This window comes from Bradyrhizobium sp. CCBAU 25338, from assembly GCF_028128965.1.
GTDB lineage: Bacteria > Pseudomonadota > Alphaproteobacteria > Rhizobiales > Xanthobacteraceae > Bradyrhizobium > Bradyrhizobium liaoningense.
Genome location: NZ_LFKY01000035.1, coordinates 57672 through 170257 on the forward strand (window position 1 = coordinate 57672; position 112586 = coordinate 170257).

The 112586-nt window shown below is 62.8% G+C and carries 111 protein-coding genes, 2 tRNA genes and 2 pseudogenes (1 of these 115 only partly in view); 53 read left to right on the forward strand and 62 right to left on the reverse strand.

The features are described 5' to 3' along the window. Positions 1 to 2: 2 nt before the first annotated feature. The 3 genes from ACM42_RS15450 (at position 3) to ACM42_RS15460 (ending at position 960) form a co-directional block, all read left to right on the forward strand. Entirely contained in the window at positions 3 to 413 is a 411-nt protein-coding gene (locus ACM42_RS15450; protein ID WP_035673723.1) for a TIGR02300 family protein, read from the forward strand. Between the two features lie 95 nt (positions 414 to 508). Next, positions 509 to 584 (forward strand) — tRNA-Ala (locus ACM42_RS15455). Positions 585 to 723: 139 nt separating this feature from the next. Then, the gene (locus ACM42_RS15460) at positions 724 to 960 is read left to right on the forward strand and encodes a GIY-YIG nuclease family protein (protein ID WP_271528733.1); all 237 of its coding nucleotides are present in this window, start codon (positions 724 to 726) and stop codon (positions 958 to 960) included. Between the two features lie 4 nt (positions 961 to 964). Here ACM42_RS15460 and ACM42_RS15465 read toward each other — a convergent pair whose 3' ends face one another. Beyond that, on the reverse strand, positions 965 to 1426 hold the full coding sequence (locus ACM42_RS15465) for a MarR family winged helix-turn-helix transcriptional regulator (protein WP_271528734.1): 462 nt from the start codon (positions 1424 to 1426) through the stop codon (positions 965 to 967). Between the two features lie 154 nt (positions 1427 to 1580). Between ACM42_RS15465 and ACM42_RS15470 the strand changes: the two genes are divergently transcribed. From ACM42_RS15470 to ACM42_RS15505, 8 genes are all read left to right on the forward strand, one after another. Then, entirely contained in the window at positions 1581 to 2006 is a 426-nt protein-coding gene (locus ACM42_RS15470) for an organic hydroperoxide resistance protein (protein WP_194390598.1), read from the forward strand. A 175-nt stretch (positions 2007 to 2181) separates the two neighbouring features. Beyond that, positions 2182 to 3387, forward strand: coding sequence for a CaiB/BaiF CoA transferase family protein (locus ACM42_RS15475; protein ID WP_271528735.1), 1206 nt, complete (start codon positions 2182 to 2184; stop codon positions 3385 to 3387). A 366-nt stretch (positions 3388 to 3753) separates the two neighbouring features. Then, positions 3754 to 5070, forward strand: a complete 1317-nt coding sequence (ugpB, locus tag ACM42_RS15480; RefSeq protein ID WP_271528736.1) for a sn-glycerol-3-phosphate ABC transporter substrate-binding protein UgpB — start codon at positions 3754 to 3756, stop codon at positions 5068 to 5070. Between the two features lie 47 nt (positions 5071 to 5117). Continuing rightward, positions 5118 to 5999, forward strand: coding sequence for a sn-glycerol-3-phosphate ABC transporter permease UgpA (ugpA, locus tag ACM42_RS15485; RefSeq protein ID WP_028180123.1), 882 nt, complete (start codon positions 5118 to 5120; stop codon positions 5997 to 5999). Next, positions 5999 to 6847, forward strand: a complete 849-nt coding sequence (gene ugpE / locus ACM42_RS15490) for a sn-glycerol-3-phosphate ABC transporter permease UgpE (protein WP_028180124.1) — start codon at positions 5999 to 6001, stop codon at positions 6845 to 6847. Before ugpA ends, ugpE begins: the two co-directional genes overlap by 1 nt. 13 nt (positions 6848 to 6860) lie before the next feature. Beyond that, positions 6861 to 7949: a sn-glycerol-3-phosphate import ATP-binding protein UgpC gene (locus ACM42_RS15495; RefSeq protein ID WP_271528738.1), complete on the forward strand. Its 1089-nt coding sequence runs from the start codon at positions 6861 to 6863 to the stop codon at positions 7947 to 7949. Positions 7950 to 8299: 350 nt separating this feature from the next. Next, positions 8300 to 8725 carry an Hsp20 family protein gene (locus ACM42_RS15500; protein ID WP_035704151.1) on the forward strand — a complete coding sequence of 142 codons (426 nt, stop codon included), beginning with the start codon at positions 8300 to 8302 and terminating at the stop codon, positions 8723 to 8725. 50 nt (positions 8726 to 8775) lie between these two features. Next, complete coding sequence (locus ACM42_RS15505) at positions 8776 to 9048, forward strand: DUF1150 family protein (protein ID WP_011083553.1); 273 nt, start codon at positions 8776 to 8778, stop codon at positions 9046 to 9048. A 113-nt stretch (positions 9049 to 9161) separates the two neighbouring features. Here ACM42_RS15505 and ACM42_RS15510 read toward each other — a convergent pair whose 3' ends face one another. From ACM42_RS15510 to ACM42_RS15550, 9 genes are all read right to left on the reverse strand, one after another. Next, positions 9162 to 10184, reverse strand: a complete 1023-nt coding sequence (locus tag ACM42_RS15510) for a glycoside hydrolase family 5 protein (protein WP_271528740.1) — start codon at positions 10182 to 10184, stop codon at positions 9162 to 9164. Continuing rightward, on the reverse strand, positions 10181 to 11488 hold the full coding sequence (locus ACM42_RS15515) for an O-antigen ligase family protein (RefSeq protein WP_271528741.1): 1308 nt from the start codon (positions 11486 to 11488) through the stop codon (positions 10181 to 10183). The genes ACM42_RS15510 and ACM42_RS15515 overlap by 4 nt, the downstream gene beginning before the upstream one ends. A 215-nt stretch (positions 11489 to 11703) precedes the next feature. Further along, positions 11704 to 12165: a PTS IIA-like nitrogen regulatory protein PtsN gene (gene ptsN / locus ACM42_RS15520; protein ID WP_028179145.1), complete on the reverse strand. Its 462-nt coding sequence runs from the start codon at positions 12163 to 12165 to the stop codon at positions 11704 to 11706. A gap of 219 nt (positions 12166 to 12384) precedes the next feature. Beyond that, positions 12385 to 12990 carry a ribosome hibernation-promoting factor, HPF/YfiA family gene (hpf, locus tag ACM42_RS15525; RefSeq protein WP_271528742.1) on the reverse strand — a complete coding sequence of 202 codons (606 nt, stop codon included), beginning with the start codon at positions 12988 to 12990 and terminating at the stop codon, positions 12385 to 12387. Between the two features lie 198 nt (positions 12991 to 13188). Beyond that, positions 13189 to 14811, reverse strand: a complete 1623-nt coding sequence (gene rpoN / locus ACM42_RS15530; protein WP_271528743.1) for an RNA polymerase factor sigma-54 — start codon at positions 14809 to 14811, stop codon at positions 13189 to 13191. Between the two features lie 90 nt (positions 14812 to 14901). Then, positions 14902 to 15912, reverse strand: coding sequence for an LPS export ABC transporter ATP-binding protein (lptB, locus tag ACM42_RS15535; protein ID WP_271528744.1), 1011 nt, complete (start codon positions 15910 to 15912; stop codon positions 14902 to 14904). Between the two features lie 222 nt (positions 15913 to 16134). Continuing rightward, entirely contained in the window at positions 16135 to 16863 is a 729-nt protein-coding gene (locus ACM42_RS15540) for an LptA/OstA family protein (RefSeq protein WP_271528745.1), read from the reverse strand. A 5-nt stretch (positions 16864 to 16868) separates the two neighbouring features. Continuing rightward, positions 16869 to 17609 (reverse strand): LPS export ABC transporter periplasmic protein LptC, encoded by a 741-nt coding sequence (gene lptC / locus ACM42_RS15545; protein WP_271528746.1) that lies wholly within the window; start codon positions 17607 to 17609, stop codon positions 16869 to 16871. A gap of 160 nt (positions 17610 to 17769) precedes the next feature. Further along, on the reverse strand, positions 17770 to 18384 hold the full coding sequence (locus ACM42_RS15550) for a ribonuclease D (protein WP_271528747.1): 615 nt from the start codon (positions 18382 to 18384) through the stop codon (positions 17770 to 17772). A 390-nt stretch (positions 18385 to 18774) separates the two neighbouring features. On the opposite strand from ACM42_RS15550, the gene ACM42_RS15555 reads away from it, so the two are divergent. Further along, entirely contained in the window at positions 18775 to 20046 is a 1272-nt protein-coding gene (locus tag ACM42_RS15555; RefSeq protein WP_271528748.1) for an MFS transporter, read from the forward strand. Between the two features lie 36 nt (positions 20047 to 20082). On the opposite strand, the gene ACM42_RS15560 is transcribed toward ACM42_RS15555, so the two are convergent. Next, positions 20083 to 20232 carry a hypothetical protein gene (locus tag ACM42_RS15560; RefSeq protein WP_271528749.1) on the reverse strand — a complete coding sequence of 50 codons (150 nt, stop codon included), beginning with the start codon at positions 20230 to 20232 and terminating at the stop codon, positions 20083 to 20085. Positions 20233 to 20420: 188 nt separating this feature from the next. Then, positions 20421 to 20507: transfer RNA gene (locus ACM42_RS15565), tRNA-Leu, on the reverse strand. Between the two features lie 154 nt (positions 20508 to 20661). On the opposite strand from ACM42_RS15565, the gene ACM42_RS15570 reads away from it, so the two are divergent. Beyond that, positions 20662 to 21627, forward strand: a complete 966-nt coding sequence (locus ACM42_RS15570; protein WP_271528750.1) for a complex I NDUFA9 subunit family protein — start codon at positions 20662 to 20664, stop codon at positions 21625 to 21627. A gap of 190 nt (positions 21628 to 21817) precedes the next feature. On the opposite strand, the gene ACM42_RS15575 is transcribed toward ACM42_RS15570, so the two are convergent. Continuing rightward, on the reverse strand, positions 21818 to 22624 hold the full coding sequence (locus ACM42_RS15575) for an undecaprenyl-diphosphate phosphatase (protein WP_271528751.1): 807 nt from the start codon (positions 22622 to 22624) through the stop codon (positions 21818 to 21820). Positions 22625 to 22793: 169 nt separating this feature from the next. Between ACM42_RS15575 and ACM42_RS15580 the strand changes: the two genes are divergently transcribed. The 3 genes from ACM42_RS15580 to ACM42_RS15590 all read left to right on the forward strand — a co-directional run bounded on the left by ACM42_RS15580 (position 22794) and on the right by ACM42_RS15590 (position 25724). Beyond that, positions 22794 to 23486 carry a glutathione S-transferase family protein gene (locus ACM42_RS15580; protein ID WP_271528752.1) on the forward strand — a complete coding sequence of 231 codons (693 nt, stop codon included), beginning with the start codon at positions 22794 to 22796 and terminating at the stop codon, positions 23484 to 23486. A 97-nt stretch (positions 23487 to 23583) separates the two neighbouring features. Next, positions 23584 to 24741, forward strand: a complete 1158-nt coding sequence (gene queG, locus ACM42_RS15585) for a tRNA epoxyqueuosine(34) reductase QueG (RefSeq protein WP_271528753.1) — start codon at positions 23584 to 23586, stop codon at positions 24739 to 24741. A 185-nt stretch (positions 24742 to 24926) separates the two neighbouring features. After that, a complete protein-coding gene (locus ACM42_RS15590; protein WP_271528754.1) occupies positions 24927 to 25724 on the forward strand; it encodes an acyl-CoA thioesterase domain-containing protein in 798 nt (265 codons plus the stop codon). Between the two features lie 130 nt (positions 25725 to 25854). On the opposite strand, the gene ACM42_RS15595 is transcribed toward ACM42_RS15590, so the two are convergent. Both ACM42_RS15595 and ACM42_RS15600 read right to left on the reverse strand, forming a co-directional pair. Then, positions 25855 to 26322 (reverse strand): nuclear transport factor 2 family protein, encoded by a 468-nt coding sequence (locus ACM42_RS15595; protein ID WP_271528755.1) that lies wholly within the window; start codon positions 26320 to 26322, stop codon positions 25855 to 25857. Between the two features lie 149 nt (positions 26323 to 26471). Next, on the reverse strand, positions 26472 to 27260 hold the full coding sequence (locus ACM42_RS15600) for an alpha/beta hydrolase (RefSeq protein WP_271528756.1): 789 nt from the start codon (positions 27258 to 27260) through the stop codon (positions 26472 to 26474). Positions 27261 to 27511: 251 nt separating this feature from the next. On the opposite strand from ACM42_RS15600, the gene infC reads away from it, so the two are divergent. Next, entirely contained in the window at positions 27512 to 28051 is a 540-nt protein-coding gene (gene infC / locus ACM42_RS15605; RefSeq protein WP_080659921.1) for a translation initiation factor IF-3, read from the forward strand. A gap of 247 nt (positions 28052 to 28298) precedes the next feature. Here infC and ACM42_RS15610 read toward each other — a convergent pair whose 3' ends face one another. Continuing rightward, positions 28299 to 28703, reverse strand: coding sequence for a hypothetical protein (locus ACM42_RS15610; RefSeq protein WP_271528757.1), 405 nt, complete (start codon positions 28701 to 28703; stop codon positions 28299 to 28301). 274 nt (positions 28704 to 28977) lie between these two features. On the opposite strand from ACM42_RS15610, the gene rpmI reads away from it, so the two are divergent. Together rpmI and rplT are read left to right on the forward strand one after the other, a co-directional pair. After that, on the forward strand, positions 28978 to 29178 hold the full coding sequence (rpmI, locus tag ACM42_RS15615; protein WP_008539890.1) for a 50S ribosomal protein L35: 201 nt from the start codon (positions 28978 to 28980) through the stop codon (positions 29176 to 29178). Positions 29179 to 29258: 80 nt separating this feature from the next. Continuing rightward, positions 29259 to 29618 (forward strand): 50S ribosomal protein L20, encoded by a 360-nt coding sequence (rplT, locus tag ACM42_RS15620; RefSeq protein ID WP_028179126.1) that lies wholly within the window; start codon positions 29259 to 29261, stop codon positions 29616 to 29618. Between the two features lie 8 nt (positions 29619 to 29626). Here rplT and ACM42_RS15625 read toward each other — a convergent pair whose 3' ends face one another. Then, a complete protein-coding gene (locus tag ACM42_RS15625) occupies positions 29627 to 30166 on the reverse strand; it encodes a hypothetical protein (RefSeq protein WP_333921687.1) in 540 nt (179 codons plus the stop codon). A 32-nt stretch (positions 30167 to 30198) separates the two neighbouring features. Between ACM42_RS15625 and pheS the strand changes: the two genes are divergently transcribed. The 4 genes from pheS (at position 30199) to ACM42_RS15645 (ending at position 35057) form a co-directional block, all read left to right on the forward strand. Further along, on the forward strand, positions 30199 to 31281 hold the full coding sequence (pheS, locus tag ACM42_RS15630) for a phenylalanine--tRNA ligase subunit alpha (protein ID WP_271528758.1): 1083 nt from the start codon (positions 30199 to 30201) through the stop codon (positions 31279 to 31281). Positions 31282 to 31361: 80 nt separating this feature from the next. After that, a complete protein-coding gene (locus ACM42_RS15635) occupies positions 31362 to 31826 on the forward strand; it encodes an endonuclease domain-containing protein (RefSeq protein WP_271528759.1) in 465 nt (154 codons plus the stop codon). Next, positions 31823 to 34231, forward strand: a complete 2409-nt coding sequence (gene pheT, locus ACM42_RS15640; RefSeq protein ID WP_271528760.1) for a phenylalanine--tRNA ligase subunit beta — start codon at positions 31823 to 31825, stop codon at positions 34229 to 34231. Before ACM42_RS15635 ends, pheT begins: the two co-directional genes overlap by 4 nt. Before the next feature lie 55 nt (positions 34232 to 34286). Then, complete coding sequence (locus tag ACM42_RS15645) at positions 34287 to 35057, forward strand: sulfite exporter TauE/SafE family protein (protein ID WP_271528761.1); 771 nt, start codon at positions 34287 to 34289, stop codon at positions 35055 to 35057. Between the two features lie 45 nt (positions 35058 to 35102). On the opposite strand, the gene ACM42_RS15650 is transcribed toward ACM42_RS15645, so the two are convergent. Further along, positions 35103 to 36491 carry a flavin monoamine oxidase family protein gene (locus tag ACM42_RS15650; protein ID WP_271528762.1) on the reverse strand — a complete coding sequence of 463 codons (1389 nt, stop codon included), beginning with the start codon at positions 36489 to 36491 and terminating at the stop codon, positions 35103 to 35105. Between the two features lie 192 nt (positions 36492 to 36683). On the opposite strand from ACM42_RS15650, the gene ACM42_RS15655 reads away from it, so the two are divergent. Beyond that, a complete protein-coding gene (locus tag ACM42_RS15655; protein WP_271528763.1) occupies positions 36684 to 37649 on the forward strand; it encodes a YiiX/YebB-like N1pC/P60 family cysteine hydrolase in 966 nt (321 codons plus the stop codon). A 167-nt stretch (positions 37650 to 37816) separates the two neighbouring features. On the opposite strand, the gene ACM42_RS15660 is transcribed toward ACM42_RS15655, so the two are convergent. Continuing rightward, complete coding sequence (locus ACM42_RS15660; protein ID WP_007598521.1) at positions 37817 to 38092, reverse strand: metal-sensitive transcriptional regulator; 276 nt, start codon at positions 38090 to 38092, stop codon at positions 37817 to 37819. Between the two features lie 61 nt (positions 38093 to 38153). Between ACM42_RS15660 and ACM42_RS15665 the strand changes: the two genes are divergently transcribed. The 3 genes from ACM42_RS15665 to ACM42_RS15675 all read left to right on the forward strand — a co-directional run bounded on the left by ACM42_RS15665 (position 38154) and on the right by ACM42_RS15675 (position 42093). Continuing rightward, on the forward strand, positions 38154 to 40610 hold the full coding sequence (locus tag ACM42_RS15665; RefSeq protein ID WP_271528764.1) for a heavy metal translocating P-type ATPase: 2457 nt from the start codon (positions 38154 to 38156) through the stop codon (positions 40608 to 40610). A gap of 74 nt (positions 40611 to 40684) precedes the next feature. Next, positions 40685 to 41131: a nickel-responsive transcriptional regulator NikR gene (nikR, locus tag ACM42_RS15670; RefSeq protein ID WP_271528765.1), complete on the forward strand. Its 447-nt coding sequence runs from the start codon at positions 40685 to 40687 to the stop codon at positions 41129 to 41131. 221 nt (positions 41132 to 41352) lie between these two features. After that, positions 41353 to 42093, forward strand: a complete 741-nt coding sequence (locus tag ACM42_RS15675; protein WP_028178930.1) for a sulfate transporter family protein — start codon at positions 41353 to 41355, stop codon at positions 42091 to 42093. 83 nt (positions 42094 to 42176) lie between these two features. On the opposite strand, the gene ACM42_RS15680 is transcribed toward ACM42_RS15675, so the two are convergent. The 3 genes from ACM42_RS15680 to nth all read right to left on the reverse strand — a co-directional run bounded on the left by ACM42_RS15680 (position 42177) and on the right by nth (position 45806). Then, positions 42177 to 43805 carry an MFS transporter gene (locus tag ACM42_RS15680; protein ID WP_271528766.1) on the reverse strand — a complete coding sequence of 543 codons (1629 nt, stop codon included), beginning with the start codon at positions 43803 to 43805 and terminating at the stop codon, positions 42177 to 42179. Further along, on the reverse strand, positions 43792 to 44919 hold the full coding sequence (locus tag ACM42_RS15685) for an HlyD family secretion protein (protein WP_271528767.1): 1128 nt from the start codon (positions 44917 to 44919) through the stop codon (positions 43792 to 43794). Before ACM42_RS15685 ends, ACM42_RS15680 begins: the two co-directional genes overlap by 14 nt. Positions 44920 to 45053: 134 nt before the next feature. Then, entirely contained in the window at positions 45054 to 45806 is a 753-nt protein-coding gene (gene nth / locus ACM42_RS15690) for an endonuclease III (RefSeq protein WP_271528768.1), read from the reverse strand. Between the two features lie 22 nt (positions 45807 to 45828). Between nth and ACM42_RS15695 the strand changes: the two genes are divergently transcribed. Together ACM42_RS15695 and ACM42_RS15700 are read left to right on the forward strand one after the other, a co-directional pair. Beyond that, positions 45829 to 46362 carry a DUF2244 domain-containing protein gene (locus ACM42_RS15695; protein WP_271528769.1) on the forward strand — a complete coding sequence of 178 codons (534 nt, stop codon included), beginning with the start codon at positions 45829 to 45831 and terminating at the stop codon, positions 46360 to 46362. Between the two features lie 54 nt (positions 46363 to 46416). Continuing rightward, positions 46417 to 47313: a bifunctional helix-turn-helix domain-containing protein/methylated-DNA--[protein]-cysteine S-methyltransferase gene (locus ACM42_RS15700; RefSeq protein WP_271528770.1), complete on the forward strand. Its 897-nt coding sequence runs from the start codon at positions 46417 to 46419 to the stop codon at positions 47311 to 47313. A 116-nt stretch (positions 47314 to 47429) separates the two neighbouring features. Here the strand turns inward: ACM42_RS15700 and ACM42_RS15705 are convergent, their stop codons facing one another. The 13 genes from ACM42_RS15705 to dnaK form a co-directional block, all read right to left on the reverse strand. Further along, a complete protein-coding gene (locus tag ACM42_RS15705) occupies positions 47430 to 48053 on the reverse strand; it encodes a 2,3-bisphosphoglycerate-dependent phosphoglycerate mutase (RefSeq protein ID WP_061023579.1) in 624 nt (207 codons plus the stop codon). A 23-nt stretch (positions 48054 to 48076) separates the two neighbouring features. Further along, positions 48077 to 48892: a 4-hydroxy-tetrahydrodipicolinate reductase gene (gene dapB, locus ACM42_RS15710; protein WP_271528771.1), complete on the reverse strand. Its 816-nt coding sequence runs from the start codon at positions 48890 to 48892 to the stop codon at positions 48077 to 48079. A 139-nt stretch (positions 48893 to 49031) separates the two neighbouring features. Then, positions 49032 to 50075, reverse strand: a complete 1044-nt coding sequence (locus tag ACM42_RS15715; protein ID WP_271528772.1) for a M23 family metallopeptidase — start codon at positions 50073 to 50075, stop codon at positions 49032 to 49034. Positions 50076 to 50116: 41 nt separating this feature from the next. Further along, positions 50117 to 51310 (reverse strand): helix-turn-helix transcriptional regulator, encoded by a 1194-nt coding sequence (locus tag ACM42_RS15720; protein WP_271528773.1) that lies wholly within the window; start codon positions 51308 to 51310, stop codon positions 50117 to 50119. Positions 51311 to 51356: 46 nt separating this feature from the next. After that, positions 51357 to 52721 carry an HlyD family type I secretion periplasmic adaptor subunit gene (locus ACM42_RS15725; RefSeq protein WP_271528774.1) on the reverse strand — a complete coding sequence of 455 codons (1365 nt, stop codon included), beginning with the start codon at positions 52719 to 52721 and terminating at the stop codon, positions 51357 to 51359. After that, the gene (locus tag ACM42_RS15730) at positions 52718 to 54403 is read right to left on the reverse strand and encodes a type I secretion system permease/ATPase (protein ID WP_370117086.1); all 1686 of its coding nucleotides are present in this window, start codon (positions 54401 to 54403) and stop codon (positions 52718 to 52720) included. The genes ACM42_RS15725 and ACM42_RS15730 overlap by 4 nt, the downstream gene beginning before the upstream one ends. Positions 54404 to 54578: 175 nt before the next feature. Beyond that, complete coding sequence (locus ACM42_RS15735) at positions 54579 to 55880, reverse strand: calcium-binding protein (RefSeq protein ID WP_271528776.1); 1302 nt, start codon at positions 55878 to 55880, stop codon at positions 54579 to 54581. A 378-nt stretch (positions 55881 to 56258) separates the two neighbouring features. Next, positions 56259 to 56564, reverse strand: coding sequence for a DUF1330 domain-containing protein (locus tag ACM42_RS15740; RefSeq protein WP_271528777.1), 306 nt, complete (start codon positions 56562 to 56564; stop codon positions 56259 to 56261). An 18-nt stretch (positions 56565 to 56582) separates the two neighbouring features. Further along, complete coding sequence (gene pyrF / locus ACM42_RS15745; protein WP_271528778.1) at positions 56583 to 57293, reverse strand: orotidine-5'-phosphate decarboxylase; 711 nt, start codon at positions 57291 to 57293, stop codon at positions 56583 to 56585. Between the two features lie 6 nt (positions 57294 to 57299). Continuing rightward, entirely contained in the window at positions 57300 to 57878 is a 579-nt protein-coding gene (locus tag ACM42_RS15750) for an NADPH-dependent FMN reductase (RefSeq protein WP_271528779.1), read from the reverse strand. A gap of 170 nt (positions 57879 to 58048) precedes the next feature. Then, positions 58049 to 58648, reverse strand: a complete 600-nt coding sequence (locus ACM42_RS15755; protein WP_271528780.1) for a class I SAM-dependent methyltransferase — start codon at positions 58646 to 58648, stop codon at positions 58049 to 58051. Positions 58649 to 58736: 88 nt separating this feature from the next. Further along, positions 58737 to 59873, reverse strand: a complete 1137-nt coding sequence (dnaJ, locus tag ACM42_RS15760; protein ID WP_271528781.1) for a molecular chaperone DnaJ — start codon at positions 59871 to 59873, stop codon at positions 58737 to 58739. Between the two features lie 245 nt (positions 59874 to 60118). Then, the gene (gene dnaK / locus ACM42_RS15765; RefSeq protein WP_025033017.1) at positions 60119 to 62020 is read right to left on the reverse strand and encodes a molecular chaperone DnaK; all 1902 of its coding nucleotides are present in this window, start codon (positions 62018 to 62020) and stop codon (positions 60119 to 60121) included. 395 nt (positions 62021 to 62415) lie between these two features. Here dnaK and ACM42_RS15770 point away from each other — a divergent pair, with 395 nt between their 5' ends. Then, complete coding sequence (locus ACM42_RS15770; protein WP_271528782.1) at positions 62416 to 63357, forward strand: hypothetical protein; 942 nt, start codon at positions 62416 to 62418, stop codon at positions 63355 to 63357. A 147-nt stretch (positions 63358 to 63504) separates the two neighbouring features. Here ACM42_RS15770 and grpE read toward each other — a convergent pair whose 3' ends face one another. Next, positions 63505 to 64122, reverse strand: coding sequence for a nucleotide exchange factor GrpE (grpE, locus tag ACM42_RS15775; RefSeq protein WP_271528783.1), 618 nt, complete (start codon positions 64120 to 64122; stop codon positions 63505 to 63507). Positions 64123 to 64218: 96 nt separating this feature from the next. Beyond that, positions 64219 to 65307 carry a heat-inducible transcriptional repressor HrcA gene (gene hrcA, locus ACM42_RS15780; RefSeq protein ID WP_271528784.1) on the reverse strand — a complete coding sequence of 363 codons (1089 nt, stop codon included), beginning with the start codon at positions 65305 to 65307 and terminating at the stop codon, positions 64219 to 64221. A 168-nt stretch (positions 65308 to 65475) separates the two neighbouring features. Between hrcA and rph the strand changes: the two genes are divergently transcribed. Genes rph through hemW form a run of 3 tightly spaced genes read left to right on the forward strand, consistent with a single transcriptional unit; the run spans position 65476 to position 68036 of the window. Further along, positions 65476 to 66189, forward strand: coding sequence for a ribonuclease PH (rph, locus tag ACM42_RS15785; RefSeq protein ID WP_271528785.1), 714 nt, complete (start codon positions 65476 to 65478; stop codon positions 66187 to 66189). A 10-nt stretch (positions 66190 to 66199) separates the two neighbouring features. Further along, positions 66200 to 66835 (forward strand): RdgB/HAM1 family non-canonical purine NTP pyrophosphatase, encoded by a 636-nt coding sequence (gene rdgB, locus ACM42_RS15790; protein ID WP_271528786.1) that lies wholly within the window; start codon positions 66200 to 66202, stop codon positions 66833 to 66835. Positions 66836 to 66851: 16 nt separating this feature from the next. Then, positions 66852 to 68036 carry a radical SAM family heme chaperone HemW gene (gene hemW, locus ACM42_RS15795; RefSeq protein ID WP_271528978.1) on the forward strand — a complete coding sequence of 395 codons (1185 nt, stop codon included), beginning with the start codon at positions 66852 to 66854 and terminating at the stop codon, positions 68034 to 68036. Positions 68037 to 68150: 114 nt separating this feature from the next. On the opposite strand, the gene ACM42_RS15800 is transcribed toward hemW, so the two are convergent. Next, on the reverse strand, positions 68151 to 69383 hold the full coding sequence (locus ACM42_RS15800) for a penicillin-binding protein activator (protein ID WP_271528787.1): 1233 nt from the start codon (positions 69381 to 69383) through the stop codon (positions 68151 to 68153). Positions 69384 to 69732: 349 nt separating this feature from the next. Here ACM42_RS15800 and rsmI point away from each other — a divergent pair, with 349 nt between their 5' ends. From rsmI to ACM42_RS15835, 7 genes are all read left to right on the forward strand, one after another. Continuing rightward, entirely contained in the window at positions 69733 to 70683 is a 951-nt protein-coding gene (gene rsmI, locus ACM42_RS15805; RefSeq protein ID WP_271528788.1) for a 16S rRNA (cytidine(1402)-2'-O)-methyltransferase, read from the forward strand. Then, positions 70670 to 71071 (forward strand): YraN family protein, encoded by a 402-nt coding sequence (locus ACM42_RS15810; protein WP_028178952.1) that lies wholly within the window; start codon positions 70670 to 70672, stop codon positions 71069 to 71071. Before rsmI ends, ACM42_RS15810 begins: the two co-directional genes overlap by 14 nt. Positions 71072 to 71081: 10 nt before the next feature. Further along, on the forward strand, positions 71082 to 72026 hold the full coding sequence (gshB, locus tag ACM42_RS15815; RefSeq protein WP_271528789.1) for a glutathione synthase: 945 nt from the start codon (positions 71082 to 71084) through the stop codon (positions 72024 to 72026). A 497-nt stretch (positions 72027 to 72523) separates the two neighbouring features. Then, entirely contained in the window at positions 72524 to 73342 is an 819-nt protein-coding gene (gene cpaB / locus ACM42_RS15820) for a Flp pilus assembly protein CpaB (protein ID WP_271528790.1), read from the forward strand. Positions 73343 to 73352: 10 nt separating this feature from the next. Then, positions 73353 to 74870, forward strand: coding sequence for a type II and III secretion system protein family protein (locus ACM42_RS15825; protein ID WP_271528791.1), 1518 nt, complete (start codon positions 73353 to 73355; stop codon positions 74868 to 74870). Between the two features lie 56 nt (positions 74871 to 74926). Beyond that, entirely contained in the window at positions 74927 to 75661 is a 735-nt protein-coding gene (locus ACM42_RS15830; RefSeq protein ID WP_271528792.1) for a CpaD family pilus assembly protein, read from the forward strand. Further along, on the forward strand, positions 75658 to 76947 hold the full coding sequence (locus ACM42_RS15835; protein ID WP_271528793.1) for an AAA family ATPase: 1290 nt from the start codon (positions 75658 to 75660) through the stop codon (positions 76945 to 76947). The genes ACM42_RS15830 and ACM42_RS15835 overlap by 4 nt, the downstream gene beginning before the upstream one ends. Before the next feature lie 80 nt (positions 76948 to 77027). Here ACM42_RS15835 and ACM42_RS15840 read toward each other — a convergent pair whose 3' ends face one another. Together ACM42_RS15840 and ACM42_RS15845 are read right to left on the reverse strand one after the other, a co-directional pair. Next, positions 77028 to 77798, reverse strand: a complete 771-nt coding sequence (locus tag ACM42_RS15840; protein ID WP_271528794.1) for a tetratricopeptide repeat protein — start codon at positions 77796 to 77798, stop codon at positions 77028 to 77030. A 79-nt stretch (positions 77799 to 77877) separates the two neighbouring features. After that, positions 77878 to 78123, reverse strand: coding sequence for a PilZ domain-containing protein (locus ACM42_RS15845; protein WP_018644993.1), 246 nt, complete (start codon positions 78121 to 78123; stop codon positions 77878 to 77880). 229 nt (positions 78124 to 78352) lie between these two features. Between ACM42_RS15845 and ACM42_RS15850 the strand changes: the two are divergent. Further along, positions 78353 to 78994: pseudogene (locus ACM42_RS15850) on the forward strand (magnesium chelatase domain-containing protein); the annotation flags it as partial. A 279-nt stretch (positions 78995 to 79273) separates the two neighbouring features. Beyond that, positions 79274 to 82060 (forward strand): DNA polymerase, encoded by a 2787-nt coding sequence (locus ACM42_RS15855; protein ID WP_271528795.1) that lies wholly within the window; start codon positions 79274 to 79276, stop codon positions 82058 to 82060. A gap of 563 nt (positions 82061 to 82623) precedes the next feature. Here ACM42_RS15855 and ACM42_RS15860 read toward each other — a convergent pair. From ACM42_RS15860 to ACM42_RS15880, 5 genes are all read right to left on the reverse strand, one after another. After that, positions 82624 to 82812 (reverse strand): hypothetical protein, encoded by a 189-nt coding sequence (locus tag ACM42_RS15860; RefSeq protein WP_271528796.1) that lies wholly within the window; start codon positions 82810 to 82812, stop codon positions 82624 to 82626. A 262-nt stretch (positions 82813 to 83074) separates the two neighbouring features. Next, a complete protein-coding gene (locus tag ACM42_RS15865; RefSeq protein ID WP_271528797.1) occupies positions 83075 to 83572 on the reverse strand; it encodes a rolling circle replication-associated protein in 498 nt (165 codons plus the stop codon). Further along, positions 83548 to 83937 carry a hypothetical protein gene (locus tag ACM42_RS15870; RefSeq protein ID WP_271528798.1) on the reverse strand — a complete coding sequence of 130 codons (390 nt, stop codon included), beginning with the start codon at positions 83935 to 83937 and terminating at the stop codon, positions 83548 to 83550. Before ACM42_RS15870 ends, ACM42_RS15865 begins: the two co-directional genes overlap by 25 nt. A gap of 371 nt (positions 83938 to 84308) precedes the next feature. Beyond that, on the reverse strand, positions 84309 to 85967 hold the full coding sequence (locus ACM42_RS15875) for a recombinase family protein (protein WP_271528799.1): 1659 nt from the start codon (positions 85965 to 85967) through the stop codon (positions 84309 to 84311). A 132-nt stretch (positions 85968 to 86099) separates the two neighbouring features. After that, positions 86100 to 86501: a hypothetical protein gene (locus tag ACM42_RS15880; protein ID WP_271528800.1), complete on the reverse strand. Its 402-nt coding sequence runs from the start codon at positions 86499 to 86501 to the stop codon at positions 86100 to 86102. 704 nt (positions 86502 to 87205) lie between these two features. Between ACM42_RS15880 and ACM42_RS15885 the strand changes: the two genes are divergently transcribed. Together ACM42_RS15885 and ACM42_RS15890 are read left to right on the forward strand one after the other, a co-directional pair. Then, positions 87206 to 87613 carry a hypothetical protein gene (locus ACM42_RS15885; RefSeq protein WP_271528801.1) on the forward strand — a complete coding sequence of 136 codons (408 nt, stop codon included), beginning with the start codon at positions 87206 to 87208 and terminating at the stop codon, positions 87611 to 87613. 69 nt (positions 87614 to 87682) lie between these two features. After that, positions 87683 to 87874, forward strand: a complete 192-nt coding sequence (locus ACM42_RS15890) for a hypothetical protein (protein WP_271528802.1) — start codon at positions 87683 to 87685, stop codon at positions 87872 to 87874. 15 nt (positions 87875 to 87889) lie between these two features. Here ACM42_RS15890 and ACM42_RS15895 read toward each other — a convergent pair whose 3' ends face one another. Further along, positions 87890 to 88123, reverse strand: coding sequence for a helix-turn-helix domain-containing protein (locus ACM42_RS15895; protein ID WP_271528803.1), 234 nt, complete (start codon positions 88121 to 88123; stop codon positions 87890 to 87892). An 80-nt stretch (positions 88124 to 88203) separates the two neighbouring features. Here ACM42_RS15895 and ACM42_RS15900 point away from each other — a divergent pair, with 80 nt between their 5' ends. Beyond that, a complete protein-coding gene (locus tag ACM42_RS15900) occupies positions 88204 to 89298 on the forward strand; it encodes a hypothetical protein (RefSeq protein WP_271528804.1) in 1095 nt (364 codons plus the stop codon). Between the two features lie 14 nt (positions 89299 to 89312). Here the strand turns inward: ACM42_RS15900 and ACM42_RS15905 are convergent, their stop codons facing one another. The 6 genes from ACM42_RS15905 to ACM42_RS15930 all read right to left on the reverse strand — a co-directional run bounded on the left by ACM42_RS15905 (position 89313) and on the right by ACM42_RS15930 (position 95270). Then, entirely contained in the window at positions 89313 to 89867 is a 555-nt protein-coding gene (locus ACM42_RS15905; protein ID WP_271528805.1) for a TIR domain-containing protein, read from the reverse strand. Then, a complete protein-coding gene (locus ACM42_RS15910; protein ID WP_271528806.1) occupies positions 89867 to 90730 on the reverse strand; it encodes a macro domain-containing protein in 864 nt (287 codons plus the stop codon). Before ACM42_RS15910 ends, ACM42_RS15905 begins: the two co-directional genes overlap by 1 nt. 285 nt (positions 90731 to 91015) lie before the next feature. Next, the gene (locus tag ACM42_RS15915) at positions 91016 to 92446 is read right to left on the reverse strand and encodes a PIN domain-containing protein (RefSeq protein WP_271528807.1); all 1431 of its coding nucleotides are present in this window, start codon (positions 92444 to 92446) and stop codon (positions 91016 to 91018) included. Between the two features lie 333 nt (positions 92447 to 92779). Further along, positions 92780 to 93493, reverse strand: a complete 714-nt coding sequence (locus ACM42_RS15920; protein ID WP_271528808.1) for a hypothetical protein — start codon at positions 93491 to 93493, stop codon at positions 92780 to 92782. A gap of 2 nt (positions 93494 to 93495) precedes the next feature. Next, positions 93496 to 94170 (reverse strand): toll/interleukin-1 receptor domain-containing protein, encoded by a 675-nt coding sequence (locus ACM42_RS15925; RefSeq protein ID WP_271528809.1) that lies wholly within the window; start codon positions 94168 to 94170, stop codon positions 93496 to 93498. 5 nt (positions 94171 to 94175) lie between these two features. Further along, positions 94176 to 95270 (reverse strand): hypothetical protein, encoded by a 1095-nt coding sequence (locus ACM42_RS15930; protein ID WP_271528810.1) that lies wholly within the window; start codon positions 95268 to 95270, stop codon positions 94176 to 94178. A gap of 278 nt (positions 95271 to 95548) precedes the next feature. Here ACM42_RS15930 and ACM42_RS15935 point away from each other — a divergent pair, with 278 nt between their 5' ends. Next, on the forward strand, positions 95549 to 96205 hold the full coding sequence (locus tag ACM42_RS15935; RefSeq protein ID WP_271528811.1) for a recombinase family protein: 657 nt from the start codon (positions 95549 to 95551) through the stop codon (positions 96203 to 96205). 270 nt (positions 96206 to 96475) lie between these two features. Here ACM42_RS15935 and ACM42_RS15940 read toward each other — a convergent pair whose 3' ends face one another. Next, a complete protein-coding gene (locus ACM42_RS15940) occupies positions 96476 to 98092 on the reverse strand; it encodes a hypothetical protein (RefSeq protein ID WP_271528812.1) in 1617 nt (538 codons plus the stop codon). Positions 98093 to 98243: 151 nt separating this feature from the next. Further along, positions 98244 to 99962 (reverse strand): recombinase family protein, encoded by a 1719-nt coding sequence (locus ACM42_RS15945; RefSeq protein WP_271528813.1) that lies wholly within the window; start codon positions 99960 to 99962, stop codon positions 98244 to 98246. 33 nt (positions 99963 to 99995) lie between these two features. Between ACM42_RS15945 and ACM42_RS15950 the strand changes: the two are divergent. From ACM42_RS15950 to ACM42_RS15970, 5 genes and pseudogenes are all read left to right on the forward strand, one after another. Next, positions 99996 to 100904: pseudogene (locus tag ACM42_RS15950) on the forward strand (YifB family Mg chelatase-like AAA ATPase); the annotation flags it as partial. 109 nt (positions 100905 to 101013) lie between these two features. Then, positions 101014 to 101481: a hypothetical protein gene (locus ACM42_RS15955; protein WP_028180737.1), complete on the forward strand. Its 468-nt coding sequence runs from the start codon at positions 101014 to 101016 to the stop codon at positions 101479 to 101481. Between the two features lie 125 nt (positions 101482 to 101606). Next, positions 101607 to 103874, forward strand: a complete 2268-nt coding sequence (locus tag ACM42_RS15960; RefSeq protein ID WP_271528979.1) for a PAS domain-containing hybrid sensor histidine kinase/response regulator — start codon at positions 101607 to 101609, stop codon at positions 103872 to 103874. Between the two features lie 57 nt (positions 103875 to 103931). After that, positions 103932 to 104561: a histidine phosphatase family protein gene (locus ACM42_RS15965; RefSeq protein ID WP_271528814.1), complete on the forward strand. Its 630-nt coding sequence runs from the start codon at positions 103932 to 103934 to the stop codon at positions 104559 to 104561. 200 nt (positions 104562 to 104761) lie between these two features. Beyond that, positions 104762 to 105820 (forward strand): AI-2E family transporter, encoded by a 1059-nt coding sequence (locus ACM42_RS15970; protein ID WP_271528815.1) that lies wholly within the window; start codon positions 104762 to 104764, stop codon positions 105818 to 105820. Between the two features lie 28 nt (positions 105821 to 105848). Here ACM42_RS15970 and ACM42_RS15975 read toward each other — a convergent pair whose 3' ends face one another. From ACM42_RS15975 to hisB, 8 genes are all read right to left on the reverse strand, one after another. Then, complete coding sequence (locus ACM42_RS15975; protein ID WP_271528816.1) at positions 105849 to 106145, reverse strand: hypothetical protein; 297 nt, start codon at positions 106143 to 106145, stop codon at positions 105849 to 105851. Between the two features lie 105 nt (positions 106146 to 106250). After that, the gene (coaA, locus tag ACM42_RS15980) at positions 106251 to 107207 is read right to left on the reverse strand and encodes a type I pantothenate kinase (protein ID WP_028180741.1); all 957 of its coding nucleotides are present in this window, start codon (positions 107205 to 107207) and stop codon (positions 106251 to 106253) included. A gap of 105 nt (positions 107208 to 107312) precedes the next feature. Continuing rightward, positions 107313 to 107639, reverse strand: a complete 327-nt coding sequence (locus ACM42_RS15985) for a phosphoribosyl-ATP diphosphatase (protein WP_212301905.1) — start codon at positions 107637 to 107639, stop codon at positions 107313 to 107315. A gap of 77 nt (positions 107640 to 107716) precedes the next feature. After that, a complete protein-coding gene (gene hisF, locus ACM42_RS15990; protein WP_131870592.1) occupies positions 107717 to 108490 on the reverse strand; it encodes an imidazole glycerol phosphate synthase subunit HisF in 774 nt (257 codons plus the stop codon). 10 nt (positions 108491 to 108500) lie between these two features. Beyond that, positions 108501 to 109235: a 1-(5-phosphoribosyl)-5-[(5-phosphoribosylamino)methylideneamino]imidazole-4-carboxamide isomerase gene (gene hisA / locus ACM42_RS15995; RefSeq protein ID WP_271528817.1), complete on the reverse strand. Its 735-nt coding sequence runs from the start codon at positions 109233 to 109235 to the stop codon at positions 108501 to 108503. Beyond that, positions 109232 to 109882 carry an imidazole glycerol phosphate synthase subunit HisH gene (gene hisH, locus ACM42_RS16000; RefSeq protein ID WP_271528818.1) on the reverse strand — a complete coding sequence of 217 codons (651 nt, stop codon included), beginning with the start codon at positions 109880 to 109882 and terminating at the stop codon, positions 109232 to 109234. Before hisH ends, hisA begins: the two co-directional genes overlap by 4 nt. Next, positions 109879 to 110409 carry a DUF2628 domain-containing protein gene (locus ACM42_RS16005; RefSeq protein WP_271528819.1) on the reverse strand — a complete coding sequence of 177 codons (531 nt, stop codon included), beginning with the start codon at positions 110407 to 110409 and terminating at the stop codon, positions 109879 to 109881. Before ACM42_RS16005 ends, hisH begins: the two co-directional genes overlap by 4 nt. Positions 110410 to 110474: 65 nt before the next feature. Beyond that, the gene (hisB, locus tag ACM42_RS16010) at positions 110475 to 111068 is read right to left on the reverse strand and encodes an imidazoleglycerol-phosphate dehydratase HisB (protein ID WP_271528821.1); all 594 of its coding nucleotides are present in this window, start codon (positions 111066 to 111068) and stop codon (positions 110475 to 110477) included. 198 nt (positions 111069 to 111266) lie between these two features. Here hisB and hslV point away from each other — a divergent pair, with 198 nt between their 5' ends. Both hslV and ACM42_RS16020 read left to right on the forward strand, forming a co-directional pair. Continuing rightward, a complete protein-coding gene (gene hslV / locus ACM42_RS16015) occupies positions 111267 to 111827 on the forward strand; it encodes an ATP-dependent protease subunit HslV (protein ID WP_271528822.1) in 561 nt (186 codons plus the stop codon). A gap of 218 nt (positions 111828 to 112045) precedes the next feature. Continuing rightward, positions 112046 to 112586: the 5' portion of a DUF2585 domain-containing protein gene (locus ACM42_RS16020; protein WP_271528823.1), read on the forward strand. It continues 83 nt past the right edge of the window; 541 of the gene's 624 nt are visible here — the first part of the coding sequence; it begins with the start codon at positions 112046 to 112048; its stop codon lies off the right edge, out of view.

The window sequence follows — 112586 nt, forward strand, 5'->3', positions numbered from 1 at the left end:
CCGTGGCCAAGTCCGAACTCGGAACCAAACGTATTTGCCCGACCACGGGCAAGAAGTTCTATGACCTCAACAAGAATCCGGTGATCTCGCCCTATACCGGCGAGGTGGTGCCGATCGCCCCGGTGGCGCCCGCTCGCGTCCCCCGCGGCGCCGAAGCCCGGCACGCGGCGACAGCGGATGCCGCGCCGGAGCCGGCGGAGGCCGAAGAATTGGTCTCACTCGAGGAGGCCGATGCCGAGGAAAATACCGGCAAGGTCAAGGCCGTCGTGCCGGAATCCGAGGATGATATCGAGGTCGATGAGACCATCGACGACGACGATGACGATGATTCGACCTTCATTGCCGACGAGGAAGAGGGCGATGAGGACGTGACCGACATCATTGGTGACGTCGGAGGTGATGAAGAGACTTGAGATCAGCCCTGATCTGTGAAAAAGGGTGCACCGCGCGAGTCGCTCGGCTCGCCGGTCCGGGGTGATCGACCAGGTTCACCCCGGTGAAAGACTAAGGGGCCATAGCTCAGCTGGGAGAGCGCTTGCATGGCATGCAAGAGGTCGGCGGTTCGATCCCGCCTGGCTCCACCAGCCTTCGCTGGCTTCGCCAGCTACGGCTCGGCAAGCCCTGTCGTAGCGAAGGCTGCCGCGGCGTAGCCCGAAGGGCGAAGCCGGGCTTCAGGAGATCGAAAGCGGATGTAAGCTTCCCGCGACAGCCGGGGAGCGTGCCGTGAAATACGTTTATATCCTTGAGAGCCTCGATTCCCTTCACTTCTACATCGGCATCACGGATGACCTGCGCGCCCGACTGGCAAAGCACAATGCTGGGGAGGTGCCTCACACCTCGAAATACGCGCCTTGGCGTCTTAAGACGTACATTGCGTTCAGCAACGCGAAGCAAGCGGTCGCGTTCGAGAGATACCTGAAGTCAGCCTCCGGCCGCGCCTTCGCCAAGAAGCGCCTCTAACCCCCTACTCCCCGATCACCGCATTGAGCCTGTTGCGAAGCGCGACGATCTCGTCCTTCATCGCGACCAGTTCCGACACCGAGCAGTCCGACGCCGCAAGGATCGACTGCGGCACGGCGCGGGCCTTTTCCTTGAGCGCGTATCCCTGCGGCGTCAGCGCGATCAGCACCTGGCGCTCGTCCTCGCGCGAGCGGGTGCGCTTGACGAGATGGGCGGCCTCGAGCCGCTTGAGCAGCGGCGTCAGCGTGCCCGAATCCAGGAAGAGCTTCTCGCCGATGTCCTTGACCGGCACGTCGTCGCGCTCCCACAGCACCAGCATCACCAGATATTGCGGATAGGTCAGGCCGAGCCGGTCGAGCAGCGGCTTGTAGACGCGGTTGAAGGCATGCGCTGCGGAATAGACCGCAAAGCAGATCTGGTTGTCGAGCCGCAGCGGCGCGTCCGCTGCCGATGGTTTCCGGGCCATTTGAGAATCTCACGAGGTTCGGCCGCATTGTGCGGCCGGTCGGCGGCACATTCAATTGCGAACAATTAAATGTGAGGTAGCGCAATTTCAATTGCGTGCAATCTAATTGCCTGCAATAAAGATCGCGCCCACCCCAAGATCCAGGAAGACCACAATGTCCGTGAACGTCCTCTACAAGACTAGCGCAAAAGCCACCGGCGGCCGCGACGGCCATGCTGCGACCCTCGACGGCGCGCTCGACGTCAAGCTCACCACGCCGAAGGAGCTCGGCGGCGGTGGCGGCGCCGGCAACAATCCCGAGCAGCTGTTTGCGGCCGGCTATGCCGCCTGCTTCATCGGCGCGATGAAGTTCGTGGCTTCGCAGGGCGGCCCGAAGGTTCCGGCCGACGCCTCCGTCACCTCGACCGTCGGCATCGGACCGCGCTCCGAAGGCGGCTTCGGCCTCGACATCGATCTGGCCGTCTCGCTGCCGGGCCTTGCCCGCACCGAGGCTGAGGCGCTGGTCGCGAAGGCGCATCAGGTGTGCCCCTACTCCAATGCCACACGCGGCAATGTCGACGTTCGCCTGACGGTCGTCTGATCGAAAGTGCGGATGGGCTGGCCCCGGGACCTCCCCGGGCCGGCCGCTTCGCTGTTTTGCCACGCCGCGGCATTGACGCGCGACGGCGCATGCGGCCCCACGCCAGGAGCCATTGCTGCTCCCGGCAAACCTCGCTAGGCCTGTGACCGAACCTCGACACAGGAGAAGCGAAGGCATGAGTTCTGAAGCCGCCCCAGGTGCCATGAGCGGACTGCGCGTCATCGATCTCACGCGCGTGCTCGGCGGTCCCTACTGCACCCAGATCCTCGCCGACCATGGCGCCGACGTGATCAAGGTCGAGCCGCCCGCGGGCGACGAGGTGCGCGAATGGGGTCCTCCCTTCCACGAGGAGGACGCGGCCTATTTCGTCGGCATTAACCGCAACAAGCGCTCGATCGGGCTCGACCTCGCCGCCGAGGGCGGCCGCGCGGTGCTGCTCAAGATGCTGGAGACGGCCGACGTCCTGATCGAGAATTTCAAGCCGGGCACGCTGGAGAAATGGGGCATCGGCAACGAGAGCTTGCGCGAAAAATTCCCGCGCCTCGTGCATTGCCGGATCTGCGGTTTCGGTGCCGATGGCCCGCGCGGCGGCAACCCCGGCTATGACGCCATCATCCAGGCCATGACCGGCATGATCGCAGCGACCGGCTCGCCCGAGAGCGGGCCGATGCGGATCGGCGTGCCGCTGGTCGACATCACCACCGGCCTTTATGCGGCGATCGGCATCCTGATGGCGCTGTCGGAGCGGCAGCGCTCCGGCAAGGGCCAGTTCCTGGAGACGACGCTGTACGAGACCGGTCTTGCCATCATGCATCCGCACACAGCGAACTATTTCATGCATGGCAAGCCGCCGAGCCTCACCGGCAACGAGCACCCTAACCTCGTGCCCTACGCGATCTTCCCGACCAAGACCGACAACATCTTCATCGGCGTCGGCAATGACGGCACCTTCCGCAAGCTCGCCAAGGAGATCGGCAAGCCCGAGCTCGGCACCGACCCGCGCTTTGCCCGCAACAAGGACCGTATCGCCAATCGCGAGGCGCTGCGTGCCGAGCTAGCCGCCGTGTTCAGCCAGCACGAGGCCGAGCCGCTGTGCAATCGCCTGCTCGCGGCAGGCCTGCCCGCTGGCCCCGTGCAGAAGATCGACCAGGCGTTGACCAACCCGCACACGATCTACCGCGGCGATATTATCGAGAAGGACTGGTACAAGGGCGTCGCCTCGCCGATCCGGCTCGATCGTTCAAAGCCGAGCCTGCGCCGCCTGCCGCCGAAATTCAGCCAGCACGCCGCGGAGGTGCTCGGCGAGTTCGGCTACTCCAAGGCCGAGATCGACGCGATGGTCGAGAAGGGCACGGTCTGCGGCCCCGAGCGCAAGCGCTGAGATAAGACCGGGATCGAGCGTCGCCGCAGGTGCGCTCCCTCCCCCGCTTGCGGGGGAGGGCTGGGGAGAGGGTGTCTCCGCGAAGGGACAGTCCCCCAGAGGATAAAGCCCTCACCCGGCGCTGCGCGCCGACCTCTCCCGCAAGCGAGAGACATTTGGAGCCTGCGGCCTGGCCGTCAGCCTCACACAACGATGCCGCACTGCGGCGCGACCACACGCGTGCGGCGCGCACGTCTTCGCCTATTTGACGGCTTCCCTTTTCCAGCGCTTGCCGCTTTCGTTTCGGCCGCTTACACAGTCATGTGAACGTCATATGGTGCTGCTAGCGCAAGCGCTTCTTCAGTGACGGGCAAGGGAGGATTCTTGATGGCTCTTCGACATTTTGGTGCGGCTGCCGCATTTGCACTCACGGTCGGCTTGTCGGCTTCGCCGGCGCTGGCTGTGACCGAAATCCAGTGGTGGCACGCGATGACCGGCGCCAACAACGACGTCATCGTCAAGCTCGCCAACGACTTCAACGCCGCGCAGAGCGACTACAAGGTGATCCCGACCTACAAGGGCAACTACGCCGATACGATGAACGCCGGCATCGCGGCGTTCCGCGCCGGCAACGCGCCGCACATCATGCAGGTGTTCGAGGTCGGCACCGCCACCATGATGGCCGCGACCGGCGCCGTGAAGCCAGTCTACAAGCTGATGGCCGAGACCGGAGAGAAGTTCGATCCGAAGGCCTATCTGCCCGCGATCACCGGCTACTATTCGACCTCGAAGGGCGAGATGCTGTCCTTCCCCTTCAACTCGTCGTCGACCGTCATGTGGGTCAATCTCGACGAGCTGAAGAAGGCGAATGTCGAGATCCCGAAGACCTGGCCTGAAGTGTTCGACGCCGCCAAGAAGCTGCACGACAACGGCCATCCCACCTGCGGCTTCTCCAACTCCTGGGTCACCTGGGTCAATCTCGAGCAGCTCTCCGCCTGGCACAACGTGCCGCTCTCGACCAAGGCCAACGGCCTCGACGGCTTCGACACCGTGCTCACGTTCAACGGCCCGCTCCAGGTCAAGCATCTCGAGAAGCTGGTCGAGCTCCAGAAAGACAAGACCTACGACTATGCCGGCCGCACCAACACCGGCGAAGGCCGCTTCACGTCAGGCGAATGCCCGCTCTACCTGACCTCGTCGGCCTTCTTCGGCAACGTCAAGGCGCAGGCCAAGTTCGCCTTCACCGCGGTGCCGATGCCCTATTATCCCGACGTGAAGGGCGCGCCGCAGAACTCGATCATCGGCGGCGCCTCGCTCTGGATCATGGGCGGCAAGTCGGCGGAAGAATACAAGGGTGTCGCGAAGTTCCTGACCTTCCTCTCCGATACCGATCGTCAGGTCTATATCCACAAATCGTCGGGCTATCTGCCGATCACCAAGGCGGCCTATGAGAAGGCCAAGGCCGAAGGCTTCTACAAGGATCAGCCCTATCTCGAGACCCCGCTGCTCGAGCTGACCAACAAGGAGCCGACCGAGAACTCCCGCGGCCTGCGCCTCGGCAACATGGTGCAGCTCCGCGACGTCTGGGCCGAAGAGATCGAGCAGGCGCTGGCCGGCAAGAAGACCGCCAAGCAGGCGCTGGATTCGGCCGTCGAGCGCGGCAACACGATGCTGCGGCAGTTCGAAAAGACCGCCGTGAAGTAAGGCGACAAGCGGCAGGCCGGTGAAGCCGGCCTGCTGCTGCGGGCATCATGCAAAAGCAAGCCATTTTCCAATCCAAGCTGTTGCCCTACGCGCTGGTTGCGCCGCAGCTCGCGATCGTCCTGATTTTCTTCTACTGGCCTGCCTTGCAGGCGGTGATCCAGTCCTTCCTGCTCCAGGACGCCTTCGGCCTCTCGACCAGCTTCGTCTGGTTCGAGAACTATATCGACCTGTTCAAGGACCCCGCCTATTTCGAGGCGATCCTACGCACCTTCTTCTTCTCGTTCGCGATCGCGGTGTCGTCGCTGTCGTTTGCGCTGCTGCTCGCCGTGATGGCGGACAAGCCGCTGCGCGGCTCGATGCTCTACCGCACGCTGCTGATCTGGCCCTATGCGGTGGCGCCGCCGGTCGTCGGCGTGCTCTGGATCTTCATGCTGCATCCCTCGCTCGGGGTGCTCTCGCGCTATCTGCGCGCCCTGGGCATCGACTGGAATCCGCTGCTCGACGGAGACCAGGCCGCGGCGCTGATCATCCTCGCCGCCGCCTGGAAGCAGATCTCCTACAATTTCCTGTTCTTTCTCGCCGGCCTGCAGAGCATCCCTCGAAGCGTGCTCGAGGCCGCCGCGATCGACGGCGCGCGGCCGATGCGGCGGTTCTGGACCGTGACCTTCCCGCTGCTGTCGCCGACCATCTTCTTCCTCCTGGTCGTCAACATCGTCTACGCCTTCTTCGACACGTTCGGCATCATCGACACCATGACCCGGGGCGGCCCCGGCAAGTCGACCGAGACGCTGGTCTACAAGGTCTATACAGACGGCCTGCTCGGCGGAAATCTCGGCAGCTCCGCGGCACAGTCGGTGATCCTGATGATCATGGTCATCGTGCTGACGGGAATCCAGTTCCGCTTCGTCGAACGCAAGGTGACCTACTGATGGTCGAGGAAGAGGGCTTCCGGCGCTACGTCGCCCACATCATCCTCTGGATCGGGATCGCGATCGTCGCCTTCCCGGTCTATCTCGCCTTCATCGCCTCCACGCAGGACAACGCGGTGATCGCCAACGGCCAGATGTCGCTGCTGCCGGGCGGTCATTTCCTCGAAACCTACTACCAGACGATCTTCGTCGGCACGAGCGGCTCGACCCGCGAGCCGGTCGGCAACATGATGCTGAACTCGCTGGTGATGGCGCTGCTGATCGCCGTCGGCAAGATCGCGATCTCGATCATCTCGGCCTATGCGATCGTGTATTTCCGCTTTCCGTTCCGGATGCCGATCTTCTGGCTGATCTTCATCACCCTGATGCTGCCGGTCGAGGTGCGCATCTATCCGACCTACAAGATCGTCGCCGATCTGCACATGCTCGACAGCTATGCCGGCCTGTCGCTGCCGCTGATCGCCTCGGCCACCGCGACGCTGCTGTTCCGCCAGTTCTTCATGACGGTGCCGGACGAGCTGCTGGAGGCCTCACGCATCGACGGCGCAGGTCCCTTCCGCTTCTTCTGGGATACGCTGCTGCCGCTGTCGCGCACCAACATGGCGGCGCTGTTCGTGATCCTGTTCATCCTCGGCTGGAATCAGTATCTCTGGCCGCTGCTGATCACCACGCGCGACGACATGCAGACTATCCAGGTCGGCATCCGCAAGATGATCACCACCACCGACGCGCTGACAGAATGGCCGATCGTGATGGCGACCGCCGTGCTGGCCATGCTGCCGCCGGTGTTCGTCGTCGTCGTCATGCAGAAGCTGTTCGTGCGCGGACTGGTCGAGACCGAGAAGTAAGAAGTGAGTTCTGATGGCTAACGTCACCCTGCGCAACGTCCGCAAGACCTATCCCGGCGGCTTCGAGGCCATCAAGGGCGTCGACGTCGATGTCGGCGACGGCCAGTTCTGCGTGCTGGTCGGACCCAGCGGCTGCGGCAAGTCCACGCTGCTGCGCATGGTCGCGGGACTCGAAACGGTCACCGGCGGCGAGATCGACATCGGCGGCCGCGTCGTCAACGGAATCGAGCCCGCCGATCGCGACATCGCGATGGTGTTCCAGAACTACGCGCTCTATCCGCATATGAGCGTCTACAACAACATGGCCTATGGTCTGCGCAATCGCGGCATGGCGGAAGCGGAGATCAGGACCCGCGTCGACGAAGCCGCGCGCATCCTCGAGCTCACGTCGATGCTGGAGCGCAAGCCGCGCCAGCTCTCCGGCGGCCAGCGCCAGCGCGTCGCCATGGGCCGCGCCATCGTGCGCCAGCCCAAGGTGTTCCTGTTCGACGAGCCGCTCTCCAACTTAGACGCCAAGCTGCGCATCGCGATGCGGGTCGAGATCCGCAAATTGCAGCGCCGGCTCAACACGACATCGATCTACGTCACCCATGACCAGCTCGAGGCGATGACGCTCGCCGACATCCTCGTCGTGATGAACGGCGGCCAGGTCGAGCAGGTCGGCAATCCCCTCGCAATCTACGAGAAGCCGGCGACGACCTTCGTCGCCTCCTTCATCGGCGCGCCCCCGATGAACTTGATGTCGACGCGCCCCGAGGAAATCCGGTCCCAGCTCGCCGGGAGCGCTGCGGCCGACGCCGGCATCCTCGGCATCCGCCCGGAAGACTTCGTCATCACCGATCAGACGCCCGCCGGCGGCGTCACGCTGCCGCTCACCGTGGAAGCGATCGAGCGCGTCGGCGCCGAAACCTTCGTCTACGGCTCCCGCGAGCACGAGGACCAGCGCGTCGCCGCCACGCCCGGCGAGCTGCCGCCCGGCGAGATCATCGTCCGCATTCCCGGAACCGAGGCGCCACCTATTGGCGCGAGAATCCGCGTCGCCGCGGCGCGGGCGAAGCTGCATCTGTTCAGCGGCGATGGGCGGACGCGGTTGGAGGCCTGACGGCTCCAGAGGGCCGATCGATCAAAACCGCGAAAACAACCCCATGCACAGTAGAAGGGGGTTTGTTTTCATTGGGGAAATTCAACGGCTGTTTCGTCATGCCCGGGCTTGCCCCAGACATCCTCGTTCTGCTGCGAGGAAGGTTCGGGATGGCCGGGACAAGCCCGGCCATGACGATCATTGACGCATCCGCGCCGCTGCATGAGCCCGGCGACGGACGGCCACGGCCCGTCCACAGCCCCCCCGCTACGTCCTTGAACCCACAAGGGAACGTGCCCATATTGCTGATCAAGGGGTGCCTTGACGGGCCCTGAAACACCAAAGTCGCTTCTGCGAGGACTTTGTAAACTATGTCTCGTGTTCCAACGCTCTCCAGTCCCTTTCTGCTGGGCTTCGACGAGATCGAGCGCGTGCTCGACCGTGTCGTCAAAGGCGCCGACGGCTACCCTCCCTACAATATCGAGAGGTGCGGCGGATCGGACGGCCAGCCCGAGCGTTTGCGCATCACGCTGGCGGTCGCCGGATTTACGCGCGACCAACTCGATGTAACCATTGAGGAAAACCAGCTCGTGATCCGCGGGCGGCAGCAGGACGACAAGACCCGGCAATACATCCATCGCGGCATCGCCGCGCGCCACTTCCAGCGCACCTTCGTGCTGGCGGAGGGGATGCTGGTGCTGGGTGCGGATCTGAAGAACGGGCTGCTGTCGATCGATCTGGCCCGGCCAGAGCCGGAGAGGATCGTTAAGACAATCGCTATCAATGAGCACGAATAATGGAACGAGTAGCGGACTCGACCGCTTAGTGTTCCAGAGGAGTCGAGACCATGAGTGAAGGTCACGTTGCGTTCGAATACGAAGCCAAGAACGTCTCTCCGGAGACGCTGGCAACTCTGGGCGAAGGTCATATCGCCTATGTGAAGCAGATCCGCTCGGAGGACGTTCCGGGCCTGTTTCCCGAGGCGCCGAAGATTGCGCCGGGCCTCAAGCTTTTCGCGCTCCACGCCGCCGACGGCACGCCGATCATGCTGACCGACAGCCGCGAAGCCGCGGTCGCCAACGCCTGGAGCAACGAGCTGCAAGCGGTGAGCGTGCACTGAGCGCACGCGCGCCGCACGAATAGAGTTTCAAGCGGGCATGCCTTCACGCGAAGGCGTGCCCGTTTTGCGTTGCGTGCCGACCTGGTCAGCAGCGCAGCCGACGCTGGCGATAATCAACGCACCGCCGGCATCAGCGCCCGCATGATGTCAGGCTTCCAGGTCTGACGCGCGCTGTCGAATGCCGCGAAATCATGGTCGAACTGCCAGTAGGCCCATGCCCAGCCAAGCCGCTCCGCACTTCGCGCCACGAACGACAGATACCTCGTCCGGGCTTCGGCTGGGGCGGCCTCGTACACTCCGAACTCGCCGAGATAAATCGGGCGCTTTTCCCGTTCGGACCAGATACGCACCTTCTCGAAATCGGCGCGCGCCTTTCGTTCGTCCTCCGGAGTGCCCCAGTCGAGCGGCCCTACTCGCGAAAACGTTTCGGACCACGGCGCGCCCTGATGGGTGAAACGGATCGGCGCGTAGTAGTGAAACGTCACGATGAGGTTTCTGTCATCTGACGGCAGGACCAGTTCCTCGACCGGCATGTCATCGACGTTGAGAACGGCGGCAATGACCGTCCGCCCGGGGTTGGAGGCGCGGATGATGCCGAGACACTCGTTCAGAAGGGCGTTCCAGCTGGTGGACGTCATCTGCCCGCCCGGCTCGTTGAGGACCTCGAAGACGAGCCTCGGATATTTTCCGGCATAGCGCTCGGCGATTTGCGCCCAGAACGCTTTCAGCTTCCCGGCGCATTCGGACACGTCGCGCTGGCAAAGCTCGGTATCGTGCTCGTCGAGGACGGGAATGAGATTCCGGGCGAGCACTTCCTCGATGACGGCATCAAGCCGCCTCAACACCGCTTCGTCCAGCAGATTCCCGGGACCCATGAACTTGAAGCCAAAGAAATTGATCCGGACGTGCGAGAAGCCGGCCTTTCTGATCGCAGTGAGGTTGTCCAGACGAAACGGCGCGTTGCGACCTCCCTCCCAGATGCCGTCATAGCCGAGAATGTTGATGCCGCGCTTCAATTTCGGGAGAGCGGGCGCGGGGCCCTGCCCGGCCGCTCCGGCCTGGGAGAAGATCGCAAGCACCGACATCACCAGCGCGAGGGCGAAGATTACCGCCCGGCGGGCGCAGATCAGCTTCATCCTGCGTGCTCCATCATTGCAGGGCTTGCTTGCTGCACCGGCCTGCACACAGCGAAGAAGAATGCGACGAGCAGCACCGAGGTGAACATCGTCGAGCGAAGGAACATCGTCTCCGTGAAATTCGATTGAAAGCTCAGGACGACGAAGCCGATGATGAGCGCGCAGTGGGCACGATCGATCGACCGGGTCGCAATCAAATACAGGACCTTCTCCGAGAACAGATAGACGCTCGCGACGAACAGCACGTATCCCAGGAATCCCGTTTCGATCGCCACCGCGATGTAACCGCTATGATAATTGTCCAGCACCCAGCCATGGCTCTGGTTGAAATAGTCGTAGATCGCAGGGCGCGTCCAGAATCCGTTGATGCCGAAGCCCAGCAGCGGCGCATCGTTGAAATGGCCGATCGCGTATTGCCAGATGAACGTCCGCTCGGTCAGATTGATGGTCTGCTCACCGAGATGGATGGAATCGTAGCCCGTCACATAGAAATACAGGAATAGCAGGGCGGCCAGCACGCACATGACGACCGGCAGCACCGCGTAGACCTTCATGCAGCGGACCGACCACATCGAGGTCACGAGCAGTGCACCCGCGGCAATGGCGACGGCGCCGGCCCCACGGGATTCCGAGGCGATGACGCATATCGAGGCCAGGAGAAATACCGACAGGAAAACGATCCAACCCTGGCCCGTCATCTTCTGATAGCAGGCAAAGAACATCAGGTATGCGCTGATGAAGCCGAGCGTCTGCTTCGATTCATAGATTCCTTGCCACTGGCCATTGTGCATCCAGCTCTGGTCCACGCCGATCTCGGGCACGAAGATCGCACACAGGGCCGAGGCAGCGACCAGGACGAAGAGCCCCAGCGCCGTGGATTGGACGATCTCGTCGATGTCGATACGGGTGATGAGGCAGTACGCACCGAAAGTCGTCACCGCGAGTGCCGCGCTCTTCATGAACGCCGCACTGCCGAGGCTGGTCCAGAGAACGGAAACGACGGCAAGAGCATAGAATGCGACCAGCGCGATGAGATCGGGATTGCACTGCACTCTCACGCGCGGACGTACGAAGGCACTGGCGTAGATCAGGATGATCCACATCAAGAGCGCTACGGCCTGTTGCACATAGCTCCACTCTGCGCGAAGCAGCGCGGGATTGAAGACGCCCATCGACACGATCACGTTGACGGTGATCGAAATGCGGATCACGTTTCTGGCAAGCGTTTCCACGCCGACCCCGCGCGCTTTCCAGATCGCGCTGTCGTATGCCTCGGAATCCGCCACGGTGTGCAGGCTGGCCATGAGCTGACCTTCCAGACGCACGGTTAATATTTTGCTTAATGCGGAACGGCCTTAGGTTGAAGCGATTGCCACGCGCTCGGTGCCCCGGCGCGGGTGAGGGCTTTCTCCTCTAGGAGATTATCCCATCGCGGAAACACCCTCTCCCCAGCCCTCTCCCGCAAGCGGGAGAGGGAGTGCCTCCGTCGTTGCAGCAATCAAGCCTCAACTCATTACGCTCAGGCCGCGGTCGCCGGCGGCAGTGCCAGCACCGAATAGATCGCCTCGGCATCGCGCGAGGCGCGGAGCTTCTTGGCGATGTCCTGGTCGCGGAGCAGGCGGGCGATGCGGGCGAGCGCCTTGAGGTGATCGGCGCCGGCGCCTTCGGGGGCGAGCAGCAGGAAGACGAGATCGACCGGCTGGCCGTCCATCGCCTCGAAATCGATCGGACGGTCGAGGCGCGCGAACAGGCCAAAGATCTTTTCCAGCTTGGGCAGCTTGCCGTGCGGAATGGCGACGCCGTAGCCGACTGCGGTGGTGCCGAGCTTCTCCCGCTGCAGCAGCACCTCGAATACCGAGCGCTCGTTCTGCCCGGTCAGCTCGGCGGCCTTGGCTGCGAGCTCCTGCAAGGCCTGCTTCTTGCTGTTGACCTTCAATGCCGGGAGAATCGCCTCGGGTGCGACCAGATCGGTAATCGGCATGGAGGGTTTCCGAGGTGAATTAAACCGTCAGGTTCCGATTTGGCCAACTTGATAGACCAAGCTGAGCCGGCGTCAATAACATGAAGCAGGAGGCGCACTTAGCCCCGGTCGAGATGTGGGGGGCTTCTACTCCAACGCAATCCCGGTGCCAACTCCCGCGTGTGGCTTTGCCACCGTCATTGTTAAGGGCCGGGATGGTACGGTGTCCGAATCCCGGGCCTAGCCGTGCGATTGGCCGTCCACTTTCGCTCCCGGCGGGTCAATCCAGCCCACATTGCCGTCCGCCCGGCGGTAAATGATGTTCACCCGGCCTGACGAACCATGCTGGAATACCATGCAGGGCGCCCCGCTGAGGTCGAGTTCCATGACCGCTTCGCTGACCGAGAGCCGCTTCAGCGACGTGGTTTGCTCCGCGATGATGACCGGGCTGTAGCCGGTGACTTCCTCTTCGCCCTCTCCGGGCGCTTCCAGCACGTAAGCCGTGGCGTCGAGCGCAGCCATTGCTTCGGAGGCGACATGGGCCTTGCGCGCGGAGCGGTCCTTGAGCCGGTTCTTGTAGCGACGCAGCCGCCTCTCGATCATCAGCAGCGCCTGGTCGGCGCTGGCATAGGCATCGGGTGCGTTCGAATCGGCCTCCAGCGTGATTCCCGAATCGAGATGCAGGGCGCAATCGGTGCGAAAACCGAAACCGTCCTTGCTCAGCGTGATGTGGCCGGAATAGTTGCCGTCGAAATATTTGCGCAGCACCTCGTCGGTGCGGTCGGCAACGCGGCCGCGCAGGGCCTCGCCGACGCTGATGCTCTTTCCCGAAATCCGGAGAGTCATTGGATGCCTCGCTTGCTTTGTTGCCGCAGCTGCGATGACGAATCATCGCAACTGAAGTCGCTCCCTGCGCACGATCTTCGCGCGAACGCGCTCCGCGTATGTCGCGAGGAGAACCGCTGCACATCTCTCCGGATCATGCGCATGCCTGGATCGGTCTCGAAGTGAAGACGAGAGTAGCGCGATTTCGCGCCAGCGCAATCAGGCCGGCTCGGGGTTGCGGGAGCGATCGGACAATGCGGTGGAGAGAACGTTACCAAGAGCGCTCTGCTTGTCGCGGCGGCGTTGCACCGAGGAGGGTATGCGCATGGCTTCGCGGTACTTCGCGACCGTGCGGCGGGCAATATCAATGCCCGAAGCGCGCAAGCGTTCCACGATGGTGTCATCCGACAGGATCGCGGAGGGCTCCTCCGAATCGATCAGCTGCTTGATGTGGTGACGCACGGCTTCGGCCGAATGCGCCTCGCCGCCGTCGGCCGAGGCGATCGAGGCCGTGAAGAAATATTTCAGCTCGAACGTGCCGCGATTGGTCGCCATGTATTTGTTGGCAGTGACGCGCGACACCGTGGATTCATGCATCTGGATGGCATCGGCGACGGCCTTCAGATTGAGCGGCCGCAGGTGCGCCACGCCATGTGTGAAGAAACCGTCCTGCTGGCGCACGATCTCGGTTGCAACTTTCAGGATGGTGCGGGCGCGCTGGTCGAGCGCGCGCACGAGCCAGGTCGCGTTCTGAAGCGCGTCGGTGAAATAGGACTTGTCGCCGTCCTTGCCGACCTTCTTCGACAGCTCGGAATAATAGGTCTGGTTGACCAGCACACGCGGCAAGGTGTCGCTGTTGAGCTCGACATGCCAGCCGCCGTCGGGACCCGGACGGACATAGACGTCGGGCACCATGGTCTGCAGGCGCGCCGATCCGAACTTCATGCCGGGCTTGGGATTGAGGCGGCGGATCTCGCCGATCATATCGGCGATGTCCTCGTCGTCGACGCCGCAGATCTTGCGCAAGGCAACGATGTCGCGCTTGGCCAGCAGATCGAGATGCTCGACCAGGGCCTGCATCGCGGGGTCGTAGCGGTCGAGCTCGCGGAGCTGGATCGCCAGGCATTCGCTCAAATTGCGCGCGAAGACGCCGGGCGGATCGAATTTCTGCAGGACGGCGAGGACGCCTTCGACGTCGGCTTGCGATGCGCCAAGGCGCTCGGCGGCCTGGCCGAGATCGGCCGGCAGATAGCCGGCCTCGTCGACGAGGTCGATCAGGTACTGGCCGATCATGCGCTGGGCGGGTGCGGTGAAGGCGACCGCGAGCTGCTCGGCGAGATGGTCCGACAACGTTGTCTCGGCCGCGACAAAAGCTTCGAGATTGTAGTCTTCGGTACCAGAGGCACCGCCGCCCCATTCCGTATAGGTGGTCGGCGCGGCGTCCTGGGCGTTGCGCGCCGCGGCCTCGGCGGGCTCCTCGGAGAAGACGTTGTCCAGGCCCGTATCCAGGGTCTGCTCGATCTCGGCGCGGGTGCCGAGATCCTTGCTCATCCATTCTTCCTGGCCCGGCTCGAAACCCTCGGCGCCGCCGCCGAAGCCGTCCTCGCCCTGGCCATCGCCTTGACCGTCGGAATCGCCGTAACTCCCGGCCTCGGCCGGAGCCTCCCCCGCCGGGCCCTCGTCACTGGCCCGTTCCAGCAGCGGATTGCGCTCGAGCTCCTCTTCGACGAACGTCGTGAGATCGAGATTGGACAATTGCAGCAGCTTGATCGCCTGCATCAGCTGCGGCGTCATGACCAGCGACTGCGACTGCCGGAACTCTAGTCTCTGCGTAAGCGCCATGAAGCAAGAACCGTTCCCAAAAATTGGTCCGATTTTTGCTTATCCTAGTCCGAGCCCGATGTACACGTCTTGACGAAACGCAAAAACGGGCTAGAGGCGGAATTCCTCGCCAAGGTAGAGGCGGCGCACGTCCGGATCGGCAACGATCTCATCCGGAGTTCCCTCGGTCAAGATTTCCCCGGCATAGACGATATAGGCGCGATCGGTGAGGCCGAGCGTCTCGCGGACATTGTGGTCGGTGATGAGCACGCCGATGCCGCGATTGGTGAGATGGCGGACGAGGTCCTGGATGTCGCCGACCGCGATCGGGTCGATGCCGGCGAAGGGCTCGTCGAGCAGCATGTAGTTCGGCCGCGTCGCCAGCGCCCGCGCGATCTCGACGCGGCGGCGCTCGCCGCCGGACAGCGCGATCGACGGCGATTTCCGCAGGCGCGTGATGTTGAATTCGTCGAGCAGCGAATCGAGCTGCTGCTCGCGCTTCTTGCGTGAGGGCTCGACCACCTCGAGCACGGCGCGGATGTTCTGCTCGACGGTGAGGCCACGGAAGATCGAGGCTTCCTGCGGCAGATAGCCGATGCCGAGCCGCGCGCGCTGATACATCGGGAGCTTGGTGACGTCGTGGCCGTCGAGCTCGATCGCGCCGCGGTCGGCCTTGATCAGGCCGGTGATCATGTAGAACACGGTGGTCTTGCCGGCACCGTTCGGCCCGAGCAGGCCGACCGCTTCGCCCCGGCGCACATAGATGCTGACGCCGCGCACGACCTGGCGGCTGCCGAAACTCTTTTCCACGCTATGCACAGCCAGGAAGCCGGGCCGCTTCAGCAGCTGAGGGCCGCCCGCGCCGTTGGAGCTCGCGGCGGCCCTGACCGGGTGAACAGCCTGCGGACGCGGCGACTCGACTTGATAGTCGGCCTGATAGTCACCCCGGAACTGGTCCGGCGCGCGCATCGGCTGGTCGCGGGCGACCGGTGGCGCGTCCCGGATGGGACTGGTCACGAGGCCGCCGACGCTGTCACCGAGCGCGGTGATGTCCTGACGCGCAAATCCTGGCCGGCCGCGTTTGGCGGGGCGCCGACGGAACATGCTGAAGAGATCGACCATCCCCGCCTTCTAGCCTTTTCGCGACGATCCTGCGCGAATTCGCGCGATCTGCCGCACCGGCCTTTCAATTCGCCGAGACGGCATGAGTGGAGGGATGTCTCATGCCCAGTGAAACACGCCCGAAAAGCGGCGGATCCGCTTCGAAAGCCCTGCGCGCTAGATACAGCCTCGCCGGGCAAGCTTCAACCTCGGATCGCGTGGATCCGACACAAGTGATTGAATTTACTTTTGTTTACTTGCGCCGGGCAATTGCAGAGGCGGCGCCGCGCCGGGTTTGGCCCCTTGTCCCCCCTGGCCGCAATCATTGCTGCCGCCCTGCGGCAGCAGCGCCTGCACCCGGCCGTTGTCGGATTCGACGCGTGACACACCGGTCGTCATGTCGACCATCAGGCGGTCGCCGCGCAGCACGTTCTTGCACTGGGTCAGAACCACCTGGCCGCCCGAGCCGCCGAGCATGGTGATGAGGTTGGTCCTGGTGTCGAACACGGCGGTCTCGCCGGTCACCACCTGGTCCTTCTGGGTGACCACGACATTGCCGCGCGCCTCCAGCCGCTTGATCGAGGAGCTGCCGCCCGGACCCGGCGTCGCCGACTGCATCGGCGCCGATTTCGTGCCCTTCGCCGCAGGCTGCGGCGCGGCCGGCTTGTCGCCGCTCGATTCGTAGAACACCACCAGCGTCTTCGAGGTCATGGTGGTGTCGCCCTGCACGACCTTCACATTGCCGGCGAAGGTCGCCTCCTTTTTCTTGTCGCGCATCTCCAAAGAGGCGGCTTCGATCTGGATCGGCTGATCGCGATTCTGCGAAAAACCCTGCATCGCGTTGGGCACGCCTTGCATCGTGCTCTGTGCAAAGGCCGCCCCCGTGACGAGCAGCGCGAGACCGACGGCGAGCGCGGCCGCACCGAGGATGGCGCCACGCTTGTCTTCGCTGCGCGGAAAAAAATCGATCATGAAAATCACTTTGAATTGGCGGACTTGTTCTGCGGCGTACGTGTCTTCACCGGCGGCGCTGGCGGCGGCTCGACCGGCGCAGGCTGCGCAGTAGCCGGCTCGTCCAGCTTGTCCAGGTGCATCACCACATTGCCCTCGAAGCGGATGACGTCACCACCTTCGGTAATTCGCAAGCGATCCGCGGTCAGCGTGCCGTTGGTCAGCGTGACGTCGACGCGCTCGTCCGAGGAGACCGTGCCCTTGCCCATGTCGACGAAGGCCGAGTTCAGCCGCGCCTCGTAGCCGGTCGAGGTGCGCAGGAGGATGTCCTTGTACAGCTCGAGCTGCTGCTGCTTGTTGTCGAAGCGGCCGGTGCGGGCATCGAGGAAAAGCGTCGATCGATCCTCCATCAACACCTTCGCGCGCAGGTCGGATAGATCGACATGATCGGGGTCGGTGATGTCCTGCGTCGCGGTCTTGGCCCAGAGCTCATAGGGCCGCTGGTCCGGCGTGAAGCCGGCGAGGTGCGGCGATTCCATCGTGATCTTGGTGCCCGACACCACCATGTTTCCGGAATCGAGCGGCAGCTTCGGCATCAGCATACGGAACGGATTGAAGATCGAGACGCCGACGATGGCGGCCATGGACAATAGCACCGCACCCGGAACCGCAATGCGCAGAATCCGCACCAGGCGGCTGTGGCGCGCCGCGCTGGCGAACTTCGCCGCAAGCGCGGCGTCGTAGGTGGGATTCTGGGCCGAATTCACCTGGGCTCCTGAAGTCCTGGGCTCCTGAATATCGCTCGCCTCGTTCGGTCGACGGGCGCCCCATTGTATCCGGCGCCGCCCAAACATGCAGCCGGCGACAGGCCGTTACGAAAGTGTCCGAAACGGGGCGGCAACCTCAGGGTAACCGCCGCACGGGGCCTCAGGAATGCGCAAAAATGTCCTCTTCCGCCCAGCCCTGGAGGTCGAGCAAGGCGCGGGTCGGCAGGAAGTCGAAACAGGCCTGTGCCAGCTGGCTGCGGCCTTCACGGACCAGCATGGCATCGAGCCGCTCGCGCAAGCCGTGCAGATGCAGCACGTCGGAGGCGGCGTAGGCGAGCTGCGGCTCGGTCAGGCTGTCGGAACCCCAGTCGCTGGACTGCTGCTGCTTGGAGAGGTCGATGTTGAGCACCTCGCGAACGAGGTCCTTGAGGCCATGGCGGTCGGTATAGGTGCGGGTCAGGCGGGAGGCGATCTTGGTGCAGTAGATCGGCCCGGTCATGATGCCGAAGGTCTGGTACAGCACCGCGACGTCGAACCGCGCGAAGTGGAAGATCTTCGTCAAGGCCGGATTGGCCAGGAGCGCCTTCAGGTTCGGCGCATCGGTGTGCCCCTTGGGGATCTGCACCACGTCGGCGCTGCCGTCGCCGGGCGAGAGCTGCACCACGCAGAGCCGGTCGCGGTGCGGGTTCAGCCCCATGGTCTCGGTGTCGATCGCCACCGCTCCGGTGTAGCGGGACAGGTCGGGCAAGTCGCCGCGGTGCAGACGTACGGTCATGGCGTGTCAAAACCTCGGGTCGAATCGGTGCGTCGATATCATAGGCTAAACGGATGGACCGCGATGTAGCCACTGGCGAGAGGTCACGCAAGCGGCGGCCGTGGCCTTACGGGCGGTCAGGTCGCGGCGATGGCGTGCAGGTCGGCGATCCCTCAGTCGGGATTGGAGGGATCGGCTGGTCCTGCACTCTCGCGCATGCCGAGGGCTGAAACGCTTGATCAGTCGCGCCCCAATCAAGGTGATTCACACCCTCCACGGCGCGCGAAATGATGGGCCGCCGCTCTTTCCGGCAGAGCAGGTTTTCAGGCCGGCCCGCTGCAATTCGCCCCGGCACACCCTATCTGTTGCCGGCCTCTCCGCCCTTGCCCGCTCACGACGAACGAAGTGCCAATGACCGAACAGACGCTCGCCGCGCCGATCCACGACCAAGGGAAACGCCAGCGCGGCTTCTCGCGCTACCAGGCACTCCTCATCGCGCTGCTGGCGTTCACGCAGTTCACGATCATTCTCGACTTCATCATCATGTCGCCGCTCGGCGCCATCCTGATGCCCTCGCTCGACATCACGGCCGGGCAGTTCGGCGTCGCGGTGTCGGCCTACGCGTTCAGTGCGGGCATTTCGGGGATCCTCGCCGCCGGCTTCGCCGATCGGTTCGATCGCAAGCGCCTGCTGCTGTTCTTCTATGTCGGCTTCACGCTCGGCACTGCGCTCTGCGCGGCCGCGCAGACCTACCATGTGCTGCTGCTCGGCCGGATCGTGACCGGATTGTTCGGCGGCGTGATCGGCGCGGTGGTGCTCGCCATCGTCACCGACCTGTTTCCGCTGCACCTGCGCGGCCGCGTCATGGGTTTCCTCCAGACGGCGTTCGCCGCGAGCCAGGTGCTCGGCATTCCGGCCGGACTGTTTCTCGCCAATCACTGGAATTGGCATGTCTGCTTCGCGGCGATCGTCGTGGTGTCGATCGCAGCGATCGCAATCATCGCCCTCGTGATGGAGCCGGTCGATGCGCATCTGAAACTGAAGCAGGACAAGAACCCGTTCCACCATCTGATCGCGACGATCGGTCAGCCACGCTATACGCTCGCCTTCGCCGTCACGACGCTGCTGGCAACGGGCGGCTACATGCTGATGCCGTTCTCCAGCGCCTACACCGTGCACAATCTCGGCATCGACATCACGCATCTGCCGACGATCTATCTCGTCTCCGGCCTGTTCAGCATCGTCACGGGACCGCTGGTCGGACGTGCCAGCGACGCGTTCGGCAAATATCCGACCTTCGTGTTCGGCTGCGCGATGACCGTGGTCATGGTGCTGATCTACACACATCTCGGCCACGTCTCGCTCGCGACCGCGATCCTCGTCAACGTCCTGATGTTCGTCGGCATCTTCTCGCGGATGATCCCGTCGCAGGCGGTGATGTCGGCGATCCCCGACGCGAGCCAGCGCGGCTCCTTCAGCGCGGTCAGCGCCTCGCTGCAGCAGCTCTCCGGCGGACTCGGCTCGGTGCTCGCCGGCGCGATCATCGCGCAAGCGCCCGACGGCTCGCTGATCCATTTCGACCAGATCGGCTACGTCGTCGTCGCGACGACGATCATCACGCTGGTGATGATGTATTTTGTGCAGAAGGCGGTGGCGGAGCGGGCGGGGAAGCAGGTGGTGTGAAGGGCACCTTGCCGCAACAGCAGCCCGGCTCCCAGATCAGCCGCCGCCGAACTTGGATGGATCGTCATAGGCGGGAGGATCATCGTGGTCGGTCCGCAGACCGCCGGGAACGGAGTCGTCGCGATAGATGCGCACACCATTCGGAGTGACATAGACTGGAGCCGTGGCCTGGCCCGGCCGAACCATGACATGTCGCAACTTGTGATGCCCTCTTGCGGCCGCGTTCGCAGAAGCACACGGACCGATCAAGAGGCACAAGAAGACGCACGATCCCAAGACACAGCGCATTGCACTTTCTCGGCTCATGGCCCAATGCCAACGCAGCACTCTGAAAGGGCTTATCTATCTGGATCTGTTTGCGATCCAGAAAAGCATGGTGCCCAGGAAAGGACTCGAACCTTCACGGCCGTTAAGCCACTGGCACCTGAAGCCAGCGCGTCTACCAATTCCACCACCTGGGCATGCCGTTTGGGGCACGGAGGCGGTTACTACGGTTCGGTGACGCCGTTGTCAATTCATGCGTGAGGCCCGGTTCGGGATGCCGATTGCGCATCGCAAACCGGCTCGATAAAAGCCTGACAAGACGCACTCTTTTCCGCAGGAACGGACACCCCCATGGCATCGAATCTGGACACGCTCGTCACGGTTTTCGGCGGATCGGGGTTTTTGGGCCGGAATGTCGTCCGGGCCCTGTGCAAGCGCGATTACCGGGTCCGGGTTGCGGTACGGCGGCCGGAACTCGCCGGATACCTGCAGCCCTCCGGCAAGGTCGGACAGGTCCACACCGTGCAGGCGAATCTGCGCTATCCGGCCTCGGTCGAGGCGGCGCTGCGTGATTCGCATGTCGCGATCAACCTCGTCGGCGTCCTCACCGAGGGCGGCGCGCAGACCTTTGACGCCGTCCAGGCCAAGGGCGCCGAAACCGTCGCCAAGGCGGCGGCCGCGGCCGATGCCGGCCTGGTGCATGTCTCGGCGATCGGCGCCGACGCGGAATCGCCCTCGCGCTATGCCAGGGCCAAGGCGGCGGGCGAAGCCGCGGTCCTGGCCGCGGTTCCCTCCGCCACGATCTTCCGCCCCTCCGTGATGTTCGGCCCCGAGGACCAGTTCACCAACCGCTTCGCCGCGCTGGCCCGGATGTCGCCGGTGCTGCCGCTGATCGGCGGGACTACCCGGATGCAGCCGGTCTATGTCGGCGACGTCGCCACCGCGATCGCGGATGCCGTTGACGGCAAGGCCAAGGCCGGCGCGACCTACGAGCTCGGCGGGCCGGAAGTGCTGACCATGCGCGAGATCATCGAGACCATCCTGGAGATCACCGACCGCAAGCGGATGCTGATCCCGCTGTCGTTCGGCCTCGCCCGCTTCCAGGCCGCCTTCCTGCAATTCGCGCCGGGCGCGTTCAAGCTGACACCGGACCAGGTCACGCTGCTCGAGCGCGACAACGTCGTCTCGGAGGCGGCGAAGGCGGCCGGCCTGACGCTGGAAGGCCTCGGCATCACCCCCGATTCGCTGGAAGCGATCGCCCCGCAATATCTCTGGCGCTTCCGCGCCGCCGGTCAGTTCCAGCGCATGAGCGTGTGAGGCTGGTTTGCTTCTCTCGCTTGCTTGCGGGACAGCGTAGGCCGCCTCTGGCGGCCGTCCTCGAGAACGCCGGCGCATAGCTTCGGCAATGGCGTCGCGGCGGTGAGGACTTTCGCCTCATTGGCAGTCTCTCTGCGGAGACACCCTCTCCCGCAAGCGGGCGAGGGAGCGCACCAACCGAGTTGCTGCTCTACTGCCCGAGCGCCAGCGCGATCAGGCCGAGCGTGCCGACGATGACGCGCCACCAGGCGAACACCACGAAGCCGTGCCGGGTGACGTAGGTCAGGAACGTCTTCACCACGATGATGGCGGTGATGAACGACACCACGAAACCGATCGCGACGATGCCCATGTGGTCCATCGTCATCTCGGCGCGGCTCTTGTAGAAGTCGTAGGCGAACGCACCGATCATGGTGGGAATGGCGAGGAAGAACGAGAACTCCGCCGCCGCGCGCTTGTCGGCCCCGAGCAGCATGGCCGCGACGATGCTGGCGCCGGAGCGCGAGACGCCAGGGATCATCGCCACGCACTGCGCGATGCCGATATAGAGATACATCAGCAGCGGAAACCTGGTGGCGTCATGCTCGCGCGGCTTGAGATCGAGCTTGTCGACCCAGAGCAGGATGGCGCCGCCGACGATCAGCGTGAAGCAGATGACCCAGGGATTGAACAGCAGGCTCTTGATGTACTTGCCGGCGACGAGGCCGACGACCACGGCCGGCAGGAACGCCACCAGCACGCCGATCACGAAGCGCCGCGCATCGGCATCGCCCGTGAACAGGCCTATCACGACGTCCCACAGCTTCCTGAAATACAGCCCGACGATCGCGAGGATCGCGCCCAGCTGGATCAGAACCGTAAACGAATCCCAGAACGCGCCTTCGCCGAGATGGAAAAAGCGCTCCGCGAGCAGGAGGTGACCGGTCGAGGACACGGGAAGGAACTCGGTCACACCCTCGATGATGCCGAGGATCACTGCCCGTATTGCGTCTGACATATTTACGGTCCATTTCGGCTGGAAAAGCGGGGCTCTTCTCGCCTATTCGCTCCCATGCCGCAATCGCAAAATACGAAATCACGGCCTTGCTTCGCGGTTTTGAGGGCCTAGTGTGGCGCCGCACAAACATTGATGGATTCTTAAGCACCATCAAATAGTCAAAGGCTTCATGTTTACGCTGTATCATCATCCGTTCTGTCCGCATTCGCGCTTCATCCGCCTGATCGCGGGCGAATACGGGCTTGACCTGAAGCTGATCGAAGAGCGCAGCTGGGAGCGGCGCGAGGCGTTTCTGCTGCTCAATGCGGCCGGCACCACGCCGGTGCTCGTCGACGAGGAGCAGCCGCCGATTCCCGGCGCGGCCATCATCGCCGAATATGTCGACGAGGCCTATGGTGCCGAGATGGGCCCGAAACGCCTGATGCCGCAAACGATCAGCGAACGCGTCGAGGTGCGCCGGCTGATGTCCTGGTTCAACGAGAAGTTCTTCGAGGAAGTCTCGCACCCGCTCGTCACCGAGCGCATCTACAAGCGCTTCATGAGCGAGGAGAATGGCGGCGGCCCGCCTTCGGCCGACGTGATGCGCGCGGCGAAGGCCAATGTGCGCTATCATCTGGCCTATATCGGCTGGCTGGCGCAGACGCGCAATTTCCTCGCCGGCGACCGACTCACTTACGCGGATCTCGCCGCCGCGGCGCATCTCTCGGCGATCGACTATCTGGGCGACGTGCCATGGAGCGAGGACGACGCAGCAAAGGCGTGGTACGCGCGGGTGAAATCCCGCCCGTCGTTCCGTCCGCTCCTCAGCGAATGGCTGGCCGGCGTGCCGGCGTCGCGGACCTACGTGGACCTGGATTTCTGATGATGATCGTCATGCCCGGGCTTGTCCCGGGCATCCACGTTCTTTCTCTTCTCGTGAATGCTACACAAGGACGTGGATGGCCGGGACAAGCCCGGCCATGACGAGTGTGGATGCATCGGTGATCAAATCCAGCATCGACATTGATGAGCTTCGTACTGCGCTCACGCATGAAGCGCGCGGGCTCGGCTTCGACTGCATCGGCATCACCGCGCCGGGCACGATCGAGAGTGCCGGCAAACACTTCCTCGAATTCATCGCATCGGGCGGCCATGGCGACATGGACTGGCTCGCCGCAAGCCCCGAGCGCCGCGTCGATCCGCGCGGGCTGTGGCAGGACGTGCGCAGCGTGATCATGCTCGGCGTCAATTACGGTCCCGACTCCGATCCGCTGGCGATTCTCGAGCAGCCCACGCGCGCGGCGATCTCGGTCTATGCGCAGGGCGACGACTATCACGATCTCATCAAGAAGCGCCTGAAGGCGCTGGCGCGCTGGCTGGTCGCGGCTGCGCCGTCGGACGTGAAAGTGTTCGTCGACACCGCGGCGGTGATGGAGAAGCCGCTGGCGCAGGCGGCGCATCTGGGCTGGCAGGGCAAGCACACCAACCTCGTCTCGCGCGAGTTCGGCTCATGGCTTTTTCTCGGCGCGATCTACACCACGCTGGAGCTGCCGCGCGACGCCACCGAGATCGATCATTGCGGCTCGTGCCGGGCCTGTCTCGACATCTGCCCGACCGCGGCGTTCCCCGCGCCCTACAAGCTCGATGCGCGGCGCTGCATCTCGTATCTCACCATCGAGAGCAAGGGACCGATCCCGCGCGAATTTCGCAAGGCCATCGGCAATCGCATCTATGGCTGCGATGATTGTCTTGCGGCCTGCCCCTGGAACAAGTTTGCGCAGGAGGGACGCGAGGCCAGGCTTGCGGCGCGTGATGAATTGCGCGCGCCTGCGCTCGCCGAGCTCGCGCGGCTCGACGACGCGGCGTTTCGCGCGCTGTTCACGAAGTCGCCGGTCAAGCGCATCGGCCGCGACCGCTTCTTGCGGAACGTGCTGATTGCGATCGGCAACTCCGGTGAGGCGGCGCTGGCCGAGGAGGCGCGGCGCTTGCTGGACGATGCGAGTCCGCTGGTACGCGGGGCTGCGGTGTGGGCGCTGGGGCAATTGGTGGAACGCACCGAGTTTGATGCGATGAAGTCTGCTGCGGCGAGCAACGAGCACGACGACAGCGTGCGTGACGAGTGGCTGGCTGCGTCCTAACTCTCCGCTGTCATGCCCCGGCTTGACCGGGGCATCCAGCACGCCCCTGCTCCTCGACTCAATCACGACTGCCTCGGCGTAATGGATCGCCCGGTCAAGCCGGGCGATGACACCTTTTGTTTGGCGAGCGCACATGCGCCTCACCACACTTGATTTCCCCACCCATTCCCGCAATCTCGCACGTCATGACAAACATGCCTTTCTTCACCCGCGACGGCGAGACATTCCATCCGACGGAAGTTGCCAACGGTCCCTGGGATCCGAAGTCGCTGCACGGGCGCGTCATCGTCGGCCTGCTCGGCTTCGCCATCGAGGAACGCCATTCCGGGCCTGAGTTCGTGCCGGCGCGGCTCACCGTCGACATGTTTCGGCTGCCGACCATCGACAAGCCGATTGAAGTGACGACGCGGCTGGTACGCGATGGGATGCGCATCCGCGTGGTGGAAGCGGAGTTCGTTTCCGGCGGGGTCAGCATGGCGCGCGCGTCGTGTCAGCTGCTGCGCAAGACGCAGAATCCTGATGGCGATGTGTGGTCGCCGCCGAACTGGGACGCGCCGAAGCCGTCCGACATTCCCAAGCCCACGGATCCCAGGCTCGGCATGAACGGCAAATGGACGACGCGGCCGATCGTCGGCCATATGGGCTCGCTCGGGCCGCGCCGGCTCTGGATGAGCGAGGTGCGCGAGCTCGTTGCGGGCGTGCCGATGACGCCGTTCGTCCATGTCGCAACCGGTGCCGATTTCGCCAGCCCGTTTGCCAATGCCGGCGACAAGGGGCTCGGCTACATCAACAGCGACGTCACGATCTATCTGCACCGCCTGCCGGTCACGGAATGGATCGGCTTCGAAGTCGTGAACCACCACGCCACCGACGGCGTCGCGATCGGCGAATGCTGGCTCTATGACGAACAGGGCCCGATCGGCACCGCCACGGTCGCCGCACTGGCGCAGCGCAAGCCGATGGCGAATCCATCGAAGCGGTAGGAATGCGCGCGCCTCTCTCCGACCGTCATTCCGGGATGCGCCGTCAGGCGCAGACCCGGAATCCATTGGATCGCAGGCCAAAAGGCGAAATGGATTCCGGGTTCGCGCTTCGCGCGCCCCGGAATGACGGTCAGGTGAGATGCCGCTGCATCTCCGGCCGTGCCTTCAGCTCGGCGCCCTGCTTGGCGACGATCTTCGCAATTCTTTCAGGCGCGAACTTCAGATCGACGAACGCCGGCGCGGTGTTGGCGACCTCGTGATAGCTTGCGATCTTGCCGTCACGCAGCGTCATGATCGCGACGCCCTCGAACATCGCCCGCGCGCCGCTCGCTTCCGGCAGGATTGATTTGTAGCTGAAGGTGTAGCGCGCATAGAGCGTGGTGCCGTCGGTGACGGGATCGTGCATGTCCCAGCGGAAATCGCTCGCCGTGCGATAGAACCAGTCGTCGATCATTTCGGCGATCCTCGCGCGACCGGCGAAGGCGCCATAGAAGACGTCGTGATAGACGCCGTCCTCGGTGAACAATTCGGCAAAGGCGCGGCCATTGCGCTGCTCGACCGCATCGCAGAAGGCGCGCAGCATGGCGGTTGTGGTCATTGGCGTTTCTCCTTCCCCGTTCTCTGTCATGCCCCGGCTTGACCGGGGCATCCAGTACGCCGCGGCTTCTCGACTCAAGCACAGCCGTCTCTGGGATACTGGATCGCCCGATCAAGTCGGGCGATGACACCGAATGCTGGGTGATGATTTCACCCGATCTCGGCGACCGCGGCAAGGATGCGCGCGATGTCCTGCGGGCGGGAGAGGCGGTGATCGCCGTCCTGGATCATGGTCAGCACGACGTCGTCCGCCGGCAGGCGGTGCGTCAGCGCGAACGCGTGCTGCCATGGCACGTCAGGATCTTTCGCGCCTTGCAGGATGCGGACGGGGCAGCCGAGATCGATGGCGCTGCCGAGCACGAGGTGGTTGCGGCCCTCCTCGATCAGGTTCCGCGTGATCGGATAGGGCGAGCCGTCGCCGTAATCCGACGGCCGCATCCAGACACCCTTGGTCTCGATCTCTTTCTTCACCGCGGGCGAGAAATTCTTCCACATCAGCTCCTCGGTGAAGTCGGGCGCCGGTGCGATCAGGACAACGCCGGCCAGCGACGCCTTGCCAGAACGCTTCTTGATCTCGCGCGCGAGCAGCAGCGCGATCCAGCCGCCCATGGATGAGCCGATCAGGACTTGCGGGCCGTCGCAAAACCGCTCGAACACCGCAACGCTCTCCTCCAGCCAGCGTCCGATGGTTCCGTCAGCGAAGTCGCCGCCGGACTCGCCGTGGCCGGAATAGTCGAACCGGACCATTGCGCGGCTGTGATCCCGGGCCCAGGCGTCCAGCGCCAAGGCCTTGCTGCCCAGCATGTCCGAGTTGAATCCGCCCAGCCAGACCAGTCCAGGCCCCTGTCCTCGCCGACTGCGTACCGCGATCCTGCGTGCGGACAGGCCCTCACCCACGTCGATGAAGTCGAGCATGGCATCAGGAATTATATCGGTCATGGAACATTTACTCTGGCTGTGCGGTTTGAGCTGTCCGGGCGCGTCCCGCGATGCAACCCGATGGCTGCATTGGCCGCCCTTTGGGACGCTTGCGGAACAGAAGCAAGGTGTCTATGTCGTCTGCGTGCCCGGGCGTGACCAAAATGCCTCGCATTTGAGGGTTTTTCGCGTGCCGCACGAGCGACTTGCTTGCCGGCAATCGCATCTTCCTTCAAGATAGCCGCTTCTTTCACAACTTTGGAGAACCACCCATTCGCCGTCCTAATAAAGCTCCGCCCGCTGCCAGCAAAGACGGGCCGCGCATCAATGATGATATCCGCAATGCGCAGATCCAGCTGATCGACCAGACCGGTGACAACAAGGGCACGGTCGAGACCGTCGTCGCTATCCGGATGGCTCAGGAAGCCGGCATGGATCTGGTCGAGATTTCGCCGAATGCCAGCCCTCCCGTCTGCAAGATCATGGACTACGGGAAGTACAAGTATTCCGCTCAGAAGAAAGCCGCGGAAGCCCGCAAGCGGCAGAAGACCGTCGAGATCAAGGAGATCAAGCTTCGCCCGATGATCGACGACCATGATTACGACGTGAAGATGCGCGCGATGCAGCGGTTCTTCGAAGAGGGCGACAAGGTCAAGATCACGCTGCGCTATCGTGGCCGCGAAATGGCGCACCAGGAGATCGGCACCAAGCTGCTGGACAAGATCAAGACCGACGTCGCCGAGCTCGCCAAGGTCGAGCAGGATGCGCGGTTCGAAGGTCGCCAGGTCGTCATGGTGCTGGCGCCGCGCTGACGCGAAGCACTTTGGGATTGAGAATTCAGCGGCCCGTCCGGATCTCCGGCGGGCCGTTTTGTTTTGGTCAAGGTGGAAGCCGCGCGCTCCGCTGCACCCTCGCCCGCTTGCGGGAGAGGGTGGCGCGAAGCGCCGGGTGAGGGCTTTTTCCTCTTGGGGGTTCTCGATTGAGGAAGCACCCTCTCCCCAGCCCTCCCCCGCAGGCGGGGGAGGGAGCGCACCGTGGCTGTGGCGATGGCTCGTTCGACTACGTCCTCGTCGCCTGCCAGGTGCCGCTGCACTGGTCGCCGGAGATGATACCTCTCCACGAGCCGGCGCCGTTCATGCCGGCGAGCCTGCCGCCGCCGCTGGCATGAGAGGCGCCGACCGAGACATGGACAGCCACAGCGCCGGAGCGGTTGATCCGGCCCGAGACCCGGCCGCCGCCGGCGGACGACACCCGCCTGCCCGTGACGGTGAAGGGGACGCTGTAGCCTGAGCTGCAATTGCCCCTCGTGGTGGCGAAGGTGACGTTCCAGATGCCGTCATAGCCGCCGACGCGGGCATCGGCAGTCGACGGCAGCATGGCGGCGGCGAGCACGGGAAACACCGCCAGATGACGCGCGCGGACGAAACCAGTCGAAGACGACGACGATTGGGAAAAATGGGCCATTTTGGTCTGCTCCGGGCGACGCGGCTGGGGACATGAGGGTGCAGCACCGGATAGTCTCCGGGCCTGTTCCGCCGGTTCATCGTTGCCATTTGGCTCCCGCTCTGTCATAAGCCCAGCCTTCATCGCCCGGCTGATTAAGGGCTGCCGTGGCGGTGTTTCGTGCGGGTTTCGCGCTCGTTCGCAAAAACCTGAGCACAATCAACGCTCTAACGAGCAATTTAGACGGCCAGCCGCCTTCACGGGCGGATTTCTGTTGTGGCCATAGGAGAGCCAAATGCCCAAGCTGAAGACCAAATCGGGCGCTAAAAAGCGCTTCAAGGTGACTGCCACCGGCAAAGTGATGCACGCCCAGCGCGGCAAGCGTCACGGCATGATCAAGCGGACGAAGAAGCAGATCCGTCAGCTCCGCGGCACCCGCGTGCTGTTCAAGACCGACGGCGACAACGTCAAGAAGTACTTCTTGCCGAACGCCTGATCGCGTCCACGATCACTGCCACCTCGCGCCGCCTTCGCGCGGCGATCCGAAAACCAAGTCATCTCTGAAGGAATTTTGTCATGTCTCGCGTCAAACGCGGTGTGACCGCCCACGCCAAGCACAAGAAAGTCTACAAGGCCGCCAAGGGCTTCTATGGCCGCCGCAAGAACACCATCCGCGCCGCCAAGCCGGCCGTGGAGAAGGCGATGCAATATGCCTTCCGCGACCGCAAGCGTAAGAAGCGGACGTTCCGCGCGCTCTGGATCCAGCGCATCAACGCTGCCGTCCGTCCGTTCGGCCTGACCTACAGCCGATTTATCGACGGCATGGCCAAGTCCGGGATCACCGTGGACCGCAAGGTGCTGTCGGATCTCGCGATCAGCGAGCCCGCCGCGTTCCAGGCGATCGCCGAGAAGGCCAAGGCTGCGCTCGCCGCCTGAGGCTTGCGCTAGCGGGCCTTTTGGCCCGCAGCCTTCAAAGCTTGTTGCGAGTAGCGCTGGGCGACCTCCGCCCGGCAGGATGCTGTCGCCGAAATATACATGGTGCCGGACTTGTTCCGGTACTTGCGATCGCACGCCTGCAACTCGCGCTGATAGCTGAGCTTCTGCGGCGGCTTCTGCTGGCCGACGAAATCAGCTTCGCATTTCTTCTCGACCACTTCACCGAACTGCACGTCGCCGCTGGCGCCATATGCGCAGGCCTCGAACAGCTTCATGGCAGGGCCGCAGCCAGGCGCCGCATTGAGGACTGCGATGACGTCGTCCATCGACGTCGATTTGGCCGGGCATTCCTCGGCGTAGGCCGCGCCACCCAAAGCACCTTCCAACACAAGCAGGGCCAGACCGACCAGGCAGGATCTCGAAAGCATCGCAAGACTCTCCTCGTACCCCCATTGGTGCCGGGTCCCCGCGCAGCGTTCAACCCAGCCGGCCGCAAGCCCGAAATAACCGGCTTTTTGCTTGACGTTACGGCCTTCGGGCGGCGACAACCCAGCCGAATTTTGGCAGCAAGGATTTGACTGTGTCCGACCTCGCAACGCTCGAAACGTCCATCCTCGACCAGATCGCCGCCGCCGGCGACGAGGCCGCCCTCGAGGCGGTGCGCGTCGCAGCCCTCGGCAAGAAGGGCTCGATCTCCGCACTCCTCGCCACGCTCGGCAAGATGTCGCCGGACGAGCGCAAGACGCAAGGCGCCGCGATCAACCAGGCCAAGGACAAGGTCACCGAGGCGCTCGCCGCACGGCGCGACGTGCTGAAGTCGGCGGCGCTCGATGCGCGGCTCGTGTCCGAGACCGTCGACGTCACCCTGCCGCTGCGCGACTCACCGGTCGAGGCCGGCCGCATCCATCCGCTGAGCCAGGTCTGGGACGAGCTCACCACGATCTTCGCCGACATGGGATTCTCGGTCGCCGAAGGTCCTGACATCGAGACCGACGACTACAACTTCACCAAACTGAACTTCCCGGAAGGCCATCCCGCGCGCGAGATGCACGACACCTTCTTCTTCCATCCGAAGGAGGACGGCTCGCGCATGCTGCTGCGAACCCACACCTCGCCGGTGCAGGTGCGCACCATGCTGAGCCAGAAGCCGCCGATCCGCGTCATCTGCCCGGGCCGCACCTACCGCATCGATTCTGACGCGACCCATACGCCGCAATTCCACCAGGTCGAAGGCCTCGTCATCGACAAGACCTCGCATCTCGGCCACCTCAAATGGATCCTGCACGAGTTCTGCAAGGCGTTCTTCGAGGTCGACCACATCAACATGCGCTTCCGCCCCTCCTTCTTCCCTTTCACCGAGCCGTCGCTGGAAGTCGACATCCAGTGCCGCCGCGACAAGGGCGAGATCCGCTTCGGCGAGGGCGAAGACTGGCTGGAGATTCTCGGCTGCGGCATGGTGCATCCGAACGTGCTGCGCGCCTGCGGCATCGACCCCGATGAATACCAGGGCTTTGCCTGGGGCATGGGCATCGACCGCATCGCCATGCTGAAATACGGCATCGCCGACCTGCGCCAGCTGTTCGACAGCGACGTCCGCTGGCTGTCGCATTATGGCTTCAAGCCGCTCGAAGTGCCGACGCTGGCGGGAGGGCTGAGCACGTGATGGCGATGCCCGGCCACACAATGACTCTCTCCGTTCCCTCCCCCCTTGTGGGGGAGGGTCAGGGAGGGGGGTAGCCGCGGATGCCGCATGCAGTTGTGAGCGAACGTCAGCGTAGTCGGGCGAAACAGTTTCGCCGAGCGATGACGCGCGCCGAAACACTGCTGTGGCGCTACCTGAAGGCTAACCGCATGGATGGTCTTGGCATCCGTCGCCAGACGCCAATCGGAAACTACATCGCCGACTTCGTGTGTTTCTCCTCTAAGCTCATCATCGAACTCGATGGAGAATCTCACGATTTCGAAGAACGTCAGAAGAAGGATGAGCGTCGCGACGCTTTCTTCGCAGCCGAGGGCTTTCAGGTTCTGCGCTTCACCAATGATCAGGTGATGACGAACCTTGAAGGAGTTGTTGAGGCAATTCGCCAGGCAGCTTCCGCCGGAGCCCGCGGCTCACCCCCCTCCCTGACCCTCCCCCACAAGGGGGGAGGGAACACTAGCACCGACCAATGTAACTCCACCGACAAGAGCCGAGGCACACAGCCATGAAATTCACCCTCTCCTGGCTGAAGGATCATCTCGAGACCGACGAGCCGCTCGACAGGCTCGCCGAGAAGCTCACCATGATCGGGCTCGAGGTCGAGAACATCGAGGACAAGGCGAAGGCGCTGAAGCCTTTCACCATCGCCAAGGTGATCTCGGCCGAGCAGCATCCGAATGCGGATCGCTTGCGGGTCTGCATGGTCGACACCGGCGACGGCGGAGCGCCGGTGCAGGTGGTGTGCGGCGCGCCGAATGCGCGTGCGGGTCTGGTCAGCGTGTTCTCGCCGCCCGGCACATACATTCCCGGCAAGGACATCACGCTCGGGGTCGGCACCATCCGCGGCGTCGAGAGCCGCGGCATGCTCTGCTCGGCGGCCGAATTGCAGATCTCCAACGACCATGACGGCATCATGGAATTGCCGGCCGATGCGCCGATCGGCGCTGCCTACGCCGAATGGGCCGGGCTCGGCGATCCCGTGGTCGAGATCAATCTGACGCCGAACCGGCAGGACTGCACGGGCGTGCACGGCATCGCGCGCGACCTCGCCGCCGCCGACATGGGCAAGTTCAAGGATCCGACCATCAAGCCTATCAAGGGCGAATTCCCGTGCCCGGTGAAGGTCACGGTCGAGGATGCCACGCTGTGCCCGGGCTTCGCGCTCCGCCTCGTGCGCGGCGTCAGGAACGGCCCGTCGCCGGAATGGCTGCAGAAGCGGCTGACCGCGATCGGACTGCGCCCGATCAACGCGCTGGTCGACATCACCAATTTCATGACCTTCGATCGCGCGCGGCCGCTGCACGTGTTCGACGCCAAGAAGGTGAAGGGCAATCTCGTCGTGCGCCGCGCCCGCGACGGCGAGACGCTGCTCGCGCTCGACGGCCGTACCTACAATCTCGATCCCGCGATCTGCGTCATCGCGGACGAGCACGGCGTTGAATCGCTCGCCGGCATCATGGGCGGCGAGGCCTCCGGCTGCGACGATGACACCACCGACGTGCTGATCGAATCGGCGCTGTGGAACGAGATCAACATCGCCCAGACCGGCCGCAAGCTCGGCATCAATTCCGATGCGCGCTACCGCTTCGAACGCGGCGTCGATCCGGCCTTCATGGTGCCGGGACTGGAGCTGGCGACCAAGCTCGTGATGGAGATGTGCGGCGGCACGCCGTCCGAAACCGTCGTGGTCGGCAAGGCCTTTGGCGATGACCGCTTGATCGAGTTCCCGGTCACCGAGGTCAAGCGGCTCTCCGGCATCGAGGTGCCGCAAGCCGAGATGAAGCGCATCCTGACCCATCTCGGCTTCATGATGGCGGGCCCCGGCCCGGTCGTGAAGGTGGCGGTGCCGTCCTGGCGCACCGACGTGCACGGCAAGGCCGACATCGTCGAGGAGATCGTCCGCATCTTCGGCGTCGACAAGGTGCCGGAGACGCCGTTCGAACGCGGCGAGGACGCGCGCAAATCCGTTCTGACCTCGCTGCAGCTGCGCACCCGCCGCGCGCGGCGCGCGCTCGCGAGCCGCGGCATGGTCGAAGCCGTGACGTGGTCGTTCATCGCAAAACCCGCGGCAGAATTGTTCGGCGGCGGCCAGCGCGAGCTCGAAGTGGCCAACCCGATCGCGTCCGATCTCTCCGACATGCGCCCGACCTTGCTTGCGGGCCTGATCGCGGCCGCGCAGGCCAATGCCGATCGCGGCTTTGGCGATGTCGCACTGTTCGAGGTCGGCCAGATCTTCAAGGGCGATCGCCCGCAGGACCAGTTCATGGCGGCAAGCGGCGTGCGCCGCGGCTTTGCTTCCTCTGAAGGTCTCGGACGGCACTGGACCGGCTCGACGCAGGCTGACGTGTTCGACGCGAAAGCCGACGCGCTGGCGGTGCTCGCTGCGGCCGGCGCGCCGATGCAGGCGCTTCAGGTCGTGGCGGGTGGTCCCGGCTGGCTGCATCCGGGACGTTCCGGCACGATCCAGATCGGCCCGCAGAACGTGCTCGGCCATTTCGGCGAGATGCATCCGCGCGCGCTCGAGGCGCTCGGCGTCGATGGTCCGCTGATGGTGTTCGAGGTGATCCTTGACCGCATCCCTGAGGCGAAGAAGAAGCCGACCCGCGCCAAGCCGCTGATCGAGCTCTCCGCCTTCCAGCCTGTTACGCGCGACTTCGCCTTCATCGTCGACCGCGCCGTGAAGGCCGGCGACATCGTTCGCGCCGCGCAAGGCGTCGACAAGAAGCTGATCACCGGCGTGAACGTTTTCGACGTCTACGAGGGCAAGGGCATCGATGACGGCAAGAAGTCGATCGCGATCGCGGTGACGATCCAGCCGCGCGAGAAGACCCTGACCGACCAGGAGATCGAGGCCGTCGGCGCCAAGATCGTGGCCGAAGTCACGAAGAAGACCGGCGGTACTCTGAGAGCATGATGTTGAAAGGTGTGAAGCGGTTCTCGGACGATATCGTGCTCCAGAATCAACAAGCATGAGTCTCGCCGACGTTCTCCCGAAGGATGTCAGCCTCACCATTGCGATGGCGCTCTGCGCCGTCGCTTTCGTTTCAGGCACCGCACGCGGCTTCTCCGGCTTCGGCTCGGCGCTGATCTTCATGCCGCTGGCGAGCAGCATCGCAGCGCCGCGGCTCGTTGCGGCCCTGCTGCTCGTCATCGATTTCGTCGCGGCCGCCCCGCTGCTGCCTGACGCATGGCGGAAGGCCGACCGCAGGGCCACCGCCGTGATCGTGCTGGGGGCGCTGATCGGCGTGCCCGTCGGCACGTATTTCCTGAGCGTGCTGGAGCCCGTCACCACGCGATGGATCATCTCCTGCTTCGTCGCCGCCCTCCTGCTTCTGCTGCTGTCGGGCTGGCGTTATCGCGGCAAGGACCACGCCTGGCTCTCCGTCGGCATCGGCGGTCTCTCCGGCTTCTGTAGCGGCCTCGCGCAGACCGGCGGCCCGCCGATCGTCGGCTACTGGCTGGGCCGCCCGATCGCGCCGATCGTCGCACGCGCCAACATCGTGCTGTTCTTCGGCGCGTCGGATTTCTTCTCGATGGTCAGTTATGCGACGACAGGCCTGATCTCGCGCGAATCGCTGGTGCTCTCGCTGGTCGTCGGGCCGGTCTATGCGATCGGTGTCGCCTTCGGCGCCTCGCTGTTCGGCCGCGCCAGCGAGAAAGTGTTTCGCGGGATCTGCTATGCGCTGATCGCGATGGCGGTGGTTGCCGGACTACCGGTGCTGGACGGGGTGTTGCGCTGAGCTCTCTCCGCGGGTCGTCCCCGCGAAGTGTTGCGACTTTGTTGCCTATTGCCGCGGCGCCCTGCGCTTCTTCGTCGATTGCGTCGGCACGTCGGCCGGCTCGGCCTTGAGCGCACCGATCTTGCGCAAGGCGGCATCCGCGGCGCGCTCGCCGCTTTCCCAGGCGCCGTCGACGGTGCCCCAGAGCGTCTCGTGCGTGGCTTCGCCGGCGAGGAACATGTTGCCGATCGGCTCGCCCAGGGTTTTTCGCGAAAGCTGGCCGCCGGGCGCGGATGCCGACATTGCGCCCAACACGTAGGGCGAGGCATTCCAGCGCGTCGCGCTGGTCTTCTGCACGGCGGAAGCGGCCTCGCTGCCGAACAGCTTGGTGATCCACTCCCTCGCGAAGGCGGCCATGGCCTTCTCGCCCTGCTCGGAGAGATCGCGGCCGAAGGAGCCGCCGACATCGATCGAGCACAATGAGGAGCCGCCGATATTGGCGAACATGAGCGCCGTGCGCGTCGAATTGCTCTGCTCGATGAGGATATCGTCGCGCGACAAGCCGAGCGGATTGCCCGGCAGTTGCAGCACGATGCGATCGTAGCTGCCCAGGGTGAGCTTGGAGGCCGCATCCAAGGTGCGCTTGGGGATGTCGGGTACGAACTTGATCGCGCCCGACGTCAGCACATTGGTCGAAACCGTGAGGATGGCGGCGCGCGCGGCGATCTTGCCGGCTTGCGTCTCCACGCTGACGTCGCGGTTGCTCCAGACGATCCGGCTCGCCGGCGTCGACAGCGCCACCGGCGCCTGCTCGCCGAGTTTGGCGATCAGAGTGCCGAGGCCCTGACGGCAGGCGATCGCCGCATTGCGGTCCTGCGCGCGTCCCTTGTCGATCGCGGACAGCTCCTTCAGGTCCTTGCCGGCGAAGCTCGGGCCCAGCATGAACTCGGCCGCCCCGGCCCAATCGCCGAGATCCTTCGGCAGCACGGACGCGCAGGAGGTATCCAGCTTGCCGCGCGCGGCCTCGTCGATGGCGCGGTTGGCGCGCACCAGCGCGGCCAGGAATTGCTCGGTCTCGCCCGCGCGCGCGTTGCGGCGGCCGATGCGCATCTTCTGGCCCGATGGCGCCGGCAGCGCGTCCAGCCCGACACTGCGCGCCAGCCGGATCATCGGATTGGTGTCGGGATTGTACATCCAGCGCGCGCCGCGGTCGAACGGCGTGTCGAACGTCGTGCTATCGGTGATGCAACGGCCGCCAACTTGCGATGCCGCTTCCACCACGATGACCTTGCGGCCGGTCGCCATGATACGCCGCGCCGCGGCGATTCCAGCAGTACCCGCCCCGATCACGACGATGTCGGCCTCGCGCGGCAGAGGCGCGGCGGATGCGCGCAGGACCGGCATCGCAGCAAAGGCCGCCGACGCCGAAAGGAAACCGCGGCGCGTGATTGTCATGTCATGGTTTCCGGGGACTTGCGGCGTACGGGAACAGCCCGCGAACCTTGCCGTATCTGATGTTGCACGGCAACCATCATGGTGAATCAATCGTGCTTGATCTCACAGAGTGATGAACCGAATTGCAACACGTTTCGACCATGATAGAGAAGGGAAAAAGACGGCCGGAAAAGGCCGTGGGGGGAGTTTGACATGGGGACGGTCCTGGATTCGGTCGGCAAGCTAATTGCCGCGTACCTCTCGAAGGAGGTGCCGGGCTACGAGCCGTTCACGCCGAGCGACCCGGAGCATCTGCGCGGGATCATCGAGCCCGGCGACGTGCTGCTGGTCGAAGGCAACAACCGCATCTCCGGCATCATCAAATATCTGACGCAGTCGACCTGGTCGCATGCCGCGCTCTATGTCGGCCCGGTCGCGGGTGCGGAGGAGGCGGACGGCGAGCCGCATGTGCTGATCGAAGCCAATATCGGCGAGGGCGTCACCTCGGCGCCGCTGTCGAAATATTTCCCCTATCACACCCGCGTCTGCCGTCCGGTCGGACTGTCCTATGAGGACCGCACCACGGTCTGCCGCTACGCCATCAACCGCATCGGCTTCGGCTACGACACCAAGAACATCGTCGACTTGATGCGCTATCTGTTCCCGATGCCGATTCCGCAGCGCTGGCGCCGGCGCATGATCGCGATCGGCTCGGGCGACCCGACCAAGATCATCTGCTCGGCGCTGATCGCGCAGGCCTTCGACGCCGTGCGCTATCCGATCCTGCCGAAGATCACCAAGGCCGGCAGCCGCGCCGCCCGCCGCGAGATCCTGCACATCCGCGATTCCTCGCTCTACATGCCCCGCGACTTCGACATCTCGCCCTATTTCGAAGTCGTCAAACCCACCATCGTGCACGGGTTCGACTACACCGCCCTGCACTGGGCCGACAAGCAGAAGCCGCTCGAGGAGGTAGCGGGCTCGTTCAGTGTGTTTCCAGAAACGGTCCTGGCGCCGCCGCTCGCTCCTGAAGCGATTGACGAAGAGGCGCCGGCTGAGATTTCGGCTGAGGAAGTAACCGTGCAGGCCGCGGGGGCCAGCGCCGCTTTCTCCGAGCATATCGTGCTGCCGAGCGAACTCGCGACGTACCGCGCGCGGACGCGGGAGATGGCGGCGTAGCCCTGCTGTCGTCCCTGCGAAGGCATGCGTTCGTAGGGACGACACCGGGGGCGTGGCGCGATTTCGCCTTACCAACCGTCATTGCGAAGAGCGTAGCGACAAAGCAATCCAGAATCCCTCCGCGGGAAACAGACTGAATTGCTTCGCTGCGCTCGCAACGACCAGATTCATCGTTCTGCCCGCCCGATCACTGCCATCAGCTCCGCGATCTTCTCGCGCTGGTCGGCCTTGTCGCCGCTCGCAATGGCGTGCTCGACGCAATGGGCGACGTGGTCCTTCAGGACCTCCTCCTCGACCCGGCGCAGCGCGGCACGCACGGCCGAGATCTGCGTCACGATGTCGATGCAGTAGCGGTCTTCCTCTACCATTTTCGACAGGCCGCGAACCTGGCCTTCGATCCGGCCGAGACGTTTTCCGACAGATGCCTTGATGTCCTTGCGCATGGGGTCTATATACCCCTACCGGGTATAGGTTGCAAGGCCAGGACAGGACCGGAGCACGGCAATGAACAGCAGCGAGCATCGTCACGACGCGGAAACACATTCCGGACGCGGCTGTTCCACGAAAGCGGCACCGCCGGCGGCGAAGTCCGCGGCATCCTCATGCTGCGGCGGCCACGGCGATGCTTCCAGCCATGCCCATCATCACGGCCACGACCACGGTGATTCCGCGACCAAGGTGAAGGACCCCGTCTGCGGCATGACGGTCGATCCCGCGACCTCGAAGCACCACTTCACGCATCACGGCGAGACCTTCCATTTCTGCTCGGCCGGCTGCCGTACCAAGTTCGCTGCCGATCCCGCCAAATATCTTGCGAAGGAGAAGGCGCCCGAGCCCGAGATGCCCGCGGGCACCATCTACACCTGCCCGATGCATCCGGAGATCCGCCAGGTCGGCCCGGGCAGTTGCCCGATCTGCGGCATGGCGCTGGAGCCTGAGGTCGCAAGCCTGGAGACCGGACCGAACCCTGAGCTCGCCGACATGACACGTCGGTTCTGGATCGGCGGCGTCCTGTCGCTGCCGCCGGTGGTGCTGGAGATGGGCGGCCATCTCGCAGGCCCCCACAGCTGGATCGATCCGACGCTGTCGAACTGGATCCAGCTCGTCTTCGCCACGCCGGTGGTGCTTTGGGCGGGCTGGCCGTTCTTCGTCCGCGGCTGGCAGTCGCTGCTGACGCGCAACCTCAACATGTTCACGCTGATCGCCATGGGCACCGGTGTGGCCTATGTCTACAGCGTCCTCGGCACCGTCACGCCGCAGATTTTCCCCGCCACCTTCCGCGGCCATGAAGGCGCGGTCGCGGTCTATTTCGAGGCAGCTGCCGTCATCACCGTGCTGGTGCTGCTCGGCCAGGTGCTGGAGCTGCGCGCCCGCGACGCGACCTCGGGTGCGATCAAGGCGCTGCTCCAGCTTGCACCGAAGACGGCACGCCGGGTCGACGCTGACGGCAGCGAGCACGAGGTCGAGATCGACGCGCTCCATGCTGGCGATTCCTTGCGCGTTCGTCCCGGCGAGAAGGTGCCGGTGGACGGCATCATCCTGGAGGGCCGCTCCTCGCTCGACGAATCCCTGGTCACCGGCGAATCCATGCCGGTTACCAAGGAGACCGGCGCGAAGGTCATTGCCGGCACGCTGAATCAGTCCGGCAGCTTCGTGATGCGTGCGGACAAGGTCGGGCGCGAGACGCTGCTGTCGCAGATCGTGCAGATGGTCGCGGACGCGCAGCGCTCGCGCGCGCCGATCCAGCGCCTGGCCGACCAGGTCTCCGGCTGGTTCGTCCCGATGGTGATCGTCGTCGCACTCGCTGCCTTCGGCGCCTGGGCCTGGTTCGGACCGGAGCCGCGGCTGGCCTTCGGTCTGGTCGCTGCCGTCAGCGTGCTGATCATCGCCTGCCCCTGTGCGCTCGGCCTCGCGACCCCGATGTCGATCATGGTCGGCGTCGGCCGCGGTGCGCAGGGAGGCGTTCTGATCAAGAACGCCGAGGCGCTGGAGCGCATGGAGAAGATCGACACGCTGGTGGTCGACAAGACCGGCACGCTGACCGAGGGCAAGCCCAAGGTGGTCGCGGTCGTGCCGGCGGCCGGCTTTGCGGAAGACGACATCCTTCGGCTCGCGGCCAGCGTCGAGCGCGCCAGCGAACATCCCCTGGCTGACGCCATCGTGCGCGCGGCCAAAGAGAAGCAGCTCACGCTTGGCCAGGTCGAGCAATTCGATTCGCCGACGGGCAAGGGCGCGACCGGTAAGGTCGACGGCAAGACAATCGTGCTCGGCAATGCAAAATACCTGACGTCGATCGGCATCGAGACCAAGACGCTCGACACCGAAGCCGAACGGTTGCGTGGCGACGGCGCCACCGTGATCAACATGGCCGTCGACGGCCGGCTGGCCGGCCTGTTCGCGATCGCCGATCCGGTCAAGGCCTCGACCCCGGAGGCGCTGAAAGCGCTCGCGGCAGAAGGCATCAGGGTCATCATGCTGACCGGCGACAACCGCACCACGGCTGAGGCCGTGGCGCGCCGGCTCGGCATCGCCGAGGTCGAGGCCGAGGTGCTGCCGGACCAGAAGAGCGCGGTGGTGACCAAGCTGCAGAAGGCCGGCCGCAGCGTCGCGATGGCCGGCGACGGCGTCAACGACGCGCCGGCGCTGGCGGCAGCCGAGGTCGGCATCGCCATGGGCACCGGCACCGACGTGGCGATGGAGAGCGCCGGCGTCACGCTGCTCAAGGGCGATCTCGTCGGCATCGTGCGGGCGCGAAAACTGTCGCAGGCGACGATGAACAACATCCGCCAGAACCTGTTTTTCGCCTTCATCTACAACGCCGCCGGCATTCCGATCGCCGCCGGGGTGCTCTATCCCACCTTTGGCGTGCTGCTTTCCCCGATCATCGCCGCAGCGGCGATGGCGCTGTCCTCGGTGAGCGTGGTCGGCAATGCGCTGCGCCTGCGCACGACGCGGCTGTGAGCTACCGGCACACTCCCTCGCCTCCCTTCGGAGGAAAGGCTACAAAAGCCCGGTAGCCCGATGGAGAGGACCCGATGCAGCGGATAACGATCACGATCGAGGACGATCTCCTGGCGGAGATCGACGCCGCAGCGGAGGCGCGCGGCTACCAGAACCGCTCCGAGATCATCCGCGATCTCGCCCGCGCCGGCCTGCAACAGAGCACGGAGGGCACGGCACAGACCGGCCAATGCGTGGCCGGTCTCGTCTATGTCTACGACCACGCCGCGCGCGATCTCTCGAAGCGCCTGGTGCAGGAATTCCACGGCCATCACGACCTCGCGCTGGCGACGCTGCACGTCCATCTAGACGACAACAACTGCATGGAGATGACGGCGCTGCGCGGCAACGCCTCCGAAGTCAGGCACTTCGCCGACCACATCATCGCCGAACGCGGCGTGCGCTACGGCCGCGTGGTGATGATTCCGACCGGGGAAGGGAAGCCGGCAAAGGTGCGGAAGCATGCGCATCGGCATGGGTAGCTGGGCGCTTGCGTGCCCCGGACGCAGCGCAGCGCTCCTTCAGCGGTGCGCTGCTGAGCCGGGCCCATCTCGCCGCAAGCTCCTGGGTCCCCGCTCAGCAGCGCGTCATTTCATGCCGCGCCGCGTCCGGACCACGGTCGTGCGTTGGGCAGCCGGCCGCCCTTGCCGAAGCCGCATTGGGTGTCTACCTCTCGCGAAGTGTTTACCTGAGAGGATGCCCCATGCTGGATGCCGCCATCAAGGCGCTGTCGCAAATGATCTCGCCGCCGATGCGCTCGATCCTGTGGCGATCGGTCGGCTTGGCGCTGGTGCTGATCACCGTACTGGCGATCGGCCTGCAGCGGCTCCTCAGCTGGTTTGCGACCAATGGCGAGGTCTGGCTGGAAGGCCTGCTCGGACCGGGCTGGCATTCATCGATCGAAGTCCTGTCCTGGATCGTCTCGATCGCGGCGGGCCTGGGGGTCGTGTTCGGCGGCATCTTCCTGATGCCCGCGATCACCTCGCTGGTGGCGAGCCTGTTCGTCGACGACGTCGCCGACATCGTCGAGCGCGAGCACTATCCGGCCGAGCGGCCCGGCGTGGCGCTGCCGTTCAGCCAGGCGATCCTCGAGGGCATCAAGACCGCGCTCTTGACGATTGTGATCTATCTCGTCGCCTTGCCGCTGGTGTTGTTCGCCGGCGCGGGTTTCCTGATCTTCTTCCTCGCCGCGGCCTGGCTGCTCGGCCGCGAATATTTCGAGCTCGCCGCGATGCGCTTCCGCCCGCCGGAGGAAGCCAAGGCGATGCGGCGTGACAACGCCGCCACGATCTTCACCGCCGGGCTCTTCATCGCCGCCTTCGTCTCGATCCCGATCGTCAACTTGGCGACGCCGATCTTCGCCATGGCCTTCATGGTCCACATGCACAAGCGCCTGTCAGGCCCGCGGCCCGAGCTGATCGAGCCGGTGCGGCAGGTGCGGTGATTGCGCGCTCCCTCTCCCGCTCTCGCTTGCGGGGGAGGTGACCACCCCCGTCGCGCGAGCGAACGAACCAACCATCACCGCATTCAGGCGGCCCGCACACCACACTTTCGCAGCAGCATCCTGGCGAAGCCGAACGGCGCCGGTGTGAAGGGACCCGTCGGCGCGCGGGAGACCAGCGCGACGATGCCGAGTGCGATCACCGCGAGCCAGAAACACAGCCAGAAGCCGTCGATATAGGCGAGCACATTGGCCTCGCGCTGCACGATGCCCGCCAGCGTGCCGACCGCGCGCGACTGCGCCGTTCCTGTGCCATGGGCGGCGAAGTGATCGGCGAGCTGCTTCAGCCTCTCCACTACATCGACATCGCCGACCGCAAGGTTCTGGCCGAGATAGAAAGAATGGACCTGCTCCCGCACGCGCAGCCAGGTGCCCATCAGCGCCACGCCGATCTCGGCGCCGCCGAGACGCATGATCTGGATATAGGCGGCAAAGGATGTGGCCCGGCTGGGATCGGAGTTGGAGAGCAGCGTGATGATCAACGGCAGCAAGGTGAGCGACTGCCCGATCGCCTGGAGCAGCACGATGCCGACGAAGTCCTCGCGCGCCCAGTCGTGGCTGAGCCGGGTGCCCCAGAGATTGGCCGCGGCGAAGCAGGCAAAGCCCACGACGACCACCGTCCGCGTATCGAAATGCCGCAGCAACCAGATCGAGACCGGCACCAGCACGAACATCGGCAACGCGCCACAGGTGAGCAGCAAGAGGCCGCTCTGCTCGGGCCTGAGCAGCGCGATGGTGGCGAGGAAGTTCGGCACCAGCGACGCATTGGACAGGCTGGTCAGCGTGTAGAGCAGGATCAGGACCAGTCCCAAGCCGATGTTGCGCGAGAACAGCACGTTGACATGTGCCCAGGGCTTCCGCACCAGGGACTCGTTGACGAGGAAGGCCAGAAACAGCGCCGCGCCACCGGCCAGCAGTGCCATCACCGTGCCGGAACCGAGCCAGTCCAGCCGGTTGCCCTGGTCGAGCCCTGCATAGGTCATCGACACCGAGGCGCCGAGCAGCAGCATGCCGCCCCAATCGGCCTCGCGCAGCAGCGCGCGGTTCACCGGCTCGTTCGGCGTGCCCAGATAGACCATCAGGCCCATCAAGGGCGCGATCACCACGCCCTGCCAGTACAGCCATTGCCAGCCGAGATGGTCGACATACAAGCCGACCAGCGAGGTCGAGGTGTCCAACGCGAAGCCGACGCGGATCGCATAGATCGAGATCGCCGGCAGCCACCAGCGGATCGGCAGATTGCGGAACACGATCATCAGCGTCGCCGGCACGAAGGTGCCGAGCAGAAGACCATGCACGACGCTGAGCGCGAGCAATGTCGGATAGTCATGCACGAACGGAATGATGAACGAGACGGCGGCATAGACGAGGCTGGGGATGCCGAGCACGCGGCGCAGGCCGAACACCGTGGCAAGCCAGGCCACCGCAGGCGCGATGAAGATCTGCGAGCCGATGCCGGCGGTCGAGAGCCAGGCGCCCTCGTCGAAGCCGAGCGAGAACGCGCCGCGCAGGTCCGGCAGGCCGACCGTGGTCAGCCGGCTGTCGAAATTGGCGAGGAACGAGCCGAGCAGCACCGCCGCGACGGCGAACAGGGGCTGCGGCGCGACGCCGCCGCGCGAGAGCGGCTCGCGGCTGGCATCGTCATTTTCGGCCATTCGCGGCCTTCGTATCGATGCTGGTGACCACCGACATGCCCGGCACCAGCCGCGCCAGCAGCGGTTGGTTTTCGTCGAACTGAATGCGCACGGGAATGCGCTGCACGACCTTTGTGAAATTGCCTGTTGCGTTGTCGGGCGGCAGCAGCGCCACCTGTGCACCCGTCGCCGGCGCAATGCGCTCGACCCTGCCGCGCAGCTTCTCGCGCGGGAAACTGTCGACGGTGATCTCGACCGGCTGGCCCGGTGCCACGTGCGTGAGCTGGGTCTCCTTGTAGTTCGCGATCACATAGACCTTGGGCAACGGCACCACGTTGATGAGGTTGGTGCCGATATTGACGTAATCGCCGGGCTGCACCTGGCGCTCGCCGACAACGCCGTCGAACGGCGCGGTGATCTTCGTGTAACCAAGCTTGAGCTTCGTACCCGCCAGCGTCGCCTTGGCCGCCTCGACATCGGCGGCGCGCTGCTTCCTGGTACCCTGCAGGACCTCGAGCTGGTGCTGCTGGGCCGCGATCACGGCGCGGCTCGCGCGCACGTCGGCCTGTGCCTTGGCGTAAGCGGCGACCGCCTGCTCGAGGCGCTGGCGCGTGCCGGACTCGGTTTGCGACAGCGATTGCTGGCGCTCCTGCTCCTGCCGTGCCTCGACCTCCATGGCCTCCGCAGACAACCGCGCGGCCTGCGCCTGCGCGATCGTCGCATATTGCAGCTCGATCTGGTTGGCGAGATTGTCGAGCGCGGCTTGCGCCGCGGCGACCGCAGCTTCGGCCTGCGCGACTTGCGCCTCGTAATCGGCAGGATCGATCTGGATCAGGAGGTCGCCGGCCTTGACGCGCTGGAAATCGGTGACCCCCACGCTGAGCACTTCGCCCGAGACGCGGCTCGACAGCCGCGTCAGCTCGGCGCGCACATAGGCGTCATTGGTGGTCTGGATCACCGCATTGCCGACCCACTCGTCGAAGCGCAGCGTCGCCAGCGCCACGAAGGCAAGCGCGACGATGACCGCGAACAGCGGGATCGCGAGCCGGCTCCAGAGCGGCGTGGCCGGCCGCTGTGTCGGCTTCGGCGGTGGGGCCGGTGATGCGGGTGGTGCGTTCTGTTCTTGTTGACTCACGAGATCACCTCAACCCGGCGCCGCTAAAACACAAATCCCGCCTTGTCATTCCGGGGCGATGCGTAGCATCGAACCCGGAATCTCGAGATTCCGGACCCGGTCCTTCGGACAGTCCCGGAATGACGGTCATTAAATCACACCGTCTTCTCCAGCCACCGGCAGAGATCGTTGATCAGGCACACCTCGCAGCGCGGCTTGCGTGCGAGGCAAGTATAGCGGCCGTGCAGGATCAACCAATGATGGGCATGCAGCATGAACTCTGCCGGGATGACCTTTTCGAGACCGAGCTCGACCTCGAGAGGCGTCTTGCCGGGCGCAAGTCCGGTGCGGTTGCCGACGCGGAAGACATGCGTGTCGACCGCCATGGTGTGCTCGCCGAAGGCCATGTTGAGCACGACGTTCGCGGTCTTGCGTCCGGCGCCGGGCAGCGATTCGATCCCGGCACGCGTGCGCGGAACTTGGCCGCCGAATTCGCTCAGCAGCTTCGCCGACAGCGCGATCACGTTCTTCGCCTTGGTGCGGTAGAGGCCGATGGTCTTGATGTACTCGCGCAGGCGCTCCTCGCCGAGCTCGAGCATCTTCTGCGGGGTGTCGGCGACCTCGAACAAGGCGCGCGTCGCCTTGTTGACGCCGGCGTCGGTCGCTTGCGCCGACAGCACAACGGCAACCAGCAGCGTGAACGGATTGACGTGCTCGAGCTCGCCCTTCGGCTCCGGATTGGCCTTGCGGAAGCGGCTGAAGACCTCGTGGACCTCAGCCGGCGTCCAGGGTCTTGCGGCTCTGAGCGATTTCTGCGCGGGCGCTTTCGGTTTGGTCGCGACCGGTTTTGCCTTTTTCTTCGGCACCGCCGCTTTACGTGGGGCCGGCTTGCGGGTGATTTTCGCCATGATCGGGATATACTGATGGACGATGAGCACAGGCAACGAAATTGAGTGCGCGCGATCTGAGAGCGAGGACGAGCCTCAGATCTTCTCCGCGCTGCTGACGCCGCACCGCTCGCTGAACCGCACAGGCTTTCTCGCCGTGATGCTGTTCCTGAGCGTCGTCAGCTTCGTCACCGGCCTCGCCTTCCTGATGATGGGCGCTTGGCCGGTGTTCGGCTTTTTCGGTCTCGACGTGCTGGTGATCTGGTGGGCCTTCAAGGTCAATTTCCGCGCGGCGCGGGCCAGCGAGGAGATCGTGGTGACGCCGTCGGAACTACGCGTGCGGCGCGTCAGCCATCGTGGCCAGGTTGCCGAATGGACCTTCAATCCGCTCTGGGTCCGGCTCGACCAGGAGATCGACGAGGAATACGGCATCGAGCACCTCTATCTGATCTCGCGCGGCCGCCGGCTGCTCATCGCCGGTTTTCTCGGACCAGAAGAAAAGACAAGCTTTTACAATGCCTTGGTCGGAGCCCTGAACGCCGCGCGGCGTGGCCCGACCTATAATCCGGTGACCTGAGTACAGTCGGAAATCGGGTGGTTTCGAGCCAGCCCTTCTCCTACATTTCCGGTCATGATGACCCTCGCGATACATGACCAGCTCCTGACCAAGCCGGGCACCCAGAACGCCGCGCTGCGCGACTATGATTCGGTGCGCCGGGCGATCGCCTTCATCTCGGCGAACTGGCGCGCGCAGCCGACCATCGAGGCGATGGCGGATGCCGCCGGCGTCACGCCGGACGAGCTGCACCATCTGTTCCGCCGCTGGGCCTCGATCACACCGAAGGCCTTCATGCAGGCGCTCACCCTCGACCACGCCAAGAACCTGCTCAGGGATTCCGCCAGCATCCTTGACGCGGCGCTCGACTCCGGCCTGTCGGGCCCGGGGCGGTTGCACGATCTCTTCGTCACCCACGAAGCGATGTCGCCGGGCGAATGGAAGAACGGCGGTGCCGGCCTCACCCTGCGCTACGGCTTCCATCCCTCGCCGTTCGGCACCGCGATCGTGATCGCCACCGATCGCGGCCTGACCGGCCTCGCCTTCGCCGATCACGGCGAGGAGAAGGTGGCGCTCGCCGACATGACGCGGCGCTGGCCGAAGGCCAGCTATGTGGAAGATCACGAAGGCACCGCGCCGTTCGCAGCGCGCATCTTCGACCCGAAACTGTGGCGGCCGGATCAGCCACTGCGCGTGGTCCTGATCGGCACCGATTTCGAGGTGCGGGTGTGGGAGACGCTGCTGAAGATTCCGATGGGACGCGCGGTGTCCTATTCCGACATCGCCTGCAACATCAACAGCCCGAAGGCCTCCCGCGCCGTTGGCGCCGCGGTCGGCAAGAACCCGGTCTCCTTCGTCGTGCCCTGCCACCGCGCGCTCGGCAAGGGCGGCACGCTCACCGGCTATCATTGGGGCATCACCCGCAAGCAGGCGATGCTGGGCTGGGAAGCGGGGCAGCTGGGACTGCAGTGAGGATCACCGTCATTCCGGGGCAGTGCGTCAGCACTGAACCCGGAATCTCGAGATTCTCAGGCGCGCAATTGCGCACCATAGTTCGCCCTTCGGGCGCCCCGGAATGACAACGTCTATCAGCCCGCCAGATCCAGCTTCGAGGCCACCGTCGAATCCGCGTTGAGGCGGTAGATGATCGGCACGCCGGTGGCGAGCTCGCGCTTCAGGATGCCCTCCGGCGAGAGCTTCTCCAGCACCATGATCAGCGCGCGCAGCGAGTTACCGTGGGCGGCAACCAGGGTGCGCTTGCCGTTGAGCACGGCGGGCAGAATCTCCTGCACGTAATAGGGCAGCGCGCGCGCGAGCGTGTCCTTCAGGCTTTCGCCGCCCGGCGGCGGCACGTCGTAGGAACGGCGCCAGATCAGCACCTGGTCCTCGCCCCATTTCTTGCGCGCATCGTCCTTGTTGAGACCGGAGAGATCGCCGTAATCGCGCTCGTTCAACGCGAGGTTCTTCGAGGTCGGCAGACCGGTCTGGCCGAGCTCGGCGAGGATGAGATCCAGCGTGTGCTGCGCGCGCGTCAGGACCGAGGTGAAGGCGACGTCGAACACGAGACCCTGTGCCTTCAGCTTGCGGCCGGCCTCCTTGGCTTCGTTCACACCGAGCTCGGTGAGATCGGGGTCCTTCCAGCCCGTGAACAGGTTCTTCAGATTCCATTCGCTCTGGCCGTGGCGCACGAGCACGAGAAGACGTTCGCTCATTGACTGCTTTCCGTTAGGTTCGCTCAGATGTCGGAGAGGCCGAGCACGTCGGCCATGGAGTAGTGCCCCGGCTGCTTGCCGTGCGCCCACAGCGCCGCCTTCAGCGCGCCATGGGCGAACAGCATGCGGTCCTCTGCCTGATGCGACAGCGTCAGGCGCTCGAACGGGCCGAGGAAGCTGACGCTGTGATCGCCGGCCACGGTGCCGCCGCGCAAGGAGGCGAAACCGATATTACCCGGCCGGCGCGCGCCGGTGATGCCGTCGCGCCCGCGCTCGGAATGTTCATCGAGGGTGACGCCGCGGCCGCTGGCTGCGGCCTGGCCCAGCATCAGCGCCGTGCCCGAGGGCGCGTCGACCTTCATGCGATGATGGGTTTCGACGATCTCGATGTCGAAGCTCTGGTCGAGCGCCTTGGCGACGCGCTTGACCACGGCGGCGAGCAGATTGACGCCGAGGCTCATATTGCCCGACTGCACCACGACGGCGCGATTGGTGACGCTCTTGATCACCGCGTTGTCGGAGCCGGACAGTCCGGTCGTGCCGATGACGTGGACGATGCCGCGCTCGGCGGCGATCGCGACATTGGCGATGGTCGCCGCGGGGACGGTGAAGTCGAGGATGCCGTCGGCATCCTTGGACATTGCCCAGAGATCGGCGGAGAGCTTGATGCCGTTGGCCGGCAAGCCTGCAAGCACGCCGGCATCCTTGCCGAGCAACTCCGAGCCCGGCGCCTCCAGCGCGCCCGCCAGCACCGCGCCCTTGCTCTCGGCAATCGCCCGCGTCAGCGCCCGGCCCATCCGGCCTCCGGCTCCTGCAACAATCAAGCGCATGTCGGACATGGTGTGATCCTCTCCATGGCCCTAATACCGGTCGCGGGCGGTTTGAGCAACCGATGGAACTGGCGGGATGCGCGGACGAGGAGTTTTAGCGACGGGCGGCCAATTGCGGTCTCTCCGCAGACCAAAGGAAAACATCAGATCAACGCGATTGAACCGGGAGTTCCCAGAGTTCTCTCAAGACGACCTGGCCGGCCTGCTCAACGGTATATTCCGCCTTGTAGGTGCCCGGATCCCAGCCATTGGCGGGGCGCTTACGACCCGTGAATAGAAAAGCTTGCGCTTTATTGTGCTCGACGGGCGCTGCGTGGTTCTCGGCAATCACCTTGCCGGACGGACTGCTGACGACGAGTCGCTGAAGGTCGCCTGATTTCAAACCGATGATACGGACAAAAGCGACAATTGCCGCCGATGTCGCAGATGGCAATTCCGCATCCATTCTTCCATCCTCGATGAATTCCATCGTCACCGGGGCACTCGCAAAACCCGTGTTCAGAACGGCCCTTTCTTGATAGCGGAGCCGCGCCTGTAGTGCGGGATCCCAGAGCATCTCTCCTCCACCGCACGACTCCGGGCTCGAGCCGTAAGCGAAAGGATCTATGATCGAACCGTTGTGCCGGACCGTGAAGTGGAGGTGAGGATATTCGGTCAAACCCGATAGACCTACTCGGCCGAGCGGCTGCCCTCGTGTGACGGAATCGCCGGGCTTCACCCGAAGACTGCCCGTTGCCAGATGACAATATTGCGTCTCCCAATGGTCTTCGTGTTCGATCAAAGCGCCATTGCCACATTCGACATCACGAACAGCCTCGCGCGCGGATTTGTGAAACGCACCGTCCGGCAGATTTTCCCGAGTTCGAACAACGCGTCCGCTTGCGGAGGCGAGAACGTCAACGCCAATCCGTTGGGCCTGCAGCGAGGGGAGCCGAAAGTCAGTTCCGTTGTGCCCATCGTATGTCAGCGTGCCACACTTGTAGTCCCTTGCTGCCGGAGATGAGTCCCGATCCGTATAATTCTGAATGTAGCACGTCCTGCCGGGCTCGCAGGCGATCGGCATCCCCAGTTGGATGCGTTCGGCAAGGGCATTTCCAGGGACTGCGAGCACAAGGACCACAATCACAGGCGAAAGAAGGAATGGGGTTGTTGCGAGCGGACGGGTTGGTGTCATCATGTTCGCTTCGAACATCGATCTTGAAGTCGTCGATCAGGCCTCTCCAAATATTGCACCTATCCGCTCAACCGAGAGGCGGACGCAAGGTGGCGGACCGACTTCTCGCGCAGGCCCGAGCCGAACGGCGATTGCGTGAGATGATGAAGCACAAAGAACTCGGATTGCCGGTTGATTCCCAATTTGAGCATTATACGCTTGGTGTAGGTTCTCACCGTTGCCTCGGTTAGTCGGAGGTCAGCACCGATCTTTCGCGGGCACTTGCCTTGAAGGATCCGAGTGACGATCCGCTCTTCCGCGAAATTCAAGCCGAAGGCCGCCGCAATACGGTGCGCTCCCGACACCTCATCGAACTGCGGCACGATGACAAGCGCTTTTCCGGGATCACAGGGCGGCGGCGCAGCTCCGATTCTGGCGAAGGCAAACCGCTCGCGCTCGGTTGAAAGAGGCACGGTTGTATCCAGCCACTCCCGATCGGTGCGCGAACTCAATGATTCGCGAATCGCCTCCTTCAAGGCGGCCGTCACCGAACTGTTATGCCCGGCCAACTTGTCTCCATTCGCCTTGAGGAGTTCGCCCGTGGCCATCAGCGCTTGCGCGCTGCCGTTGATTTCGTGAACGCGAAGATCTTCGTCGACGATGAGCGCAGGAAATGCCAAGACTCCGAGCCAGGTCGCCGCATCTTCCTGGCGCTGCTGCAATCGCACCAGATCATGGGCGGTCTCCCAGATCGCACGCACCGCGCGCACGAGGCATGGAACCTCAGCCCGCGTAAGTCCCGATTGACGCCATCCCGCGACAAAGACGACGGTTACGCCCTCGCAAGCGGCGAACCTTCCTATCACGGAATGACCTTTCATATCCGGCTCGGGCCCGATCAGCTTTCGCACGAAAGTGGTGCGCATATGGACCGGTTCGAGCAGCGTGCAACCTATACTGGCACCCTTGAGAGCAAGTCGCGCCACCATGGCCGTGCACGAAGGATCGATGGTTGCCTGCCCGATCCGCGCCTGTAGCAGTTGTTGGCCGGAAGCTCGACGCATTGCCGCCGCAATATAGCAGCTGCGGCATTCAAGGAGCTCCGCAATCCCCCTACCAAAATACTCCATCGCCATGTGGCCGACGCTCAGGTCGACAGGTTTCGCAAATCGTTCTACCAGACCCTCGGCATCGATCGCCGAGCGTGCGCTCTCCTTGGGGTAGAAACCGACTCCATTCTGCCAGTGGGGCAGTACCTTGCCATTCTCGTGCAAGCGCTCCTCCCGCAATAACGATGCCGCCGGCTTTTGCACCAGCAGCCTAACTCTCCCTGAAAGCGCGGTTGATCCGCAGCACCATAGGCTGCAGTAGATACTCCGCAAAGGTTCTTTCTCCCGTCTCGACGAACACCTCGACGGGCATTCCAGGCAATAATGACGAAAGATAATATGCCGTCTGCGTAGTGGTGTTTAGCTCGAGTTCCGCCATGTAGGAGGCGACGCCCGTCTTCGGGTCATTCAGCGCATCCGCGGCAACTGCAACGAGTTTCGCATCCAGCATCGGTATTCGGCGGATGTTCAATGCGAGGACGCGCACGCGCGCCGTCTGACCAACGTAAACCTCTTGCCTATCCGTCGGCTTCAGCGTTGCCTCAATCACAAGCCGATCTTGAAGCGGTACGATTTCCAGAAGAGTTTCCCTGGGCGCAAGCACGGCACTGAGATCCCTGCTGTTGAGGCCGACGACCTTTCCACTTTCAGGTGCACGCAGTTCGGATCGAGCAAGCTGATCGCGCAACGCGGCAATTCGATGTCGAAGACCGCCAATCTCTTCGCTGGTGGCGTGCAGCTGCTTTGCGATGTCCCGCTTCTGATTTAGCTCCAACTGTCGACGCCTATCGTCCAATTCGGCGATCTTTGTTCGGGCCTGCGAGATTGATGCTGCATTGCGGGCGATCTGCCCTTCCGTCTCAGCCTGGCTGCGCTGCAGAGCCAGCAAACGCGGCTTCCGCGCGAGCCCCTTGGCGAGCAAGGAACTCGTATCCGCGATTTCTTCTTTCAGAAGGGCAAGTTGCTGCTCTGCCCCATTCGTGTCGCCCTCCAGGCCGCGAATGATATCCTCCGATTGCAGCATCTGCTGATCAATCTGTTTTCGCTCACCGTCGATCGCCGTCAACCGTGCCGCAAACTCGGCTCGCTGGGTTAGAACGGCGATGCCTGCGGCCGGAGCAGAGCTCGTTCGCAGTTCATCCGGAAATCGTATTGTCTTCTCGCCGGCCTGTTCGGCGGCCAATCGCGCTTCCATCGCAAGGTCCGCAAACAATTTTGTCTCGAGCGAACCGAGCATCGCCTCGATCTGCGTGGTATCGAGCCGCGCAATAACTTGGCCAGCCTGAACACGATCGTTCTCTCTGACCAGGATCGACTTTATGATACCTCCCTCGAGGTGCTGCACGGCCTTGCGCTTTGAATGCACCTTGATGAAGCCGGACGCCACGACAGCGCTGCGGAGCGGAATGGTGGTCGCCCAGACGCCGATGCAGCAGAACTGCAGAATGAGCAACACACACCCCCACGCCACGATGCGTCGCATGTCGGAGCGTGGCTCGCTGAATGTTGCCCAGCGATCGCCGGTCACCACATGACGGGAAATGACGACGTTGCGACCATGACCCTGCGACGTCATCGACCTGCTCCTCCGGTCCTAAGCACGCGGGATTGTCCTTCGCGATGGACGTCGGTCGACTTCGCTATCGGCGTGACCTCAGATATGCGGAGGGGCAGAACCTTGTTGGGCGGACCAAACGCGAGCTGCGTGCCATCTCTAAGCAGCAATACGGCATCTGCAATCGTCAGTAGGCGAGGCCTGTGCGTCACGATGACCAGCGTCGCGCCGCGCGCTTTGACTTGCAAAGCCGCGGAGCAGAGCGCTTCCTCGCCGTCCGGGTCGAGGTTGGCATTTGGTTCGTCCAGCAGCATCAACTTGCGGTCGCCGAAAAACGCTCGCGCAAGGCCGATCCGCTGACGCTGACCACCCGAGAGCCTGCTGCCGTCACGCCCGATCTCGGTCTGATAGCCAGATTGCATGGACAGGATCATGTCGTGCGCTTGCGCGAGCATCGCTGCCGCGGTTATGTCTTCGTCGCGCGCGTTTTCGTCGAATCCGGCGATCGCCTCTGCGACCGTACCGCCAACAAGCTGCACGTCCTGGGGAAGATATCCGACGAACTTGCCGAGCTGTTCCGCATCCCAATTATGGAGAGCGGCATGATCCAGTCGGATCGTTCCGCTACTCGGCTGATCCAGGGCCGCCATCAGGCGCAGCAGGGTCGATTTCCCAGCTCCCGTTGGACCTATGACAACTACGATTTGTGAGGGGCGGCACTCGAAGTTTATACCTGCGAGAATGGGGCGTTTGGCTCCAGGTGGCCGGTAAGCCACGCGATCGATGACCACCCTGCCGGACGGCATCGGAAGCAAGGTCTTTCTCTTTCGCGCCAACACCGGCGCAGCGGCGGCCTGGACCTGTGTCCAAGCCTCCTGCGCGGATGCGAGCGCGCGCCAGGCCGAGATCAGGCCTTCCATGGGTTGGAGCGTGCGCGCCACCAGCAATGAACTCGCAATCAGGCTTCCCGACAGCACCTCATTTTGAAGAACCAGCCAGGCGCCCGCTCCGATCGCGGCAATCTGCAGGATCGTTCTGATCATGCGCGCGGCAGCGCCAATCGCATAGACACGTTCACTGGCTCGAACAACGGGCGACATTGCTTGATCGTTGAGCCGCATGAATTCGCGAACCGCGCCGAGAGTCCACCCCATCGCGCGCACGAGGCTGGCATGCCGGACGATCCCGTCCAGGGCAGCCTGCGTCCGCAGGGCGGCTCCCGACGCGTCGGCAGTTTCGGTGCGCGCGATCCGGCGACTGACGATGCCCATCACCAGCAGAATTGCCGTCCCGACCAGAGCAATGGCGCCATACCAAGCGTGGAGGAAGAAGAGAATGAGAATGAAGGCAGGGAGAAAAGGCGCATCGATGAGCGTGGTAATGGTGCCGCTTGACAGGAAGGTCCTCAACTCACGGACCTTGACGAGATCGTGCGTCCTCCCATCGCCGCGACTCGCCGCGTCCACGATGGTGCCTTCGAGAACAACTGGAGCGACAGACCGCTCGAAGCCAACGGCGAACCGACTGAGGAGCCGGCTACGCAAGATATCGAAAGCCGCGCTAAAGACGAGGGCCGCTGCAGCGATGATCGTAAGACCGACAAGCGTTTCAACGCTGCCGCTGCTGATCACCCGGTCGAACACCTCGATCGAATAGAAGGGAACGACCAGAAGCAGCAGGTTCACCGAGATGCTGAAGGCCACGACCCACACGATTGCTGACCGCCCCGGAATCAATCCGAGCAGCGATCTCTTCCCAGTCGCTGGACTCTCGGGCGGACGCAAATACATGACCGGCAGGCAATGTTACCGACTGACTGGTACAGATTGCAGAAATGCAACGGCGGGGCGGACCGATAGCCGCCCCGCCGAACTGGCCTCACACGACTTCGATGACCGTGGCTCCCGCAGCCACATTGATGTCGTCGATCGTCGTGAATGGCGTTGCGCCTCCCGTGACGCCGTCGAGCTGAATCGTTCCGAAGCCAAAGTCGAGCACGGTATTGGTGCCATCGTCGTCGACGACGATCGAGTTCGGATCGAATCCCGGCGCAGCATCGACTTGTATCAGGTCACCACCGGTGAGACTGAAATCCGTTATTTGGTCATCACCGAAGCTGGTGCCGGTGTCGTCACCGAAATTATAGGTGTCGGCGCCCGCACCACCCGTCAGCACGTCGTCTCCCGCACCCCCGTCGAGGACGTCGTTGCCGTTACCGCCATTGAGCTCGTCATCGCCTGCGCCGCCGGCGAGCGTATCGTTGCCATTTCCGCCCGCGAGCGCGTCGGCTCCGTCTCCGCCGTCCAGCGTATCGTTGTTGTCGCCGCCGGCAAGCGTATCGTCGCCCGCATCGCCGTTCAGCGTATCATTGCCCGTGCCGCCGCTGAGCTCGTCCGCGCCGTCACCACCATTCATGGTGTCATCTCCGGCGCCGCCCGACATGGTGTCGTCTCCAGCGTCGCCGAACATCGTGTCGGTACCGGCGCCGCCATCCATAAGGTCGGCTCCGGCGTTTCCATTCATGGTATCATTGCCAGCGTCGCCGTTCAGCGTGTCATTGCCGGCGCCTCCATTCAAGACGTCGTCGTCGGCGCCGCCGTTCAGCGTGTCGTTTCCGAGACCGCCGTTCAGCGTGTCATTGCCCTCGTCGCCGTTGACGACATCGTCGCCGATACCTCCGTTCAACGTGTCGTCTCCGAGACCGCCGCTCAGCGTGTCACTGCCGGCATCGCCATTCAGCGTATCATTGCCTGCGTCTCCCGAAAGGGTGTCGGCTCCGGCGCCGCCGTGGATGGCATCATCGCCATCTCCGCCGAGTATGGAGTCGGCGCCCGCGTCACCAAAGAGCTGATCGTTACCCAGGCCGCCATCAATCGTGTCATTGCCTGCGTTGCCGTGGATCGTGTCGAGGCCAGCATTGCCCGAAAGATTGTCATCTCCGGCACCGCCGCTGATGGTATCGTCACCATCGCCGCCGGCGATCGTATCCACACCAGCATTGCCATTCAGAGTGTCGTCGCCAGCGCCGCCATCGATGTTGTCGTCACCCGCGCCTCCGTTCGCGACGTCGTTGCCGTCTAGCCCGGTGATCGTATCGTTGCCAGCCAGCCCGTTGATCTCGTCGTCAGCTGCCGTTCCAGGAAGGATATCGTCGCCTGCCGTTCCATTGATGAGTGCCATGATTTCCGCTCCTTGATTCAAGGTTTTCGTGATGCGGGTAGGCTTGCCTCAGATGAGGGACGTGGTGCTTCGCTTGGTGACCTCACATCGTCCCTGTTGTACAGTTCGAGAAAAGCAACCTTGAATGAAAATTAGGCAGCGTCGCAATCCCCATTTGGGGACAAAAGAATCCTTGCGAAGATGCTAAGTGATTGGCGCGACGGGCGCAGGTGGAGCGGCGAATCTCCCAGGCAAAGTCCTGGAACCGCTCGGCGACATCCGGCGGGGATTTGCCCCGCCGCCGATCTCGCCACAATTTGGCGAGCCAGCGGCTCAGGCGAGGGCACTCGCTGATCAGCTGCCTACACTCACAAGTAGTAGACGACCGCGCGTTCGTTTTTACGACGGCTGCGGGCCGTCATAGCCTTCGATGATGATGAGATCGGCAACCGAGTGCGGCTGGCGCACCTTGATGTTGGCCTGGTACTCCGGCGAGTTGTAGCAGGCGAGCGCGGTCTCGTAGTCCGGGAATTCAATCACGACGTTGCGGGTGCGGCTGGCGCCTTCGACGGTGGTGAACTTGCCGGCGCGGACGACGAAGCGGCCGCCCCATTTCTTGAAGATCGGACCGTTGGCGACGGCGTAGGGCTTGTAGCCCTCGTCGTTGCTCACGTCGACACGCCCGATCCAGTAGCCCTTTGCCATTGTTCTCTCCCTTGTTGATTAGCTGAGCGCTTGCACGATCTCGGCCTGGATTGCATCGGCCGCCGCCTTGGGATCGGACGCCTCGAGTATCGGCCGTCCGACGACGAGATAGTCGGCGCCCGCCGCGATCGCACGACCCGGCGTCATGACGCGCTTCTGGTCGCCGGTCGGTGCGCCCGCCGGACGGATGCCAGGCGTGACGAGGCTCATCTGATGACCGACGATCTTGCGCAAGGCACCCACCTCTTCCGGCGAGCAGACGAGTCCATCGATGCCGAGCACCTGTGCCTGCTGTGCGCGCGCTTCGACCAGCTCGGAGACGCCGAGCCGATATCCGGCCGCGTGCAGGTCGTCGTCATTGTATGAGGTCAGCACCGTGACCGCGAGAATCTTCAAGCTCGATCCGCCACGCCCGTCGACCGCCGCCTTCATGGTCTGCGGATAGGCGTGGACGGTGAGGAAGGTCGCCCCCAGCCTGGCGACACTCTCGACACCGCGCATCACGGTGTTGCCGATGTCGTGCATCTTGAGATCGGCAAACACTTTCTTGCCCCTGTCGGCGAGCTTGCCGATCAGCGGCAGGCCGCCGGCATAGGCGAGCTGATAGCCGATCTTGTAGAACGTGACGCTGTCGCCGAGCCTTGCGACCATCGCCTCGGCAGCCTCCGGGCTCGACACATCGAGCGGGACGATCAGGCGGTCCTTGGGGGCGATCTCGGCTGGCGTCATGTCACCTCACATCATGCGTTGGGAAACGTCGATCAACTGCGCTACCAGCTCCTTCAACGCGGCGATATCGCCCTCATTCTTCAGCCTGTCCATATCGTCATAGGCCTGGTCGGCAAAGGCGAGCGTGAGCTGGCTGGCAATCACATTGGCGTGGCACGAGGAGAGGATCAGCCGTAAGGCCTGGAGCGCGCGGGCGGCACCAAGCCGGCTCTGCGAGGCGCCGGCGAGCGCGAAGACGCGGTTGCGGAACACCTCGCCGCGCGCCTCGTGCAGCTCGTGCACGCGGCTGACCCAGTCGATCGCGTTCTTGAGAAGCGGCGGCACCGAGGCGTTGTATTCGGGCGAGACGATGAGGACGCCGTGATGGGCGCCGATCATGCGCTTGAGATTGATGGCGTGCTTGGGCACGCCGGATTTGGCCTGGAGATCGCCGTCGTAGATCGGCAGCGGAAAATCGGCCAGCGAGATGCGGGTGACGTCGACGCCAGCCTGAGCGAATTCATACGCGGCGACCGCTGCCAGCTTCGCATTGTGCGAGCCGGTGCGCAGCGAGCCGGGAATGATCAGGATCTTGGGCGCGGACATCGAGCGGCGAACTCCGTTCCACCTCTCCCGCCTGCGGGGGAGGTCGGCGCGCGAAGCGCGGCGGGAGGGGGCTTTCTCCAATCGGAGAGTATCTCCATCACGGAGACAACCCCCACCCCAACCCTCCCCCGCAAGCGGGAGAGGGAGCGCGCCACCATTGTGGCGACAGACTAGTCCTTGCGATACACCCAGACGCGGGCCGGCGGAAGGTTCATCCAGATCCGTTCCGAGGCCTCTGTGGACACGCCGTGCAGCGATTTCGGGATCGGCGGCACCACCGCATAGGTGAACTGGATGAAGGGCGCGCCGGGCGCGAGCGCGGCGAAGGCGTCGCGAATGAGCCGCAGCCGTGTCAGCATCGGTTTCGTGACGAGCGGCAGGCCCGAGACGACCGCGCTAGCCGGCGCGCTCAAGACATTCCAGAGCGTGTCGCGGAGGCGATAGGCATCGCCCTGCACCACCTTGGCTTGTGGGTAGCGGTCGCGCAGCAGCGCGCAGAAGCCGGGATTGTATTCGACGAGGACGAGACGCTTCTGGTCGACACCGCGCTCGATCAGCGCGGAGGTGATGGCGCCGGTGCCGGGTCCGAGCTCGACCACCGGTGCGTCCGAATCGACATCGACGTAATGAGCCATGGTCCGCGCCAGCAGCTTGCCTGACGGCATGACCGCGCCCATGTGCAGTGGCTTTTCGATCCACGACCTGAGAAAGCGCACCTCGTCATCGAGTCGAGGCTTCTTCAACGCACGCGCGGACGATGGCAATGGCATGTTGGGACCGGACGGGACCGCGGGACCGCGGCGTGTCAGAAAATGGTCATAAAGACGTATAGGCCGAAGGCGGTACGGTCAAGACGAGTCAACTCGCCCGATTACCGAAGAAATCCTTGACCTTGGCGAAGAAACCCTCGGATTCCGGCTGGGTGTTGCCGGAGGAGAGCTTGTCGAACTCGGCCAGCAATTCCTGCTGCTTCTTGGTGAGATTCTGCGGGGTCTCGACCACGACCTGAACATACATGTCGCCCATCTGTCGCGAGCGCAGCACCGGCATACCCTTTGATGCAATGCGGAATCGGCGGCCCGACTGGGTTCCGGCGGGCACCTTCACCTTGGTCTTGGCCTTCTCGATCGTCGGCACCTCGAATTCGCCGCCGAGCGCGGCCGTCACCATCGAGATCGGCACGCGGCAATGCAGATCGGCGCCGTCGCGTTGGAAGAACTGGTGCTGGGCCAGCGACAGGAAGATGTAGAGGTCGCCGGGCGGGCCGCCGCGAACCCCGGCCTCGCCCTCGCCGGCGAGCCTGATCCGTGTGCCGTCCTCGACGCCTTGCGGAATGTTGACCGATAGCGTGCGCTCGCGGGTGACCCGGCCCTGTCCCGCGCAGGACGGGCAGGCGTCCTCGATCATCTGGCCGCGCCCCTGGCAGCCGGGACAGGTCCGCTCCAGCGTGAAGAAGCCCTGCGACTGCCGCACGCGGCCGGCGCCGCCGCAGGTCGAGCAGGTTTTCGGCTTGGTGCCGGCCTTGGCACCGATGCCCGAGCAGGCCTCGCAGGTGACCGAGACCGGGATCTCGATCTGTGCGGTCTTGCCGCCGAAAGCTTCCTCGAGGGTGATTTCCATGTTGTAGCGCAGGTCGGCGCCGCGCTCGCGGCCGCCGCGGCCGCGCTGTCCGGCCATGCCGAACAGGTCTTCAAAAATGTCCGAGAAGGAGGAGGCGAAGCCCGCACCGAAGCCGGCGCCGCCGCCAAAGCCGCCGCCCTGCTCGAAGGCGGCGTGGCCGTAACGGTCATAGGCGGCGCGCTTGTCCTTGTCCTTCAGGACCTCGTACGCCTCGTTGATTTCCTTGAACTTGACTTCGCTGGTCTCATCCCCGGGATTGCGGTCGGGGTGGAATTTCATCGCCAGCTTGCGGAATGACGATTTCAGCCTGGATTCGTCGGCATCACGTTCGACTTCGAGGGTCTCGTAATAGCAGCGCTTGGTGGACGTGGACATGCTGAGCTCGGTCTATCCAATCGCGATTCAAGTTGGGGCGAAACAACGTTGCCACGCAACGATATAGGCGCCCTTCGACCTTGCGGCAGAGGGCAGCAGGGCAGCGCTGAGAATAACGGCTGGGAATTGATCGATCATTGTGGGCGCCTTGCCCGCCCGCCCCGACACGACGGCCTCCCCCGCGAAGGAGGAGGCCGGCACTGCGTGTGGGGTCCAAGCCGTCCGCATCATCACCCTCTCGGGGTTCAGGCGGACTTCTTGTTGTTCTTGTCGTCGTCGACTTCGGTGAACTCCGCATCGACGACGTCGTCCTTGGCCGCATCCTTCTTGGCGTCGGCCTCGGCCTGCTGCTTGTACATGGCCTCGCCGAGCTTCATCGAAGCCTGCGCCAGCGTCTGCGTCTTGGCCTTGATCGCCTCGGCATCGTCGCCCTTCAGCGCTTCCTTGAGGTCGCTGACGGCATCCTCGATGGCGCGGCGCTCGCTCTCGGCGACCTTCGAACCGTGCTCGGCCAGCGCCTTCTCGGTCGAATGCACCAGGCCGTCGGCCTCGTTCTTGGCGGTCACGGCCTCGCGGCGCTTCTTGTCCGCCTCGGCATTGGCCTCGGCGTCCTTGACCATCTTCTCGATGTCGGCTTCCGACAGACCACCCGAGGCCTGGATGCGGATCTGCTGCTCCTTGCCCGTGGCCTTGTCCTTGGCCGAGACGTTGACGATGCCGTTCGCGTCGATGTCGAAGGTCACCTCGATCTGCGGCATGCCGCGCGGAGCCGGCGGGATGCCCATCAGGTCGAACTGGCCGAGCATCTTGTTGTCGGCCGCCATTTCACGCTCGCCCTGGAAGACCCGGATGGTGACGGCATTCTGATTGTCTTCAGCCGTCGAGAACACCTGGCTCTTCTTGGTCGGGATCGTGGTGTTGCGGTCGATGATGCGGGTGAACACGCCGCCCAGCGTCTCGATGCCCAGCGACAGCGGGGTCACGTCGAGCAGCAGCACGTCCTTGACGTCGCCCTGGAGCACGCCGGCCTGGATCGCGGCGCCGATCGCCACGACTTCGTCCGGGTTGACGCCCTTGTGCGGCTCCTTGCCGAACAGCTGCTTCACGACTTCCTGGACCTTCGGCATGCGCGACATGCCGCCGACCAGCACGACCTCGCCGATCTCACCGGCGGTAACGCCGGCATCCTTCAGCGCCTTGCGGCAGGGCTCGACCGTCTTCTGGATGAGGTCGTCGACCAGCGCCTCGAACTTGGCGCGGGTGAGCTTCATCGTCAGATGCTTCGGGCCGGTCTGGTCCGCGGTGATGAACGGCAGGTTGATCTCGGTCTGCGTCGTCGAGGACAGCTCGATCTTGGCCTTCTCAGCGGCTTCCTTCAGGCGCTGCAACGCGAGCTTGTCGTTGCGCAGGTTGATGCCCTGCTCCTTCTGGAACTCGTCGGCCAGATAGCCCACGAGGCGCATGTCGAAGTCTTCGCCGCCGAGGAAGGTGTCGCCGTTGGTCGACTTCACCTCGAACACGCCGTCGCCGATTTCGAGAATGGAGATATCGAAGGTGCCGCCGCCGAGGTCGTACACGGCGATGGTGCCGGCCTTGGTCTTGTCGAGGCCATAGGCGAGCGCGGCCGCGGTCGGCTCGTTGATGATGCGCAGCACTTCGAGGCCCGCGATCTTGCCGGCGTCCTTGGTCGCCTGGCGCTGGGCGTCGTTGAAGTAGGCGGGAACGGTGATGACGGCCTGATCGACCTTCTGACCGAGATGGGCTTCCGCGGTCTCCTTCATCTTCTGCAAGATGAACGCCGAGACCTGCGAGGGCGAGTAGGTCTGGCCGTCGGCCTCGACCCAGGCGTCGCCGTTGGAGGCTTTCACGATCTTGTACGGGACAAGCTTCTTGTCCTTCTCGACCATCGGGTCGTCGTAGCGGCGGCCGATGAGGCGCTTCACTGCGAAGAAGGTGCGCTCGGGATTGGTGACGGCCTGGCGCTTGGCCGGCTGGCCGACGAGGCGCTCGCCGTCATCCGTCACGGCGACGATCGAAGGCGTCGTGCGCATGCCTTCGGAATTCTCGATGACTTTCGCGTTCTTGCCATCCATCACGGCGACGCACGAATTCGTGGTGCCGAGGTCGATCCCAATGACCTTTCCCATGGTCCTGATACCCTTCTTTTTGCGGCAGGTTGGCTGGGCCCAGAAGGCACCCGAACCGAAACCCCCTAAGATCAAACATCCGCGATATTGCGATGATTGAGGCTCATATAGGAGGGGGGGAGGGGCCCGCAAGGACCGAAGCTACGTTTCTGCCGCGAAAACATCGGGTTTTGAAAGATGATGTCCGGGCTCCGCCGCCCTTGCGGGTGAGGAATTATTAACAGGTTCGGGCCTCGGCAAGCCCCCGCTGGCCGCGACAGGCCCGGCCCTGTTGCGGCAAGGCCAAACCCGCTAAAAGGCGAACCGGCCGGACAGCCGGCGTAGCTGCTTCGCGCGACAAAGCGGCCCGGCGGCCGACCATCGAACGGCCTCAATGTGAACCAATCAGAGTGCCCATGAAGCTGATCCGCCCCCTCGCCGCGCTGGCCCTCCTCGCCGCCTCCGCGTTTCCGGCCCTCGCCGCCGACGCCGTTTTCCCACCTGGCTTGCGCCTCGGCATGGTGCCGTTGATCGGCCTCAGCACGGCCAAGACCTTTCCGGGCTTCGAGAGCGAGGATGGCAGCGTCAAGGTGCTGGTCACCGAACTGCCGCCGGCGGCCTATGGCGAGGTCGTTAGCGCCTTCAATTCCAATCCCGCCGGGACCAATGGCGTCACGCAAGACAAGATCGAGAGCCCCGCAGGCCTCGCCTATTTCACCACCGAAAGCGGCAAGGCCGGCGATACCCCGGTGAAGCGCTATTCGATGATCGTGCCCGGCGCCGGCTTCTCCGGCTATGTCGCGGTGCAGATCCCGGAGAATGCGACCAAGATCTACACGGATGAAGCGGTGCGGCAGATGTTTGCGAGCGCCGTCACCCGCAGGCAGGTCTCGGCTGAAGAGCAGATCGCGCTGATGCCGTTCAAGATCACCGATCTCGCCAACTTCAAGGACATCCGAACGCTCGCGCCGGGCAGCAGCATCATCCTCGCCGACGGCGATGAGAGCACGGGTTACGAGTCGAAGCCGTTCATGATTCTCGGCGTGATCGGCGCCACCCCGCAAGCCGCCGACGACCGCGCCCGCTTCGCCCAGGAGGCGGCGCTCCAGATTCCCGGCGTGCGCGAGTCGCGCATCACCATGTCCGAGCCGATTCGCATCAACGGCCAGCAGGGTTTCGAGACCCGGATCGATGGCGTCAGCGGCAAGGACAAGATCCCTGTGACCGTGGTGCAGTGGATCCGCTTCTCAACTGGCGGCGCATCATTGCGCATCATCGCCAGCGCCCCACGCGACCAGTGGCTGCCCGCCTTCACCCGCTTCCGCGCCGTCCGCGACGGCATCCAGCCGAAGGGATAGCTTGCATCCGCAAGCGAGATGCGCTCCCTCCTTCGCTCGAGGAGCGCGCTTGTTCGCGCGCGCCTCGAAGGATGAAGGCCGAGCCGCAACTGCCGGGGCCTACATGGTTCGAGACGGCGCTTGGCGCCTCCTCACCATGAGGATCGATCAGTTCGGCGCGCCGTTCGATTCATTGTTGTTGGCGGCGGGGGCTGCCTTCGCACCGCCCTTGGCGACACCGACCAGCGCCGGGCGCAGCACGCGCTCGCCGATGGTGTAGCCGGCCTGCACGACCTGCACCACGGTGCCCGACGGCACCGACGCATCGGGCACTTCGAACATCGCCTGCTGGAAGTTCGGGTCGAACTTCTGGCCCTGCGGATCGAATTTCTTCACGCCGTGCTTTTCCAGCGCGTTGAGCAGCGAGCGCTCGGTGAGCTCGACGCCCTCGATCAGCGAGGTCAGGCCGGGATCGGCCGCGGCACGCGCTTCGGCCGGAACGGCATCGAGCGCGCGCTGAAGATTGTCGGCGATGTCGAGCACGTCGCGGGCAAAGCCGGTGATACCGTAGAGACGGGCGTCGGCGACCTCCTTGGTGGTGCGCTTGCGCAGATTCTCCATCTCGGCCAGCGTCCGCAGCATGCGGTCGCGCGCCTCGGCGGCTTCCTTCTGCACCGTCTCGACCGAGCCGGGCTCGGGATCGTCGGGCATGATGTAGGGCTTTGACACCACGGGCTCGCCGGTCGCTGCAGCCGTGTCTTCGGGTTGCCGGTCTCGATCGGTCATCGGCTCTAATCTCGAACTCGTTTCCAGGGATTGTTGGCCCGGATATCGTGCCTAAGCTTGCGAAAATCAAGCGCCCGTGATCGGCGGAAACGCCGGTCAGCCCCCCAGAAGGCGGCTGACGATGCGGGCGGCGTAGTCCACCGTCGTGATCACGCGGGCATAATTCAGCCGCGTCGGCCCGATCACCCCGAGAACGCCGACGATGTGGCCGGCGGCATCCCGATAGGGCGAGATGATGGTGGAGGACCCCGACAGGGAGAACAGCTTGTTCTCGCTGCCGATGAAGATGCGCACGCCCTCGGCGGTCTCGGCGCGGCCGAGCAGGTCGATCACGCCGCGCTTGGTCTCGAGATCGTCGAACAACAGGCGAACGCGTTCCAGATCCTCCAGCGCATGCAGATCTTCAAGCAGATTGGCATGGCCGCGGACGATCAGCTGGCGATCCTCGTTTTCGCCGCCGGACCAGCTGGCGATGCCGGCCGAGATCACCTTCTGCGTCAGCTGATCGAGCTCGGCACGGGCCTCTCCAAGTGCCGTCTCGAGCTCGAGCCGCGCCTCGGCCAGCGTGCGGCCGCGAATCCGCGCATTGAGGAAATTGCCGGCTTCGGTGAGCGCAGAGGAGGGAACCCCGGGCGGCAGCGCCAGCACGCGGTTTTCCACCTGGCCGTCCTCGCCGACGAGGATGACCAACGCTTTCTCCGGTTCCAGGCGGACGAATTCGATGTGCTTCAGCCGCGCATTGGATTTTGGCGTCAACACCACGGCGGCAGCCCGGGTCAGGCCGGAGAGCCGCATCAAGGCCTGGTCCAGCGCCGCCTCGACCGACTGCGCCTCGCCGACCGAGGAGAGCTGGCTCTGGATCGACTGCCGCTCGGCCTCATTGAGGTCGCCGACCTGCATCAGGGCATCGACGAAGAAGCGCAGGCCGAGTTCCGTCGGCAACCGGCCGGCCGAGGTGTGCGGGGCATAGATCAGGCCGAGCTGTTCCAGATCGGACATGACGTTACGGACCGACGCCGGCGACAGCGGCATGGCGATCAGGCGGGAAATGTTGCGCGAGCCGACAGGCTCGCCGGTCGCGAGATAGCTTTCGACAATTTGACGAAAAATATCGCGGGAACGCTCGTTGAGCTGGGCGAGGCCTGCGCGCGGCGCGATCAGATGGATCGGATCGTGATGGGCCACAGACGGTAACTCCTCTCAGATACTCGTAATTTGTCTATCCCAGACCCTTCTGACAAGCGTGGCGTTTGCGGCCGCGAAATCAGGGGGTGAAAAAGCCTTGCCGCCCATCCCCGCCGCACCTACAAGCACCGCGAGCAGCCTTTTCCCGTGAGTTTTGGAGGATTTCCCATGCGGCCAAGCCGCCGTGAGCCCGACGAATTGCGCCCCGTGACGCTGGAGCGCGGCGTGGTGAAGTATGCGGAAGGTTCCTGCCTGGTGAAATTCGGCGACACCCACGTGCTGGTCACCGCCACGCTGGAGGACCGCCTGCCGCCGTGGCTGAAGGGCCAGGGCCGCGGCTGGGTCACCGCCGAATACGGCATGCTGCCGCGCGCGACCTCGGAACGGACCCGCCGCGAAGCCTCCGCCGGCAAGCAGAGCGGCCGCACCGTCGAGATCCAGCGCCTGATCGGCCGCTCGCTCCGCACCATCATCAATCTCGAAGCGCTCGGCGAGCGCCAGATCACGGTCGATTGCGACGTGCTTCAGGCCGACGGCGGCACGCGCACGGCCTCGATCACGGGGGCCTGGGTCGCGCTCGCCGATTGCGTCAACTGGATGAAGGCGCGCAACATGGTCAAGGCCAACGTGCTGCGCGACAACGTCGCCGCGATCTCCTGCGGCATCTACAACGGCACGCCGGTGCTCGATCTCGACTACGCCGAGGATTCCGAGGCCGAGACCGATGCCAATTTCGTCATGACCGGCGATGGCCGCATCATCGAGGTGCAGGGCACCGCGGAACGCGAGCCGTTCACCGAAGCCGAGCTCCTGGCGCTGATGGCGCTGGCCCGCAAGGGCGTCGCGCGTCTGGTGGACTTGCAGAAACTGGCTGTGGCGTAGTCAATAGGCCATGCACCGCCGAATCACGGACAGGCTCGTCATCGCCACCCATAATCCCGGCAAGCTCGCCGAGATGCGGGAGCTGCTTGCGCCGTACGGCATCGAGGCGGTGTCGGCAGGAGAGCTCGGCCTATCCGAGCCGGACGAGACCGGCACCGATTTCCGCAGCAACGCCGCCATCAAGGCGATCGCGGCGGCGCAAGCAGCAAGGCTACCCGCCTTCGCCGACGATTCCGGCATCGTCGTCGACGCGCTCGACGGCGCGCCAGGCATCTACAGCGCGCGCTGGGCCGGCCCCTCCAAGGATTTCAACGCGGCGATGGCGCAGATCGAGCGCCTGTTGCAGGAGCGCGGCGCCTCCACGCCGGACAAGCGCAAAGCGCACTTCGTCTCGGCGCTCTGCGTCGCCTGGCCCGACGATCATCTCGAACAGGTCGAGGCGCGCGTCGACGGCACGCTGGTCTGGCCGCCGCGCGGGAATGCCGGCTTCGGCTACGACCCGATGTTCCTGCCCGACGGCCACAACCGCACCTTCGGCGAGATGGAGAGCATCGAGAAGCACGGCCTGCCGCCGCTTGGCCTCGGCCTGTCGCACCGCGCCCGCGCCTTCGTGAAACTGGCGGAGATCTGCCTTGAGCCGCGCTAGAGCGTTTTCGAGCGAAGTGGACACCGGTTCGCGCCGGGAAAACGCGTCAAAACAAGAATCCGAAGCCTTTGGCGTCTACGTGCACTGGCCGTTCTGCCTGTCGAAATGTCCCTATTGCGACTTCAACAGCCACGTTCGCCACGCCGCAATCGACGAGGCGCGCTTCGCTGCGGCCTTTGCTCGCGAGATCGCTGCGACCGCCGAGCGCGCGCCCGGGCGTGAGGTCACCTCGATCTTCCTCGGTGGCGGCACGCCGTCTTTGATGCAGCCCGCAACGGTTGGCGCCGTGCTCGATGCGATCGGCAAGCACTGGACCGTCGCAGGCGACGTCGAAGTCACGCTGGAAGCGAACCCGACCAGCGTCGAGGCCACGCGCTTCGCCGGCTATCGTACCGCCGGCGTCAACCGCGTCTCGCTCGGCGTGCAGGCGCTCGACGACGCCTCGCTGAAGGCGCTCGGCCGCATGCACAGCGCGCGCGAGGCGCTCGATGCCGTCGCCATCGCACGCCGCTCGTTCGACCGCTATTCGTTCGACCTGATCTACGCCCGTCCCGACCAGACGCCGGCGATGTGGGCCGACGAACTGCGTCTTGCGATCGATGAAGCGGCCGAGCATCTGTCGCTCTATCAATTGACGATCGAGGAAGGCACGCCGTTCTTCGGCCTGCACCAGGCCGGCAAATTGAAGACGCCGGACGAAGCGGTCGCGCGCGCGCTCTACGACGTCACGCAGGAGACCTGCGACAAGCTGGGTCTGCCCGCCTACGAGATCTCCAATCACGCCCGGCGCGGCGCCGAGTGCCGGCACAATCTGGTGTACTGGCGCGGCGAGGAATATGCCGGCATCGGCCCCGGCGCGCACGGCCGCCTCGACATCGACGGCGTGCGCCACGCCACCGCCACCGAGAAGCGTCCCGAGGCCTGGCTGCTGCGCGTCGAGACCAACGGCCACGGCGTCGTCACCGACGAGCGCCTCAACAGCGAGGAGCGCGCCGACGAATTCCTGCTGATGGGATTGCGCCTTGCCGAGGGCATCGACCCCGAGCGCTACACCGCCCTCTCCGGCCGCCCGCTCGACCCCCGCCGCATCGCGCTGCTGCGCGAGGAAGGCGCGATCACGGTCGATGCGACCGGACGGCTGCGCGTAACCAGCAGCGGATTTCCGGTGCTGGATGCGGTGGTCGCGGATCTGGCGGCGTAGCGAGATCTTGTAGGGTGGGCAAAGGCGCACTTGCGTCGTGCCCACCATCTCTCTCGATCGCAAAAATGCGTGGGCACGCTTCGCTTTGCCCACCCTACGGCACGTCGTCCTGAGCTACGCCCCAAAACTCTTCGGCGAGCCTGCGACCGCAACGCCGCCACCCTGCGTCACCTTCATCACCGCGAGCCCGCGCTCGTTGGTGCCGTCTGCGCGGAAGCGGAACAGGCCGTCGATGCCGGCGAAGCCCGAAGGGTTGGTGAGCACGTCCGGCGAGAAGCGCGTGGGACCTTGCGTGCGCGCCAGCGCGGCGACGAGGGCGACCGCGTCGTAGGCCAATGTCGCCGTGCGCACCGGCTCGCCGCCATATTTGGTGCGATAGCGGCCGGAGAAGGCGCGAAAGCCGGCCGGGTCGGGCGCGGCGTAGAGGCCGCCCTGCAGCGCGGCGCTGGCATAGACGCGCGGATTGTCCCACAGGCCGGTGCCGAGCAGCTGGATGTTGCGCAGATTCGCGCCTGCGGCCGTCATCGCATCCGCCACTGAGACCACCGCATCGCCGTCATCGGCAATGAACAGCGCATCCGCGCTGCCGAGCTGCTGCGCCACGGTGCGAGCCGGCGTGGCGCGATCGGCGCCGTATTTCTCGAAGGCGACGATGCGCCCGCCGCGCCGCGGCACCGCCGCCTTCACCGCCGCTTCGACGACATTGCCATAGGCGTTGTCGGGCACCAGCACGGCAACGGAGCGCTTTCCGATGCTGGCGGAATAGTCGACGATGCGGTTGACGTCCGACTCCGGCAGGAACGAGAGCAGATAGACGCCGCGTCCGGCGATGCTGGAATCGGTCGAGAAGGCGATGACGGAAATGCCGCGCGTGCGCGCGACCTGCGCCACCGCCGGCACCGACTGCGCGAACAGCGGCCCGAGGATGATCTCGGCGCCTTCGTCGACCGCCTGCTGCGCGCCGGTTTGTGCGCCTTGCGGGCTGCCATTGTCGTCCTTGATCAGGAGCTGGATGTTCGGATTCTGGAACTCGGCCAGCGCCATCTCGGCGGCGTTGCGCATGGATTGCGCGGCAAGGCCGGCATTGCCGGCGGCCGAAAGCGGCAGGATCAGACCGACCTTCACGCCGCCGGTGCCGGCGGTCGTCGCCTGTTGCGGGGGACCTGCCGGCTGGGCCGGCGGCGCGGAGCTCGAGAACGGGTTGGAGAACTGGCTGAGACTTTGCTGCACGCCGGCGCAGGCCGACAGCACGGGCGCACCGAGCAACAGTCCGAGCGCAGTGCGCCGGGTGGCCCCCGACGATCGGGATCCCGGAGCGAGAGACTTTGGATGACGCGGGCCCACCATGGCAGCTTCTCTTCTGACCCGCCGTCGCCGGCCGGTCACGACATTCCTTCCGCGACACAGGCCGCGGATTCAGGCATATTGTCGGCAAACGGTTAACCAAAACAAAAGGATAACAGCCGCTTAACGCGACCGCCCTCCCGTCCCGGCAGCCGTTCGCCGTCGCTCATTCAGCATCAAGGCGGCGTTTCCGTCGTGAATATGGCGCGATGGCCCTCATTCCCTCTCGACGTGATCCTGGCCGATCACATTCCCGTCCGTTCCTCGCCCCCTCACCTGGGCACGATCTTGGGCGAACTTTTTCGACCACCCGGTTCCCAGCCCTGCGGATCGTGCCTAAGTTGGCTTCATTATGCGCGCAAAGCCGGCCCCGATAAATACGCCTGAAGCTCAAGACGCCGCCTCGCGCGGTTTCTCCATCGACGCCCATCGGCTCGCGGCGCCGAAGGCTGCGCCGGGCCTCTATCTGGTCGCGACACCCATCGGCAATCTCGGCGACATCACCCTGCGGGCGCTTCAGACGCTCGCCGGCGTCGACGTCATCGCCTGCGAGGACACCCGCATCACGCGCCGCCTGACCGAACGCTATGCGATTGCGGCGCAGCTCAAGCCCTATCACGAGCACAATGCGGAAGCGGCGCGTCCAAAGATTCTGGAGGCGCTGGCGCAAGGCGGCTCGGTCGCGCTGGTGTCGGACGCCGGTACGCCGCTGATCTCCGATCCCGGCTTCAAGCTGGTGCGCGAGGTCTGCGCCGCCGGCCATCCGGTGCACGCGCTGCCCGGCCCGTCCTCGGTGCTGGCAGCTCTGTCCGTCGCCGCGCTGCCGACCGACCGCTTCTTCTTCGAGGGTTTCCTGCCGGCGAAATCCGCGGCCCGCCGCGCACGCCTGGCCGAGCTTGCGCGCATCGACGCGACGCTGGTGATGTTCGAGTCGGGCAACCGGATGCAGGCCACCTTGGACGATCTCGCCGAGATCATGGGCGAACGCGAGGCCGCGGTCTGCCGCGAGCTGACGAAGTTGCACGAGGAGGTCAGGCGTGCGCCGCTCGCCGAGCTCGCGCGGCAAGCCGATGCGCCCGAGACGCGCGGCGAGTTCGTTCTGGTGATCGGCCCGCCCGCAGCGGACGCCGACGTGCTGGCATCGGAAGCGCTGGACGGGCTCTTGCGCGAGCAGCTTGCCGCAAACAGCGTCAAGGATGCCGTGGCGCATGCGGTCGCACTGTCGGGCCGGCCGCGCCGCGAGGTCTATGCCCGCGCGCTCGCGCTCGCAAAGGATCTTCGGGGCGGCGATGGCGAAGACTGAGATCCCCAGGGAACCGAAGGTTGCCTCGCCCGAGCGCGTCGCCGCGTTCCGCACCGGCATTTCCGCGGAGAGCCGCGCCGCGGCCTATCTGATGGCCAAGGGCTACCGCATCCTCGCCAAGCGCTACCGCACCCCGCATGGCGAGATCGACATCGTGGCGCGCCGCCGCAACCTGATCGCTTTCGTGGAGGTCAAGGCGCGGGCGAGCCTGGACGATGCCGCTTTCGCGGTGACGCCGCGCCAGCAGCAGCGCATCATCGACGCCGCGCAAGGCTGGCTCGTAGCGCATCCCGAGCATGCCGAATTCGAATTGCGATTCGACGCCATGCTGATTGCGCCGCGCTCGCTTCCGCGCCATGTGTTGGCGGCATTCGACGCCTCGACCTGAAAGGCAGATCATGAAACTCAATGTCGCCGTCCAGATGGATCCCATCGCCCGCATCAACATCAAGGGCGATTCCACCTTTGCGCTGCTTCTGGAAGCGCAGAAGCGCGGCCATGGCCTGTCCTATTACACGCCCGACAAGCTCTCGATGGTCGGTGGAGAGCTGGTCGCGCCGGTTCAGCTCCTGACCGTGCGCGACGAGCCCGGCGACCACTTCACCTTGGGCGAGCCCAGGCGCGAAGCGCTGAACGGCTTTGACGTGGTGCTGCTCCGCCAGGACCCGCCGTTCGACCTCGCCTACATCACCTCGACACATTTCCTGGAGCGCATCCATCCGAAGACGCTGGTCGTCAACGATCCCGCCTCCGTGCGCAACGCGCCGGAGAAGCTGTTCGTGATGAATTTTCCGCAGCTGATGCCGCCGACGCTGATCTCGCGCGACCTCGATGAGATCAACTCGTTTCGCGACAAGTACGGCGCCGTCGTCATGAAGCCGCTGCACGGACATGGCGGCGCGGCGGTGTTCCGCGTGATGCCGCAGGACATGAATTTTGGCTCGCTGTTCGACATGTTCTCGGTGACGTTCAGGGAGCCCTGGGTGATCCAGCAATTCATCCCCGAGGTGAAGCACGGCGACAAGCGCATCATCCTGGTCGACGGCGAGTTCGCCGGCGCGGTGAACCGCGTGCCGGCCGCCGACGACCTCCGCTCCAACATGGTGCGCGGCGGCGCGGCCCAGGAGACCGAGCTCACCCCGCGCGAGCGCGAGATCTGCGCCACCGTCGGTCCGGCGCTGCGCGAGCGCGGCCTCCTGTTCGTCGGCATCGACGTCATCAACGGCAACCTCACCGAGATCAACGTCACCTCGCCGACCGGCATCCGCGCCATCTCGCGGCTCGGCGGCCCCGACGTCGCGGCGAGGATCTGGGACGTGATCGAGCGGAAGCGGAAGAAGTAGCGCTTTGCAATGATTGCGTTGGGGGGCCTGCAACCTCTCCCCGCCGTCGTCCCGGACAAGCGCAGCGAAGCGGAGCGCCGATCCGGGACCCGTAGCTACAGGGCGTGGTTTGGCGAAGACTCCTCGTTGGTACTTCTATTTTTCGCAACCGAGCGATCACGCGGTATGGGTCCCTGCGTTTGCAGGGACGACAGCGATTCTGTGGCGCGCCCCTGCGATCTCATTGGCATCCCGGTAGGCCGTCGCCATCCTCGTCGCTAACCACCCATTCACCATGAAGCCGCCCGCGTTCGTTCGAACGCAGGGGACGCACTGCGTGAAACTACGGAGCCGCTGGCCGATCGAATAACGCCACGTTCACCATCCGCCCAAAACCAGCATCGCGGCCGGCCATCGCATTCGGCCTCGCAACACCCCTTATACTTTTGCTCCCTACTCATCGACGCGGGGGAACACGCAAAGTGCAGTTCGAGTGCCCCGCGTAAGAGTAGAGGCGCATGAACACCGCACGCATTGTCGTTCTCGTCATCGCACTGGGCGCCGGCGGCGTCGCTGCGTATCTGGCGAGCGGCTTCGACAACAACCCCGCGCCTGTCCTTCCCGTCGCCGAGAAGCTGCCGACGGTCGAGGTGCTCGTCGCGAAGAACGATATCCAGCTCGGCCAGGCCGTAAAGCCCGATGATCTGCAATGGCAGGCCTGGCCGGCCGCGACTGCGAGCAGCGCCTTCATCCGCCGCGACGGCAGGCCCGACGCGCAGACCCAGATCGCCGGCTCGATCGCACGCGTGCCGTTGATGCAGGGCGAGCCGATCCGCGAGCAGAAGCTGGTCAGGGCCGAAGGCTCCGGCTTCATGGCCGCGATCCTGCCGTCCGGGATGCGCGCCGTCTCCACCGAGATTTCGGCCGAAACGGGCGCCGGCGGCTTCATCCTTCCGAATGACCGCGTCGACATCATCCTGACCCGCCGCCTGAAGAATCCCGACGGCAACAACGATGGTCCGACCGGCGGCAACGACCTCATCCTGTCCGAGGTCATTCTCATCAACATCCGGGTGCTCGCGATCGACCAGGCGCCGAAGGAAAAGGACGGCCAGAACGCCGTGATCGGCAAGACCGTCACGCTCGAGCTCCGGCCCGACCAGGTCGCAACGCTCTCGGCCGCACGCCAGGGCGGCACGCTGACACTCGCGCTGCGCAGCATCGTCGATGCCAACGCAGTCGACGGCACGCCCGAGGACCAGGCGGTCAAGCGCCAGGGCGGCGTGAACGTGATCCGTTTCGGCGTGCAGGCACGACAACTGACGTCACAGAAGTGATGGGGATAGCATGAGTTACCGGGGTGATCGGACGAGCCTGCGCATTCGGGGGAAGCGCGCGCGCTCGTTCCTGGCGGGGACGATGTTGATGCTGGGGCTGCTCGCGGCCTCTGACGTCGTCAGCGCTGCGGATGCGCCTGTTGGCGACCAGGCGCCGATGCAAGCGCCGGACCTCGGCGTGTCACCGGTCTCGACGGTGGCGCCGGCGAGGACGCGATTCCTGTCGCTCGGCGTCGGCAAGTCCGTCGTCATCGACCTGCCGCGCGAGGTCAAGGACGTGCTCGTGGCCGACCCCAAGATCGCCAACGCGGTGGTCCGCTCGGCGCAGCGCGCCTACATCATCGGCGGCCAGGTCGGCCAGACCAACGTCGTGTTCTTCAGCGCCGACGGCCAGCAGGTCGCTTCCTACGACATCGCCGTGAAGCGCGATCTCAACGGCATGCGCACGGCGCTGCGCCAGTCCTTGCCGGGCGTGCAGATCGAAGGCGTCGGCGACAGCGTGATGCTGACCGGCTCGGTGTCGAGCCCGGTCGAGGCCCAGCAGGCCGGCGACGTCGCCGCAAAACTCGTCGGCGGCCCGGACAAGGTCGTCAACAACATCGTCGTACGCGGCCGCGACCAGGTGATGCTCAAGGTCGTGGTCGGCGAAGTCCGCCGCGACATCGTCAAGCAGCTGGGCGTCGATCTCAGCGCCAGCCTGAACGCCGGCACGGCCGTGGTGAATTTCAACAATTCAAACCCGTTCCCGGTCTCGGGCGGGCCGATCGTCGGCAGCAACGGGCTCGGCGTCGCCGGCCTCTCCAACGGAGTCGCCACCGTCAGCGCCACGATGCGGGCGATGGAAAGTGCCGGTGTCATGCGAACGCTGGCCGAGCCGAGCCTGACCGCGATCTCCGGCGAATCCGCCACGTTCGTTGCCGGCGGCGAGTTCCCGATCCCCGCAGGCTACACCTGCGATCCGGTTACCCGCTCCTGTGCCACCCAGGTCACCTATAAGAAGTTCGGCATCTCCCTGAACTTCACCCCGGTCGTGCTCAGCGAGGGTCGCATCAGCCTGCGCGTGATGACCGAGGTCTCGGAGCTGTCGAACACGAACTCGATCACGTTGACGCAGGCGGTCTCTGCGACAACGAACAACTCGATCACCATTCCCTCGATCCAGACCCGCCGCGCCGAGACGACGCTGGAAATCCCTTCGGGCGGTTCGATGGCCATGGCCGGCCTGATCCAGCAGCAGACCAAGCAGGCGATCAACGGCCTGCCCGGCGTCGACCAGGTGCCGATCATCGGCGCACTGTTCCGCAGCCGGGACTTCGTCAACAACGAGACCGAGCTGATGGTGATCGTGACGCCCTATGTGGTGCGTGCGGTCGCCCAGAAGGAATTGTCGCGGCCCGACGACGGCTTCGCGCCGGCCTCGGACGCGCAGACGGCGCTGCTCGGCCGCATGAACCGCCTCTATGGCATCGCGCGCCGGGTCGATCCGATCAACGGCGCGCCTGGTGATTTCGGCTTCATCATCGACTGAGACGAACGCGCGGCCTGGGGACCGGGGCAGGAATTGGGGCAGGAGGGGATGAGGCGATGACGAAGACGACAGCCGATCGACGTCGCAATCTGGGCGTGGTGCTGGCACTGGCGGGGATCTCCGTCATGCTGGGCGCCTGCAACACCACCGGCGAGATCGTCACCCAGACGGTGCCGACCGATTATCGCCAGCGTCACCCGATCGCGGTGCAGGAGGGCAAGCGCTCGATCGTGATCTTCGTCGGTAAGGCGAGAGGCGGCCTCTCGGCCGCACAGCATTCGGACGTCGTGGGCATCGCGCGGGACTGGGTGCGCGAAGGCACCGGCTCCGTCGTCGTCGACGTGCCCACCGACACGACGAATTCGCGCGCGGCTGCTGCGACCTATCAGGAAATCCGGTCCGTGCTCGCGTCCGGCGGCGTGCCGTCGCGTGCCATCGTCCAGCATCCCTACCGCCCCGAGGATCCCGGGCTGCTGCCCACCATCCGCCTGAGCTATTCGAAGATCGCGGCCGTCGCCGGCCCCTGCGGGCTGTGGCCGGAAGACGTCGGCCCCTCCATCCTCGATCCCGGCTACAACGAGAACCGGCCCTACTTCAATCTGGGCTGCGCCAGCCAGCGCAATCTCGCGGCCATGATCGACAACCCGGCCGATCTCGAGCAGCCGCGCGCCGAGACGCCCGCCTATACCGCACGGCGCAACATCGCCTTCGACCGTTACCGCAAGGGCACGCCGACCGCGACGCCCTCACCCGAATCCGACAAGGCCAAACTCAGCGACACCGGCAGATGACAAGCTTCGACGACGACGAATCGGACGATCCACGGCACCCCGAGGAACACATTGCACCGGTTCCTCGTATTTCGGTGCAGGCTTTTTGCGAGACCGAGCAGACGCTCAAGGCGGTGTCCGCGGCGGGCGAGGATCGCCGGCTCGCCAAGGCCCACCTCACCGTCAAGGACGGCGGCCTAGCGGCGGCGATCGAGGTCTATGAATCGATGCCGACGCCCAATGTGATCGTCATCGAGTCCGACGGCACGCGCGACATCCTCGAGGGCCTGGACGACCTCGCCGGCGTCTGCGATCCCGGCACCCGCGTGGTCGTGATCGGCAATCCCAACGACACCGCGCCCTATCGCGAGCTGGTGCGCCGCGGCGTCAACGACTACGTGGTCGGCCCGGTCGAGACGCTCGACGTCGTTCGCTCGATCTGCAGCCTGTTCTCGGCTTCCGAGGCCATCATCACCGGCCGCGTCATCGCTGTGGTCGGCGCCAAGGGCGGCGTCGGCGCGTCCACCGTCGCGCACAATGTAGCCTGGACCATCGCCCGAGACCTCGCGCTCGATTCGGTCGTGATCGATCTCGACCTCGCCTTCGGCACGGCGGGCCTCGACTACAACCAGGATCCGGTGCAGGGCATCGCCAATGCGGTGCTGTCGCAGGACCGGCCGGACACGGCGCTGATGGAGCGCCTGCTCGCCAAATGCACCGATCGCCTCAGCCTGCTGGCGGCGCCGGCTGCGCTCGACCGCGTCTATGATTTCGGTGCCGAAGCCTTCGATGCGGTGTTCGACACGCTGCGCATGACCACCCCCTGCATCGTGCTCGACGTTCCCCATCAATGGTCCGGCTGGACGCGGCGCGCGCTGGTGAATGCCGACGACATCGTGATCGTGGCCGAGCCCGATCTCGCGAACCTGCGCAACACCAAGAACATGCTGACCGTGCTGAAGGCGGCACGCCCCAATGATCGCCCGCCGCTGTACTGCCTCAACCAGGTCGGCATGCACAAGCGCGCGGAGATCGAGGTCAAGGCGTTTGCCAAGACCATGGAGAGCCAGCCGATCGCGGTGATCCCGTTCGATTCGAAACTGTTCTCGACCGCGGCCAATAACGGCCAGATGATCGCGGAGGTCTCCAAGACCCACCGCACCACGCTTCTGTTCCAGAACATGGCGAACCGCCTCGCCGGCCGCGGCGAGGTGAAGAAGCCGAAGCGCTCGCTGCTCGAGCCGCTCCTGAAAAAGCTGAAGGGCAGGTCGGGGCGCGGATCAGCCCCGCATCGCAAGGCGTCGTAGCGGCAGATGCGTTTTCGAGCGCAGTGGATACCGCGTCGCGTCACGAAAACGCGGCAAAACAAGAAGCTGGAAAGAGCGGGCTACTTGTCCGCCCGCTGCTGCTTCCTCGCCAGCAGCTGCCGCAGCGCCGTGACCTTTTCCGCCGCCTGATCGGGCGGCAGATCGGCCTTCACGAGGATTTCGGCCTCGGCCTCGCGGCCTTGCAATCCCAGCACGAGCGCGAGATTGGCGCGGACCCGTGCATCATTCTGATTGCGCTGATAAGCGCGGCCGAGCACCTGTTCGGCCTTCGGCAGATTGTTTTGCAGCATGTAGGACAGGCCGAGATTGGACAGCACGGTCGGCTCGTTCGGCACGATCTTCAACGCCGCGGCGTAATATTGCTGCGCCTCCTCGTTGCGGCCGAGCTGATCGAGCGCCGCGCCCTGCGCCGACAGGATACGCCAGTCCGGATCTTCCGGCGCATGCGCACGGCTGAGGACGTCGAAGGCCTGCTGGAAATTGCCGTTGTCGGCAAGCGCGCGGCCATAGCCGGCGAGCAGCGCCTTGTTGCTGGGATGGCCGAGCACGGCCTGCTCCAGCACCGCGACGGCTTGCGCGCGCTGACCGGACTCGCGCAGCGCCTTGCCGTAGGCGAGCGCGACACCGGGATCGCCGGGCCTGGCGCGATAGCGCTCGCGAAGCGCGTCCATGTCGGACTTGGTGTCGGCCCTGCCGACCGGTTCCGACTTGGCGCCGAGCGCGCCGGTGACATCGTCGATGCCGGCTGTCTGGCAGCCACCGAGGCCGAGCACCAGGAGCGCGGGAAGCAGGAATCTCGCCGGTGCGGCGAGGGACGAACGCTTGGACATACTCTGATCACTCGGCAACTGATCAGAGATGCTGACCCATTAACGCTAAAGTCCCGTTAAGGAGGGCCGCCCTTGCGGCCTAATCGACGAACTCGGCGCCGAACTCGCAGCCGATGCGCCAGCGCAGGCGGCACTGGCGGGAATAGTCAGGCGCGAAGATGATGGTGAATTGCGGCGGCACTTCCAGGAATTCCGCCACCACTTTCACACCCCCGTCCGAAATATCCGTGATCGTGCAGTCCCGCGGCAGCGAGCCCGCGCCAAAATGAATCTTGGCGAGCCGGCTGCACACCCGACGTTCGCTTCTCCGGCGATTTGCAAGCATCTTGCTACTTCATTTGTTAGATCACGGCCCATCCCGCAGCCTCAGGAGTAATGGACATTCGTTGGAATGTGCTGAGGACAGAAGGGAGCATTCGAGACGTAGTCTCCGCGTCGCGTTTACACCCGGTTAGGGCTTGCGCGGGCGCCGGGAGATGTTCCCGTATTGTTCTTGCGCAGGCGGCCGCGCTCTGCTACCCGTAATTGCGCGAAAGGGGCAGGCTGGTTCGAGCATGGTTCAGCGGGTTTCTACCGTCGCCTTTGAGGGGATCGAGGCCCGCGCGGTCGACGTGCAGGTGCAGGTCGCCCCTGGCCTGCCGGCCTTCGCCATCGTCGGTCTTCCGGACAAGGCGGTGTCGGAGGCGCGCGAGCGGGTGCGCTCGGCGTTGATCGCCTCGGGGCTGGCGCTGCCGGCGCGGCGGATCATCGTCAATCTGGCACCGGCCGACCTGCCCAAGGAAGGCAGCCATTACGACCTGCCGATCGCGCTCGGGCTGATGGCGGCGATCGGCGCGATCCCGCCGGATGCGCTGACCGGCTTCACCGTTCTCGGCGAGCTCGGCCTCGACGGCTCGATCGCCCCGGTGGCCGGCGTTCTTCCCGCCGCGATCGGCGCCAATGCGCGCGAGGAAGGCTTGATCTGCCCGGCGGCCTGCGGCTCCGAAGCAGCCTGGGCGAGCCCGGACATCCAGATCATCGCCGCACACTCGCTGATCCAGATCGCCAACCATTTCAAGGGCACGCAGGTGCTGTCGCGACCCTCGCCGAAGGTGCACGAGGCCGCCGCCTCGACGCTCGACCTGCGCGACATCAAGGGCCAGGAAAGCGCCAAGCGCGCACTGGAGATCGCAGCCGCCGGCGGGCATCACCTGCTTAAGTGATGTCCTTTTGATTTTGGATTAATTGGACGCCATATCTTGATATGGTGGTCAATTTCTACAAGGGCGTTTGGTTGGAACTTCGACCTCAGTAAATGTCCCGTATGGGAGAAGAGGTCGCCCTTTTACTGAAGGTTGTGGCTTCACACGGACCCGGACCTGAACCTCAGTAAATGTCTGCTATGGGAGAAGAGGCATTACATTTACTGAAGCTTAACCTCGTCACTCGGAATGCAAAAACGCAAACCCAAAGACCTCAAATCTATACCGGGGTCCGTGACCCTCAATCTGACGCCGCCGGAAGTTTCTTCGGAGGCCTGCACGTTCTCCCTCGACGCAAGCAGGTTTAAGCCGAAGCCGGAGAAGAAAGTTTCGGAGGCGGCAGATTATGCAATCATCGGTTTCGATACCGAGTACGTGACGCCCGAATCACCCTTAAGCCGCGACGACGTCCGTGAGGGTAGAGCGAAATACCGGGTCCTTTCGTATCAGTTCCACTGTCTCCTTCCGTCCGGAGACGCTTGGTCCGGGATCACCATCCCGCCCGACGGGGAACGGATTTCGATGGGGGAGCTCATTGTCTTCGCTCTCGGGTCTCGGCCGGCAGCAGCAGCGGGTACCAGTTTGCTGCCGCGCTCAATCTATCTCGTCGGCCACTACACAAAGGCAGACCTTCCAGCTTTCTGTGACTTTGACAGCATCAAAAAGATCGCCTCCGCAGTCCGCAGTTCATTCGTATCGACGGACGCCAGCTTTGACTTCGCCATCAGCACGGTCAGTGGCGACCTCGAACTCAGTGTTTTATTGAGGGACACGTTTCTACTCGCCCCTGCTGGCTCTCAATCGCTTGCTTCCCTCGGCGAAATCCTTGGCATCCCTAAGGTGGTGCTTAGAGACGATCCGGCCGAAGAGCACCGAATCAAAAGCCGCATGGATTTGTTGCGGTCGAACGAGTGGCCATTGTTTCGGCGGTACGCGATACAGGACGCGGTGATCTGTGCAGAATATGCGCAGCGTATTATCCGGCTGTGTGAACAGCACCTTGGAAAGACCCGGCTGCCAGTCACGTTGACGTCTATTGGAGTCGACCTGCTCATGAAGAAATGGAGCGACGACTCGCGCGACGCTGAGGCAATTCTTGGTCGAGAGACCGTGAAGGAAAAGCGGTGGAAGAAACGCCTCGGACGTTATCAATCTGAAAACCGGGAAGTCGCACAAGTTAACTACGCTCTGTATGAGACGCTTGCGACCGAGGCGTACCACGGTGGCAGGAACGAGCAGTACTGGTTCGGCCCTGCTTTCGTTGACGATTGGACCGACTACGATCTTTCGAGTGCCTATGCGACTGGCATGTCGCTGATTGGTACGCCTGATTGGAGCAAATTCAAGCACACGCTTGCTGTCGATGATTTTGGTATCCGAACGCTTGGATATGCGCTGGTTGACTTTGAATTCCCTGATTCGGTGCGATTTCCCTCTCTTCCGGTCCGCACCGATAACGGACTCGTATTTCCAAGCAAGGGACAGTCGTTCTGCGCCGCACCTGAGATCGCGCTGGCACGTTCGTTGGGCGCCGAGTTGACCATCAAGCACGGCGTTGTCATTGATTCGGACGGTCGTGAGCCCGTCTTCGCAAGCTACATCACGCACTGCATTACCGAGCGCCGCAAGCATGCGAAGAAGTCACTCGATGATTTGTTCTGGAAGGAGCTGAGCAATTCGACTTATGGGAAGACCGCCCAGGGGCTTCGTGAGAAGCGTGTCTATGACAGTCGCGCTATGGATATGGCCCCTCTCCCGCCAAGCAAGATCACGAACCCGTACTTCGCCGCTTACATTACTTCGTTCGTTCGTGCGGTTATCGGAGAAATCCTCAACGCTCTGCCAGACCGCGTCTGCGTGTTTAGTTGTACGACTGACGGCTTCCTGACTAACGCCACAAAGACCGATATCGATGCCGCCATTCGAGGTCCGGCCGCGAGTGCTTTCAACCAAACACGCGAGCTGCTTACCGGTGAGCCGAGCGTGCTTGAGATCAAGCATCAAGTCCGTTGCCCCCTTGGATGGAGAACTCGTGGCCAAGCAACGCTGGTCGAGGGTTCGGTTGATCGCCCGACAAACATTGTCCTGGCGAAAGGTGGCCTTCGGCTGGATGATAAATTTACCACGGACGAGCTACGCAATGCAGAGATTGTCCGAATGTTTTTCGATAGGAAGCCGGATGACAAGCTGACTTTCGAGAGTCTGACAGGCATCCGCGACATCATCGAATTTGACGCTGACTTGGTCCGCAAGGAAGTCACCCGTCGTGTCAACATGGAGTATGACTGGAAGCGCAGGCCGGACATCTTGTTCGACCATCATGAATACAAGCATTGCGCATTTTCGACCAATCCGTGGGACACGGTCGACCAATTTGTTGCTGTCCGCGAGCTATTTGAGCGGTATCTCGACTCTGACCCGCACTGCATCAAATCCGTTGGAGACTTCGATTCTCTCTCTGTGTACGTCGATGCCAGTATGCAGCTCTCCGAGCAGGAGCGTAGCTACCTTCGCAAACGGTCCGGCGACTTGAAAAGATTGCGTATGATGCTGTGCTCTGGTTGGCACAGCCGGGCGTTCGGCCTTAGAGATAACCCGCATGTGAAAAGCGCACAGCAGTTTGCTGACACCCTTACCGCTTGCGGGGTCAAGTGTAGCAGGGCGAACGTCGAGAACGGCAGCAAGCAACATTTTACGTCGAATAGCGCACCCCCGACCGACGGTGTGCTGGCTGCAATCGGAAAGTTGCAACAACTATTTCCTGACTTGTCGCCCGAGGCTCTTTGCACAACGCACATTCCCGTTGCGTCGATCAAGCCGCGGCGACGTCCCTATGCCACGCTTCGGACTCGTGGAGACACATATTACGAGGGTGTAACTATCCCTGGCGTCGGTCGATTAGAGCCGACGCTACAGTCAAACGCCGAGATAAAGCGTATTTTTGAGCAATCACGCGATTTCACGGATCCTTCGCCATCCTCGGGGTGGTTGAGTCGGCAAGATTACGGACTTGATGATTGAGTTTGCGAGGTACAATGCCGAAGAGACTTACTGCTGAGCAGGTTAACGAGTTCATCACCAAGAGACGTCCTGCATTCGTTTGCGACCAATGCATTGTTCGGGGCGTTGGTCTGAGCGTGCGAGCACACGCCAACCAAATCACTGCAGCACTTGGAACGACCTCGGACTTTGTCCGCGAAAAGGGGAGCTGTCCCGAGTGCAAGCACACTGAGGTTATGGTGATCGCTGCTGTTGACCCAAAAAGTACCAACGATGCGGCACTCCGATTTCAGTCGATTGTCTTGGAGCTTGGAAATGTTACCGTTAAGATTGTCAAGTAATACCTTTTGTATGGCTTAGAGCCTTCGATCGCCCCTATCGCTGGTCAGCATCGAAGGTCTCGCCACTGGCACGATCCAAATGACACCAGAGCCAGTACGAAGAAGATGAAGCCCGAGTCATCGAGACAGACCTCACGTAACGGCATCTCGACCAAGCTTGCCGAGTCACAAGACTGTCGAACAGATGGCCTTGGCTCTTTGATGCGCAGACTCAGCTTACAGCCGGCATGCGGTCGTTGATGCCTATCGTTGGTGTCCAAGACCGATGCCGAGCGTTAACGCCTTCTGCCTCAAAGATCCTTCGCTACGCTTCATCAGCTTCGAAATCTTAGCGACCGGCGTACGGGACTTCGAATGGGCTTTGAGCAATTTGATGTCGGCTGTTGAGTAAGGCTTTCGTACCCGCTTTACGCTCTTCGATTTCTTAGCCAATTACCGCCTCCACTACTTGCTTGAAGGCGCTTCATTAGCAGCGGCGGGCTACAGTTCAATCTTTAAGACTCGCTACGCTCGATGAAATTCAATTGACTTGGCTTACCGATCAGGCTGCTTCTGCGACGGTGCCTTAATACTTTGTATCGCTTCCGTTGGATGCCGTTCGCGATCCCGTTGGAGTACAGTTAGCTATTAAAGCGTCCCGACACGGAGACGCCCTTTGCACTTCATCGAACGATCGGTTGCCTGAGGGGAGACTTCACTCAGCAATCAATTGGCAATTGGCCCAATCTATGGAATCGAACAGCGAACGCTTCTGGCGACGCTTGAGGAGGTAAGCTGTCCAGCCTTCATCCGGCTGGTCCTGGATATCGATCTGCCGATACCCAAAGTCTGTCTTCGCCCATTCTTCACGCACCACGGCCTCGAACCGGCTAAAGCTACAGTGGTATGGGCGGTCAATAATGCAGTGATAGTGCAGCCGATTGTCAGCGCTTGTTTCGAGCACAACGATCATTGGCAGATGCTTGCGGTGACGCTTGGCTGCGCTGCCGAGTAACGAATGCTCAAGCCTGTTACGGAAGTGTCTGAAATTTTCTGAAGCAACGATGTCATCGGCCGAACGTGCGCCGTGCCTCTTCTTCATCGTGAGCGTCACCGCTGCCGGTGCCGTGAATGGCAGCGTGCTTATCAGAAGAGCCAATCGCTCGCGACATGCCTGCTCGGATTGCTTCATCGGTAACGGATAGGCTGCCAACGGCGAGCCCTGCGAAGTCTGCACAGTGTGCGAAGAAGGAAATGGCGAGCTTTGTCACTCAGGATGAGAACCGCACTGGTTGGGCCGGTCAGCAACATCTTCTGCTCGCCGATCGATGTAAGACCGGCAAGTCTGATCCGATACTTACCCTTCGTGTGACGCGTATAGAGAGACTTGCGTAAGTCCATAAGCTCGGCGAAATCGGCCGGTTTGTTCTGCTTCAGCCATTCGAGCACGTCGGTTGGCATGCCATTCTGGAAGCGGTCGCGATATCGCGGCTTAGGCCTCGGTGATGGCTCGGTCGATGATGATGGGGATGAATTGAGGGTGGGCTCTGGCTCCCAGAGCGGTGGCGCTTCGGCCATGGGGGTCTCCATTGGGTTTGGGATCGTGAACCGCACATGTTGTCTGCGGCTCCAATGGAGGTATTTAGAATTTAGTGGGTCACCTTCGCTGCGCTTGGGAGCAATATTGTCTCGCTGCTAATCGTCTCGAAAAAAAGTTGGTTCCTCGTTCCAGCTGTCATCCATCTCGCGGCCGGAACTTTTGATATACCGAAATTTTTGCTTGCTCCGTCGGGCAAAACAGTGGTTCATAGGGTGCTGGTAGCCGCCATAGGGAGCCAGCACCGTGACCGACGACACGTCTTCAGAGCTTTCGAAGATCGCCAAGCTCAACGGTGATTTCGGGAGGAACTACGGAACGCTTCTCGGGGCATTCCTGTATTTGCGCTCCATTAGTGCCGCACGCGGGCGCTCTTGGTTTTGGGCTGGCTTTGTTTCGCTCGTTTTCTCGGCGGCGATGAGTTGGCTTGGGAAACACAGTTTTGCTTGGTTAGGCGCTGGCTGAGAGATCGGGCCAATTCGTGAGCCGTGTCGAACCGCTCTATCGCGCGCTTGGTTAGTACCTCCTCCGAAAATCTCGTTTGCTGCCTCTCGTGTCCAGATGTTGCCAGCAGCACGTAATCTAGGACCGACTTGTTTTCCTCAGCCAGTCGGACAGCGGCGATCCAACCCGGCGGCAGAGGATGATGAGATTGGCGCTGGATTGACCATTTAGGGCACCCACCCTCGGTTCTGAACCACCGCGCAACGCGAACAACAACGCTTACTGATCTATCGACGTGCATGCAGGCGCTGGGATCACCTATTCGAATGCGGCCTCCCTTCTTCTCAACTTCAGAAGCGATCTCGGAAGCGAGTTGAATTCTTTGTTGTTCCCACACCTGACGCGATTCTACATAATCGCAATTGCGTTCTCCGGCGTAGCCAATCAATTGGTAAGCTTTCCGAAGACTGCCGAAGCGACGGTGGTAGACAGTCGAAGATGGAATTCCAGGGGTCTCATCAATAATCGTTGGACCGAGGCGGCCCCTCTTGGCCAGCGTTCGACGCAGCCCCGACAACATCTGTTCGTCAGACAAGTTTAGTCGGCGCTGCTGAATGATCTGCCGTGCTTTATGGAACACTGGTAAATCAACAATAGGCTCTATGCAGCCCTCGCTTCTTATCCAAACATCAGGAGGGTTGGGTCCTAGTTTGGTACCGAGTTTGTGCGAGCTGCGATTGTAGATGAGATTTCCGATGTAGCGCTCATCTCGGATCAACCGCCCTATGGCGGTACCGTCCCAAAGACCGCCAGTACCAGTTGGAATTGCAGCCTTGTTGAGTTTTCGAGCGATAGCGATCTCCGATTTCAATTTCAGGAATTCATTGAAGATCCACTTTACTACGGCGACTTCCTCGTCCGAACCTGGTCCGAACCGGACATGATCGGTGGTTAGATATTTTCTTTCTCCACGCTTGAGGACAACGCCCTTGGGCTGCAAGTTCCCATCGACCAGAATTCGATTGAGCCCGTAGATGGAAGGACCACCAGGCGTAACGCCCAAGCGGGCAAACCTGCAAGCACCCGCGTGAACCTTATTCGAGAGATCACGGCTATATTCAGCCGCCATGACCCTCTTAAGATTCTTCACGATACTCGACAGCATGCTGCCATCGTTATCAAACTGCTCGGCACAGTACGAAACTTTGACGCCGGCCTGTTTGCAAATGAATTCGTAATGAGCGCTCTCGTCCATGTCCTGAAAGCGCCCCCATCGACTGATGTCGTAGACCAGGATATGACCGAAATCAGCATTCCCGCCTTGCACATCTTCGAGCAAGCTGGATAGTCCGGCTCTGTTCTTGATCCTTAGGCCGCTTTCGCCCTCATCGGCGTAAGTTCGCACGATGGCCAAGTTGTGCGCATGCGCATAGGCTGCGATCACGGCAGCTTGGTTCTGGATCGAGTACTGCTGCCGGTCCGTGGACATTCGCACATACTGAGCAGCTCGAAGACCTACCACCGTTTTCGGCAGTTGAGACTTATGAACGACCAGAGCGTTGCTCATTCGCCACCTCCGCCGTACAACGCGCAGCTAAGGATAGATTGAACTACCGAGTCTTCGGCCGCTCAAGGGAAATTCCTGAACGACTGCTGACAGGACTTACGCAGTCGCAATGAGCGACTATTGCCAAACTCACTATTTGGCTTGGTCGGGATCCTCGACGGCAAACACCTCGTAGAACTGCCCCGGCATAGTCTGCGTCAGCAATATCTCCAGCACGACAATGTCAGCATAGCCACTGTTATCATCGCCGGCATTGGTTAGATCTACAACGGTCATCCCATTGCCGGTATCGAAGTTGGACGCGAACGCACCAGGTATCCGGATCAAACCCTGCAAGCTGGGACCCTTCGTGCGGATGGCAACTTTGACTTGTGCCGGGTTTCGCTGGCGGAGTTCGGCAGAGCGAAGATCGATCCTTTGCCAATGATCGAGATCCCCCGACACGGTGCCCAGCTGCGATGAGTCGATCGCCGCAGTGGCCGGCGTGACGAGCACAAACAGAGCAATGAGAACGAGCCGTGGTGTTCGAGGCATAGCTATCGTCAGCCTGTCATCGGGGCAGGCCAGCTGGAACGCCGGCCACTACTGCTTCATTCCAAGTTGCTCTGCACAAACGCTGCCAAGCTGGACGCCAGTTGGGATTGGCCCGTAATAGAGGCTACTATCCTTGTCCTCAGTATCGAGACTTTTGACCGTTCCGTTCTGCGATGCAACGACGTTGACTTTGCAAGCATACGCCCGCGAACTTCCTGATGCGCTGGATGGTCCATCTCGAGATATCGAAACCGAACTCCCACTCGCAAGCTGCCAGCTATAAGCGGTCTCGCCGCTGTTCATCTTGAAGCTGCTGGCGGGCGGCCCCCAACGCATGACAAGAGCATCAACGTTTTTCCCAACGTAGTCCTGGCCCAATTTGGCTCGAACATCCGCTCCTGTTGCGTAACATCCCCCCAGTGCCACACAGAGCACGGCAATTCCCAGCCAACGCATTTTCCTCTCTCCCCCCAGCGACTTATCCAAACGCAACCGTCGAGCGATATCAAGGGCCATTTCTAGTTTTTGAATCATCTTGTCAGACTAATGTCGCTCACTGCTTTGGACGTCAGTCGTGCAGAGGCCAAAAGAAAAAGCCTCCACATTACAAGCGGATATCCTGATCCGGCACTCCGTGACGAATCGCTGTTGCCCAAGTGCTGAATTCAGAAGACGGCGGCTCCATCAACAACGAGGAGCCCATCATGGCACGAGCAACTATCTCTCTGGTTTCCGTTCAGAAGCCGACCGCCAACACTCCGGTCCTTCAGCGCCGCAACAAGTTCACGTCCAGCATTGATCAGCAGATGACGAAGATCGGGCTCTTCCGTGAGGGAAAGCGAATCTCACGCGAACAGTTCTGGGTGGATGCGAACGGCGGGATTTTCTTCCAGCTGCGCTACGGGAAGCAGCCCCTGGAACTGGAGAAGGGAAAGAGTACCCTCAAGGCAGTCGGCACCGGAAATGCTGCTTGGGACGATTTGGTCGAGCAGTTGGAGCAGATCAAGACACTCGCGGTCGCTGGCGGTTTGGACGATGCCCTCTCGGCATGTGCCAATGCGGTGCGATCGAACTTCAAGACTGCAAAAGACAAGAAGGCTGGCAAGGGTTAGCCCTGGCTGTTGACCATCTTCGATAACTCGTCAGACCCTCCTTGGACTCGATACCAAGGAGGGTTTTCTATGGACGATCAACTTGTTACCCATGCTCTTTCGCTCGTCCTTGACGATATTCGCGTTTGCAAATGGGTGACGGCCGAGGTGGATCGGCGTCTTGGCCGCAAAGGGCCTCAGGACCTCGAATTCTGGCGCACATACACCACCGTTACCAACGATCTGATTGATGCGGTGCGAGCGAAGAATGATGCTGGCTGACCCTGGGGAGGCTGCTTAGGCCTTCTTGGCCGGCTTTCGAGCTGGACGCTGAAGAAAGTCGGCCGGCTCCACCTGAAGCACCTTGGAGATCTTCACCAACACCTCCAGGCCGACCCACGTCGATCCCTTCTCCAGCTTGCTGATGTAGGTGCGGTTAACGTCTGCGTCAGTCGCAAGATCTTCCTGCGAGAACCCTCGTTCCCGCCGAATCCTTCTCAAATTTCCCGCAACCACCTGGCGCCAGTCCATAAAGCCAAGTGATCGGGCTGTTGCTTATAAGCGACCACCGCTTTAAATCGACAAAGTGATACTACGCTGGGGAGATTGCTATGCGGAGATTTTCGGTCTTGGCTGCGTGCTTGGCTGCTCTGACAGCTCCCGCACATGCTCAATTCAACGTCTTTAGAGATAGTGCGGCGCAGGATCGAGCAAACGGTCGTCCTATTAACCGTGATCCAGCCAATGCAAAATCGGCTTGGGAGCGGCTGGCTGGCCCGGTCCTGTCATGCACCGACTCCAGCCTTCAGAGAGAGCGCACGAGCGTCCGCGACCTTGTTCAGCGGAACATCTATCCTAACGATCCCTACTACAGCCGGATCATCGCAAAATGCGAACAGGACCTACGCCCGCGGGCATCGGATTCGTCTGAGCCTGTCCGGTCGCCGGAGTGGAAAACCTACCCGATAGAGAAGCGCTTCGCGTACTTCCTCGAAACATTTTGGGTTGATCGGCGCCTGTCGAGCGCAAACTGCACCGAACTCGCCGTTCGGGGAAAAAGTTACTTTGACCGCAAGGCGTGCATCTTGTCGAAGGGCTTCTGGTTTGAAACGAGCAGCCCGCAGCACTGCAAAATGGTCGTTCGGGAACGAACGCCCCTATTTGCAGAGCCGGAGAAGGCTTGGGACGGCAAGGTCGTTGGTAAAGCCATTGTCGGCCGCGAGGTCGCATTTGACCTCGCCACCCTCGATGAAGCTCTCATCCGAAAGGCTGCGGCCGGATTGGATATCTATTTCGAAATAGATGATCCGTCCTCGGTCGTTCGTCGGTTGGCTTTTTCCGACAACCCGGACAAGTGGATCGATGTCCCACCGCCACCCCTGGCTAGCACCTTGAAATTATCTGGCTCAGACGATGAACGATACAACGCTTTGCTGAATGCGCGGGCGGCATGGGCAGCGGATGCCAATCGCTACGAAACCGAGATTCCCGGCTATCAAATAGCTGGCTTCGCCAACCCTAAAGACACCAACTCCGACGAGGGCCTTCGGCTGCTGCATGACAACCGGATGCGAACGTTTCTTCTGCTCTCGACTTCTTCGCATTACGGTCATGCGATGCAGCCACGCCAACAAGATACAAACACTTTGATGAATGCGGAATTCATTGAGACCGTCAAATTAGTTCTGTCGCAGTGTAAGAAATAACAGGGAGCTGCCGTTCACGCGATGTGGATTCCGAAGGAGCGATATGCCTCGGCAGTGTAGTGGACCAGTGTGCCGTTAGGCGGATTACTGAAGTCAAATTGCCTTATGGCCTCATCTATTGCCCTTTGCTTGAAAGGAATGTGGATCGCCTTAACCGTCGAATTCGCGATTCGGCTGGCGAAGGCTGGTGGCCAAAGCGAAGCCAACTGTGCTGGTGCAAGGATCCAATCATATCCAACATAAGTCGCTATTATCGGGATCTTGCACGTGTCGACTGCGTATCCGATCTCAAACGGAACCCAATCACTGTCGAAGCGCGTAGTTTGTCCAATAATCAGGACCATGTTTTTCGAGTTGTTGAGGCGCGCTATAAGGCTCCTTTGCAAAGTCGCTTTGGTGCTGGAATCACGTACCCCTGCCACCTTGTCGTGGCTGTTGATGAACTCGAATTCGATGTCATCGTGCTCGTGCCATGCCTTCAACATCCGATAATACTTTATATCCGACGCAGTCGGGTCTGTTGAGCCCGCAGCGTGGAAGGCTATATAGGTGCCGTTGCGGTAGACCATTATGTCTTCCTCCAGTCTCGCCTTATTTCTCTTATGTCGAGCATCTTGAAGCAATCTTCGGGCACGATGATACTCACCTGCTTGGGAAGGCCTGCCCTTCGACCATAGTCCACAATGGCCAGCACGATCAGGCGAAGAAGATGCTGAGGTGCTATGTTCACGCTGGACTGGCCATTGCCGATAAGCGGCATAGAGATCGGAGCGCCGTTGCCATGACTGTGAATGCTCTGTAGCGCTCCCCGCAGAGCTATCCACAGGGTTGGAACATCGGACGACGCTTTGTGCGTGTCCAAGTGCGTGTGGGACATCGCAACTAAGAAGATCTTGTGGGGACCATTGGGGAGGATCGCTGTCGTGCCGATTTCGTACTTTGTCTTTGGTGAAATCTGTCGCTGAGTCCGCGTGCCTCTAATGCCGAGCAGCGCCGCGTCCACCATATTCCGAAAGCGGCTGCTGTCCCCATTGAAGACAGCCGTTATCAATTTCCCGTGCAGCGAATTCTTCGAGACAACTTGTCCAAGTTCACTGTCGAAGAACTCCCCCACCCCTATCAGCCAGTCTGTCGGCTCACTAAGCAGATCACCATATCGAATCTCGATCTTGGTGTTTGTAGTTGGAAGGATAAAGTTGACCGACCTGACCTCGTATATCTGCCTGACGAAAGCGATAGCGGAAGCCGCCGCAACGAATGCGATATAGTAGCCCCCGTGTCCTTTTATCCATTGTTCGACCGGGATCGAGACCATATTCGCGATCTCGGTGATCAGCCAAACTGCACCTGCTGCGCCGAACGCTTCTACGATCCCGGACCACCAGCGGCGCCGAATGCCAACCTGCAGAGATTTGATAAGTTCGCCCGCCATCCTGATTCCCCTCAGACAAAATCTTAGCCGAGGCCGACAACACTTCAAAGTTGTGGCGGCACGTATGCACCGGTGAGATTCCAATAACTTGAGGCCGGCGCCAGTTGGGCGCTCGGGATCGCGCTTAACCCGAGCCGTGGTCGGAGATAGATATCAGCCAAGCGGCGGCCCTAAAGCCATTGTAAGACCACGAGGCAGTCGGCCTCTGCTTCATAGTGTGAGGCCAACATTGTTTATCATCTGCTTCACGTCAACTTCTGACCCAAAGCAGTGAAAGACAAAGAGCTAATCGATTTTAGCACTAGTCAGCGCTTCCAGCTTGGTACGGAAGGCCTTTCGATATCCTTTGGGTATGTGATCCAAGCGCTGCAAGAAGTACGTCGGACCAGCTGTTTTACTCATCGGCAGCACCTCGATCGGAATTCGGAGGAGGGTCTTTTTTGCCAGTAGAGCGCCGCTGGCTCTAATTGTCAGCAAGCCTCGCGCATCGGGCTCTCCTGTCCCGATAAGGAGTGGAAGATCGAAATGTGTCCCCTGGCGCAGCTCTTCGCATCGCCATGTCACCAAAGTGCTTTGGCCGCCTGATTCGGGCACGTCGAGTTCGTGAAATATGTCGATGCGCGGCGGAGCCAATTGGTCGCGCCGAATCAGCCCGAGATGGGAAATGTCGCCTATCCCCCCTCTGGGCTTCGGCGGTGTAGGCGCTTTGAGGATTGATTTCAGTAGCTTGGATATCGAGTTGATCGGTCGGAATTGAAAAGGAGCGCTAACTTCCGCCTCAACGAGCACTTTCTCAGCGGCTCTATCGCCATCATTGCCGACGTTGATGTCGATATGACGGGCAAAACCGAATCCTGAAAGTAACGTATGGAGAGTTTCGGCAACCTCATGTGATTTACTTACGAACCGCCGATAGTCGCTCAAATACTGTTTGATCTGAGATTCTTCGAGTCCTGTGACCCCTTGTAGACTCATACCCAAATCGAATGGACCCGGCGAATACAATCCATGTCTCCGAACCAGAGCTTCACGCGACGTCTGCGGTTCGCTTTCGACGACGGCTTCGGCAAAAGCCTTCAGGCACGGATCTTCAGCAGCGTCGGGTTTGTCCTCGATGACAATCTTATTTTGTCCGTGGGCATCCGTTACCGTTAGGGCCAAGATTGGTCGGGCTCCAATCTCGCGTTTGAGATCGCTGATCTCTATATCGCGCTCGTCAGGACCTTCCCGCCGGCGCCATTCGGCCAACGGACGCGCAACGGGCAATCCAGCTTGGCGGGCCAAACGTATTGGTTTGCTATCATCCGCCAAAAAGGCAAGTCCTGCTACATTTCTGGCGATAGCGACAACCTCGGCGACGATGCGATTATCGCTGTCCTCGAGCTCAAACTGGTCCGCGTCCAAGTCAGTCTTGCGAAATAGCTGGCCGAACTCGACGGTGACTTTGGGGTTATCTTCACGAAGTACCACAACCCCGTTTTCGCTTTCCTCCATACGTCGCGAAAGCTGGCTGAATTCAATTGCACGCCTCCGCAAGCGGCCGCTCTTGTTCTTATGCTCATCCATCTCTTCGCCGACTTTCGTCGGAACAATGACCCGTACCCACTCCACATTCGAAACAAGCGTCCTCCAGGGGATGTTCTCCAGAGCAACGAATTCAATAAGCAAGTTTGTATCGACGCAGTAAGCCGCGTTTTTGGGAGCAGGTGTGTTCATATGGAGTAACCTTGACCAATGCCGACCGTTCACGAAAGGGGAGCGCAGACATAAGATCTATGAGGCCAACACGAAGACGACAGTTGGATACAGAGCAGACGTGAACGAAAAGGAACCGTCTTGGGTAGGCCGTCAAACGTAAACGCTGGTTTGCTTTTTAAGGCTGTCGCGAGATCACAATCTAGCTAACTCCGATGCTCATTAGCGCTGCTGCGTTCGGCGCCTGGGTTGGGCTTCGTGACGCCCGCTGAGCCTGTCCGTGAAGGGCACATACTCGCTATTCAGCAGCTGAGGCGCCAGGAAATGGGCATGTAGTTGCCCCCGCTCAAATAGCTAGAAGGGAATATCGTCGTCCATATTGGACGGCGGCTTCTTTTCCTCGATTTTAGGCTTCGGCGGTTCGATCTTCCTTTGAGTGGGCGCCGGTAGCTGCTTTTGCTTTTCGGTCTGCGCCCCCCAGAAGACGCGACCGATTGCATCGAAGATGTCTATGATTTTTGAACGCTCAGTGGCGTCGCCAACGACACCGGCTACCTCCATGGTTAGGGCTGCGAACCGATCAAATCTTGTTCGACGTTGCTCGACTTCGCCTTGTAGGTCGTTGAGGCGAGAGATGAGCTTCTCCCGCTTGCGATCGTCGATCTCTAGTTTCTGAAAAATGTCCAGGACCTGATCGAGGTGGTGGTGAACTTTCCGCCTGGCCGTGTCGTCGAATTGGACAGAATATCCTTGTTCGCGTTGGCTTCGTCTGATGCGGAGCATAGTGCAATAGTGCATAACGTCTTTATTGAAGTTCAGATAAGTGGTGAAGTTTACGTCCTCGATCGATGGGACCTCACTCTTAAACTCGCCCTCCAACTCGAGAGCTTTGATTGCAGCCAACACTTTCGCAATATAGTCGACATAGACCACGTCAGTCCGGTCGTTCTGGTCCAAAGCGGCTAAATGTCGGTCGCATTCGGCGCGGAAATGAGTCTCTAGCCGCAGGAATGCCTCTTCGGGGTCTTCCGGCAAATCGTGGTAAGGGTCGGTGCCAAAATCACTCATCTTTACCTACCAACAGGCACCGGAGCAGGGGCGGCATACTGTGCAAGCACCGCCGCGAGCCCTTCGCGAGTTGCCGGATCAAGTAAATGGCCGTGCGTCCGTAGGAGAGGCGGCAAATATTCTCGCGCGCAAAGCGAGGCGTGCTGCACTTGGTCATTGCGGTGAGATATGTTGAGCAGCTCGACGATCTGCGCGTCAGTCGCGCGGTTCAGATACGGCAAGGTGAGCTGGAAGTTATATTCGGCGCTACGAAAAGTGCGAGACCCTGCTATCAGCCTCATGCCTGCGTTGACGGTGAAGGCGACATCATGCGACGCGAGACCGGGAAAAATCTGCTGATACGTTGCTTGCCCGTTTAGGAGCGGTGACGACTGGATGTGGTTGATGGCGCCTTGGGGGATCGATCCATCGAGGGAAAGGGGGATGATGGTCATGCGCCTGAAGGCGGCGATGCCGGATTCCTGCTTGCACCATATGGAGGCATAGTAGCGCTGGCTCAGGATTGGCACGAACAGATCGGCGAGACCGATCTGGCGCAATATTTCATCGCGCCATTGGATCGATACCTCGATGTGCTCGTGAGCCATAAACGAGCGGATACCCAGAGTTTCGAGAAGCCCAGCTACGTTCGCTGCAACGAAGCGGTCCTCGGTCTGGTAACTCATGAACGCATACATGCGGCTTAGTCCCCCTCGCTCCAATTGGTTAGCGTCAGGATCTTGGGCAGCCCGCCGAAACGGCGCCAGAAGGCGGGTGGTATCTCTACACGTAGGGGGTGATGCTCGTCAGTTCCGATATAGAAATTGCGCTCATCGCCGGCAATGGCCAGCCGGACGGGGCATCCCGAATGCTTCGTCCACCCCCTGAGGTTGGCGATGCTCATCGGGCCAAAGCCTGTGCGGATCGCCTCAGCGTCCTCGAAGATGTTCGCCGCCGCCGAGATGCCCTGCGACAGCATGCGGGCCGCCTTGGCCTGGTCTTCCTTGTTCATCGAGCGAACGCGTTCCTGCGTCTCGTCGCCGAAGTCGAGCAGGCTCAGCCGTTTGGCTGTGCCCTTTATCCGGCCGGCCAATCGGGAGGTCTTCGGACTGAACATGCGGTAGCCCGGAAAGTCAAAAAGCTTCCTGACGTCCAGGAAGCTCTCCACTTCTTCAGCTCCAGCCCGGGTCCGGCGCACGCGCCGCGACATCTCCGTCACGTCCAGTGAGCCCCGGCCGACGTGCCGCCATAGGTCTACCCGAATGATCTCGGTGAGGCGCTGCTGCAAGACCCCATGCACCTGATCGATGGCTTCAAGGGTAGGCAGCGCCTCGGCGATCACCTCGCGAGCCGGCCGATTAAGGTGCAGGTTGGTCAGCAGGTAGGCGATCGTGCGCCGCTCGGCTTCTTCTCGCGTGAACTGCTCCATCGCCTCCCAGTGGCCTTCAGGATTGAGGGTGGCGAAGCAGTCGGGGCCGATCATGCGGATAACATGCTCGTCCGGAAACCAGGCGATCTTACCGTTATGGGAATACTTCGGCGACCGAGGCGAACAGCAAGGGCAGGGGGCGTGCCGATCCGGCGCGCGGTGGCTCGGTGGTAGGTCGTAGGTACCGAGATAGACAATGCGCGAGCCCGTCACCGGCTTGGAGTGCGTGTGGTGCCGCCACAGGTGCGGCTCACCGGTCTTCTTGATGTGGTCCTTGATCTCGCGGACGACGGCCTCAGCAGAGGCACGATTGCGATAGTACGGCTTCGGATCAAACAACTCGTCGGGGATATCCAAATGCAAAGACATTGCGAATCGCTCCTGAGTGATTTTCTGTCACGCTGGCGGTCCTCCCTTTTTCTAGGTTGTTAATTCGTCCATATACCCGAATTCTCGATTCGTAAGGATCTTTGTCGATCTTTGTGTGTAAACTCCTTGGTATCCCCCAAAATCCTCCTGCGCTGCGCCTCTTGACGGGCGAATCACTGGATGGGGATATCTGGCCTGTCGGGAGATAGAGTAACCGCGGTCAATCACTGTTGCCTTATTTTTTAGGCCAACGGAGAGCTTCCGGATGAGAGGCCGCGGTGACAAAATTCATTGCATACTTCCGAGTATCTACGGAACGCCAAGGCAAGTCTGGCTTGGGGCTGGCCGCTCAGCGAAGAAAGATCTCCGACTTCGTTGCGGGTGCTGGCACGCAGATTGCTGAATTTTGCGACGTACAGTCAGGAAGAGACGATTCGCGCGTCGAACTGCAGCGGGCGATCCAACTGGCTAAACGCGAAAACGCGAAGATCGTTATCGCCCGCCTCGACCGCTTCTCCCGTCGAGTCAGCTTTATCGCCAGCATTCTTGAACAGGGCATCGGACTTGTCTGCGCTGAGATGCCCAGCGCTACTGACTTCCAACTCCACATCTTCGCTGCTCTCGCACAGGAAGAGCGCCGACTAATCTCAGAACGAACGAAGGCTGCTTTGGCCGAGGCAAAACGTCGAGGAAAGATTCTCGGATCAAACGGAAGGAATTTGGCCGCGAAGAACCGCAAGGCCGCTGACGAATTTGCATCTCAGCTCAGGGCTAAACTGGATGCGGATGTATTGCAGCTTTCTTACAGTGAGATTGCGAGGCACCTGAACGACGCGGGAATTACGACGGCAACCGGGCGGAAATTCTATCCGCAGACGGTCAAAAACTATCTGAAACGAACGAGCCTCCAATCGTTCGCTCGAACTATGCCGTGATCGCTCAACCCCTTCTCTTGCTTATGTCGGCGGCGGCCGATCTCTGTCGACCATTGAGCAAGCGATCTTAGCCAAACTGCGCGACATTCTAAACCCCACAGCTGGCGTGGTGGTGGGGTCAGTGGGGATGCTCTATAACTCTATGAACGTCGTGATCACGAAGAGCAAAAGATGGTTGATCTTACCAAGGCAGACGTTCTCAAAACCCATATTGATAGCGCCGTTATTTTGATCGCTTACGAGAGCGCATACGTCTCGGCCCATACCCAGCTAGTGTTCTCGCCTACTCGGCAATCCCAATACTTTCTCTGTGAGAGTGGGCAGAACGTTTTCCGAATGCCCCAGCGCCGCCTGATTAAGCAGCGACTCCAAGTCGCTATCGAAGTGCGGATTATTAATCGGCGACCCGTTGGCCGCGATCAAGAAATTGTAGGGCGTTGTGTATCTAACTCTGAGCGTGCTTCGAGAAGAAATATCTATTAGCTTTCCATCGCGATACGCTGCACCATCGTCATATTCCGCACGCGTTACCAACATTCCATCCTCGACTAGACCGTACTCTTCGCTGTCATAGCCGAATGTTTCTAACCGACGTGCTAATCTCGCTGCGTCAGGCGGGTCATACAGGCCTGTCGGCTTCATTGGCTCGGTCTGGACGTAAACGAAGCAATACTTGTAGTTTTGGGCAGGAACTGCCGCTATCCGTTCAACGAGCAGTTCTTCATAGTTCATCAGAAACGTCCCGTCGCGTTGATCCACGAAACGTTCGATCTGAAGATTCCCACCGCGCCACCACCAAATTGGAGCGCCGTTCTTAAATTTTATCGGTGGCGCCAACAAACGCATTAGCCTTTGGGATATTTCGTCTCTATCGTAGAACCAAGATAGTTGCGTGATCCCAGGAAACGCAGCTCGGAAGCGCTCATAGAAGAACGCAGTCGACGGCAAACGGCTGTCTTCTTTCGGCTCGATTTTACGAGGTGTTGGACCCGTTTCTTTAAGCGCTGGTCGTTCCTGCTTCGGTTGTCTTTGGTGTTCATCGGCAACTTGTTCGTTTTTCAGCGGCTCCCCGGTTAATGATTGCCGATCCGCAAGTAGTTGGTAGATTACCTCCGCAACAAGCAGTTGATCTCCGCTACTCAACGGCTTCCGGTTGCCGCGCCCTCTTCTTACCATAAGATTGTTCTGAATCTCCTTCAGAGCGGGGGCGACGTCTCTGTTTTGGCGGAGATAGAGCCCAATGCTGTCCAACCCTTCGTTCAGGTCGTATTCCGCGCCGGGAGGTAGCTCGGGATTGTTAATTCTCATTGCCAGCGCAGCTGCGCGCATGAAGCGCTTTGGAAGCGGATCCACACCTTCGAATTCGCGGAGCGCGGTCGTTCCATTGACACTTACCGACAGAAACTCGTTTCGAATTTTTTGAACAAAACCCAGAGCTCCGTAACCGAAGCGGTCCAGCGTTTGGGTTCCCGCTTGCGGAATACCATCTACAAACTTTCTATTGAGCAGGTCGTAGAATCGATTCTCTTTATAGAAGCCGCGATGGCCGTCTTTGTGCACGTCGGCTTGGACTTCCTTTGCGGTAATCGGTGTGATGCTGGTTATGGTCTCACCCGCATCCACCCGTTTAAGTAACTGAAGCATCGATAGCTCTAACGATTTAATTGGATCTCCGAGACTCTCCATCCATCTATAGCGTTCCGTCACACCTTTCAGCTCCGGCATCACTATAACTAGATCGATATCGCTGTTCGTCGGATCAAACTGATTGCCGTTGTCGTAGATCAGACTGCCAAGCAAATACAGGTTCTCTACGCCGGACTGCTCGATTAGGTCGGCAGCCCAGAGTTCAAGAGCGATTCTCACATCTAGCGGTGTGACGGACATTTTATGAATCCAAAGGGGAGAATGCTTAGTAGGATATATGCTGAACATATTTGACGTGTGGCGCGAGCGCAATTCGTGCCACGTTCCCCCCCAAGCCGGCAATTCGCCGTTGAGGAAAGATTACCTCCCTGAGTGACCTGTTTGGGATTCTTTATTTCCCGTCCACCGCTGGCTCGTCGGCCGGTAGTTGGAAGACAGTGCCATCTGCGGCAAGCACGTTGAAATCCGGCGCCTTCCCACTGACTTTCTGAATGAACTTAGCCGGGTCTTCAGGATCAACAAACAGTGTCATGCTCTGACCATCGCGGAAGATCACCTCAAAGCGTTGAGTGTCCGGGTCCACCGTCAGGCGCAACTCGCTGATCAACGATTGCAGCCTCGATGCGATCTGAGCGCGGAGCTTGTAGACATCCCCACCTCTGGCGGCCCTCACACGCTCGATCAACCCCGCAACCTGGTCGGGGTGCCGGTAATACGTCAATGCCGTCTGATCGAGGATCGCAATCTCGTGGCGCAATTGCTGCTCCACCTTCTTTGCTTCAGCCAGCTCCTGCTCGCCCTTTCTGATTCTGTCAGCCAGAAATTCGCTATTGAACTCAGCCATTTTCATGCTGGTCTCGAACGCACGTCGAAGTTCATCCTGAATGAGCTTAATCCTGCCTTCGACGGCTTCGATCTGGAAAGCCAGTTCGCTTCTCTTGGTCGAGTGCTCGCTTGATTGGACCAGCGATGCCAAATCAAGCTGCTCGACGAACGACAGGAACGTCGACTCAAGCTGATCATAGCGCCAGCGGCCGGTCATTTCGCATCCGACATTCCGGAGTGCATTAGAGCATACGAGGTACGACTGCCCTTTGGGCGGGGTGCCTTTGTTTTGATAGTGCATTGGCTTGCCGCAGTAGTCGCAGACCGCCAACTTCGAAAACAGATTGGTGAAATTCTTGCCCTTGGGTCCACCGCTACCCTTCCGGCCAGACTCAGGCTTTGTCTTTCGCTCCAGCCGGCCGCGCTGGGCTGCCTCGAAAACCGACTGGGTCACAATGCGCGGGAAGTAGTTGAGGATGGGATCACCGTCGGGAGTCCGCTTCCCGCCTTCCATCCGGTTGGGCTGGAATGTTCCGATCGCCGCTGCGCTACTCAATATCTTGTTGACGGTCGAGTTCTGCCATCCGCCTTTGCCGGTGAAGGTCGGGACGTTTTCTTCGTTCAAGCGCCGAACGATTGTGAAAGTCCCGAGTCCCGATGCAGCCTCATCGAAAATTCTGCGGACCACTGCGGCATGGTCCTCCACTACCTCAAATCCCATGCGATCCGGTGTCAGGCGCAGCCAGCTTGGGCACCTTGCTGTGAGCTTTTTCTGCCCGATTACAGCCCGCTTTGCCTTCCAGGCTTGGGACAAGCGATCGCTTTTGCGGGCCGATTCCTCGTTCGCTCGGCTCATCTTGGCGATCGAAATAATTAGGTCCTCAAAACTGATCTTGCCCGTGAAGACGCGCTCATCGTCCAGAGTGACCAGAATCAAGCCTGCCTCGACGATCTCCATGAACGGCTTCAGCGCGACCATCGGCTCCTGTCGGCTCATCCGGTCAAACGATTCGAGAAGCAGGTACGAGCCCCTCTCGATCTCGCCCGCCCGAACAGCCTCCAGGAACTCCCCGAACCTTCCTGAAGCGATGTTTTTGCCGGAGTAGGCCGAGACACCGATGTCATGCCAACGATCGTCCTCGACCAACTCTAAGCCGTGCCTTTCGGCGTATTTCCGGGAGGCTTCACGCTGACGGCGAAGGCTATCGCCCTTCAGCTGAAGGTCGGTGGACATTCGGACGTAGGAGAAGGCTTTCGGGCGCGAAGATGGATGAGCTACAACCATCTGCAATTATTACTATTTAGTAATTTAATTGTCCACCATATCCTCATGATCGGCGCGCCCGGCGCCGGCAAATCGATGCTGGCGGCGCGCCTGCCCTCGATCCTGCCGCCACTGTCGCCGGGCGAGCTGCTCGAGGTCTCGATGATCGCGTCGGTGGCCGGCGAGATCGAGGGCGGCGCGCTGACGGCGCGGCGACCGTTCCGCGCGCCGCATCATTCCGCCAGCATGGCCGCGCTCACCGGCGGCGGCGTGCGCGCCAAGCCCGGCGAGATCTCGCTGGCGCATCAGGGCGTGCTGTTCCTCGACGAGCTGCCGGAGTTCGATCCGCGCGTGCTGGATTCGCTGCGCCAGCCGCTGGAGAACGGCGAGGTCGCGGTGTCGCGCGCCAATCACCGCGTCACCTACCCTGCCCGCTTCATGCTGGTCGCGGCGATGAATCCCTGCCGCTGCGGCAATGCGTTCGAGCCTGGCTATGCCTGCAAGCGCGGCCGCATCGACCGCTGCACCGGCGACTACCAGGCGCGCATCTCGGGTCCCCTCATGGACCGCATCGATCTGCGCATCGAGGTGCCGGCCGTGACCGCGGCGGACCTGATCCTGCCCCCGCCGGCGGAGGGATCGGCCGAGGTCGCCGCACGCGTGGCGGCGGCGCGCGACATCCAGCTCGCGCGCTATGCGGATGCTGGCCTGCCAAAGGTCCGCACCAATGCCGAGGCGCCCGCCTCGGTGCTGGAGGAGATCGCAAAACCGGATGCGCAAGGCGCCAAGCTGTTGCGGGATGCCGCCGAGACCATGCGGCTGTCGGCGCGCGGCTATCACCGCGTGCTGCGGGTGGCGCGCACGCTGGCCGACCTCGACAACGCGGACAAGATCGGCCGGCTGCACCTCGCCGAAGCGCTGTCCTACCGCGCACTCGCGGAGGATGTGCGGCAGATGGCGTGATCGCGTCGCGCATCAACCCGGCGGTAACGAGTTTCCTTTACGCTCTGCAAACCATACGGCCCGCGAGTTTCGGTTGTGAGTTCCAGAAGGGCCCGGCGAGTAGAGTGTCATGTTGCGTTTCAAGATCCTGGCCTCGGTTGTTCCCCTGCTGGCGGCTGCGGTGTTCGCCCGTGCCGAGATCGGATCGGTCTCGCACCCCTGCATCGCGCTCAGCGACACGACGGTCGAGCTCACATCCCTGTTCTGGACCGCCAACGTGCATGTCGCCTTCACCGACGATCCCGCGCAGGCCACGGTGCGGGTCCAGATCACCGATGACGCGGACGCCGCGGACTTCACGGTGGTGGACGACGGTCTCGGCTCCGAGCCGGACTCCTGCGAGCTCACCCCCTCGACACGGCTGATCTCGATTGCCGCACAGCCCGTCGACGGCGGGCCGGTGGTCTATCTCTCCAGCGAAGGACCGGCGGATTACCGCATCTATGTGCGCTCGAAGACGTTCTCGCAGCGCGAGGCTGCCGCGCTGATCGTCGGCGCCCGCGGCGGCCACCGCCAGCTCCAGGCCGCCTCGCTCTGAGCCGTTAACATCCCGTCAACCCTGTCGGAAGGCGGGGCCCAGGCCGCAAACTGTTCGCAAGGTCGGCGCGACATCGTGGCAGCCGGCGAACACAGGTTTCGAGCAAGAGAGTCGGGTCGGTGGCGATGGGTCGGACGTTCCGGATCAAGGTGCGCATGCGCCGCTTCAAGCGGCAGCACCCCCGCATTGCCTTCGCGATCCGCTCCTTCATGATCTTCTCGGCGACCTTCGGCGGCGCCTATGGTTTCGTGTCCGGCAGCCGCTCGGAGAATTCCGGCTACGATCCCCACGCCTTTGCGATCGGTGCGAGCTTCCTGTTCGCGCTCGCCTGCCTCGGCCTTGCGACGCTGAGCATGCGCCTGCGCCTCGTGGGCAAGCGCCTACGCACGCTCGCCGCTCACAACGAGGCGTTGATCGACCGCAATTGGGAGCTGAAGGAAGCGGAAGAACGCGCCCGCAGCCTGTTCGAACAGCAGGGCGACCTCATCGTGCTGCGCGACACGGAGGGCCGCATCACCTTTGCCAACGAGGCCTATTGCGCGCTCGCAGGACAGGCGCGCAGCGCACTTGTCGGCACGCGTTTCGATTTCGACGTGCTGGAGCAGGGCGACAGCGCCCGCGAGAGCAACGGCACGCGCATCCACGACCAGAAGATCGCAACCCCGCTCGGCACGCGCTGGATCGCCTGGCGCGAGGGCTATGTCCGGCTCGATGCCGGACAGCCAGCCGAACTGCAGAGCGTGGGACGCGACGTCACCGACCGCACCGAGACCGAACGCGCATTGTCCGACGCGCGCGACCAGGCCGATGCCGCCAACCGCGCCAAATCGCGCTTCCTCGCGATGGCCTCGCACGAGATCCGCACGCCGCTCAACGGCATCATCGGCATGGGCGGCCTCCTGCTCGACACCACGCTGACGCCGGAGCAGGCGACCTATGCCAGGGCGGTGAAAACCTCGGGCGAAGCCTTGATGGCGCTGATCGAGGAATTGCTGGACTATTCCAAGATCGAGGCCGGCAAGCTCGACCTCGATCAACGTCCCTTCGCGCTTTCGACCCTGGTCGAGGAGATCACCGAGCTGCTCGCGCCGCGCGCGCAGGCGAAGACGCTCGAGATCGCCGCCTATGTCGACGAGCGCCTGCCGCTCGAGGTGGTCGGCGACGCCGCGCGGCTGCGCCAGGTGCTGCTCAACCTCGCTGGCAACGCCATCAAGTTCACCGCGGGCGGCGGCGTCGCGCTGATCGTCGAGCCCGGCATCTGGCCAAACGAGATCAGCTTCCTGGTCCGCGATACCGGCGTCGGCATCGCCGCCGAAGCCCAGCAGCGCATCTTCCGCGAGTTCGAGCAGGCCGACGAGCGCGTTGCCCGCACCTATGGCGGCACCGGGCTCGGCCTTGCCATCAGCGAACGCATCGTCAAGCGCATGGGCGGCCGGATCACGCTCACGAGCGAGCCGGGCAGGGGCTCGACCTTCGAGGTCGCGGTGCCGCTGCCGCCGTCGCAGGCCGGCGCCGGGCAGACGGCATTTCCGAGCCCCGATCTCACCGGCAAGTCGATGCTCCTCGTCGCCGACGGCATCGAGGCCTCGTTGATCGCGCGGCGTCTCGCGCGCTGGGGCGGCCAGATCTGCCTCATTGCGGATGCGGCGGTCGCCGAAGCACTGTTGCCGGAGCGCTCGTGGCACGCGGTGCTGATCGATCGTGCGATCGGCCCTACCATTGCCGACCACCTGGGTGACGCGGCCCGCGCACATGCCTTGCAGCGGCTCGTGCTGCTGACGTCGAGCTCGCGCCACGAGAAGGTGTCGCCGGCCTTCACCGGCTTTCTGATGAGGCCGCTGCGGGCGGCCTCGCTCGCCGCGCGCCTCGCCCTGACGCCGGAGGTCGCCTCGCCCGATCTCGCGCCGGAGCCGCCGGCGGCATCCACCAGCCCAGCGCCGGCGAAGGGCCTGTCGATCCTTATCGCCGAGGACAACGAGATCAACGCATTGTTGATGCGCTCGCTGCTGACCAAGCTCGGTCACCACGTCGTCATCGTCGTCCATGGCGAGGCCGCGCTGGAATCCTGGCTCGCCGCCTCATCCGCCGGCACGCCCTACGATCTCGTGCTGATGGACATCCAGATGCCGCAGCTCGACGGCATCGAGGCGACAAAACGCATCCGCGCGCAAGAGGCTGCCACGGGCGGTCGGCACACGCCGATCCTGGCGCTCACCGCCAACACGCTGGCGGAGGATCGCCATGCCTGCTTCGAGGCGGGCATGAACGGATTTCTGGTCAAGCCGCTCGACCGGGAGAAGCTGGACGAGGCGCTGGCCGGGCTGGCCGCATCCCGGCATCTGGCAGTCCCGGATCTCACGGGAACCCGATTCCCGCCGGCAATCGCTAATTGAAATCGAGCGCGTTGCGCGTCACCATCCTCGGGGGCATTTGCAAAGAGGATTTTGCGCATGAACGTGCTTTGCCGCCTCGCACTTATTGCTCTCCTCGCTGGAATCTCCCGGCACGCCGCAGCCGATACGCCGGAACTCATCTCCTCTTTGAAGCAAGGCGGTTACGTCCTGATCTTCCGGCACACCGCGACCGACGACAGCCAGAAGGACGTCTACCCGTTCAAGTTCGACGACATGAGCGCCCAGCGTCAGCTCAGCGACAAGGGCAGGGACATGGCGCGCCAGATCGGGGCAGCGATCAGGGAGCAGGCGATCCCGATCGGCAACGTCTACACCAGCAGGCTGAACCGCGCGGTCGAGGCCGGCAAGCTGATCTCCGGCCGCGAGGTCAAGCCGGTCGATGCGCTCACGGACAGCAGCAACGCCAGCGCGTCGGGAATGGCAAACCCGACCGGTGCCAATGTAAAGGCCGGGCAGGCTGTGCGTCAGCTCGTCGATGCGCCGCCGAAGGCGGGCACCAACACGTTTCTGGTCACCCACAAGACGAACATCGCCGATGCCTTCGGCAAGGAGGCCGGCGACGTGCAGGAAGGCGAGGCCTTCGTCTACAAGGCCAACAGCTCCGGCCCCGCCACCTTCGCGGGGCGCATCAAGCTTGCGGACTGGAACGCGAAAGCTGGCAGGTGAGGGCCCTGGCCTCCGGCCGGGACTGCCGGCGCGAGGGAAAGTCCAGTCTTTCTCAGCTCTGATCGCGTAACGACGTTCCGGCGAACTGTCAGAGCGCTGCCGCGACGTGGCGCAGCGATTGGCTCGGCACAACTTGCCGCTCCGCCACGTTGTTGTGATACGGACGTCTTATGACGAGCGACTGAAAGGCTGGCAAATACGTGAGAACATCAGAAGACCGCTCATTCCTCATCTTGCTCGCCGCGATCTCCATTGCGTTCGCGTGGGTGCTTTGGCCATTCTTCGGCGCATTATTGTGGGCCATCCTGCTGGCCATCATCTTCGCACCCCTCTATCGGCGCGCCCTGGAAACCCTCCCGGGAAGGGACAACGTTGCCGCATTGTTCACTGTCGTCGTCGTGATCGTCATGGTCCTGATCCCCGTGGCGATCGTCATCGCTTCGCTCATAGATCAGGGTGGCGAGCTTTATCAGCGCGTCCAGAACGGAGAGATCAGTTTCGCGCATCCCCTGCAGCAGCTGAGGTCCGCGCTGCCCGACTGGGCTGGTTCCATTTCGGATCGCCTGGCCAGTATCGATCTTTCGGCCCTGAAGGAGCGCCTGTCGGGACTGGTCGTTCCGGCCGGACAACAGATCGCCGGACATGCGCTCAACATCGGTCAGTTGACGCTGGAGTTCGTCGCGAGCTTGCTCGTGATGCTCTACCTGCTGTTTTTCCTGCTGCGCGACGGTGACGAGCTCAACGCACGCATCCGTGACGCGCTCCCGCTGCACCCGAGCTATACCGCCGAGATTTTGAATGCGTTCACGCTCGCCGTTCGCGGGACGATCAAGGGGATCGTGCTCGTCGCCCTGATTCAGGGGGCGCTTGGCGGGCTGATTTTCTGGCTGCTCGGCTTGACTGCGCCCCTGCTGGCGGGCGCCCTCATGGCGCTGCTTTCACTCCTGCCCGTGCTCGGCTCCGCGCTGGTCTGGGTTCCGATCGCACTCTATTTGCTTGTCGCAGGCTCAGTCACGAAGGGCATCATCCTGCTCGCCTTCGGGACATTCGTGATCGGCCTTGCGGACAACTTTCTCCGCCCGATCCTGGTCGGCCAGTCTATCCAAATGCCGAGCTATGTTGTGCTGATCGCCACCCTGGGCGGCCTTGCGGCCTTTGGAGCGAACGGCTTCGTCATCGGCCCACTCGTCGCCGCGATGTTTCTGACGGCGTGGCAGATTTACATCGGCTCGAAAGCGCAACGGGAAGCCCGGAAATGACCGTCATTCCGGCACCCGGACGGGTGAGTCACAAGCGGCGCGAGCGCCAGCCGGAATTCGAATCTGGCCGGCCCGGAAGAGTCTGATTACGCGGCACAGGCGACAAAGCGCGGCGCAGACAGCTTTCAGGCGGCGCCTGGCCTCCCCGGAAGATGGTGTCTACCTTGGCCGCACGCTTGCAATGCGGGCACACGAAGAGATGCGCGATGATCGGGGTCGGCTCGTCCGCGAGCAGCTCTGAGCGGAACCACTTCATCTCGACATGGCAATCGGGACAGATCGGCGCTTCGAGTTGCTCCGCAGCGCTTCTGAGACGATCGACCATGGTGCCTTTCCCGCCGTTTCCAAAGGAATAGCGGAATACCCATTGTTGGTCTGCAACAAAAGATACTTATCGCGCGAACCAGCCAGCGCCTCGTTCAGGGCGCCATCATAGCCGCCTGAGCGCCACGCTCTCCACCGTGTGATCGGCGCCCTTCTTCAGGATCAGCGTCGCACGGGGGCGGGTCGGCAGGATGTTGTCCTCGAGATTGGCGAGGTTGGTGCGTTCCCAGATCGCGATCGCGGTGGCCGTGGCTTCCTCGTCCGACAGCAGCGCGTAGCGGTTGAAGTAGGATTTCGGGTTGGTGAATGCGGTGTCGCGCAGCGCCAGGAAGCGCTTGATATACCACTGCCGCAGCGCCGCTTCGTCGGCATCGATATAGACCGAGAAATCGAAGAAGTCGGAGACGACAGGCACCGCCTTGCCGTCACGCGGCAGCTTGCCGGTTTGCAGAACATTGACGCCCTCGACGATCAGGATGTCGGGCTGGTCGATCTCGGCCCACTGGTTCGGCACGATGTCGTAGGTCAGATGCGAATAGACCGGCGCACGCACGTGGCGGCGGCCGGCCTTGATGTCGGAGAGGAAGCTGAGCAGCAGCGGCAGATCGTAGCTCTCCGGAAAACCCTTCTTCTGCATCATGCCGTGCCGCTCGAGCACCGCGTTGGGATAGAGAAATCCGTCAGTGGTGATCAGCTCGACCTTCGGCCGCGGCGACCAGCGCGCCAGCAGTGCCTGAAGAACGCGTGCCGTGGTGGACTTCCCGACTGCAACCGAGCCGGCGACGCCGATGATGTAGGGGACCTTGCGATCGCGGATGTTGAGGAACTGGCGCTCTGCGTAATACAGGCGCTGCATGGCGTCGACATAGATCGACAAAAGGCGCGACAGCGGAAGATAAATGTCCTCGACTTCCTGGAGATCGAGGCGGTCGTGCAGCGAGCGCAGCCGGTCGAATTCACCCGGCTCCAGCGTCATCGGCGTATCGTCGCGGAGGCGCGCCCACTGCTCGCGCGTATAGACGCGATACGGATTATACTGCTGCTCGGGTGCGCGGATATCCATAACGCCGCCTTTCCGTTACCACCAGAACATGATCCGGACCCGAAGGGCCGCGTTAGCGAAAAGTGTGAAGCGGTTTTCCGAAAAGATCATGCTCACACAAACCCTCTAGCTGCCGCTCTTGCGCGACGCCTTCTCTTCCAGCCCTGACATGTTCGTCCGCTTGTCCAGCGCGGCTTCGACCTCTTCCAGCTTTACGCCGCGGGCCTTGAGCAGCACAAGGAAATGATAGAGCAGATCAGCGCCTTCAGCGATCAGATGCGCGCGATCGTTTTCGACTGCAGCGATTACGGTTTCGACTGCTTCCTCGCCGAACTTCTTGGCGCAATGCTCGGCGCCCTTGTCGAGGAGCTTGCGGGTATAGGAGGCTTCGCCACCCGAGGCCGCGCGGGCGTCGATGGTCTCGGCCAGGTCGTGGATCGTGAAACGCGGCATCGGACTCACTTGGAAACACACAGGACCACGGCGGCCATCTCCGTCCGCCAATGTAGCATTCTTATGAACCGGAGTCGTCAGGCATCGAGGCGCATCGGCAGCCCGCGCCGCGCCATGTGCTCCTTGGCTTCCCGGATGGTGAATTCCCCGAAATGGAAGATCGAGGCGGCCAGCACGGCCGTGGCGTGCCCGTCGCGGATGCCGTCGACGAGATGGTCGAGATTGCCGACGCCGCCCGAGGCGATCACGGGAACGGGAATACTGTCGGCGATCGCACGGGTCAGCGGAATGTCGAAGCCCTGCCTGGTGCCGTCGCGATCCATCGAGGTGAGCAGGATTTCACCGGCACCGAGTGCGACCACTTCCTGGGCATATTCGATGGCATCGATGCCGGTGGAGTTGCGTCCGCCATGGGTGAAGATCTCCCAGCGGTCGCCGCCCGGGCGCTTGACGCGCTTGGCGTCGATCGCGACCACCACGCACTGCTCGCCGAATTTTTCGGCAGCTTCCTTGACGAACTCGCGCCGCGCCACCGCGGCGCTGTTGATCGAGACCTTGTCGGCACCGGCGCGCAGCAGCGTCTTGATGTCGTTGACCTCACGCACGCCGCCGCCGACGGTGACAGGCATGAAGCAGGCTTCCGCCGTCCGCCGGACCACATCCAGCATGATGCCGCGGTTCTCATGGGTCGCGGTGATGTCGAGGAAGGTGAGCTCGTCGGCGCCGGCGGCGTCATAGGCGATCGCGGCCTCGACGGGATCGCCGGCATCGCGCAGATCGACGAAGTTGACGCCCTTGACGACCCGGCCGTCCTTGACGTCGAGGCAGGGGATCACGCGCACTTTGAACATGGGCCAGCTCCTACGCGCGCGCGTTGCGGATCAAGGTGAGGCCGGCGGCGGGATCGAGCCGGCCGTCGTACAGCGCACGGCCGGCGATCGCGCCGGCGAGCTTTTTCGCCCGTGGCGCCAACATCGCCTTGACGTCCTCGATCGAGGCGAGGCCGCCGGAAGCGATCACGGGGATGGAAATGGCCTCGGCGAGCGCAATGGTCGCATCGAGGTTCAGGCCCTTGAGCAGGCCGTCGCGCGCGATGTCAGTGAAGATGATGGCGGCGACGCCGGCATCCTCGAAACGCCGAGCGATCTCGAGCACCGTGACCTGCGAGGTCTCGGCCCAACCTTCGACCGCGACCTTGCCGTCACGCGCGTCGAGCCCAACCGCGACGCGGCCGGGAAACTTCTTCGCGGCCGACTTCACCAGCTCGGGGTCGCGCACCGCGGCGGTGCCGATGATGACGCGGGTGATGCCCTTGTCGAGCCAGGCTTCGACCGTGGCGAGATCGCGAATGCCGCCGCCGAGCTGCACCGGGATCTTGATGGTCTTCAGCATCGCCTCGACGGCCTGCGCGTTGACAGGCTTGCCGGCGAAGGCGCCGTCGAGGTCGACGACGTGGAGATACTCGAAGCCCTGATCGGCAAAGCTCTGCGCCTGCGCGGCCGGATTGAGGTTGAACACGGTCGCGCGCGCCATGTCGCCTTGCTCGAGGCGCACGCACTGGCCGTTCTTGAGGTCGATCGCGGGAAAGAGAATCACGGCTTCCATCGTAAAAAGTTCGAGATCAGGGCCAGGCCGAAACGCTGGCTCTTCTCGGGGTGGAATTGCGTCCCGATGGCGGTGTCCTTCGCCACGATCGCGGTGACGGGGCCGCCGTAATCAGCGCGCGCGAGCACGTCCGCCTCGCTGGTGGCATTGAGGTGGTAAGAGTGCACGAAATAAGCGTGCTGGCCCTTGGGGCCGAGCGGAAGCTTGTTCAGCACCGGATGTTCTTGCAGCACGTCGAGCGTATTCCAGCCCATGTGCGGGATCTTCAGGCTTTCATCGCGTGGCGTGATCTTCTCGACGTCACCGCCGATCCAGTTCAGGCCTTCGGTGATGACATGTTCCTTGCCGCGGCTCGCCATCAGCTGCATGCCGACGCAGATGCCGAAAAAGGGCCGCGCCTTGACCCGCACCGCCTCGGTGATCGCCTCGACCATGCCGTTGACGGCATCAAGGCCGCGCCGGCAATCGGCGAAGGCGCCGACGCCCGGCAGCACCAGACGATCGGCGCTGTAAGCCTGGTCCGGATCGCTGGTGACGAAAACCTTTTGCGGGCTCTCCAGACTGCGCGCGGCGCGCTCGAACGCCTTGGCGGCGGAATGCAGATTGCCGGAACCGTAATCGATGATGGCGACGCTCATCTTGACCCTCCCGGTTCTGGAAACAATCCAATGATGCCGCCGGCCGGAATTGGCGGCGGGTTCGAAAACGCCTGACCCTGCGTGTTGCGGGTGGGCGGCGGACCGCCGCGATCGATGGCCCATTGATCGTTGACGATGCCGTGCTGCTTCTGGCTCCAGCGCTCGAAGAAGCGGCGCTCGGCGGTGTCGCCGTTGTCGGCGACCACCACGTCGAGCTGCCGCCATTTGCCGCGCGACAGCGTCCAGCGGCGCAGGCTCGAGGCTTCGAACCCCATCAGCAGCGCGACGACGAGATTGGCAAAGACGATCGAGCTGCGGCCGACACCGAGGCTGGACAGCCCTGCGCTGAACGCGGCCGTGAAAAGCACCCAGCCAATCAACGCCAGCCACAGACGATTCCACAAAAGCCAGAACGGACCGAAGACCATCGCCCAGAAATGGAAGCCGTCGCGCACGAAGACGAACTTGTCGGTCGCGCGCAGATCGGCTCCGCCAGGGAAGGGAGCGTGAACTGTGTAGACAGGCATGACGATGCCCCGTTCTCTGAATTCAGTGATGCCGCTCGGCAGCGTTTGCCACCGAGACGAAGATGTCAGCCGCCGAGTGAGCCCTTGGTGGACGGGATTTCGCCCGCCGCCTTCGGATCGATCGCGACCGCCGCCCGCAGCGCCCGCGCCAGACCCTTGAAGCAGGACTCGGCGATATGGTGGCTGTTATCGCCATATAGGGTCTCGACGTGGAGAGTCACGCCGGCGTTGATGGCGAAGGCCTGGAACCACTCGCGCACCAGCTCGGTGTCGAACTCGCCGATCTTGTCGCGGGGAAAATCGACCTTGAACACCAGGAATGGGCGGCCCGAGATGTCGATGACCACGCGCGAGAGCGTCTCGTCCATGGGCATGTGCACGCCGGCATAGCGGGTGATCCCCGCCATGTTGCCGAGCGCCTGCCTGACCGCCTGGCCGAGCGCGATGCCGGTGTCTTCGGTGGTATGGTGATGATCAATGTGCAGATCGCCCACCGCCTTGACCGTGAGGTCGATGCGGGAATGGCGGGCGAGGAGATCGAGCATATGGTCGAAAAAGCCGATGCCGGTCGCGATATTGGACACACCGGTGCCATCGAGGTTCACGGAGACCTCGATATCGGTTTCCTTGGTCTTGCGCTTGATCGTCGCGGTGCGCATTGAGAGCTTTCGCTATGGTTTGCCCGAAAACGGCGGTCTTTTAACAGCCAAATGACGCCTTCGCTACTGCGGGAACGCTCCGGCAGGCCAGCACTTCCGCCTATGGTGAGCGAAATCTAGGGCCGGAACGGCCCGTTGTGCCCAGGTTGTGCCCTTTGCCCCGACCGCCTAAATCAGGCCGGACAACGAGGATCATCCATGCAGGCTTCCCAGAACAGCTCGCCGGGCTGGCACGGCACCACGATCTTGACGGTCCGCAAGGGCGGCAAGGTGGTGGTCGGCGGCGACGGCCAGGTCTCGATCGGCCAGACCGTGATCAAGTCCAATGCCAAGAAGGTCCGCAAGCTCGGCAAGGGCGACGTGATCGGGGGCTTTGCCGGCGCGACCGCCGACGCCTTCACGCTCTTCGAGCGGTTGGAAGCCAAACTCGAGCAATATCCGGGACAGCTGACCCGGGCCGCGGTCGAACTCGCCAAGGACTGGCGCACCGACCGCTATTTGCGGCGGCTGGAGGCCATGATGATCGTCGCCGACAAGGACGTCTCCCTGGTGCTGACAGGCACCGGCGACGTGCTCGAGCCCGAGGCCGGGGTAATGGCGATCGGCTCCGGCGGCAACTATGCCCTTGCGGCGGCACGGGCCCTGCTCGACACCGACAAGGACGCCGAGACCATCGTCCGCCGCTCCCTCGACATCGCCGCCGACATCTGCGTCTACACCAACCGGAATGTGACGATCGAAAGCCTGGCGACGGGCTAGGGCTTGCCTGTGGCTGAACAGCGGAGCTCCGGACTGGCTGTCACCTCTCCCGCAAGCGGGAGAGGTCGGCGCGTAGCGCCGGGTGAGGGCTCTTTCCTCTTGGGGGCTGTCCCATTGCGGAAGCACCCTCTCCCCAACCCTCTCCCGCAAGCGGGAGAGGGAGCGCAACATCGCTCTGGTTGCGCACCATCGCTTCTCACTGCGATGATGCGCGTCCCATGACTCTTGTCCACGAAGATACGCGAGATATCCGCAGGGCAATCCCCTCCGCCTATTGGATCGGCATCGCGCTGCTGCTGCTGGCGCTGCAGGCCTCGATCCTGCTCGCGATGGGGCGGGTGCCGATCTGCACCTGCGGCACCATCAAGCTCTGGCATGGGGTAGTGAACAGCTCGGAAAATTCCCAGCAGATCGTCGACTGGTACAGCTTTTCGCACGTGCTGCACGGCTTCCTGTTCTACGGCTTGACCTGGTTGCTGTTCGCACGGCTGCCGTTCCTGCCCTTGTCCTGGCCGGCCCGGCTGATCATCGCCATGCTGATCGAGGGAGCCTGGGAGATCGTCGAGAACTCACCGTTCATCATCGAGCGCTACCGCGCCGGCACGATCTCGCTGGATTATTACGGCGACAGCATCGTCAATTCGGTCTCGGATAATCTGGCCATGATCCTGGGGTTCCTGGCCGCACGCGTGCTGCCGGTCACAGCGACCGTCCTGCTCGGCATCGCCTTCGAGATCATGCTGGCGCTTCACATTCGCG

Bases quoted from the DNA above. Each gene is read 5' to 3' on its own strand.
- ACM42_RS15465 (WP_271528734.1), bottom strand. From the start codon at position 1,426: ATGGCCCGGAAACCATCGGCAGCGGACGCGCCGCTGCGGCTCGACAAC.
- ACM42_RS15470 (WP_194390598.1), top strand. From the start codon at position 1,581: ATGTCCGTGAACGTCCTCTACAAGACTAGCGCAAAAGCCACCGGCGGC.
- ACM42_RS15475 (WP_271528735.1), top strand. From the start codon at position 2,182: ATGAGTTCTGAAGCCGCCCCAGGTGCCATGAGCGGACTGCGCGTCATC.
- ugpB (WP_271528736.1), top strand. From the start codon at position 3,754: ATGGCTCTTCGACATTTTGGTGCGGCTGCCGCATTTGCACTCACGGTC.
- ugpA (WP_028180123.1), top strand. From the start codon at position 5,118: ATGCAAAAGCAAGCCATTTTCCAATCCAAGCTGTTGCCCTACGCGCTG.
- ugpE (WP_028180124.1), top strand. From the start codon at position 5,999: ATGGTCGAGGAAGAGGGCTTCCGGCGCTACGTCGCCCACATCATCCTC.
- ACM42_RS15495 (WP_271528738.1), top strand. From the start codon at position 6,861: ATGGCTAACGTCACCCTGCGCAACGTCCGCAAGACCTATCCCGGCGGC.
- ACM42_RS15500 (WP_035704151.1), top strand. From the start codon at position 8,300: ATGTCTCGTGTTCCAACGCTCTCCAGTCCCTTTCTGCTGGGCTTCGAC.
- ACM42_RS15505 (WP_011083553.1), top strand. From the start codon at position 8,776: ATGAGTGAAGGTCACGTTGCGTTCGAATACGAAGCCAAGAACGTCTCT.
- ACM42_RS15510 (WP_271528740.1), bottom strand. From the start codon at position 10,184: ATGAAGCTGATCTGCGCCCGCCGGGCGGTAATCTTCGCCCTCGCGCTG.
- ACM42_RS15515 (WP_271528741.1), bottom strand. From the start codon at position 11,488: ATGGCCAGCCTGCACACCGTGGCGGATTCCGAGGCATACGACAGCGCG.
- ptsN (WP_028179145.1), bottom strand. From the start codon at position 12,165: ATGCCGATTACCGATCTGGTCGCACCCGAGGCGATTCTCCCGGCATTG.
- hpf (WP_271528742.1), bottom strand. From the start codon at position 12,990: ATGACTCTCCGGATTTCGGGAAAGAGCATCAGCGTCGGCGAGGCCCTG.
- rpoN (WP_271528743.1), bottom strand. From the start codon at position 14,811: ATGGCGCTTACGCAGAGACTAGAGTTCCGGCAGTCGCAGTCGCTGGTC.
- lptB (WP_271528744.1), bottom strand. From the start codon at position 15,912: ATGGTCGATCTCTTCAGCATGTTCCGTCGGCGCCCCGCCAAACGCGGC.
- ACM42_RS15540 (WP_271528745.1), bottom strand. From the start codon at position 16,863: ATGATCGATTTTTTTCCGCGCAGCGAAGACAAGCGTGGCGCCATCCTC.
- ACM42_RS15550 (WP_271528747.1), bottom strand. From the start codon at position 18,384: ATGACCGTACGTCTGCACCGCGGCGACTTGCCCGACCTGTCCCGCTAC.
- ACM42_RS15555 (WP_271528748.1), top strand. From the start codon at position 18,775: ATGACCGAACAGACGCTCGCCGCGCCGATCCACGACCAAGGGAAACGC.
- ACM42_RS15560 (WP_271528749.1), bottom strand. From the start codon at position 20,232: ATGGTTCGGCCGGGCCAGGCCACGGCTCCAGTCTATGTCACTCCGAAT.
- ACM42_RS15570 (WP_271528750.1), top strand. From the start codon at position 20,662: ATGGCATCGAATCTGGACACGCTCGTCACGGTTTTCGGCGGATCGGGG.
- ACM42_RS15575 (WP_271528751.1), bottom strand. From the start codon at position 22,624: ATGTCAGACGCAATACGGGCAGTGATCCTCGGCATCATCGAGGGTGTG.
- ACM42_RS15580 (WP_271528752.1), top strand. From the start codon at position 22,794: ATGTTTACGCTGTATCATCATCCGTTCTGTCCGCATTCGCGCTTCATC.
- queG (WP_271528753.1), top strand. From the start codon at position 23,584: ATGACGAGTGTGGATGCATCGGTGATCAAATCCAGCATCGACATTGAT.
- ACM42_RS15590 (WP_271528754.1), top strand. From the start codon at position 24,927: ATGACAAACATGCCTTTCTTCACCCGCGACGGCGAGACATTCCATCCG.
- ACM42_RS15595 (WP_271528755.1), bottom strand. From the start codon at position 26,322: ATGACCACAACCGCCATGCTGCGCGCCTTCTGCGATGCGGTCGAGCAG.
- ACM42_RS15600 (WP_271528756.1), bottom strand. From the start codon at position 27,260: ATGACCGATATAATTCCTGATGCCATGCTCGACTTCATCGACGTGGGT.
- ACM42_RS15610 (WP_271528757.1), bottom strand. From the start codon at position 28,703: ATGGCCCATTTTTCCCAATCGTCGTCGTCTTCGACTGGTTTCGTCCGC.
- rpmI (WP_008539890.1), top strand. From the start codon at position 28,978: ATGCCCAAGCTGAAGACCAAATCGGGCGCTAAAAAGCGCTTCAAGGTG.
- rplT (WP_028179126.1), top strand. From the start codon at position 29,259: ATGTCTCGCGTCAAACGCGGTGTGACCGCCCACGCCAAGCACAAGAAA.
- ACM42_RS15635 (WP_271528759.1), top strand. From the start codon at position 31,362: ATGCCGCATGCAGTTGTGAGCGAACGTCAGCGTAGTCGGGCGAAACAG.
- pheT (WP_271528760.1), top strand. From the start codon at position 31,823: ATGAAATTCACCCTCTCCTGGCTGAAGGATCATCTCGAGACCGACGAG.
- ACM42_RS15645 (WP_271528761.1), top strand. From the start codon at position 34,287: ATGAGTCTCGCCGACGTTCTCCCGAAGGATGTCAGCCTCACCATTGCG.
- ACM42_RS15650 (WP_271528762.1), bottom strand. From the start codon at position 36,491: ATGACAATCACGCGCCGCGGTTTCCTTTCGGCGTCGGCGGCCTTTGCT.
- ACM42_RS15655 (WP_271528763.1), top strand. From the start codon at position 36,684: ATGGGGACGGTCCTGGATTCGGTCGGCAAGCTAATTGCCGCGTACCTC.
- ACM42_RS15660 (WP_007598521.1), bottom strand. From the start codon at position 38,092: ATGCGCAAGGACATCAAGGCATCTGTCGGAAAACGTCTCGGCCGGATC.
- ACM42_RS15665 (WP_271528764.1), top strand. From the start codon at position 38,154: ATGAACAGCAGCGAGCATCGTCACGACGCGGAAACACATTCCGGACGC.
- nikR (WP_271528765.1), top strand. From the start codon at position 40,685: ATGCAGCGGATAACGATCACGATCGAGGACGATCTCCTGGCGGAGATC.
- ACM42_RS15675 (WP_028178930.1), top strand. From the start codon at position 41,353: ATGCTGGATGCCGCCATCAAGGCGCTGTCGCAAATGATCTCGCCGCCG.
- ACM42_RS15680 (WP_271528766.1), bottom strand. From the start codon at position 43,805: ATGGCCGAAAATGACGATGCCAGCCGCGAGCCGCTCTCGCGCGGCGGC.
- nth (WP_271528768.1), bottom strand. From the start codon at position 45,806: ATGGCGAAAATCACCCGCAAGCCGGCCCCACGTAAAGCGGCGGTGCCG.
- ACM42_RS15695 (WP_271528769.1), top strand. From the start codon at position 45,829: ATGAGCACAGGCAACGAAATTGAGTGCGCGCGATCTGAGAGCGAGGAC.
- ACM42_RS15700 (WP_271528770.1), top strand. From the start codon at position 46,417: ATGATGACCCTCGCGATACATGACCAGCTCCTGACCAAGCCGGGCACC.
- ACM42_RS15705 (WP_061023579.1), bottom strand. From the start codon at position 48,053: ATGAGCGAACGTCTTCTCGTGCTCGTGCGCCACGGCCAGAGCGAATGG.
- dapB (WP_271528771.1), bottom strand. From the start codon at position 48,892: ATGTCCGACATGCGCTTGATTGTTGCAGGAGCCGGAGGCCGGATGGGC.
- ACM42_RS15715 (WP_271528772.1), bottom strand. From the start codon at position 50,075: ATGTTCGAAGCGAACATGATGACACCAACCCGTCCGCTCGCAACAACC.
- ACM42_RS15725 (WP_271528774.1), bottom strand. From the start codon at position 52,721: ATGACGTCGCAGGGTCATGGTCGCAACGTCGTCATTTCCCGTCATGTG.
- ACM42_RS15735 (WP_271528776.1), bottom strand. From the start codon at position 55,880: ATGGCACTCATCAATGGAACGGCAGGCGACGATATCCTTCCTGGAACG.
- ACM42_RS15740 (WP_271528777.1), bottom strand. From the start codon at position 56,564: ATGGCAAAGGGCTACTGGATCGGGCGTGTCGACGTGAGCAACGACGAG.
- pyrF (WP_271528778.1), bottom strand. From the start codon at position 57,293: ATGACGCCAGCCGAGATCGCCCCCAAGGACCGCCTGATCGTCCCGCTC.
- ACM42_RS15750 (WP_271528779.1), bottom strand. From the start codon at position 57,878: ATGTCCGCGCCCAAGATCCTGATCATTCCCGGCTCGCTGCGCACCGGC.
- ACM42_RS15755 (WP_271528780.1), bottom strand. From the start codon at position 58,648: ATGCCATTGCCATCGTCCGCGCGTGCGTTGAAGAAGCCTCGACTCGAT.
- dnaJ (WP_271528781.1), bottom strand. From the start codon at position 59,873: ATGTCCACGTCCACCAAGCGCTGCTATTACGAGACCCTCGAAGTCGAA.
- dnaK (WP_025033017.1), bottom strand. From the start codon at position 62,020: ATGGGAAAGGTCATTGGGATCGACCTCGGCACCACGAATTCGTGCGTC.
- ACM42_RS15770 (WP_271528782.1), top strand. From the start codon at position 62,416: ATGAAGCTGATCCGCCCCCTCGCCGCGCTGGCCCTCCTCGCCGCCTCC.
- grpE (WP_271528783.1), bottom strand. From the start codon at position 64,122: ATGACCGATCGAGACCGGCAACCCGAAGACACGGCTGCAGCGACCGGC.
- rph (WP_271528785.1), top strand. From the start codon at position 65,476: ATGCGGCCAAGCCGCCGTGAGCCCGACGAATTGCGCCCCGTGACGCTG.
- rdgB (WP_271528786.1), top strand. From the start codon at position 66,200: ATGCACCGCCGAATCACGGACAGGCTCGTCATCGCCACCCATAATCCC.
- ACM42_RS15800 (WP_271528787.1), bottom strand. From the start codon at position 69,383: ATGGTGGGCCCGCGTCATCCAAAGTCTCTCGCTCCGGGATCCCGATCG.
- rsmI (WP_271528788.1), top strand. From the start codon at position 69,733: ATGCGCGCAAAGCCGGCCCCGATAAATACGCCTGAAGCTCAAGACGCC.
- ACM42_RS15810 (WP_028178952.1), top strand. From the start codon at position 70,670: ATGGCGAAGACTGAGATCCCCAGGGAACCGAAGGTTGCCTCGCCCGAG.
- gshB (WP_271528789.1), top strand. From the start codon at position 71,082: ATGAAACTCAATGTCGCCGTCCAGATGGATCCCATCGCCCGCATCAAC.
- cpaB (WP_271528790.1), top strand. From the start codon at position 72,524: ATGAACACCGCACGCATTGTCGTTCTCGTCATCGCACTGGGCGCCGGC.
- ACM42_RS15825 (WP_271528791.1), top strand. From the start codon at position 73,353: ATGAGTTACCGGGGTGATCGGACGAGCCTGCGCATTCGGGGGAAGCGC.
- ACM42_RS15830 (WP_271528792.1), top strand. From the start codon at position 74,927: ATGACGAAGACGACAGCCGATCGACGTCGCAATCTGGGCGTGGTGCTG.
- ACM42_RS15835 (WP_271528793.1), top strand. From the start codon at position 75,658: ATGACAAGCTTCGACGACGACGAATCGGACGATCCACGGCACCCCGAG.
- ACM42_RS15840 (WP_271528794.1), bottom strand. From the start codon at position 77,798: ATGTCCAAGCGTTCGTCCCTCGCCGCACCGGCGAGATTCCTGCTTCCC.
- ACM42_RS15845 (WP_018644993.1), bottom strand. From the start codon at position 78,123: ATGCTTGCAAATCGCCGGAGAAGCGAACGTCGGGTGTGCAGCCGGCTC.
- ACM42_RS15870 (WP_271528798.1), bottom strand. From the start codon at position 83,937: ATGGCCGAAGCGCCACCGCTCTGGGAGCCAGAGCCCACCCTCAATTCA.
- ACM42_RS15875 (WP_271528799.1), bottom strand. From the start codon at position 85,967: ATGAGCAACGCTCTGGTCGTTCATAAGTCTCAACTGCCGAAAACGGTG.
- ACM42_RS15880 (WP_271528800.1), bottom strand. From the start codon at position 86,501: ATGCCTCGAACACCACGGCTCGTTCTCATTGCTCTGTTTGTGCTCGTC.
- ACM42_RS15885 (WP_271528801.1), top strand. From the start codon at position 87,206: ATGGCACGAGCAACTATCTCTCTGGTTTCCGTTCAGAAGCCGACCGCC.
- ACM42_RS15890 (WP_271528802.1), top strand. From the start codon at position 87,683: ATGGACGATCAACTTGTTACCCATGCTCTTTCGCTCGTCCTTGACGAT.
- ACM42_RS15895 (WP_271528803.1), bottom strand. From the start codon at position 88,123: ATGGACTGGCGCCAGGTGGTTGCGGGAAATTTGAGAAGGATTCGGCGG.
- ACM42_RS15900 (WP_271528804.1), top strand. From the start codon at position 88,204: ATGCGGAGATTTTCGGTCTTGGCTGCGTGCTTGGCTGCTCTGACAGCT.
- ACM42_RS15905 (WP_271528805.1), bottom strand. From the start codon at position 89,867: ATGGTCTACCGCAACGGCACCTATATAGCCTTCCACGCTGCGGGCTCA.
- ACM42_RS15910 (WP_271528806.1), bottom strand. From the start codon at position 90,730: ATGGCGGGCGAACTTATCAAATCTCTGCAGGTTGGCATTCGGCGCCGC.
- ACM42_RS15915 (WP_271528807.1), bottom strand. From the start codon at position 92,446: ATGAACACACCTGCTCCCAAAAACGCGGCTTACTGCGTCGATACAAAC.
- ACM42_RS15920 (WP_271528808.1), bottom strand. From the start codon at position 93,493: ATGAGTGATTTTGGCACCGACCCTTACCACGATTTGCCGGAAGACCCC.
- ACM42_RS15925 (WP_271528809.1), bottom strand. From the start codon at position 94,170: ATGTATGCGTTCATGAGTTACCAGACCGAGGACCGCTTCGTTGCAGCG.
- ACM42_RS15930 (WP_271528810.1), bottom strand. From the start codon at position 95,270: ATGTCTTTGCATTTGGATATCCCCGACGAGTTGTTTGATCCGAAGCCG.
- ACM42_RS15940 (WP_271528812.1), bottom strand. From the start codon at position 98,092: ATGTCCGTCACACCGCTAGATGTGAGAATCGCTCTTGAACTCTGGGCT.
- ACM42_RS15945 (WP_271528813.1), bottom strand. From the start codon at position 99,962: ATGGTTGTAGCTCATCCATCTTCGCGCCCGAAAGCCTTCTCCTACGTC.
- ACM42_RS15955 (WP_028180737.1), top strand. From the start codon at position 101,014: ATGTTGCGTTTCAAGATCCTGGCCTCGGTTGTTCCCCTGCTGGCGGCT.
- ACM42_RS15960 (WP_271528979.1), top strand. From the start codon at position 101,607: ATGGGTCGGACGTTCCGGATCAAGGTGCGCATGCGCCGCTTCAAGCGG.
- ACM42_RS15965 (WP_271528814.1), top strand. From the start codon at position 103,932: ATGAACGTGCTTTGCCGCCTCGCACTTATTGCTCTCCTCGCTGGAATC.
- ACM42_RS15975 (WP_271528816.1), bottom strand. From the start codon at position 106,145: ATGGTCGATCGTCTCAGAAGCGCTGCGGAGCAACTCGAAGCGCCGATC.
- coaA (WP_028180741.1), bottom strand. From the start codon at position 107,207: ATGGATATCCGCGCACCCGAGCAGCAGTATAATCCGTATCGCGTCTAT.
- ACM42_RS15985 (WP_212301905.1), bottom strand. From the start codon at position 107,639: ATGCCGCGTTTCACGATCCACGACCTGGCCGAGACCATCGACGCCCGC.
- hisF (WP_131870592.1), bottom strand. From the start codon at position 108,490: ATGTTCAAAGTGCGCGTGATCCCCTGCCTCGACGTCAAGGACGGCCGG.
- hisH (WP_271528818.1), bottom strand. From the start codon at position 109,882: ATGAGCGTCGCCATCATCGATTACGGTTCCGGCAATCTGCATTCCGCC.
- ACM42_RS16005 (WP_271528819.1), bottom strand. From the start codon at position 110,409: ATGCCTGTCTACACAGTTCACGCTCCCTTCCCTGGCGGAGCCGATCTG.
- hisB (WP_271528821.1), bottom strand. From the start codon at position 111,068: ATGCGCACCGCGACGATCAAGCGCAAGACCAAGGAAACCGATATCGAG.
- hslV (WP_271528822.1), top strand. From the start codon at position 111,267: ATGCAGGCTTCCCAGAACAGCTCGCCGGGCTGGCACGGCACCACGATC.